Annotated in this window: 103 protein-coding genes (2 of these 103 only partly in view); 59 read left to right on the forward strand and 44 right to left on the reverse strand. The window is 37.9% G+C overall.

Annotated features, from left to right (window positions below; translation table 11 throughout):
* From ABD005_RS04260 to ABD005_RS04295, 8 genes are all read left to right on the forward strand, one after another.
* Positions 1-304, forward strand: the final stretch of a protein-coding gene (locus ABD005_RS04260; RefSeq protein WP_343815347.1) for a glycoside hydrolase family 16 protein. It extends 635 nt beyond the left edge of the window; 304 of the gene's 939 nt are visible here — the last part of the coding sequence; its start codon lies beyond the left edge, outside the window; the stop codon is at positions 302-304.
* A gap of 164 nt (positions 305-468) precedes the next feature.
* The gene (locus ABD005_RS04265; RefSeq protein WP_343815350.1) at positions 469-1,461 is read left to right on the forward strand and encodes a Gfo/Idh/MocA family protein; all 993 of its coding nucleotides are present in this window, start codon (positions 469-471) and stop codon (positions 1,459-1,461) included.
* A gap of 122 nt (positions 1,462-1,583) precedes the next feature.
* Entirely contained in the window at positions 1,584-1,832 is a 249-nt protein-coding gene (locus tag ABD005_RS04270) for a DUF4282 domain-containing protein (protein ID WP_215980368.1), read from the forward strand.
* Positions 1,833-1,948: 116 nt separating this feature from the next.
* Positions 1,949-3,244, forward strand: coding sequence for an ATP-binding protein (locus tag ABD005_RS04275; protein WP_215980367.1), 1,296 nt, complete (start codon positions 1,949-1,951; stop codon positions 3,242-3,244).
* A gap of 122 nt (positions 3,245-3,366) precedes the next feature.
* A complete protein-coding gene (locus ABD005_RS04280) occupies positions 3,367-3,774 on the forward strand; it encodes a hypothetical protein (protein WP_343815355.1) in 408 nt (135 codons plus the stop codon).
* A complete protein-coding gene (locus ABD005_RS04285; protein WP_343815357.1) occupies positions 3,774-4,193 on the forward strand; it encodes a hypothetical protein in 420 nt (139 codons plus the stop codon). The genes ABD005_RS04280 and ABD005_RS04285 overlap by 1 nt, the downstream gene beginning before the upstream one ends.
* A 47-nt stretch (positions 4,194-4,240) precedes the next feature.
* Positions 4,241-4,699: a GNAT family N-acetyltransferase gene (locus tag ABD005_RS04290; RefSeq protein WP_343815360.1), complete on the forward strand. Its 459-nt coding sequence runs from the start codon at positions 4,241-4,243 to the stop codon at positions 4,697-4,699.
* A 133-nt stretch (positions 4,700-4,832) separates the two neighbouring features.
* On the forward strand, positions 4,833-5,324 hold the full coding sequence (locus ABD005_RS04295; protein WP_343815639.1) for a lipocalin family protein: 492 nt from the start codon (positions 4,833-4,835) through the stop codon (positions 5,322-5,324).
* A 96-nt stretch (positions 5,325-5,420) separates the two neighbouring features.
* On the opposite strand, the gene ABD005_RS04300 is transcribed toward ABD005_RS04295, so the two are convergent.
* A complete protein-coding gene (locus ABD005_RS04300) occupies positions 5,421-5,891 on the reverse strand; it encodes a hypothetical protein (protein ID WP_343815363.1) in 471 nt (156 codons plus the stop codon).
* A gap of 191 nt (positions 5,892-6,082) precedes the next feature.
* Between ABD005_RS04300 and ABD005_RS04305 the strand changes: the two genes are divergently transcribed.
* Complete coding sequence (locus ABD005_RS04305; RefSeq protein ID WP_215980363.1) at positions 6,083-6,484, forward strand: hypothetical protein; 402 nt, start codon at positions 6,083-6,085, stop codon at positions 6,482-6,484.
* A gap of 13 nt (positions 6,485-6,497) precedes the next feature.
* On the opposite strand, the gene ABD005_RS04310 is transcribed toward ABD005_RS04305, so the two are convergent.
* Positions 6,498-8,144 (reverse strand): tetratricopeptide repeat protein, encoded by a 1,647-nt coding sequence (locus tag ABD005_RS04310; protein WP_343815367.1) that lies wholly within the window; start codon positions 8,142-8,144, stop codon positions 6,498-6,500.
* Between the two features lie 253 nt (positions 8,145-8,397).
* On the opposite strand from ABD005_RS04310, the gene ABD005_RS04315 reads away from it, so the two are divergent.
* On the forward strand, positions 8,398-9,378 hold the full coding sequence (locus tag ABD005_RS04315) for an SPFH domain-containing protein (protein WP_215980361.1): 981 nt from the start codon (positions 8,398-8,400) through the stop codon (positions 9,376-9,378).
* A gap of 283 nt (positions 9,379-9,661) precedes the next feature.
* Positions 9,662-10,120 (forward strand): NfeD family protein, encoded by a 459-nt coding sequence (locus ABD005_RS04320; RefSeq protein WP_343815372.1) that lies wholly within the window; start codon positions 9,662-9,664, stop codon positions 10,118-10,120.
* A 63-nt stretch (positions 10,121-10,183) separates the two neighbouring features.
* On the opposite strand, the gene ABD005_RS04325 is transcribed toward ABD005_RS04320, so the two are convergent.
* Both ABD005_RS04325 and yegD read right to left on the reverse strand, forming a co-directional pair.
* Positions 10,184-11,059, reverse strand: a complete 876-nt coding sequence (locus ABD005_RS04325; protein WP_343815375.1) for a glycosyltransferase family 2 protein — start codon at positions 11,057-11,059, stop codon at positions 10,184-10,186.
* 110 nt (positions 11,060-11,169) lie between these two features.
* Positions 11,170-12,528: a molecular chaperone gene (gene yegD, locus ABD005_RS04330; RefSeq protein WP_343815377.1), complete on the reverse strand. Its 1,359-nt coding sequence runs from the start codon at positions 12,526-12,528 to the stop codon at positions 11,170-11,172.
* A gap of 217 nt (positions 12,529-12,745) precedes the next feature.
* Here yegD and ABD005_RS04335 point away from each other — a divergent pair, with 217 nt between their 5' ends.
* Positions 12,746-13,141 (forward strand): Fis family transcriptional regulator, encoded by a 396-nt coding sequence (locus tag ABD005_RS04335; RefSeq protein ID WP_343815380.1) that lies wholly within the window; start codon positions 12,746-12,748, stop codon positions 13,139-13,141.
* Positions 13,142-13,192: 51 nt separating this feature from the next.
* Here ABD005_RS04335 and ABD005_RS04340 read toward each other — a convergent pair whose 3' ends face one another.
* Positions 13,193-14,449 carry a glutamate-5-semialdehyde dehydrogenase gene (locus ABD005_RS04340; RefSeq protein WP_343815383.1) on the reverse strand — a complete coding sequence of 419 codons (1,257 nt, stop codon included), beginning with the start codon at positions 14,447-14,449 and terminating at the stop codon, positions 13,193-13,195.
* 71 nt (positions 14,450-14,520) lie between these two features.
* On the reverse strand, positions 14,521-15,618 hold the full coding sequence (gene proB, locus ABD005_RS04345; protein WP_215980356.1) for a glutamate 5-kinase: 1,098 nt from the start codon (positions 15,616-15,618) through the stop codon (positions 14,521-14,523).
* 616 nt (positions 15,619-16,234) lie between these two features.
* On the opposite strand from proB, the gene ABD005_RS04350 reads away from it, so the two are divergent.
* Genes ABD005_RS04350 through ABD005_RS04360 form a run of 3 tightly spaced genes read left to right on the forward strand, consistent with a single transcriptional unit; the run spans position 16,235 to position 19,019 of the window.
* Complete coding sequence (locus tag ABD005_RS04350; RefSeq protein WP_343815387.1) at positions 16,235-17,140, forward strand: 1-acylglycerol-3-phosphate O-acyltransferase, YihG family; 906 nt, start codon at positions 16,235-16,237, stop codon at positions 17,138-17,140.
* Positions 17,141-17,174: 34 nt separating this feature from the next.
* Positions 17,175-18,419, forward strand: coding sequence for a mechanosensitive ion channel family protein (locus tag ABD005_RS04355; protein WP_343815389.1), 1,245 nt, complete (start codon positions 17,175-17,177; stop codon positions 18,417-18,419).
* Between the two features lie 48 nt (positions 18,420-18,467).
* Positions 18,468-19,019 (forward strand): Mpo1 family 2-hydroxy fatty acid dioxygenase, encoded by a 552-nt coding sequence (locus ABD005_RS04360; RefSeq protein WP_343815392.1) that lies wholly within the window; start codon positions 18,468-18,470, stop codon positions 19,017-19,019.
* Positions 19,020-19,126: 107 nt separating this feature from the next.
* Here ABD005_RS04360 and tesB read toward each other — a convergent pair whose 3' ends face one another.
* Positions 19,127-19,984 (reverse strand): acyl-CoA thioesterase II, encoded by an 858-nt coding sequence (tesB, locus tag ABD005_RS04365; protein WP_215980352.1) that lies wholly within the window; start codon positions 19,982-19,984, stop codon positions 19,127-19,129.
* A gap of 182 nt (positions 19,985-20,166) precedes the next feature.
* Here tesB and ABD005_RS04370 point away from each other — a divergent pair, with 182 nt between their 5' ends.
* The 4 genes from ABD005_RS04370 (at position 20,167) to hemN (ending at position 23,088) form a co-directional block, all read left to right on the forward strand.
* A complete protein-coding gene (locus tag ABD005_RS04370) occupies positions 20,167-20,424 on the forward strand; it encodes a hypothetical protein (protein WP_343815396.1) in 258 nt (85 codons plus the stop codon).
* Between the two features lie 137 nt (positions 20,425-20,561).
* Entirely contained in the window at positions 20,562-21,149 is a 588-nt protein-coding gene (gene yihI, locus ABD005_RS04375; RefSeq protein ID WP_343815399.1) for a Der GTPase-activating protein YihI, read from the forward strand.
* 5 nt (positions 21,150-21,154) lie between these two features.
* Complete coding sequence (locus ABD005_RS04380) at positions 21,155-21,649, forward strand: DUF2489 domain-containing protein (protein WP_343815402.1); 495 nt, start codon at positions 21,155-21,157, stop codon at positions 21,647-21,649.
* A gap of 68 nt (positions 21,650-21,717) precedes the next feature.
* On the forward strand, positions 21,718-23,088 hold the full coding sequence (hemN, locus tag ABD005_RS04385) for an oxygen-independent coproporphyrinogen III oxidase (RefSeq protein WP_343815405.1): 1,371 nt from the start codon (positions 21,718-21,720) through the stop codon (positions 23,086-23,088).
* A gap of 114 nt (positions 23,089-23,202) precedes the next feature.
* Here the strand turns inward: hemN and rmf are convergent, their stop codons facing one another.
* Entirely contained in the window at positions 23,203-23,376 is a 174-nt protein-coding gene (gene rmf, locus ABD005_RS04390; protein WP_215980347.1) for a ribosome modulation factor, read from the reverse strand.
* Positions 23,377-23,783: 407 nt separating this feature from the next.
* Positions 23,784-23,960 (reverse strand): DUF3820 family protein, encoded by a 177-nt coding sequence (locus ABD005_RS04395; protein WP_252738908.1) that lies wholly within the window; start codon positions 23,958-23,960, stop codon positions 23,784-23,786.
* 237 nt (positions 23,961-24,197) lie between these two features.
* On the opposite strand from ABD005_RS04395, the gene ABD005_RS04400 reads away from it, so the two are divergent.
* Complete coding sequence (locus tag ABD005_RS04400; protein WP_343815409.1) at positions 24,198-25,316, forward strand: DUF3083 family protein; 1,119 nt, start codon at positions 24,198-24,200, stop codon at positions 25,314-25,316.
* A 54-nt stretch (positions 25,317-25,370) separates the two neighbouring features.
* Here the strand turns inward: ABD005_RS04400 and ABD005_RS04405 are convergent, their stop codons facing one another.
* Together ABD005_RS04405 and ABD005_RS04410 are read right to left on the reverse strand one after the other, a co-directional pair.
* The gene (locus tag ABD005_RS04405) at positions 25,371-25,898 is read right to left on the reverse strand and encodes a response regulator transcription factor (protein WP_343815412.1); all 528 of its coding nucleotides are present in this window, start codon (positions 25,896-25,898) and stop codon (positions 25,371-25,373) included.
* 47 nt (positions 25,899-25,945) lie between these two features.
* Complete coding sequence (locus ABD005_RS04410; RefSeq protein WP_343815414.1) at positions 25,946-27,208, reverse strand: sensor histidine kinase; 1,263 nt, start codon at positions 27,206-27,208, stop codon at positions 25,946-25,948.
* Positions 27,209-27,342: 134 nt separating this feature from the next.
* On the opposite strand from ABD005_RS04410, the gene msrA reads away from it, so the two are divergent.
* Positions 27,343-27,897, forward strand: a complete 555-nt coding sequence (gene msrA / locus ABD005_RS04415) for a peptide-methionine (S)-S-oxide reductase MsrA (RefSeq protein ID WP_343815417.1) — start codon at positions 27,343-27,345, stop codon at positions 27,895-27,897.
* A gap of 91 nt (positions 27,898-27,988) precedes the next feature.
* Here the strand turns inward: msrA and ABD005_RS04420 are convergent, their stop codons facing one another.
* Positions 27,989-28,537, reverse strand: coding sequence for a YkvA family protein (locus tag ABD005_RS04420; protein ID WP_215980341.1), 549 nt, complete (start codon positions 28,535-28,537; stop codon positions 27,989-27,991).
* A gap of 219 nt (positions 28,538-28,756) precedes the next feature.
* On the opposite strand from ABD005_RS04420, the gene ABD005_RS04425 reads away from it, so the two are divergent.
* Positions 28,757-29,995 carry a DUF3667 domain-containing protein gene (locus ABD005_RS04425; RefSeq protein ID WP_343815421.1) on the forward strand — a complete coding sequence of 413 codons (1,239 nt, stop codon included), beginning with the start codon at positions 28,757-28,759 and terminating at the stop codon, positions 29,993-29,995.
* 100 nt (positions 29,996-30,095) lie between these two features.
* Here the strand turns inward: ABD005_RS04425 and nadC are convergent, their stop codons facing one another.
* Positions 30,096-31,016, reverse strand: a complete 921-nt coding sequence (gene nadC / locus ABD005_RS04430) for a carboxylating nicotinate-nucleotide diphosphorylase (protein ID WP_215980714.1) — start codon at positions 31,014-31,016, stop codon at positions 30,096-30,098.
* Positions 31,017-31,030: 14 nt separating this feature from the next.
* A complete protein-coding gene (locus ABD005_RS04435; RefSeq protein ID WP_215980713.1) occupies positions 31,031-31,552 on the reverse strand; it encodes a retropepsin-like aspartic protease family protein in 522 nt (173 codons plus the stop codon).
* Between the two features lie 116 nt (positions 31,553-31,668).
* On the opposite strand from ABD005_RS04435, the gene ampD reads away from it, so the two are divergent.
* From ampD to ABD005_RS04480, 9 genes are all read left to right on the forward strand, one after another.
* The gene (gene ampD / locus ABD005_RS04440) at positions 31,669-32,226 is read left to right on the forward strand and encodes a 1,6-anhydro-N-acetylmuramyl-L-alanine amidase AmpD (RefSeq protein WP_252738936.1); all 558 of its coding nucleotides are present in this window, start codon (positions 31,669-31,671) and stop codon (positions 32,224-32,226) included.
* Positions 32,227-32,269: 43 nt separating this feature from the next.
* Complete coding sequence (ampE, locus tag ABD005_RS04445; RefSeq protein ID WP_343815427.1) at positions 32,270-33,280, forward strand: beta-lactamase regulator AmpE; 1,011 nt, start codon at positions 32,270-32,272, stop codon at positions 33,278-33,280.
* A 393-nt stretch (positions 33,281-33,673) separates the two neighbouring features.
* Positions 33,674-34,483, forward strand: coding sequence for a pyruvate dehydrogenase complex transcriptional repressor PdhR (gene pdhR, locus ABD005_RS04450; RefSeq protein ID WP_343815430.1), 810 nt, complete (start codon positions 33,674-33,676; stop codon positions 34,481-34,483).
* 147 nt (positions 34,484-34,630) lie between these two features.
* Positions 34,631-37,306: a pyruvate dehydrogenase (acetyl-transferring), homodimeric type gene (aceE, locus tag ABD005_RS04455; RefSeq protein WP_215980709.1), complete on the forward strand. Its 2,676-nt coding sequence runs from the start codon at positions 34,631-34,633 to the stop codon at positions 37,304-37,306.
* Positions 37,307-37,331: 25 nt separating this feature from the next.
* Complete coding sequence (aceF, locus tag ABD005_RS04460; RefSeq protein WP_343815434.1) at positions 37,332-39,008, forward strand: dihydrolipoyllysine-residue acetyltransferase; 1,677 nt, start codon at positions 37,332-37,334, stop codon at positions 39,006-39,008.
* A 236-nt stretch (positions 39,009-39,244) separates the two neighbouring features.
* On the forward strand, positions 39,245-40,678 hold the full coding sequence (gene lpdA, locus ABD005_RS04465) for a dihydrolipoyl dehydrogenase (RefSeq protein ID WP_215980708.1): 1,434 nt from the start codon (positions 39,245-39,247) through the stop codon (positions 40,676-40,678).
* A gap of 209 nt (positions 40,679-40,887) precedes the next feature.
* On the forward strand, positions 40,888-41,883 hold the full coding sequence (locus tag ABD005_RS04470; RefSeq protein ID WP_343815438.1) for a catalase family peroxidase: 996 nt from the start codon (positions 40,888-40,890) through the stop codon (positions 41,881-41,883).
* Positions 41,884-42,003: 120 nt separating this feature from the next.
* A complete protein-coding gene (locus ABD005_RS04475) occupies positions 42,004-42,918 on the forward strand; it encodes a Gfo/Idh/MocA family protein (RefSeq protein WP_343815441.1) in 915 nt (304 codons plus the stop codon).
* Between the two features lie 120 nt (positions 42,919-43,038).
* Positions 43,039-43,974 carry a GGDEF domain-containing protein gene (locus ABD005_RS04480; protein WP_343815443.1) on the forward strand — a complete coding sequence of 312 codons (936 nt, stop codon included), beginning with the start codon at positions 43,039-43,041 and terminating at the stop codon, positions 43,972-43,974.
* Positions 43,975-44,112: 138 nt separating this feature from the next.
* Here ABD005_RS04480 and ABD005_RS04485 read toward each other — a convergent pair whose 3' ends face one another.
* Positions 44,113-45,996: a hypothetical protein gene (locus ABD005_RS04485; RefSeq protein WP_343815446.1), complete on the reverse strand. Its 1,884-nt coding sequence runs from the start codon at positions 45,994-45,996 to the stop codon at positions 44,113-44,115.
* Positions 45,997-46,147: 151 nt separating this feature from the next.
* On the opposite strand from ABD005_RS04485, the gene ABD005_RS04490 reads away from it, so the two are divergent.
* On the forward strand, positions 46,148-46,501 hold the full coding sequence (locus ABD005_RS04490) for a hypothetical protein (RefSeq protein ID WP_215980704.1): 354 nt from the start codon (positions 46,148-46,150) through the stop codon (positions 46,499-46,501).
* Positions 46,502-46,682: 181 nt separating this feature from the next.
* Here the strand turns inward: ABD005_RS04490 and ABD005_RS04495 are convergent, their stop codons facing one another.
* Positions 46,683-49,490 (reverse strand): bifunctional aconitate hydratase 2/2-methylisocitrate dehydratase, encoded by a 2,808-nt coding sequence (locus ABD005_RS04495; protein WP_343815448.1) that lies wholly within the window; start codon positions 49,488-49,490, stop codon positions 46,683-46,685.
* A 313-nt stretch (positions 49,491-49,803) separates the two neighbouring features.
* On the opposite strand from ABD005_RS04495, the gene ABD005_RS04500 reads away from it, so the two are divergent.
* From ABD005_RS04500 to trhO, 3 genes are all read left to right on the forward strand, one after another.
* Entirely contained in the window at positions 49,804-50,427 is a 624-nt protein-coding gene (locus ABD005_RS04500; RefSeq protein WP_343815451.1) for a DsbA family protein, read from the forward strand.
* A gap of 330 nt (positions 50,428-50,757) precedes the next feature.
* Positions 50,758-52,032, forward strand: coding sequence for a polysaccharide deacetylase family protein (locus tag ABD005_RS04505; protein ID WP_343815452.1), 1,275 nt, complete (start codon positions 50,758-50,760; stop codon positions 52,030-52,032).
* 302 nt (positions 52,033-52,334) lie between these two features.
* Positions 52,335-53,354, forward strand: coding sequence for an oxygen-dependent tRNA uridine(34) hydroxylase TrhO (trhO, locus tag ABD005_RS04510; RefSeq protein ID WP_343815455.1), 1,020 nt, complete (start codon positions 52,335-52,337; stop codon positions 53,352-53,354).
* Positions 53,355-53,661: 307 nt separating this feature from the next.
* On the opposite strand, the gene ABD005_RS04515 is transcribed toward trhO, so the two are convergent.
* Positions 53,662-54,573 carry a dienelactone hydrolase family protein gene (locus tag ABD005_RS04515; protein ID WP_343815458.1) on the reverse strand — a complete coding sequence of 304 codons (912 nt, stop codon included), beginning with the start codon at positions 54,571-54,573 and terminating at the stop codon, positions 53,662-53,664.
* 302 nt (positions 54,574-54,875) lie between these two features.
* Between ABD005_RS04515 and ABD005_RS04520 the strand changes: the two genes are divergently transcribed.
* Positions 54,876-56,966: a S9 family peptidase gene (locus ABD005_RS04520; RefSeq protein WP_343815461.1), complete on the forward strand. Its 2,091-nt coding sequence runs from the start codon at positions 54,876-54,878 to the stop codon at positions 56,964-56,966.
* 76 nt (positions 56,967-57,042) lie between these two features.
* Here the strand turns inward: ABD005_RS04520 and ABD005_RS04525 are convergent, their stop codons facing one another.
* The 6 genes from ABD005_RS04525 to ABD005_RS04550 form a co-directional block, all read right to left on the reverse strand.
* A complete protein-coding gene (locus ABD005_RS04525) occupies positions 57,043-57,897 on the reverse strand; it encodes a PA4780 family RIO1-like protein kinase (protein WP_343815464.1) in 855 nt (284 codons plus the stop codon).
* 211 nt (positions 57,898-58,108) lie between these two features.
* A complete protein-coding gene (locus ABD005_RS04530; protein ID WP_343815467.1) occupies positions 58,109-58,882 on the reverse strand; it encodes a substrate-binding periplasmic protein in 774 nt (257 codons plus the stop codon).
* A gap of 8 nt (positions 58,883-58,890) precedes the next feature.
* Entirely contained in the window at positions 58,891-59,382 is a 492-nt protein-coding gene (locus ABD005_RS04535; protein ID WP_215980695.1) for a potassium channel family protein, read from the reverse strand.
* A 95-nt stretch (positions 59,383-59,477) separates the two neighbouring features.
* Positions 59,478-61,442: a DNA topoisomerase III gene (locus ABD005_RS04540; RefSeq protein ID WP_343815643.1), complete on the reverse strand. Its 1,965-nt coding sequence runs from the start codon at positions 61,440-61,442 to the stop codon at positions 59,478-59,480.
* An 86-nt stretch (positions 61,443-61,528) separates the two neighbouring features.
* Positions 61,529-62,413, reverse strand: coding sequence for a DMT family transporter (locus tag ABD005_RS04545; RefSeq protein WP_343815471.1), 885 nt, complete (start codon positions 62,411-62,413; stop codon positions 61,529-61,531).
* 180 nt (positions 62,414-62,593) lie between these two features.
* The gene (locus tag ABD005_RS04550; RefSeq protein ID WP_343815474.1) at positions 62,594-64,489 is read right to left on the reverse strand and encodes a beta-ketoacyl synthase; all 1,896 of its coding nucleotides are present in this window, start codon (positions 64,487-64,489) and stop codon (positions 62,594-62,596) included.
* Positions 64,490-64,638: 149 nt separating this feature from the next.
* On the opposite strand from ABD005_RS04550, the gene ABD005_RS04555 reads away from it, so the two are divergent.
* The 7 genes from ABD005_RS04555 (at position 64,639) to ABD005_RS04585 (ending at position 70,914) form a co-directional block, all read left to right on the forward strand.
* Positions 64,639-65,667 (forward strand): GlxA family transcriptional regulator, encoded by a 1,029-nt coding sequence (locus ABD005_RS04555; protein WP_343815646.1) that lies wholly within the window; start codon positions 64,639-64,641, stop codon positions 65,665-65,667.
* 139 nt (positions 65,668-65,806) lie between these two features.
* A complete protein-coding gene (locus ABD005_RS04560) occupies positions 65,807-66,613 on the forward strand; it encodes an NF038132 family protein (protein ID WP_343815477.1) in 807 nt (268 codons plus the stop codon).
* 228 nt (positions 66,614-66,841) lie between these two features.
* Entirely contained in the window at positions 66,842-67,489 is a 648-nt protein-coding gene (locus tag ABD005_RS04565; RefSeq protein WP_343815480.1) for a dUTP diphosphatase, read from the forward strand.
* A gap of 106 nt (positions 67,490-67,595) precedes the next feature.
* Positions 67,596-68,276 carry a DUF2726 domain-containing protein gene (locus ABD005_RS04570; protein WP_343815483.1) on the forward strand — a complete coding sequence of 227 codons (681 nt, stop codon included), beginning with the start codon at positions 67,596-67,598 and terminating at the stop codon, positions 68,274-68,276.
* 159 nt (positions 68,277-68,435) lie between these two features.
* On the forward strand, positions 68,436-69,176 hold the full coding sequence (mtnN, locus tag ABD005_RS04575) for a 5'-methylthioadenosine/S-adenosylhomocysteine nucleosidase (protein ID WP_215980689.1): 741 nt from the start codon (positions 68,436-68,438) through the stop codon (positions 69,174-69,176).
* A gap of 86 nt (positions 69,177-69,262) precedes the next feature.
* Positions 69,263-70,222: a cobalamin biosynthesis protein CobD/CbiB gene (locus ABD005_RS04580; RefSeq protein ID WP_252738934.1), complete on the forward strand. Its 960-nt coding sequence runs from the start codon at positions 69,263-69,265 to the stop codon at positions 70,220-70,222.
* Between the two features lie 62 nt (positions 70,223-70,284).
* Entirely contained in the window at positions 70,285-70,914 is a 630-nt protein-coding gene (locus tag ABD005_RS04585) for a trimeric intracellular cation channel family protein (protein WP_215980688.1), read from the forward strand.
* Between the two features lie 63 nt (positions 70,915-70,977).
* On the opposite strand, the gene ABD005_RS04590 is transcribed toward ABD005_RS04585, so the two are convergent.
* From ABD005_RS04590 to ABD005_RS04605, 4 genes are all read right to left on the reverse strand, one after another.
* Positions 70,978-71,577, reverse strand: coding sequence for an outer membrane beta-barrel protein (locus tag ABD005_RS04590; protein WP_343815489.1), 600 nt, complete (start codon positions 71,575-71,577; stop codon positions 70,978-70,980).
* Between the two features lie 120 nt (positions 71,578-71,697).
* Entirely contained in the window at positions 71,698-72,324 is a 627-nt protein-coding gene (locus ABD005_RS04595) for a lysophospholipid acyltransferase family protein (protein ID WP_343815492.1), read from the reverse strand.
* A gap of 54 nt (positions 72,325-72,378) precedes the next feature.
* Entirely contained in the window at positions 72,379-72,702 is a 324-nt protein-coding gene (locus ABD005_RS04600) for a ribonuclease E inhibitor RraB (RefSeq protein WP_215980685.1), read from the reverse strand.
* A gap of 116 nt (positions 72,703-72,818) precedes the next feature.
* Positions 72,819-73,355, reverse strand: coding sequence for a DUF4136 domain-containing protein (locus ABD005_RS04605; protein ID WP_343815496.1), 537 nt, complete (start codon positions 73,353-73,355; stop codon positions 72,819-72,821).
* 154 nt (positions 73,356-73,509) lie between these two features.
* On the opposite strand from ABD005_RS04605, the gene ABD005_RS04610 reads away from it, so the two are divergent.
* Entirely contained in the window at positions 73,510-75,984 is a 2,475-nt protein-coding gene (locus ABD005_RS04610) for a tetratricopeptide repeat protein (protein ID WP_343815649.1), read from the forward strand.
* Between the two features lie 17 nt (positions 75,985-76,001).
* Here ABD005_RS04610 and ABD005_RS04615 read toward each other — a convergent pair whose 3' ends face one another.
* Entirely contained in the window at positions 76,002-78,311 is a 2,310-nt protein-coding gene (locus ABD005_RS04615) for a winged helix-turn-helix domain-containing protein (protein ID WP_343815499.1), read from the reverse strand.
* 371 nt (positions 78,312-78,682) lie between these two features.
* Between ABD005_RS04615 and ABD005_RS04620 the strand changes: the two genes are divergently transcribed.
* A complete protein-coding gene (locus ABD005_RS04620) occupies positions 78,683-81,568 on the forward strand; it encodes an insulinase family protein (RefSeq protein WP_343815502.1) in 2,886 nt (961 codons plus the stop codon).
* 127 nt (positions 81,569-81,695) lie between these two features.
* Here ABD005_RS04620 and ABD005_RS04625 read toward each other — a convergent pair whose 3' ends face one another.
* Positions 81,696-82,568 (reverse strand): LysR family transcriptional regulator, encoded by an 873-nt coding sequence (locus ABD005_RS04625; RefSeq protein WP_343815505.1) that lies wholly within the window; start codon positions 82,566-82,568, stop codon positions 81,696-81,698.
* Between the two features lie 93 nt (positions 82,569-82,661).
* Between ABD005_RS04625 and ABD005_RS04630 the strand changes: the two genes are divergently transcribed.
* From ABD005_RS04630 to ABD005_RS04640, 3 genes are all read left to right on the forward strand, one after another.
* The gene (locus ABD005_RS04630) at positions 82,662-83,162 is read left to right on the forward strand and encodes a lactoylglutathione lyase family protein (protein WP_343815508.1); all 501 of its coding nucleotides are present in this window, start codon (positions 82,662-82,664) and stop codon (positions 83,160-83,162) included.
* 340 nt (positions 83,163-83,502) lie between these two features.
* Positions 83,503-83,760: a hypothetical protein gene (locus ABD005_RS04635; protein WP_343815511.1), complete on the forward strand. Its 258-nt coding sequence runs from the start codon at positions 83,503-83,505 to the stop codon at positions 83,758-83,760.
* A gap of 271 nt (positions 83,761-84,031) precedes the next feature.
* A complete protein-coding gene (locus tag ABD005_RS04640) occupies positions 84,032-84,913 on the forward strand; it encodes a TraB/GumN family protein (protein WP_343815514.1) in 882 nt (293 codons plus the stop codon).
* Between the two features lie 309 nt (positions 84,914-85,222).
* On the opposite strand, the gene tyrS is transcribed toward ABD005_RS04640, so the two are convergent.
* Entirely contained in the window at positions 85,223-86,422 is a 1,200-nt protein-coding gene (gene tyrS / locus ABD005_RS04645) for a tyrosine--tRNA ligase (protein WP_215979870.1), read from the reverse strand.
* Between the two features lie 299 nt (positions 86,423-86,721).
* Positions 86,722-88,701, reverse strand: a complete 1,980-nt coding sequence (locus tag ABD005_RS04650) for a HAMP domain-containing methyl-accepting chemotaxis protein (RefSeq protein WP_343815516.1) — start codon at positions 88,699-88,701, stop codon at positions 86,722-86,724.
* A 236-nt stretch (positions 88,702-88,937) separates the two neighbouring features.
* On the opposite strand from ABD005_RS04650, the gene ABD005_RS04655 reads away from it, so the two are divergent.
* From ABD005_RS04655 to ahpF, 10 genes are all read left to right on the forward strand, one after another.
* Positions 88,938-90,395 (forward strand): OapA family protein, encoded by a 1,458-nt coding sequence (locus tag ABD005_RS04655; RefSeq protein ID WP_425544879.1) that lies wholly within the window; start codon positions 88,938-88,940, stop codon positions 90,393-90,395.
* A complete protein-coding gene (locus tag ABD005_RS04660; RefSeq protein ID WP_343815520.1) occupies positions 90,388-91,566 on the forward strand; it encodes an anhydro-N-acetylmuramic acid kinase in 1,179 nt (392 codons plus the stop codon). The genes ABD005_RS04655 and ABD005_RS04660 overlap by 8 nt, the downstream gene beginning before the upstream one ends.
* 172 nt (positions 91,567-91,738) lie before the next feature.
* A complete protein-coding gene (locus ABD005_RS04665; RefSeq protein WP_215979867.1) occupies positions 91,739-91,930 on the forward strand; it encodes a hypothetical protein in 192 nt (63 codons plus the stop codon).
* A gap of 238 nt (positions 91,931-92,168) precedes the next feature.
* The gene (locus ABD005_RS04670) at positions 92,169-93,656 is read left to right on the forward strand and encodes a Na+/H+ antiporter NhaC family protein (protein WP_343815525.1); all 1,488 of its coding nucleotides are present in this window, start codon (positions 92,169-92,171) and stop codon (positions 93,654-93,656) included.
* A 118-nt stretch (positions 93,657-93,774) separates the two neighbouring features.
* The gene (locus tag ABD005_RS04675) at positions 93,775-94,821 is read left to right on the forward strand and encodes an isoaspartyl peptidase/L-asparaginase family protein (RefSeq protein ID WP_425544880.1); all 1,047 of its coding nucleotides are present in this window, start codon (positions 93,775-93,777) and stop codon (positions 94,819-94,821) included.
* 115 nt (positions 94,822-94,936) lie between these two features.
* Positions 94,937-95,059, forward strand: a complete 123-nt coding sequence (locus ABD005_RS04680) for a hypothetical protein (protein WP_289847612.1) — start codon at positions 94,937-94,939, stop codon at positions 95,057-95,059.
* A gap of 233 nt (positions 95,060-95,292) precedes the next feature.
* On the forward strand, positions 95,293-96,192 hold the full coding sequence (gene oxyR, locus ABD005_RS04685) for a DNA-binding transcriptional regulator OxyR (protein ID WP_215979865.1): 900 nt from the start codon (positions 95,293-95,295) through the stop codon (positions 96,190-96,192).
* A 202-nt stretch (positions 96,193-96,394) separates the two neighbouring features.
* Positions 96,395-97,000, forward strand: a complete 606-nt coding sequence (locus ABD005_RS04690) for a PEP-CTERM sorting domain-containing protein (RefSeq protein WP_343815532.1) — start codon at positions 96,395-96,397, stop codon at positions 96,998-97,000.
* A 509-nt stretch (positions 97,001-97,509) separates the two neighbouring features.
* Positions 97,510-98,079, forward strand: coding sequence for an alkyl hydroperoxide reductase subunit C (ahpC, locus tag ABD005_RS04695; RefSeq protein ID WP_215979863.1), 570 nt, complete (start codon positions 97,510-97,512; stop codon positions 98,077-98,079).
* 232 nt (positions 98,080-98,311) lie between these two features.
* Positions 98,312-99,871: an alkyl hydroperoxide reductase subunit F gene (ahpF, locus tag ABD005_RS04700; RefSeq protein WP_343815537.1), complete on the forward strand. Its 1,560-nt coding sequence runs from the start codon at positions 98,312-98,314 to the stop codon at positions 99,869-99,871.
* 95 nt (positions 99,872-99,966) lie between these two features.
* Here ahpF and ABD005_RS04705 read toward each other — a convergent pair whose 3' ends face one another.
* From ABD005_RS04705 to ABD005_RS04760, 12 genes are all read right to left on the reverse strand, one after another.
* Positions 99,967-102,804, reverse strand: coding sequence for a CHASE domain-containing protein (locus ABD005_RS04705; RefSeq protein WP_343815540.1), 2,838 nt, complete (start codon positions 102,802-102,804; stop codon positions 99,967-99,969).
* A gap of 268 nt (positions 102,805-103,072) precedes the next feature.
* Entirely contained in the window at positions 103,073-104,299 is a 1,227-nt protein-coding gene (locus ABD005_RS04710; protein ID WP_343815543.1) for a class I SAM-dependent methyltransferase, read from the reverse strand.
* 57 nt (positions 104,300-104,356) lie between these two features.
* Positions 104,357-105,127, reverse strand: a complete 771-nt coding sequence (locus tag ABD005_RS04715; protein WP_343815546.1) for a DUF1365 domain-containing protein — start codon at positions 105,125-105,127, stop codon at positions 104,357-104,359.
* A gap of 3 nt (positions 105,128-105,130) precedes the next feature.
* Positions 105,131-106,408 carry an NAD(P)/FAD-dependent oxidoreductase gene (locus tag ABD005_RS04720; RefSeq protein WP_343815549.1) on the reverse strand — a complete coding sequence of 426 codons (1,278 nt, stop codon included), beginning with the start codon at positions 106,406-106,408 and terminating at the stop codon, positions 105,131-105,133.
* Positions 106,409-106,419: 11 nt separating this feature from the next.
* A complete protein-coding gene (locus ABD005_RS04725) occupies positions 106,420-107,187 on the reverse strand; it encodes an SDR family NAD(P)-dependent oxidoreductase (RefSeq protein WP_343815551.1) in 768 nt (255 codons plus the stop codon).
* Entirely contained in the window at positions 107,160-107,636 is a 477-nt protein-coding gene (locus ABD005_RS04730) for a nuclear transport factor 2 family protein (RefSeq protein WP_343815554.1), read from the reverse strand. Before ABD005_RS04730 ends, ABD005_RS04725 begins: the two co-directional genes overlap by 28 nt.
* A gap of 39 nt (positions 107,637-107,675) precedes the next feature.
* Positions 107,676-109,082 carry a deoxyribodipyrimidine photo-lyase gene (gene phrB / locus ABD005_RS04735; protein WP_343815557.1) on the reverse strand — a complete coding sequence of 469 codons (1,407 nt, stop codon included), beginning with the start codon at positions 109,080-109,082 and terminating at the stop codon, positions 107,676-107,678.
* 66 nt (positions 109,083-109,148) lie between these two features.
* A complete protein-coding gene (locus ABD005_RS04740) occupies positions 109,149-110,108 on the reverse strand; it encodes a YbgA family protein (RefSeq protein WP_215979855.1) in 960 nt (319 codons plus the stop codon).
* A 9-nt stretch (positions 110,109-110,117) separates the two neighbouring features.
* Positions 110,118-110,798, reverse strand: coding sequence for a ChrR family anti-sigma-E factor (locus tag ABD005_RS04745; protein ID WP_343815560.1), 681 nt, complete (start codon positions 110,796-110,798; stop codon positions 110,118-110,120).
* Positions 110,791-111,417, reverse strand: a complete 627-nt coding sequence (locus ABD005_RS04750) for a sigma-70 family RNA polymerase sigma factor (protein WP_215979853.1) — start codon at positions 111,415-111,417, stop codon at positions 110,791-110,793. Before ABD005_RS04750 ends, ABD005_RS04745 begins: the two co-directional genes overlap by 8 nt.
* Before the next feature lie 95 nt (positions 111,418-111,512).
* Positions 111,513-112,079, reverse strand: coding sequence for an LON peptidase substrate-binding domain-containing protein (locus ABD005_RS04755; RefSeq protein ID WP_343815565.1), 567 nt, complete (start codon positions 112,077-112,079; stop codon positions 111,513-111,515).
* A 203-nt stretch (positions 112,080-112,282) separates the two neighbouring features.
* The gene (locus ABD005_RS04760) at positions 112,283-114,112 is read right to left on the reverse strand and encodes a fasciclin domain-containing protein (protein WP_343815568.1); all 1,830 of its coding nucleotides are present in this window, start codon (positions 114,110-114,112) and stop codon (positions 112,283-112,285) included.
* A 242-nt stretch (positions 114,113-114,354) separates the two neighbouring features.
* Here ABD005_RS04760 and ABD005_RS04765 point away from each other — a divergent pair, with 242 nt between their 5' ends.
* Complete coding sequence (locus tag ABD005_RS04765; RefSeq protein ID WP_343815571.1) at positions 114,355-115,269, forward strand: TIGR01777 family oxidoreductase; 915 nt, start codon at positions 114,355-114,357, stop codon at positions 115,267-115,269.
* Between the two features lie 33 nt (positions 115,270-115,302).
* On the opposite strand, the gene ABD005_RS04770 is transcribed toward ABD005_RS04765, so the two are convergent.
* On the reverse strand, positions 115,303-115,343 hold the 3' end of the coding sequence (locus ABD005_RS04770; protein WP_215978509.1) for a DUF3833 domain-containing protein. Its footprint extends 520 nt past the window's final position; the window shows 41 of its 561 coding nt (coding positions 521-561); its start codon lies beyond the right edge, outside the window; the stop codon is at positions 115,303-115,305.

A 115,343-nucleotide genomic window follows, 5' to 3' on the forward strand; every position in this document is an offset into this window, starting at 1 on the left:
ATTTAATGACACTATTAAGTATTATATTAACGGTCATTTATTCTCTGAGCATGGTAGCGATGTTTATCCTGAAGTCGCCATGTCGATGAACTTTAACTTGTGGTTTATTCCTGAAGCCGTGCTAAATAGCACTGAACCTCGCCAATATCATCAAGAAGTTGACTGGGTTTACTTTAATGCTGATAGCGCATTATCACATAAGCAAGTTGAACAAGCCGTTGCCTCATTACGTAAGCAACAGGTTAAACAACAAGACACTGTGCCGCATTGGCAACCTAAGCTTGATAGCTATTGTGGCTTATAGCAGCGAATTAATTTTAAGTTAATACGTTAATTATTCCCTCTTAACGTTCGTCATTAATATTAAGCACTATGGTAAGCTTTATTACGTTTACACGTTTTGTTAATAAAGCTTACCGTGCTTATTATTAAGTGTTAGTTATCGCTAACTTCTATTGAGGATTTGTTGTGAAGAACGTTTTATCTGGCTCGACTATTCGTTGGGGGATTATTGGCTGTGGCGCAGTAACCGAAATTAAAAGTGGTCCAGCCTACCAAAAAACCGAAGGGTTTGAACTGACAGCGGTAATGCGCAGAAATTTAGCCCTCGCTAAAAGTTATGCACAGCGTCATCACGTTGCTCATTATTTTGATGATGCTGATAGTATTATTAACAACCCCAATATAGATGCCGTTTACATTGCTACGCCGCCCGATAGTCATAAACATTATGCATTATTAGTGGCTAAAGCCGGTAAGCCCTGTTGTATTGAAAAACCTTTAGCGCCAAATTACGCTGATAGTGTTGCCATAGTTGAAGCCTTTAAAGCAAAAAAATTGCCTTTATTTGTTGCCTATTATCGTCGCTCGTTACCGCGTTTTAATAAAGTAAAAAGTTTACTAGAAACGGGCGCAATAGGTGAGGTACGCCATGTGAGTTGGCATTTAAGTAAGCCTGCTAACGCGCTTGATTTATCAGGGGAATATAATTGGCGTACCGATAATGCAATTGCTAAAGGCGGTTATTTTGATGACCTAGCAAGCCATGGCTTAGACTTAATTAGCTATTTATTGGGGAACTTTAAAACAGTACAAGGCTTAGCGACTAATCAGCAAGGCTTGTATAGTGCCTTTGATGCCGTTACCGCCAATTGGTTACATGAGAGTGGTGTCACTGGTGTGGGTAGCTGGAATTTTGGTGCTGCGGCGCGTCAAGACCGATTAACATTTTATGGCAGTGCAGGGGAATTACGTTGCTCCGTATTTGATGAAGCGCCATTAATACTCTCTCAAGGAGAGCAACGCCAAGAACTAAGTATTGATAATCCAGATAATATTCAGCTATACCATGTACAAAATATGCAGGCGCAGCTGGTAAAGGGTATTTCACACCCTTCAACGGGCAAAAGCGCATTACATACTAGTTGGGTTATGGAGCAAATATTACAGGATGGTGGTTAATTTTAACTTGTTGATTATGAATTAGTTATCAAGTATTTTATCAAGGCTATAGGCTTTTGTTGCATTTTAAAAGCTAGTGTTACTTTAACAATTGAACGGCATTAAATAAAAAGGATTTACTTATGAAAGATATATTTTTCTTCGACTCGATGTTAACACCTAAAATAATCACCTTTGTTTATTGGTTAATGTTACTTAGTGTACTTATTTCAGGTATAGGAACTATGTTTATCGGCCATGGCGGCGGCTTTTTCGCAGGTATGGGTATTCTTATTGGTGGTGCCATTGGTGCCAGAATTTGGTGTGAGTTATTAATTGTATTATTTAAAATACATGCAAACCTTCAAAAAATAGCCGATAAGTCAGAATAAAAGTTAATAGTTCAGCAAAAATTATAAAAAATAGTTGTTGTTTTAAGTTGTCGTTACTTAGGGTTATCAACTATTTTATCGCCCCTTTATCAAGGTTAGAGGAATAAGGACGTTTCGTGGCAAATTCAGGTCAGTACTCATTAAAAGAAGTATTCACACCGGCAAAACCCGCCAGAGTTAGTTTTATTAACCGTAATAAAATTAATAGAAGAGTGGTGCGAGCATTAGAAACTCCCGGCATTCAGATTATTGTTTATGGTCACACTGGTAGTGGTAAAACAACTTTATTAGAAAATAAGCTGTACGAAGTTTATGAAAAGCATATTCGAACCAACTGCATGGTCGGTTCAACGTTTGAACAAATTGTTTTAGATGCTTTCGAACAATTGGCTGAGTTTTATGTGGACGAGGTCACTAACAATAAAAAAAACCAAATTAGTGGTTCGCTCCAAGCGAATTACCTAGCAATTAAGGCTAGCCTTGGCGTAAATATTGAACAAGCACAAGGGGTAAAACAAAAACGATTATTACCCCCGCAATTATCGCCCCAAAACCTGGGGAGATTAATGGGCGCTGCAGGTTACTGTTGGGTGCTTGAAGACTTTCATAAAGTGGATGATAACGAAAAAATAAAGCTCTCCCAATTAATGAAAGTATTCATGGATATGTCAGATCAATATGAAGACTTGAAAATTATTGCATTAGGCGCTGTTAATTCTGCCAGAGATATTGTTAAAAGTGATGCTGAAATGCGACGAAGGTTGTCTGAAATTAACGTGCCGCTTATGCAAGATTCTGAGATAAGAGCAATTTTAGCTAAAGGCGAAGACTCTTTAAATATTATTTTTGGCGCGGATTTAAAAGAAAAAATAGCGCACTATTGTAATGGCTTACCTGCTATTGCTCATAAAATTGCTTATTTGATGTGTGATGGCGCAAATATTAAAAAGACCTTGAATAAATCTCAATGCTACGAGTTTACTGAATCTGATTTAGTGCTAGCTGTTGATGAATATATAGCCGATGAATCAGATACAATAAAGCGAGTATTTGACAATGCGCTGACCCATAATAAAGGCGAAAATGCCATTAGGTCACTGTTTTACGCCGGGCAAGAAGGCGGAAATATTGATGAGCTTTTTGGTTACTGTAAAGCGTTCCGTATTCGCATTCAAAAAAATCACCTAGAGGCCACTCTCAACGAGTTATCTTTACCTAAGTTTGGTGAGGTTATTAAGTTTGACGAAGATTCACATTTCTACAGTTTTTCAGATCCATTTTTTAGGTCATTTGCTTTGGCTTTTTTTGGCGAGAAAGATGAAGCGAATATTAATAAAAAGCTTACACCGCTGCAAAAACAGCAGATCTACCAAAAAGCAATTAACAAAATGAATCAGGTGATAAGTGCTTAATTTGTTAATGATAATTCAACCAAACACTGAACGTCGAACGTATAGCTCTGATGCTCTAGTTAATTCAAACTAATATTTTTTGCCTCATAATGAGGCGTTATATCACAGGAAGGTTTAATAACATGAATAAAGTTTTTAGTATTATTTTAGTGGCTCTGCTGTCTTTTTCAGCCAATGCCGATGAGAATTTATTTTCGGGAACATGGACACTTGTTTCAGGTGAATATATTAATTATGAAGGTAAGTTAGTCAGTTATGAGTCGCTTAATTTACGTTCAATTAAAGTTATTACTAACACTCACTTTAGTTTTGTCACTATGTCTGGGGATAAGTTTTGGAGCTCAGGTACAGGAACTTTTGAGGTTACCGATAGTGAATACATTGAATCACCTTTATATACCTCATTTAATTCACCAGAAGGTAAGAAGTATGTATTTAAATATAAAAAAGAGGGCGACAAATGGTTTAGCTCTCGATGGGAAAATGACAAACGCGTAGAGTACGAAGTGTGGCAGCGTATTAGCGATTAATGAAAATTTATTGGTGGGGAATGTACTGGCGATACCTAGCGTCAATTGCTGTGATGCTACTTTTGGTCGCACTTATTGATGCGCAACTAGATTTAGTTAGTTTAGTTGGAGTGGAATTTTTACCAATAGCTTTTTGGGGATTTATGGCCGTATTTTTTATATTTACGGGTATTTTTCAACGAAACGGCTTTCTGTATTTTTTCTGGGGTTATAAGTTAGCGCTAAACAATAAAGTTTGGTTGCAGTTCAATGCAATGTTAGTGTTTTTATTTGTTGCATTGGCTGTTGCTGGTTACATTATCAATGAAATAGCTAGTGCGAACAATTTGTTGTATTACAAACTATACGGTCAAATGACACTTTTAATCTTTTACCCATTATTTGTGGCAAGGTTTGTGACAAAAGGCTTAAAGCAATAAAGCGGTATATATTTATAGAGTGTTGATAAACAATCATGGATAAAATTGTGAATATTAAAATTGGCGGGTTAAGGGATGAACAGGTTATTTCTTTATTAGAAGAACACCATGAAGATATGTTATCTCATTCCCCACCAGAAAGTGTACACGCATTAGATATAAGCGCATTGGAACAGCCAAACGTAACATTTTGGAGCTTATGGATTGGTCAAGATTTAGTTGGAATAGCTGCTTTAAAAGAGCTTGATAAGTATCATGGTGAAATAAAGTCGATGCGTACTTCGACTCATTTTTTACGTAAAGGTATTGCTCGTAAAATGCTAGAGCACCTTATACTGCAAGCGAGCGCCCGATCATATAAAAAGCTAAGTTTAGAAACAGGCACGATGGATGCGTTTTTACCTGCGCAAAAGCTATATCAGCAGTGTGGTTTTCAAGTGTGTAAGCCTTTTGGCTCTTATCAAGAAGACCCATATAGTATGTTTATGTCAAAAAATATTAGCTAATGTGTATAGGTAATAAAAAGTACACTAGTGCAAAGCGACAGTTTTTTTTAATCGATTACGTAAATTAGTAATTTGGGGCTATTAATGAAGCGCTAAACATTTAGGAGTTCTTGTGAAAATAATATTACTATTTATGAGCATATTGCTTAGTGGTTGCGTTGGCATGCCTGATTCAGTAAAGCCTGTTGATAATTTTGAACTCGATAGATATTTAGGAGAGTGGTATGAGATTGCCCGTTTAGACCACTCGTTTGAAAGGGGATTAACTCAAGTTACTGCGAACTATAGTCTTAAAGACGATGGCGGTGTGCTTGTTGTTAACCGTGGATTTTCAACAACTGATAATGAATGGAAAGAAGCTGAAGGGAAAGCCTATTTTGTAAACTCTAATTCAGAAGGTTATCTAAAAGTATCGTTCTTTGGGCCCTTTTATGGTTCTTATGTTATTTTTGAATTAGAAAAAAGCAACTATCAATATGCATTTGTTTCTGGACCAAATACCGATTATCTTTGGCTTTTATCAAGAACAGCAACGGTAAAGCCAGAGGTAATCGAGAAGTTTGAAAAAATGTCAAAAGCGCGTGGTTTTAATATAAATGAGATTATTTATGTGCATCACGACTAACACCTACTAAATTGCTTAGAGAACAATACTCATTTAAAGATAAATCGCTAAAAGTTACCTTTAAAAGCAATTGATTGTTAGTTTTTTATTAAGCGCTTAGTGCTTTGGAAAAGCGGTTAGTCGGCTGAGCGAAATGCTCACAACCACCAATGCAAAAAATAAAATATGTAACCAAAGCTTAGGGCCAATTTCGGTGTTTAAGTCAGATAAAGCGAAGATATTTGTAAATTCACCCGTGGTAATCAGTTTTATAACCCACTCATTAGCAGGCGTTGCAATGAGCGTAGTTAACCAGCCTAAAATAATTATTTGTAAAAAGCTGACAGTAAGAGATTTATTAACGTTGTAGATAAGGAGTGAAATAAAAGTATAAAATATTGAAACAGTCCCATGTAGTAACCAAGCTAAAATAACAGCATATTCCTCACTATAATGTCCTACCTCTACATACACAGCAGCATGTCGCGATGTTAATGTCAGCATTCCAAAAAAGGGTTGAATCACAATAAAGGCAACACTTGCAATAAGCCCGATGACAAGTGTAGTGAGTAGTGTTTTTATGTTCATATTTACTTATTAATAGTTTATTTATAACTAATAGATAGGTTGAAATTGCTTTTTATTTCAAAATGAATATAGTTTATGAGCTACAAACTTAATAAGCATTCAAACGGACTTGAGATATTGTCTTAATACCTCACTCAGGTTAGTTAATATTTATCAGTCATTTAATCTAATGTTATTGATTTTAGGAATATATGAGTTTTTTTCAAAAATTTATTTTAGCTTTATGCTTTGCTATTGCCTTTTTTGTACCCGTTTGGTTTTTAGGCTTAGGCATAGTTGTCGGGATTTTATATGCCGTATTTAGCCTTTTTAGCGGTGACTACTTTCTGTTTTTTATTCCATTAGTGTCTGCTTTAGGTGCTGTGGGTTTTTGGGGAATTTGCCAATTACTTGCTAAAACCTTAGATAGCGCCATTAATATTGCTAGCCCTAAGCGGCTCAGAATATACCTATGTTTAGGAGTTGTTTCTTTATCGATAGCCGCCACTATTGCAGCGCTGAAATTAGGGGTTTATGGGTTGTTTTGCTTGTCCCCGTTTTTAGTCACTTTATTTTTAGTGAACTATCACCGCGCTTATTTAACGAGTAAATAAGCATTTTTCATTATTAATGAATTTCATAATAGCTATTATTGTTCAGCCAAGCATTAATACGCGCCATTAATAAGTTACTCTTAGCGTTTTCTGCAATGGCAAGCGCTTGCTTAGCTAAGACGTTTGCTTGTGTTGTTTGCCCTTGTGCTTGTTTAATGTCGGCTTGTGCTAATAAAACAGCTACCTGATTGGTTACCACGCCATTTTCGTTGGCGATTGCTATTGCTTGTGAAAAGTAATGCTTACTTTGCTCAATTCGGCCCTGTTCATTGGCGATAATAGCGAGCTCTATTAAAGGTCGGGTTTGACCATAATTACCTCGAAATTTTTGATAAAAGGCTAACGCGGTTTGCTGTAATTTAATCGCCTGAGGGTAATTCTTTTGTAAACGTTTTATTTTACCTAATTCTTCATGTGAATAAGCAATAAATAGTGAGTCTTGGTGGGTGTCAGCTAAATTTTGCGCTGATATTATATAGCGCTGAGCCTGTAATAAGGTTTCATTATTAAGGCTATTGTTGGCTTGATGCCAATTCATTAATGAGACCCCCAGTAATAAATAACTACGCATTTCTTCACGATAAGCCTTCTTTTCTTTTGCTTGCTGAATGTTTTCTTGCATTAAGGCTAAGCCACGTTCAAGGTTATTATTATTCATATAGCAGGCAGCTAAATAACGGCGAGCAGGTAAGAGTTCGTTGTTGGTTTGCAGGGCAGAAGAAAAAAAGCCAATCGCTTTGCTATATTCTCGTAACAGGTAAAGCTCAATACCTCGGGCAAATGCTTCATTACTAAAGTCGTGTTGTGCCGATGCCGTGGTATTTGGGGTGAAATCACTATAGCGTAAAGCTATTTTTTCAACTAACTGCTCAAAAGCTTTTTCAACCGTATCAGCAAACTCAATACCTCGTTCAACGCTATGCGGTAAATATAAGGTGTAATGCAATTGGAAGTCTTGCGGGTAACCCAGCAAGCGTGATTGTACAATTAAGTCTGCCGCTAATGTGTTTTGTAAGCTGGCAATTTGTTGAGCGTCTTTCGGCGAATGTAGGTTTTTTAACTGAGGTAAGGTACGTTGCACTTTATCGCTTTCTATTACGCTCAAATTACTTTGCTGTTCTAAGCGCTGGCTTAAGTATTCAGTGCCCTTTATAGGAACCCAATTATGTATGTCATCGGGCATATCATTTTTTACCGGTAAAAATGCTACCGTCATAATTTTTTGGCTACTTAATTGAGGGTCTAGCTGATTAGCCGCCTGCTGACTTTTATAGAGGAAAAAAGTTACCCCTACTGTAATTAAAATAATGATTAACTTAGTTATTTTGCTCGATATAAAAGGATTTTTCGTTAATGGGGTGCAGACAACTTCTGTTAAATCAGCTGTCCATTGGTAACCCTGGCGAGGATAGGTTTTAATGACTTGGCTACCTAAAATATCACGAATTTCTTTAATAGATTGAACCAATACCTGTTCTTGCACTATAACATCATGCCAAATCTCATCTAATAAGCACTGCTTAGTAACGACTTCTTGTTGATGGGTAATTAAATATTTAAGCACTAATAACGTCTTGGCTCTGACGTTGATCTTTTCACCGTCTTTGATGATAACACCAGCGGTTAAGTTTATTTCAATGTCAGCAAGGGTAAAACGCATAAAATATTGGTATATATGAGTAAAAGTGGCAAGCGTATGTTGGCTTAAATTAAAAAGGAGTGCAACAGCCCTAATGGAAAACTATTCTGACGAAATCTCTTGCTTTGAATAGTGGGGTCAATTAACGTAAATAGCTCTTATTCATTGTGCATTGTGCTAAGTGTAATGTTAAACGCTCTGGGTAATAACAAAGATTAGGATTTATCATGTTTGCAGACTCTCTGCATTCTCAAAAAAACACAAAGGAAGTTACATGTTAATTGTTGAAGAATTACTAACCAACCCTACGCTGTGGGTTACGCTGGTTATTTTATATACCTTAAAAAAAGGTATTCATTTTGTCCCTCAAAACCGTGGTTATGTTATTTACACTTTGGGTAAATACAGCAAAACGCTATCAGCGGGTTTGAATTTTATTATTCCGTTCATACAATCGGTTGCTGCAAACCGTAACCTTAAAGAGCAATCGTTAGAGATTATTTCTCAAGCGGCAATCACTAAAGACAACATTACTTTGGAAATAGATGGTATTTTATTTTTAAAGGTAACAGATGCCGCAGCGGCAACCAATAATATTACTGACTATAAACTGTCAGTAACGCAATTAGCTATGACTACCATGCGTAACGCGATTGGTTCAATGGAGCTTGATGAGTGTTTTCAAAATCGTGACATGATTAATGCACAAATTTTAACGTCAATGACCGATGCCACTGCGCCTTGGGGTGTTATGGTGACGCGTTATGAAATTAAAGACATTATGCCGCCACAAAGTATCCGTGAAGATATGGAAAAACAAATGACGGCAGAGCGTGAAAAACGCTCGGTTATTTTAACCGCTGAAGGTGTTAAAACGGCAGCCATTACTGAAGCTGAAGGTCATAAACAAGCGCGTGTTTTAGATGCAGAAGCCGCTAAGGCTGAGCAAGTACTTGCAGCACAAGCTTCACAAGAAGCCCAAATTTTAGAAGCAACAGGTAAAGCAGAAGCAATACGTTTAGTTGCCGAAGCAGATGCTAATGCCCTCGAAGTTGTTGGGCAAGCGGCCAATACCGATCAAGGTCGTTCTGCAGTAACACTAACTTTGGCACAAGATGCGATTAAAGCTCATCAAGCAATTGCGAAAGACAGTACTGTAGTTTTAACCGATGGTAAAACGGGTGACAATATTGCTAACACCGTAGCGCAGGCTATTGCGGTATCGAGCACGTTGAAGTTACCAACACAGCTTTAATTATTAATATTAAGATGAATAGTATTTAACCTGAGCTCGGCTTAACAAATATTTCTCTAGCAGCTATTTTTCCTGATTTCTTCGTTAAATTTATTTGCAATAGGCCAGCTATTGACGCGAAATTTACCTTGCTTATCATATGAAAAGAAGAAAAACTATCAAGCTAGAGATTCTGAAGAATAATTTTTGCTTATATTTCAATTTGTTAAATACTTCTTAAATCGAGTTCAGGTTATTTAAGTAAACCAGTTAAAGCTAAGGTCAAACAGTTTAGGAGCTTTTCATGCAACATTTTTTAGAGAACCACCATCATTTATGGTACGTCATCGCTGGAGTTAGTTTTCTGGTTGAACTCAGTATTATGGGGTTAAGCGGGCCATTACTCTTTTTTGCTATTGCCAGCTTAACAACGGGAATATTAGTGAATGTTGGTTTTATTAGTGGTTGGCCAAGTGAAATATTAAGTGTCGGTATTTTATCTGCGCTTATTGCTGTTTTACTTTGGAAGCCATTGAAGAGGCTACAAAATACTAAGCAGAAAACCGATAATTCAAGTGATATGATTGGCTTGAAAGTACCGGCAAGTGCTGATATTACCTTAACCACTGGTAGTATTCGGTACTCAGGTATTAATTGGCAAGCACGTTTGGCTGATAATTGTGAAGTTGAAAGTATTGGCGAAAATAGCCAATGTGAAATAGTAGCCATTACCGGTAATACGATGTTGGTAAAGCCTGTTTAATGAGGTTTATTTTTCAATAATATTTAAGCGACATACAGCAATAGGCTTTATGTCGCTTTATTTTTACTTTAGTTGTTCAAGTCGTTGATATTTTTGTTTGTGGATAATGATATTTCGAATAAGTCGGGTATGATATTTTTCGTTATTGTTTTTTTCGAAGTTGGTATTGCTGCCTTCAAAATAGCTAATATCGTCGCGATAAAGGTAAAGCACCTCGTCAATAAAGTAAGCCTTATCTCCAGACATCTCTAGCATAGGAAACGAGAACGCTTTATCATCAACACGTCTTATATACTTTCCTGTGCTGTCTACAAGGTTCTCTAAAGTGACCTTTCTCCATTGCAGCCAGCAACCTAATTTTAACTTCCACAATACACGATTTAATGCGGCTTCTAGCTCTGTTTTAGATATATTGAAAATATCCATGTTTAGCTGTAACCAAAGCTTGTATTTAAAAGTTTTCAAATGGGAAGCAAACCATTTGTTTTTTCGAAATGAATTGTTTTTAATAACGCTATTACTATATGGGCGACAATGCTTCCCTATTGTACCGTTCGAGCGTTGAAAACAGCCGTAAGTCATCCAACAATTTTGCTGTTGATAGGTGTCTGCTACTTTTTGTAACACATTTTCATCAAAGAGCCGATCATCACCATCAACTAGGACAATCACATCTTCAGGCCGTGCATTACATAATGCGATACCTTCAACAACATTTCTGGTTTTATATTTTTTTTCATCGTTAATGATTAGCTTGAAGCGGTTATCGGCTGCGATCGCTTCTTGGACAATTTCAATGGTTTTATCCGTCGAGATGTCATCAATTAATATCACCTGAAAATTACTGAACGTTTGGTTTTTAATAAACGCTATGTTTTCTGCAATCCATTCTTCCACGTTATACATGGCGACTACTAAATGGAACTTAATGTCAGACATTAATCAACTCCCTGTTTTATTTTGTTATCTTGTTGTTGTATATGACTTTACCATATGCCAATTGTTTAAAAAATTCTGTTGTCATTTTGTAAAAAGTTGCCTTCTTCAATTTAACGATAAATTTTATCAGCCCAGCGCGCTAAGCCAGAGGTGACGCTGCCAAAGTGATCGCCAATCACAACCGGGATAGTTGGCATTTGCTGTTGTAAAAATTCATTAATGACTGGCGACTTAGCGGTACCACCGGTGACAAAAATCACATCAGGCTGGCACTGTGCTTTGTTAACCGTCTCGCGCATTAATTCACTAATACTATTTAAGGTGTGACTATTTGCTTGTTTGAGTAACGCGCGATCAACCTCAACGTTAAGGTCAGCGCTAATATCACTTAAGTCAATTTGTTGGCTAAGCGTCTCTGATAACCCAATTTTGGCTTGCTCTGCATTATTGACTAGCTGATAACTTAGCTTTTGATCGTGCACTGTTAATAAGCGGCTAACCATCTCACTGTGCTGAGCATCGCGGCTAAGTTGCACTAAGTCGCGGCGGTTTTTCGCACTGTAAAACTCGGTTTGTTCGTTAATGTTGTTAATGGCAATGGCTTGTCTAAAGGGGATGTTTGGTAGCGGCTTACCCGTTTTGAAGTTATCGTTCATCCCTAAACTTGGCATAATACCACGTAAGGCCAGTTGAATATCAAAATCGTTACCGGCAACACGAACACCGCTGTGTGATAGTAAATGCTCAACACGTGAATCACACCGACTTAATTCAGGTCCCATTAATAACATCGAGCAATCACTGGTACCGCCGCCAATATCAACCACTAATACCTTAGTTTCTTTGGTCAAACTGGCTTCAAACTCAAAACCAGCAGCGACGGGCTCAAATTGAAATTCAACGTCAGTAAAGCCAACGCGCTTAGCGGCATTGGTTAGTACCTCAATAGCTTGACGGTTACTTTCTTCCCCGTGTAAGCCTTGGAAATTGATCGGGCGGCCAATTACGGTTTTGGTTATTGCTCGCTGCAACTTATTTTCGGTTAAGGTTTTTACGTTACTCATCATGGCGGCAACAATATCTTCGAAGAGGTTTATTTGGGCTGGTACTAAGCCACGGGCCCCTAAAAAGGACTTCGGTGATTTAATATAATAACCTTCTTCAGGGTCTTCTAAATATTTATCGAGCGCCGCTTTACCGAACAGTAAATTACTATCAATACCGTCAAAAGCAAGCTCACGTAATACGGCTTGGCCTTTTTGTAACTGTGGCGCACGAGCTTGCTTGTAGCTAAGCTGTTGCTCAGTAGATAGTTGTTGATAAAGCCAATTAACAATCATGTCGCGACCAGGCGCATAGAGGTTAGATGCGATATAACGGTTATTCGCCGCTAACTCAATAATATGTGGTTTGCCATTGACCATTTGGGCGACGCTACAATTTGAAGTGCCGTAATCAAAACCTATCATTATTGCTCCTTAACGAGTTATATTGATTAGTGTGTTAGCGTTGCAATACCTGCCAAATAAATATTGCGAAGTAACGCGTTAAAAAAGCCGCGTAGCATACGGGGTAATACTAGCCCCTGCAAGTTGTAATTAGTTTAAGCTTAATGAGGGTAGAGATTTATTGTAGATAGTTATCGCTCACGTTAAAATCACGGTTTGCTTATTAATGAGTTGTAAAATGAAACTTAACAAAACCAGTCAAAAAATAGATAACAATGTCTGTAAGGCGTTAACAATTGCTTGTGAAAGTGCTTTACATGAAATTGAAGGCTTTGAATGGCTCACTCATAGAGCTAGTTATACTAACTTTCCTGCAAGTTTAGTGGTGACTTGTGTATTTACGACCGATGAAAAAATAACAGCTATGCTGGCAAATAAACAAGATGCTTTTTTACGCGATAATATTCAAAAACAGTTATTGAAAGTAGGTGTGGTTGTGAAAAATATTAACCATGCTGTGCGCTTTGATAGTGAGGAAGCTTGTTTACGCCAACATCAAGGGCAATGGCCTGAGCGGTTGGCGTTAAACATTAGTAAGCAAAAACCGAATCAAAAAGGTCGTGCTCTTCATTAAGTTACTTAACTATGGCGATACTTAAGTTAAGTAATTCAGTTCAGGTGAGCTTTATTCTCTAATTTGCCCGTCACCAAAGACAATAAATTTTTCGGTTGTTAATGCTTCAAGCCCCATAGGTCCATATGCATGTAACTTACTGGTTGAAATACCAATTTCAGAGCCTAAACCAAGTTGGTTACCATCGGAAAAGCGTGATGAGGCATTAACCATGACCACTGATGAGTTTATCTGTTTAACAAAAGCTTGGCAGCGAGAAATATCTTGGCTGACAATGACTTCGGTATGATCAGAGGTAAACTCATTAATATGTGCAATAGCATTATCAAAACTACTCACTACTTTCACGGCAATTTCTTGTGCTAAGTATTCAGCATGGTAATCGTCTTGTGTGGCGAGTTCCGCATTAGGGAAATAACCAATACTGTGCTTACAAGCATGTACACTTACCTTAGCTGCATCGGCTAATGCTTTGGCAGCGAGTGGTAAAAATTGCGCACTAATATCACCGTGCACTAAAACCGTTTCAAAAGCATTACATGCACTTGGTTTTTGGGTTTTACCATTGACTAAGATGTTGATTGCTTTGTCTAAATCCGCATGTTTATCAATGTATAAATGACAAACACCTTTGTAATGCTGAATGACAGGAATTTGACTATTTTCAGTAACATAGCGAATAAGCCCTTCGCCACCACGTGGGATTACTAAATCAATGGTTTCTTTTTGTTTTAAAAGCTGCTCAATAACAGTACGGCTAGTATCAGGAATAACACTGACAATGTTTTTGTCGATACCTAATTCAGCAATGGTTTGATGTAAACATTGGGCAATGGCTAAATTAGAGTGAATGGCCTCTGAGCCACCACGTAAAATCACCGCATTACCTGATTTTATACATAAAGCGGCGGCTTCGGCGGTAACATTAGGGCGTGCTTCATAAATCATTGCAATTACCCCAAGCGGAATGCGCATTTTGCCCACTTGTAAGCCATTAGGGCGTAGTGCTAAGTTGCTGACATCGCCTACGGGATCTTTCAAACCATTAATTTCACGAATAGCGGCGCTAATATCTTTCACTGCTTGTGGGGTGAGTAATAGCCGATCAAGCATTGCTTGAGTTAAGCCTTTTTCTGCACCAGCAGTAATATCTTTGGCATTTTCTGCAATAATAAAGTCGCTGTTTGCTTCAATAGCATCTGCAATAGCATTGAGTAAGGCGTTTTTTTGTTGTGCCGATAATTGTGCGGCAACTCGACTCGCTGTTTTTGCATGGCTTGCCATGCTTGCGATGTTAAATTCTGTCATAGTTATACTCATTTTAATTGATTAAGGTCGGCTCTGTTAGTGTTACGCTAATTGTGCGCTACAGAGGGAGGTTATAAGATAACCATGTCATTACGGTGAACGATGACATCTCCTTCATCGTGACCTAAAATATCCGATATATCATCACTTTGCTTACCAATAATACGCTTTAAGTCGTGATGGTTATACGCACAAATTCCTTTTGCGATCACTTTATTGGTTTGATCATCAATTAACTCAATAGCATCACCCGCTTCAAAAGCATAATGAACGGATTTAATCCCTGATGGTAAAAGAGAAGCGCCTTTATTGATTAAGGCATTAACGGCACCTTTGTCTAAATTAATTTGCCCTTGGCTCTTTAAGGTGTGTTTGAGCCAATGTTTTTTAGCGGTAATGATGTTGGTGTGAGCAGTAAAGCGTGTACCAGGGTTTTTATTTTCCAGTACTGAGGCAAAAACCTCACTTTTGGTACCATTAATAATATAGGTATGAATGCCATGTTCAATTGCTTTTTCGGCCGCTTCAATTTTGGTTTTCATACCACCTGTGGCAATTGGGTTACGACTTGTACCCGCCATAGAGTATATGTCATCGGTAATTTTATCGATAACAGGGATCAATTCAGCATCTGGATGCGCATTAGGGTCTTTATTAAAGAGGCCATCAATGTCACTTAAAATAAATAAGCAATCTGCTTCACAAGCTTGCGCGACTAATGCCGCCAAATTGTCATTATCACCAATGGCGAGCATGTTAGTGATAACGGTATCGTTCTCATTAACAATAGGTAATATATTATTGTCGAGGTGAATTTGAATAGTACGTTGAATACTGATGAAGCGCTCACGATCGGCTAAATCGTCTTGAGTGATGAGTATTTGGCTACATGGCTTATCAAAAAAACGTTGCCAGTTTGCCATCATTTGCATTTGACCAACACTGGCCATGGCTTTTTTTGTGGATACAGATAACTCTGGACTACCGTGTTGAATTAAGTTTCTACCAGCAGCGACACCACCGGATGAGACTAAGATTATTTCTTTACCTTGCTGTTGACACTTAGTAATAAATTGAGCAATTGCTAGGGTATATTTGCCACTACAACCATCTTTACTTGGGGCGACTAGCGCACTGCCTACTTTAATTACAGCTCGATTAAAGTTCATTTTTCCTCCTGTTATAACACCAACGATTAGTATGCTGGACTGAGAATATAAATTCAACTGTCGAAGATATTTATGCACTAATGGCGAGGGAAATGCACATACTTTATTCTGCTCGGTAATAACTTAATCAGCTAAGGAAGAAGCTACCCAGTTCTTTCAATTTACATATTGCCATTTAACTAACCTGAATTCGGCCTAGTAGGTATTTAATCGTTTGAAATATAAGTAAAAATTATTTTGTGAAACGCTATTCTTAATTCAAGGGAAATTTCACGTCAATAGCTGAACTATTGCAAGTAAATTTAACGAAGAGGTTAGGAACAGTAGCTGCTAGAGAAATATTTGTTAAGCCGAGATCAGGTTAACTATTTTTATTGACGTGTAGAAGTCATTAGTTGTACCAGTAGATAATTTAAAAACGGCCTTTAAATGTTGATAAATTGTGTTGTTTTTCATAAGACATTATTAGAGGAGAAATAATTTTCTAGTGAGCATAACCATTGATTAAGCTGATTAAATTAATCAGTAGGTAGAATAAAGCGTATAAATTTTTTCTCATTCGTGGTTAAATAAGCGTATCTTGTAAACAGTTAAACTAGTCTTAATTAAAACGAATATGCTTAATTTTCTCCCAGGCAAACTTATCGGTTTGTTCTCTTTTCTTTTTTATGTTGTGAATACCATTTTTTGGTTATTACCTATTTTATTGTTTTCATTATTGAAGGCACTTTTTCCATTTAATATTACGCAAAAAGTATTTAGTTACTTACTCGATTTAATGGCCAGTAACTGGGTTGCGGTTAATAGTATTAATCAGAAACTATTCACCAAGACCAATATAGTGATTACTGGCCTGAATGGCCTCAATAAAAAAGATTGGTATTTGGTTTTAGCTAACCACCAAAGCTGGGTTGATATACTTGTATTGCAGCGCGCATTGCATGGAGAAATTCCTTTTTTAAAGTTTTTTCTGAAAAAAGAACTTATTTATGTACCATTACTAGGGCTAGCTTGGTGGGCATTAGACTTTCCTTTTATGAAGCGCCATACACAAGCATTTTTACGTAAAAATCCACACCTACGTGGGCAAGACTTAGAAACAACTCGCAAAGCCTGCGCTAAATTTAAATATAAACCTGTTAGTGTTATGAGCTTTATCGAAGGGACGCGCTTTACCCCCGAAAAACATCAACAACAAAACTCACCTTTTCAACACTTATTAAAGCCAAAGGCGGGTGGTATTTCTTTTGTACTAGATGCAATGGGCGAGCACCTAACAACAATTGTTGATGTAAGTATTTATTATCCTGATGGCATTCCAAGTTTTGCTGACCTGCTGTGCGGACGAGTGAAAGATGTTCATGTCAATATTCGCACATTAAATATTAAAGAAGAATTTGGTGATAACTTTTTTGATGGCCGCGCTAATAAAGCTGAATTTCAAAAATGGTTAACACAGTTTTGGCACGATAAAGATGCAAAGTTAACTGAAATGATGTCAGCACAACAGTTAAATAAATAACTTAACATAGCAGGTTACAAGGGTTTAAAGTCTTATGAATGAGTTGATTAAAGCCTGGTTAACAGAGCAGGGTGTACAACAAGTCTATTTAGATAGTGCTGCTATTGCGATTGGCGTAGCGGTTATTCTAGTGATTAGTAGTATTAGCTTCTATGTTGCTAAATATCATATTCTTAAAGTAATACAGCGCGTTATTGTTCACAGTAAAAACAAGTGGGACGACGCGCTAATTGAGCATAATGTATTAAACCGCGTCACGCTGTTAATTCCATTTATATTAATGCTTTTTCTAGCACCTATCATTTTACCTGATGACAGCCTGTCTCAGCCGGTTATGATACTGGTTGCTAAAGTTATTCTTACCTTTCAAATTGCTCGTTCTATTAGTGCATTGCTTAATGCAGGTCGTAGTGGTTATCAAGAAACCGCTAAACAACGTTACTTACCTTTAAATGCCATTATTCAAATGATTAAGTTGGCATTATATATAGTGGCGAGCATTATTATTGTTGCCTTAATTATTGACCGATCGCCAGTGTATTTACTGAGTGGCTTAGGTGCCTTAACTGCGGTTTTATTATTGGTTTTTCAAGACACTATCAAAGGCTTGGTGGCGAGTATTCAAATATCTGCCAATAGAATGGTGGTCACTGGTGATTGGGTTGAATTACCTAAATATGGTGCCGATGGCGATGTTATTGAAATTGGTTTAAGTACGGTTAAAATTGAAAATTTTGATAAAACGATCACAACGGTACCTACTTACGCATTAATTAGTGATTCGTTTAGAAATTGGCGTAATATGTACCATACTGGTGCTAGAAGAATTAAACGCAGTATTATTATTGATTTAGGTAGTATTGATTTTTTTAGTGCCGATAAAATTCAGCAATTAAGTAACGCCTCTTTATTAAATAATTATCTCAATGATAAAAAGCAACAATTAGCCTCGCAAAGTAAACAAGATAACGACGACGAATCATTAGTAAAAATAAACCATAGGCAGTTGACCAATATTGGTACTTTTCGCGCCTATATCACCGAATATTTACAGCGAAACCAACAAGTACGCTCAAACCTTACCTGTATGGTTAGGCAATTACCTGCGACCGAAAACGGTTTACCTTTAGAAATATACTGTTTTGCAGATACCACTGATTGGTTAACGTATGAGGCGATACAAGCGGATATATTTGACCACCTCTTTGCTGTTGCTTCGCAATTCGAGCTTCGCGTTTTTCAGCACCCTAGCGGACATGATTGGCAGCGGAAGTCTTAATGTAAAGCCCTCAGAGCACTGTTGCTCGGAACGACTAAAGGTATTGTAATGAAATCAATAACAGAGCAATTGGCACGTTACAAAAGTGTACATCTGAATTCGAAAAATATTAGCAGTCATTTTGTCGGGGTACCTTTAATTGTTTTTGCGGTTACCCTGCTACTCAATACGATTACTTTCGAGCTTGAGTTTAGCAATTTGTTTGACAGTGCGTTACGGCTAAAATTTACCTTAGCTATGGTTATTTTTACTTTTGTAGCTTTGTACTATTCACTGCTACATCGTTTACTCGCACTAGGTATGGTGGGATATATTTTATTGAACCTATATTTGGCGCACTTATGTAGTGATGTCAGTGGCATTTTGTCTCTAGCTATTGGCTTATTTGTTGTTGGCTGGATTATTCAGTTTATTGGTCATTATTATGAAAAAGCCAAGCCAGCCTTTGTTGATGATTTGAGTCAGTTTTTAATTGGTCCACTATTTCTTATGGCTGAAGTGTATTTTATGCTTGGTTTGGCGCCTAAATTGAACGCTAAGGTTAGTGTATTAGCGCGGGAAAAACGCAAAGCACTTGATGCTAAAAATGCGGTTAGTTAAAACTTATATGAGTGTTTAAGTGTTAACTAACCCTTAATTCAGAGCAAGTATAATTAACCTGAATTCAGGTTAATTAGCTCAGTGCTACCTCGCTTTATATACCCACTTTAGCGTTGTCTAATAACTCCTTCTTGCATGGTTGATGCAACCAACTCACCTTGTCGGTTATAAATTTGACCACGTACCAAGCCGCGACCATTACTGGCAGACGGGCTGTCCATACAATATAGCAACCAATCATCAAATTTAAATGGGCGATGAAACCACATAGCATGATCTATTGTTGCTATTTGAAAGTTAGGCAACCAATGACTAGCGCCGTGCGGCAATAGTGCAGTTGGCAAAAAGTGAAAGTCTGATGTGTACGCCAACATATAAGTATGCGTGCGTAAATCTTCAGGTAAGGTGCCATTAGCTTTTATCCACATTTGACTAACAGAATCAGTTTTAGTTGGGTTTATCCAGTTGTATTGCTGTACAGGGCGAATATCAATAGGCTTTTCGGCTAAAAACTTCTCGCGTAGAGGCTCGGGTAAATAATGCTGGTGAGCAACAATAAAGTCATTAAATGAAGGAAGCGTTTCAGGAGCTGGAACATCAGGCATAGTATCTTGGTGATTAAACCCAGGCTCCTCATGCTGAAATGATGCTGTCATATAAAAAATTGCATTGCCATTTTGTACCGCTTGTACGCGGCGAGTACTAAAACTACTACCGTCACGAATTTTTTCGACTTCATAAACCACAGGTTGATTAGCATCACCAGGCCTTAAAAAATATGAATGTAGAGAATGAATAAAGCGATTTTCGGCGACGGTTTCTTGTGCTGCCGACAAAGCTTGCCCCATAACTTGACCGCCAAACAATGCTTTAAAACCTAAATCTTGGCTTTGTCCTCGATAAATGCCTTGTTCAATTTTTTCTAATGATAATAATGCTAGTAACTCGTTTAATGTATCGCTCATATTTTTACCTTTATATAATGCTAGGTGTACTTTTTAGCGCTTATTTTTCTGCTTTCATCATAAAGGAGTTATTTTATCATGAGTAGTGAATTTTTATTGATGTTCTGTTAGCGATAGGTTAAATTTCAAGCACTGTAAATAATAGTTATTAAGCTTAAATAAAAGTTGTATTGAGGTTGATTATGCACGCAGTTGCAGTACGAGATGATTTATTAGAAAGGCGACAAACAGCAGCTAATGAAGCTGTTGATATATGGGACAATTTAACCCTAGCACAAAAATTTTCAGCGAGCAGTTTAACGCAATTTGGTTATGAGTTAGCGTTTATTCGTGCCGATAGCTTAGGGTGCTTAGCTATTTTACTGTGTAATGATAACATTGCGACAATTTCAAAAACGGGTGAAATTGATACTTCGCCAGCCATTTCTCTGAGAAACTAATACCGTTAATTATTTAACAGTGATAGTAAGAGATAAAAAAAGCGTCATTTGACGCTTTTTTTATCTCTTTTTTGCGGCTTTTAGTGAGTGAATAACGTAAAATAGTCGCCATTATTGCTAAAGTTGAGTGTAAAACCATGTCACGCACGAAAAAATCAAGAAAACCAGGTGGCGCGCCAACAGCTAAACCTAAGTTAAGTAAACAAGAGTTAGCTAAAGTAGAAAAGCGCGTTCGTAAAACAACAGGAAAGCAGGCGGGAAACCGTCAAAAAGAAGCAAAAATTGAAAAAGACAATGCGAATCAGTTAGCGGCTAAAAAAGACCCGCGCTTAGGAAATAAAACTCCTATCGCCCTAGGAAAAATCACTGAAAAAGCAGAAAAAACGCAGCAAAAATCACATAAACCAAAAATAGCACAAGCTATTGCGGGTGTTCGTTTTGCTGAGCCAACTAAGCCTGTTTTTTCGCCAGAGCAAGAGCTTGAAGCGATTGAGCAAGATGAAGCCTTATTGGCAATTCTTGCTAAGTATGATGAAGATATTGCGCTGACTGAGCAAGAAGTTGAGTATTACAATGAAATGATGGAACGTCATCAGGTGCTAACTGCTGAGTTGGGTATTGATGACAGTGATGATGACGAAGATGAACACGTTGACAACGACAGTGAAGACGATTTATGGGATAAGCTAGACGGTCACGACTTTTCTGATTTCGAGAAAAATTAATTACTATGTTAGATTTTTGGCAATATGCATTAATTGCTGCGGTTGTTGTTATTGCAGGCTTAGCATTTTATGCAGGCAAGTTATTGAAACAACTTTCAGTACAAACGGCGCAGCAGCAACAGGCTAAAGTAGCGCGTCAACAAGCGCTCAACAAGCATGATAAAAAAGTGCTTGATAGTGTGTTACTAATCACTCGAGCAATGAAAGAAGAACAGTGTGAGTTTGATGAAGGCTGCTGGCGAATATCGGTATTATTAGGCTCGTTAAAAACACACACTGAACTTGAACAAAAGTTTCCAGCCATTTTTGGTTTGTATGAAAAAATTAAAACCTTGTCAATTTTAGAAGAGCGTAAAAAACTCCCTAAAAAAGAGCGCATGCAACAAGATTACCAACGTATGAAGGCCGAGTCTGAATTACACGATAATATTGTTATTGAGCTTGAGTTACTTTATCAGTTTACTAGTGAGCAAATTGAGTATTTATCACCGAGTGCTTGATCAATATCAATATTAGCTTTTACTGATGCCTTATAATTACCGTGATACTTTATTCACGGTAATTATAAATGAAAGTCAGCCAATTTTTTGATAACACTTTACTTAATAAATACAACACCAGCGGGCCTCGATATACTTCATACCCAACGGCGTTAGAGTTTCATGAAAGTTTTAGTCAAAGCGACTTTATTCAAGCGATAGAAAATTCTCACAATCGCGACTTGTCTTTATACGTGCATATCCCTTTTTGCCACACCCTTTGTTATTACTGTGGTTGCAATAAAGTAGTGACTCGCCATCGCGATAAGGCTGATACATATCTTGAGTTTTTAGCCGAAGAAATTGCTTCACAAGCTCCTTTATTTCATGAATATACCGTAAAACAATTACATTGGGGTGGCGGTACACCGAGTTTTTTAACGCATCAACAAATCACAACATTAGTGACTTTATTAAAAGAAAAGTTTAACTTTACTGATGATTTAGAGATGAGTATTGAAATTGATCCACGTGAAATAGAGATGGATTTAGCTGAGCATTTATTTTCACTTGGCTTTAACCGTTTAAGTTTAGGGGTTCAAGATCTCGACTTAAAGGTACAAGAAGCGATTAATCGCGTGCAATCTACCGAGTTTATCGGTGATTTTATTGCGCATGCCAAAGCAGTAGGTTTTAAGTCCATTAATATTGACTTAATTTATGGTTTACCTCATCAAACACTCACTAACTTTCATAAAACCTTAGTTAAAGCTCATGAGTGGGATGTTGATCGCATTTCGTTATTTAGTTATGCACACTTACCGAGTCGCTTTGCTGCGCAACGTAAATTACGTGATGAGTGGTTGCCTAACACCCAAGAAAAATTTGCCTTAATGAAGCTTGCCATTGAAACTTTATGTGAGCTGGGTTATGACTTTATCGGCATGGACCATTTTGCTAAACCAAAGGATGAGTTATCGATTGCACAACGTAATGGCGAGTTACATCGAAATTTTCAAGGGTACACCACTAGAGGCAGTTGTGACTTACTTGGTTTAGGGGTGTCATCTATTAGTGCAATCGGCGACAGTTTTAGTCAAAACATCAAAGAACTAAAAGCTTATTATCAAGCTATTACCGATAAAAAACACGCACAAGAAAAAGGGCTTAGTTTATCCCAAGATGACATTATTCGTGGTGATGTTATTCGTGAGTTAATGTGCAATTTATTTTTAGATAAGCGTGTTATTAGTGATAGGTATGCGATTAATTTTAACGAATATTTTAAAGATGATTTACCTTTACTTGATACCTTTATTGCCGACAACTTAGTTGAAAATACACAAGATACTATTCAAGTTTCACCGAAAGCTCGTTTGTTGATTCGCATTATTTGTATGAGTTTTGACGCTTATATGAATAAGCATATTAACCAGCAGCGTTTTTCAAGAGTAATTTAAGCCTAACAATAAGTGGCTGTGTTAGGTCGTACTAATATCAACTAATGGTTAGGTAACAAAGTATTTAGCTACAACAATAAATAACAATATTGTTACCTAACAACGTGACAGAAACTATTTATATAACCCCATATTTCGATCAGTTATTGCTTCGCGCCAGCCGCCAAGCCATTCTGATTTTGCTTCTAAGTTTTGGTAAGGACATTGCTCTTTAGCTTTGCCCCCTAAGCCTGCTTGATAACCGTTAGAATGTGCTCTACCTAATTTATCCCTTTTTTGTCTTTTCATTTGTTTACCTCACAAAAATACATAGTAAATATTTGATAAATAAAGTAATTAGTGTCAATTTTTATGCTGCTATTATTGACAATAATTACTACAACATACTACTTAGTGGTCAATTTATGTCGCCAAACCTAAAGGTTGCATTGCTTTAGGGTTAACCCTTTCGGAAGGGGATTGTTAAACCTTGATGACGCGCAGATGACAATTAATTTAAAAATATTTAGCCTGCATATGCAAGTAAAAAATTGTACAAATTAGCAGCGATTTGTAACTAATTAGTGTGATTAAAATATCGTGGCTAAGACTAAAAATTGATTACCTTGGAAAACAGTTTCTTAGCCAAAACAGATATAACCCAGAGTATTAATATTTAGGATTTTTATAATTATTTACTCTAGTAAGAAAGATGTTTAATCAGTATGTAAAAGTGGCTTTAACATTTCTTCAAGCCCATTGAGTTTTATTTCATACATTAAAGCAAGTTGCTCGCCTAACTTACCTTCTGGAAAGCCTTTACTGTGAAACCAAACCAAGTAAGGCTCAGGTAATTGTAATAATTTTCTGCCAGCATACTTCCCAAAAGGCATGGTTTGATTGATCGCTGTAATGAGTGATTGTTGATCAGGTAACAAATTTTTTCCTTAATATTTCAATATAAAGCTTGTCATATTTGTGACATAAAAAGCACACAAAAGCTTCATTTACTGAGCCTATACTGCGCCTATTAATCTGAAGCTAATTTAACAATAAGTTGCATAAATTGGTTCAGCCTATCGTTAATAGCTTACTTGTGAAGAATAACGTAATTACATTTAGGGATAACTATGTCAATTATCAGAAAACGAAGTGCCGCACACAAAGCTTATTTGCCGAGCAATGCACGAGACAACCAATATATACTGACCGAGTTTGCGCTTACCGATGAATTTTTACAGCAAATAACCCCTTACTATCTTGAGGCTAAGTCTCAGCCGTATTATGACTTTTATCAAAAATTATCGACACTATTTTTTGAGTTAACTGATGCGGTTGAATTAGAAAATTGTCACTTTATTGCTAATGATAAATTAGCGAGAGTACGTTTTAGTCAAGAAATGCATCAGTGGCAGACTAATCAGCAAATACTGTTTTATTATGATCCTGAGCAGCATCAACTGAAAAAATCTTTTTTTGATGGCAGTCAAAAGGCTAAAAAAATCTGCTTGTTATTCTTAGCAACCGGTAATGATATTCGCTTTAATGCGGCACAGTTTCACCAGCGGGTTAGTGCTGTGGTAGCTCAGTTTGCCGAACAAATTAATTTAGATATTGAAGATGTACGCTTACGAGATCACCAGCACTTAACGTATGATTTATTTGCCAAAAATAAAGGCTGCTTAAATACTCAAGCACATAAGTTACGTCAAATTAATAAACGTTATGCAAGTCAGCAAGTGACTATACCGACTTACCATAGTGCGATGAATTATGCAGTTGTGAATTTAAATATTAGTAATCACTTATTAAACTTAGTGGAAATCGACCCGCATTCACAAGACCCATATAACCCGTTATACACTTACTTAACAGACGTGTTTACCATGGCAGCTAAACGTTATAATTTAAATAATGGCGCGTTGGTAGCTAATGGTTTGGTACCTATTGTTAGATATAGTATTCATGAAATTGTTTCTCGAGTAGGTGAATTGCAAATGCTGGGTTACAACCCCGAGCAAAGCCCTTGCGGAATTATTAGTAAGTGGGATGCTAGCGAGCTCACCGATAGCGTGCAGCTTATTTTTGTTGCAACGCCGGAAAATAGTACCGAGCACGGTTTTGGCCGATTTTTGAATCAAATTGAGCAAGCAATGCAGTTAATGGCGAGCGAATTAGAAATATCACCAAGCAAAGACGAGTTAGTGATCCGCTTTCACCAACATGTTGCCTATAATTTTAATAAATAACCCGAGTTCAGGCTATAGAGTTTTATAAGAGTTATTGGTGGTTTTAATCTTATTTTAATGTTGCGGCCGCTTTTGCAGTTTGCGTTGTAGAGTGCGCCTATGCATCGATAATTGTCGAGCAGTGGCAGAAATATTGCCTTGATTCGCTTTTAGCACTTGTTGAATATGTTGCCATTCTACTTGCTCTGCTGATAATGTTGGCTCATTATCAGGGGTTAAGTGAATTGCTGTTGGTTTGGTATTACTCAATACTGCTAGTAGTGTTTGGCTGTCGACCGGCTTAGATAAATAATCGTCAGCGCCTAATTTTATTGCATCAACGGCGGTAGCAATACTAGCAAAGCCCGTTAATAGAATAATGCGGCTTTGTGGTCTTAGCTGGCGTAATGGTTTAATTATGCTTAGAGTGGTTTCCTGAGCTAATTTCATGTCGAGTAAAATATAGTCAGGTAAGTGTTTACGACACGCTAATAAAGCATCGCTATTATTGTCGGTGTGAACGCAATCGTAACCGTTTTTATTGAGTCGCCGTATTAAGGTGTTAGCGAAAGCGTTATCGTCTTCAACGAGTAATAATTTCATTATTGTGTTACTTAACTTAGGGTGGCTGCATCATAGTCGTATGACTATTACTTTGCAGTGGGTTGTTGTGTTGTCTGGCAAGGTAAACTTAATGTAACTAACGCTCCACCCTCAATATGGTTGGTTAAGGTTAGCTTACCGCCTATTCTTTCTAAACTCGCGTGACTAAGAAATACTGCCATGCCTAAACCTTGAGTACTAGTTACGGGCTTAACACCTAATTCGTTGAGCTTTTTTAAGGTAAAGCCTTTACCAAAATCTCGAATAATCAGTTGCCAGTTTTTTTCACACGTCATACTGGTAATTACTAATGCAGAGCTGCCATTATTTTTAGTCGCTCTAACTGCATTATTAATTAAATTTAATATCGCAGGCATTAATGCTGCGTCAGCCATAACCATTGTACTTTCGTGGTTAAGCTGTTCTATATCAAGAGCTATTTCAGGATAGTTTACCTCAACATTGGCTTTTATTTCATTTAATAATGTTTGAGTACTTATTGCTGTAATCCTTTGCTCTTTTATGGAGAAAACCATTTCCCTGAATTCATCTAAACTTACTCTACAGCGAGCTAATTGAACTTGCATATCACCAATAACCTCACTATTAGGAAAATCTTCGCTAAGTTCATCAGCAAGTAATTGTACTGTGGTAATAGGAGTGGCGAGTTGATGAGTCACTTGTGCTGCAGCAACCCCGAGAGAAGTGACTTGCTCTTGCTTTAATAAATTCTCACGATACTTGGCAATGGCTAATTGTTGCTTATTAATACTACGTGCCATTTTACCGACAACAATAGCAACCACTAAAGCGGAAAATAAAAAGTTAATTCCCATCGCAATAAAGTGTCCTTGCATGTTGCCATGCATAACGCTCATCGGTAACAACCATAATAAAATACTGTATGAGCCTATCGCTAATAAGGCTACGAGTGACAATAGCGCAGGTGTTAGCGTAACCGCTGCAATGGCTATAGGAATTAACAACAACGAGACAAATGCATTGGTTGCCCCGCCACTAAAAAATAATAAACACGAGAGAAAAATAATATCAGCAGAGGTTTGTATTAATATCGCTTTTTGTTGCTGAGCACTATTTTGGTTGAGCATACTTGCTTGTTTGTAATAAAGCATACTTGCTAAGGTGAATGCTACTTCAACAGCAATTATAAAGAATAGTGGTGCCCAAGGAAGTTGATATTTTAAAGCGATATTAACAAAAAGAATCAGTAGTACTTGAATAATAATAGCAACACCACGTAGCGCAATAATGGCTTGTACTTGGTTTGCCCCTTTTAAAAAGTGAGTCATAGGTTTTTCTTTTACATCCTTAAGCATATAATGCAATGATTACAGACAGCATATTACCTTATTTATTTAGGATAATACCTGAGCTAGCGCATAAATAGGTAGGGTAATGTTGGCTTTCCCAACGAGGATTTATAATGACAGATGAATTGGCAAAAAATAATATACAAGTGGCGACGTTAGCTGGTGGCTGTTTTTGGTGCATTGAAGGTGCTTACAATAGTATACAAGGTATTGAAAAGGCAATTTCAGGTTATATGGGGGGAGAGACTACCACGCCAACTTATGAAGAAGTTTGTAAAGGCACTACTGGGCATGCTGAAGTAGTACAAATACATTTTGACAGTACCGTGATTAGCTACCGACAATTGTTAGAAATATTCTTTAGCCTGCACAATCCAACACATTTAAACCATCAAGGTAATGATGTTGGTACGCAGTATCGCTCTGAGATTTTTACTCATAATGATGAGCAAGTCGACGTTGCTAAAGATATTCTTGCTGAGATTAACGAAAATAATACCTTCGATAAGCCGACGGTAACCAATATTTCACCTGCGGTAACTTTTTATGCTGCTGAAGATTATCATCAAGCATATTTTAAGAATAACCCTGAAAATCAATATTGTCAGGCGGTTGTTTCACCTAAGCTAGCTAAGTTTAAGAAAACTTTTGTTGAAAAATTAAAGTAGTTAAAGTTGTTAAAAGTGATTTAAATAAGAAAGGGCTGCATTATGCAGCCCTTTTTGCAGTTGTTGATTGAACTAATAACATTTAACGTTGTTAAAACACCGAACGGAATGAAGAACGACCTGAACGACGAGTATTACGACGGTTACGCATGCGGCTATGTAATTCACGGCGTTTTGCATCTAACCATTCATCACGAGTCACTGTAGCGTCACCCTTACGGCCTTCTTCACGACTTCTATAGTTACAGAACTCTTCAAAGGCTTCTACATCATCGCTGAACTCACCAGCGACTAACTCAATCATGATCGCGTCATCTAAAAAGCCAAGAACAGGAATATGATCAGGCACTAAGTCTTCAGGATCGCTAAAATACGCAAGAGCACTTAACACTTCTACACGCTCTTCTTCAGGTATCTGCCATTCAGAGTCTTCAATCATGGCAACAAAGGTTTCTAATTTTTGAATGCGAATACGAACAAACTCAGGCACATTATCTTTAATGTTGGCGCTGATTTTTTTTGCATTCTCTATAATTGTTGCTTCACTTAATGCTTTTGCGCCTTGTTGTGCTTTGCGCATTACGTCGCGGAAGTGATCTAGATCTGCTTCTGATAATTCAAACTTAACTTCAAACGCCATTATAATTCTCCTGTGTTGGCTTTAGGGCAAAACTTCAACAAATTAATTTTGATGAATGGCAATAATTAATGTTATTGCTTAATTTTGATAGCAGTAAATTTAGCAGATCGTACTAGAGAGAGCACGCTTAAAAAGTAAATAGCGATAAAATATTGCAACATTTATTTCACATAATGATATGCTTTTGTGAATTTTTGAACACATTGTCTAAATAATAATATGTCATTACCTCATAGTGCTGAAAATGAAAGTACTGCTCTTACTGCTGCTGAGAGCGCTTCCTCAACAGAGGAAGAGAGTCATAACAACGCATTAACTGAAAAGTCATGTGAGAACTGTCATCAAGTTGTCACGGGTGATTTTTGTTCTAACTGCGGACAATCGCTTGACTCAACCTTAAAGTATTTTTGGGTGGTTATTTTACACTTGCTCGATGACATTTTTAGTTTTGATTCTCGTGCTAGTCGTACTTTATTTCCTTTAATTTTCCGCCCCGGTTTTCTAACCAATGAATATTTTTCTGGTAGGCGGGTTCATTATGTACCACCAATACGCTTGTATTTGTTTATTAGTATTGTCTTCTTTTTAACGCTAAAACTAACGGTTTCATCAGAAGAAAAGCACACTATGGAACTGAAAAATAATAAAGCCGCTATCGCTCAAGTTACTGAACATATTGAAAAGCTTGATGAAAAAAGACTCGCGGTGTTAACTCAAAAAGAGAGTACTGAACTTACTAGAATAAATGCAGATTTGCTCCGCTTTAATGATTACCTAAAAGATTTAAGCCTTGATATTTCAATTGCAGACAATAACAAGCTTGTTAAAGCGACACGACAGCTTGTTACGCTAGAACTTGAGAGAGTTAAAATAGAGGCGGGCGATAAAAGTGATGCTATTACTATTGGCAATAATCAAGATGGTAGTTTGTCATTTGATTTTTTGTCGGCTGAAAGTAATAAAAAGCTAAATGATTTTGGCAACGAATTAGGTGAAAAGGCGGAGAAAACTTTTTCAACGGATACTAACCGTTTAGTGACTGAGGTCTTAGGAAAATTACCACAATTAATGTTTGTGCTTTTACCGCTATTTGCGCTACTGCTTAAACTAGTTTTTATTTTTTCTAAACGACTATATATGGAACACTTAACTGTGGCATTGCATAGTCATAGCTTTATTTTTGTGAGTTTACTCTCAATAGATTTAATTGATGTAACCCACGATTATTTTGAAGAAATAGGCAGCGATATTGCACTTTATACAGCAAGCGCTTTAGGGGGAATTGGTTTTATTTGGCTGTTATGGATCCCTATTTATTTGTTTGTTATGCAAAAGCGAGTTTATAAACAGGGTTATATAATGGCTTTGCTAACCTATAGCTTTGTCGGTACTATCTATTTTATTTTAATGGCATTGACGACTGTTGTGGCCATTGTGTGGGGACTAACTTCAATTTGATACCTTTACTAAGCTAATTTAACCTGAGCTCAGGTGAAAACAAAAAAGCACTTATTAATAAGTGCTTTTTTGTTTTGCTAAAAGCTGTGAAAATGACGCTTTATTTAAAACGCATTGATAAATCAACAGCTTGTACGTGCTTAGTTAAAGCACCGCTAGAAATATAATCAACACCTGCTTTTGAATATTCTTGCAAGGTTTCAATGGTCATATTGCCAGAAACTTCTAATTTAGCTTTACCACGGGTGGCAATAACTGCTTGCTCTATCATTTCAGGGGTAAAGTTATCAAGCATGATAATGTCAGCGCCGGCTGTTAGTGCTTGCTCTAACTCATCAAATGACTCAACTTCTACTTCAACGGTTTTGTCACTGTGGTTAGCTTTAGCTGTTGCGACAGCATTGGCAATTCCGCCACAAGCGGCGATATGATTTTCTTTAATTAAAAATGCGTCAAATAAGCCAATACGGTGATTAACGCCGCCGCCACATAGTACGGCATATTTTTGAGCGCTACGTAACCCTGGTAATGTTTTACGAGTATCAAGCAGCTTGGTGTTTGTGTTAGCTAGCTCTTTTACGCACTGGCTAGTTAATGTTGCGGTTGCTGACAAGGTTTGTAAGAAGTTTAACGCAACGCGCTCACCAGTGAGTAACGTGCGTGCATTACCTTCAAGTTCAAATAAGGTTGTGTTGGCTTCAACGGCTTCACCATCATTCACAAACCATGTTATTTTTGTCGGTAAAGAGCCCGCTTCTTGCTTACCAGTATGCTCTAATGAGGCGTCAAGTTGAGCAAATACTTCGTTGACCCAAGCAACACCACAAACAATACAATCTTCACGGGTAATTACGTTAGCGACAGCTTGTTCATTTTCAGGGATCAGCATTGCAGTAATGTCGTCACTGGCATTGGCTGTTTCACTTGCGCCTAAATCTTCACAAAGTGCCCAAGTGACAGTTTTAGTGATATCTTGTTTCAGCTTTACTGCTGCTTGCTGTTCTACTAAAGGGTTAAGCATTGCTTTTCTTCCTATTACAGGGGTTCCCGTAAAATTAATTGTTTACCTGTTTGGTGAAAGTCTAACTGTTTAAGGGCGCTCATGCCCAACAGTATTTCATCAGCTTTCATGCCAGGATTAATATGCGCGGCGACATTATAAAGGAAAATGTTACCTAAGCTCAATTGTGCAATGTCAGTTTGGTAAACCGTAACACTGCCATTGGCGGTTTGTACTCGATAACTACCGTTGCCTTGTAGCCCTATTTTATCGGCAATATGTGCAGGAATAGACACTTGCGTCGCCCCCGTATCTAATAGAAAAGTGACGGGAATGTCATTAATAGTTCCGTGTGCCACGTAGTGCCCTTGTCTATTTTGATTTAATATGACTTCGGCTTTTCCGTTAGCGGTTAAACGCATTTCAGGTTTACTGTTAGGGTTGTATTGCTCATCTAATGTATCTTGAAAAAAGAACACTAATAGTCCTAATGCTATTATCCAGGCAAACCAAACAAAGAGCTTTGCTATTTTGTTTGTTGGGTCATCTTCAGTCATACTTAGGCACTCTATCTTGCTAACGAAACAAAAAGTTAGCGGTATTGTATGTTGTCTAAGTTAAGCAATAAAGCGCTAAATCGTAACGTAATTTATCGCGAACATAGGGTATTTACATGAGTCAGGAGCAAAAAATGTTCACGCAAAATGGTTGGCTAGTACAAGCCGAGCATATGCCATCTCCTCATTTTGATAAGCGTTGTGATCAAGAAAAGGTGAGTTTGTTGGTTATTCACAATATTTCGTTACCAGCAGGGCAGTTTGGTCAGCACTATATTAGTGATCTATTTTTAGGGAAACTTGATACCACTCAACATCCATCATTTTCTGATTTGGCGGGCGTTAGGGTTTCTGCACATTGCTTAATTCAACGTGATGGTAATATTATTCAGTATGTTTCGTTTCATGATAAAGCATGGCACGCAGGTATTTCGCAGTTTAATGGTCGTGAACGGTGTAATGATTTTTCAATAGGCATTGAATTGGAGGGAACAGATGATATTCCTTATACCCCTGAGCAGTATCAACAATTGGTAAATTTAACGCGTTGTTTACAAGATGATTTCCCTGCTATTATGAGCAACGTTGTAGGTCATTGTGATATTGCACCTAACCGTAAAACCGATCCCGGACAGTCTTTTAATTGGGATTACTTTCGCCAACAACTATCGTGACTCGATAAAAGTCACTAACAATATATTTTAAATAGGGTGTTAAATGAGTCTGATAAGTTTATTAATCGCAATTGCTCTTGAGCGTTCATTGTCCTCGTCAAGATGGGGGTTTTATCATTATTTTCAGTGGTACCAGCGTTTTTTTGATAAAAACACTAACAATGATAAACCCATAGCTAAAAAAATTACGGCCACCGATGTTGCTTTTATTGCAGTACCTGTAGTGGTTATAGGTTTTCTTTTATCGATAATTGATAATGGCTTAATTCATGTTGCACTTTCTACGGTTATTTTGATTGTTTGTTTAGGTTGTGCTGATACCCGAAAAAGTTATAAAAATTACTTGACCTCCGCAGCTAATGGCGAAGAAACTACCATGGCGTTGCACCATCAACAACTATTAACTGATAAAAATTTACCTGCTATGGGCTTTGGCCAAGCGTTAGTTTGGTTAAATTATCGTTACTATGTTGCTATCACGCTATTTTTTGTAGTGTTTGGTGCTGCAGGGGCTGTATTTTATCGTTTACTCACCAGTGTTATCGAACAACAAAATAAACACTGCCAAGACAGTCTTAATACACAAGAATCAGCAGCAGGCCAAGAGTCATTAGCAGAGCAACATAATGCTGAAGTGAGCAGTGCTAACGTAAGTAGTGCAGAAAGTGCTACGACAGAAAATGAACCTAGTCATAATGACACAACGAGTGAACAGCATGAAAGTACCGTTACGCCACGTATAGCTGATGGCTGTAATAATCATCACGATATTCTGTTTTGGGTTGACTGGTTACCTGTGCGCATTACGTCGTTTGGTTACATGTTTGTTGGGCACTTCTCTAAAGCAATGCCGGTGTGGTTAGAAAATTGTTTTGATTTTAATAAGCCAACGCAACAAGTATTAATTGATGTTGCTGAAAAATCAGAAGATATTTTCGTTGATGAAGGTGACTGTACAGCCGAGCCTTGTTTACTGGTACGTTTAGCTAAGCGTAATGCGTTATTCGTTTTAGCGGTTATTGCTATCCTTACCTTAATGGGCACTTTAACCTAGCTTTATAGTCTATAGACGCTTGTTATATATTTTTGCTTTTCGCTGAAACTATATAGCAAGCGGTACTTTTTTGCTGGCGATAAGCTAACGTTGACATTAGTTATATTGTTATTCTCTATAAAGCAATTACTAGGCTTTCTTTTATTCTCATAACACCACCTAAATAGTATTTTTTATTGGTCAGACCATTCAAAAGTTAATCCCGATATTTTATGGCGTTTTATCGTTGAATTTGGATCAAGATCATAAAATCCACTCATAAGCTACTTGCTTATATTTCAACCATCAACTAAATTAACTTGTCAAAAGTAGCTGCTTTTGCTATTTTAATGCCCGACAAAAACCATTGGTAATACCAATTTACCACTGCCTATTTAGTGATTTAATATATTTATGAATGCGAGCGCAACATCAAATAACGTAACACAAGCTGCTTTGGCATCTAATAAGGTGCAAGTAAAGGGCCGTGTTAAGCCGCAAAAATTAGCGGATATTATTTTAGCGCAGCTTGAGGCTATGATTATTGAAGGTAGTTTACAGCCCGGTGAAAAACTATTACCTGAGCGTGAACTTGCATTGCAATTTGAGGTTTCACGCCCGTCATTACGCGAAGCAATACAAAAGCTAGAAGCGAAAGGTTTGGTGATTCGTAAGCAAGGTGGCGGCACGTTTGTTTGTGAAAATTTATTGCAGGGCTTTTCTGACCCGTTATTTGAATTAATGTCGAATAACAATGAATCACAATTTGATCTGTTAGAGTTTCGTCATGGTATTGAAGGCATGGCGTCATATTATGCTGCTATGCGTGGCACCGCGGCTGATTTTGAAGTAATTCAAACCAAACATGATGAAATAGGTACGAGTCAATTAGAAGATGATTTTAGCGCTGAAGCAAAAGCGGTAGTAGAGTTTCACTTAGCCATTTGTGCTGCGTCACACAATGCGGTGATTTTGCAACTAGCGCGCAGCATGTCAACGCTATTAGTTGATAACATCGCACAAAATTTAACAGTATTAGCTAAGCGTCCTGATATCTTTAGTAAGATAACCGATTATAGAAAGCGCTTACTTAATGCCATTTTGAGCGGACAACCCCAAAAAGCGTGGGGAGCAAGCCATCGTCATTTAGCATTCATTGAAGAAGTGCTTTTGAAAATGACACAAGAAAACAGCCGTATGGAACGCTCAATGCGCCGAATGTAAAGATTTAGTTCAACAGAAGTCAGTAAAAATTAGTAAGAATTGCTAGTAGAAAATTACGTAAAGTAAACAGAATTAAGTTCATAAGATTTACAAAAATTTTAAATTAAACAGTTTGTTATAAACAAAAACTATTGGAGACTAAACAATATGTCAGATCTGCCAAATGTAGATATTGATTCAGCAGAAACCCAAGAATGGTTAGAATCATTAGAATCAGTATTAGAAAATGAAGGCCCAGAGCGCGCACATCATTTATTAGAAGCGTTAATCGATCGCGCTCGCCGTGGCGGTACACATTTACCATTTAACGCAACGACTGCGTATGTAAATACTATTCCACCAGGGCAAGAGCCACATATGCCTGCGGATCAAACGATTGAGTCTCGTATTCGTGCGGCTATTCGTTGGAATGCTTTAGTATTAGTACTACGTGCTTCTAAAAAAGATTTAGAGCTTGGTGGTCATATTGGTAGCTTCGCGTCTTCATCTACATTATACGATGTAGGTTTTAACCACTTCTTTAAAGCAGCAACACCAGAAAATGGCGGCGATTTTATTTTCGCTCAAGGTCATATTTCTCCTGGTATTTATGCACGTGCTTTCATGGAAGGTCGTTTAACTGAAGATCAAATGAACAACTTCCGTCAAGAGTGTGATGGTAAAGGTTTATCTTCTTACCCGCATCCTCATTTAATGAAAGATTTTTGGCAGTTCCCAACGGTTTCTATGGGCTTAGGTCCATTGCAAGCTATTTACACTGCTCGTTTCTTAAAGTATTTAACAGACCGTGGCATTAAAGATTGTTCTGGCCAACGTGTTTACGCCTTTTTAGGCGATGGTGAGTGTGATGAGCCAGAATCATTAGGTGCTATTGGTTTAGCATCACGTGAAGGCTTAGATAACTTAACCTTTATCATTAACTGTAACCTTCAGCGTTTAGATGGCCCAGTACGTGGTAACGGCAAAATTATTCAAGAGCTTGAAGGTACATTCCGTGGCGCTGGCTGGGAAGTAAACAAAGTTATTTGGGGTTCATACTGGGATGCTTTATTAGCACGTGATACTTCAGGTAAGTTATTACAGTTAATGAACGAAACAGTTGATGGCGAATACCAAAACTGTAAAGCGAAAGGTGGTAAGTACACGCGCGAAAACTTCTTTAACAAATACCCAGAAACAGCTGCAATGGTTGCTAACATGTCAGATGAAGATATCTGGCGTTTAAACCGTGGTGGTCATGATCCAGTAAAAGTTTACGCTGCTTACGATAAAGCAATGAAAACTAAAGGCCGTCCAACAGTTATCTTAGCGAAAACGGTTAAAGGTTTTGGTTTAGGCGCATCAGGTGAAGCATTAAACATTGCCCATAACGTTAAGAAAATGGACGTTGAAGCAATTAAACATTACCGCGATCGTTTTAATATTCCAGTAAAAGACGAAGATATTGCTGATTTACCTTTCTACAAGTTCCCTGAAGACAGCGAAGAATACCAGTACATGAAAGCGCGTCGTGAAGCGCTTGGTGGTTCTTTACCAGCACGTCGTGAACAAGCCGAAGAGCAACTTGAAATCCCAGCACTTAAAATCTTCGATCCAATCTTAAAAGGCTCAGGTGATCGTGAAGTATCATCAACAATGACTTTTGTTCGTGTACTTAACAGCTTATTGAAAGATAAAAAAATTGGTAAGCGTATCGTACCAATTATTCCTGATGAAGCACGTACCTTTGGTATGGAAGGTTTATTCCGTCAAGTTGGTATTTATGCAAACGAAGGACAAAAATATGTTCCTCAAGATGCTGACCAAGTAGCTTACTACCGTGAAGATAAAAAAGGTCAAGTATTACAAGAAGGCATTAACGAGCTAGGTGCTATGGCATCTTGGGTTGCTGCAGGTACGTCTTACTCTACATGTAACGCAACGACTATTCCGTTCTATATTTACTACTCAATGTTTGGTTTCCAACGTGTGGGTGATTTAGCATGGGCAGCGGGCGATAGCCAAGCACGTGGCTTCTTATTAGGTGCTACAGCAGGTAGAACAACACTTAATGGTGAAGGTTTACAACATCAAGATGGTCACTCGCATGTGCAAGCAGGTTTAATTCCTAACTGTGTAACTTATGACCCAACTTACGGCTATGAGATTGCAGTAATCGTTCGTGAAGGTTTACGCCGCATGTACGAAGAAAATGAAAACATCTTCTTCTACTTAACGCTAATGAATGAAAACTATCAACACCCAGCGTTTCCAGAAAATAAAAACGTTGAAGAAGAAATCATTAAAGGTATTTACCAACTTGAACAAGTTGCTCCTAAAAAAGCCGTTGCGAATGTTCAGTTATTAGGCTCAGGTACTATTTTAGAGAAAGTACGTGAAGCAGCACAAATACTAGCTGATGATTACAACGTATCAAGTGACGTTTACTCAGTAACCTCATTCAACGAATTAGGTCGTGATGGGCAAGATGTAACGCGTTGGAATATGCTTCACCCAGAAAGTGAGCAGCGTGTACCATACATTGCAAAAGTTATTACTAAAGAAGCAGGCCCTGCGATTGCAGCGACTGACTACATTAAAAACTATTCAGACCAAGTACGTGCTTTTATTGACACTGAATACCGTTGTTTAGGTACTGATGGTTTTGGTCGTAGTGATAGCCGTGCTAACTTACGTACTCATTTTGAAGTAAATGCGGCATACGTTGTTGTTGCTTCGTTGTACGAGCTAGCAAACCGTGGTGATGTTGAACGTTCAGTCGTAACAGAAGCAATTAAACGCTTCAACATTGACACTGAAAAGCTTAACCCACTTTACGCTTAATTATTGACTAGAGAAGGAAAATATAATGTCTATTGAAAAAGTTCTAGTCCCTGATGTAGGTGGCGATGAAGTAGAAATTATCGAGATTTGTGTTGCCGTGGGTGACACATTAGAAGCTGATGAAGGAATTGTAACCGTTGAAACTGACAAAGCGTCAATGGATATTCCAGCGCCATTTGCTGGTGAGCTGATTAGCTTAGCGGTAAGTGTTGGCGATAAAATCAAAGAAGGCGATATTATTGCTGAAATGAAGAGCGCAGAAACGAAAGCAGCAGATTCATCTGCTGCTGAAGAAGCGCCTGCAGCACCCGCTGTTGAAACGCCTGCGCCAGCCGCACCGGTAGCTGAAACACCAGCACCTGCTGCTGAAGCTGCGCCAGCAGCAGGTGCAGCATCAGAAGTTATTGATATTGCGGTACCAGATATTGGTGAAGATGGCGAAGTTGACGTTATCGACGTATTAGTTAGCGTTGGCGATGTTATTGAAGAAGAAGATGGCTTAATCACTTTAGAAACTGATAAAGCGACTATGGACGTACCTTCAACGCATGCAGGTACCGTTAAAGAAGTCTTTATCAGTAATGGCGACAAAGTAAAACAAGGCTCGTTAGTCATTAAGCTTGAAACATCTGGTGGTGCAGCGCCTGTTGCCGCACCAGCTGTTGAAGCAGATCCTGCCCCTGCCCCAGCAGCGGTTGTTGCTCCAGCACCTGCAGCAGCGCCAAAAGCGGCACCTGTACCACATCATCCGCAAGCGGGTAGTGTGAATACTGGTGCAATTTATACTTCACCTTCAATTCGTCGTTTAGCGCGTGAATTTGGTGTTGATTTAACGCTTGTTAAGGGCACTGGTCGTAAAGGTCGTATCTTAAAAGAAGACGTACAGTCATATGTTAAATATGAACTTTCTCGTCCAAAAGCTAATGCTGGTAGCTCAGTAGCTAGCGGTGAGGGTGGTTTACAAGTAGTTAGCGCTAAAGCTATTGATTTCTCTAAATTTGGTGAAATTGAAACTAAGCCATTATCACGTATTCAAAAGATTTCGGGTCCATTCTTACATCGTAACTGGGTAACAATTCCACACGTTACGCAATTTGATGAAGCAGATATCACTAACGTTGAAGCGTTCCGTAAAGAACAAAACGTTGTATGTGAAAAGCAAAAGCTTGGTTTTAAAATTACGCCATTAGTGTTTATTTTAAAAGCAGCGGCTGATGCATTACGTGCTTTCCCAACGTTTAACTCAAGCTTGAGTGAAGACGGTGAAAGTTTAATACTGAAAAAATACATCCACATTGGTGTTGCGGTTGATACGCCAAACGGTTTAGTTGTACCCGTAGTGCGCGATGTTGATCAAAAAGGTATTCACCAGTTATCACGTGAATTACTTGAAATTAGTATTAAAGCACGTGAAGGCAAGTTAAAAGCGGCTGATATGCAAGGTGGTTGTTTTACTATTTCTAGTTTAGGTGGTATTGGCGGTACGGCATTTACGCCAATCGTTAACGCGCCAGAAGTGGCAATTTTAGGTGTATCTAAGTCTGAAATGAAGCCTAAGTGGAATGGTAAAGACTTTGAGCCTAAGTTAATGCTTCCTTTATCAATGTCATATGATCACCGTGTTATTGACGGTGCATTAGCGGCGCGCTTTACTGTGCACTTAGCTGGTGTTATGTCTGACATTCGTAAATTGGTACTTTAGTCGATAAAAGACAATTAATATTGGCGAAATTCAACGCATAAGCGTAGAATTTCGCCATCAAATACAAAAATAGAAATACTCAAGAAGAATTCAAGACAAAGTAGCTTGGAATAATAGCAAGAAGAATGCACGGAGTTGACGACCTTGTCTAAAGGTATCAATGAGTACTTTCGCCGTAGCAATTATGCACAAGAACAACGTATTGAATTTTTCTTAACTAATTAGTGAGGATAAGCATGAGTAACGATATTAAAACTCAAGTAGTAGTATTAGGTGCAGGCCCTGGTGGTTATTCAGCGGCGTTTCGCGCAGCAGATTTAGGTTTAGACGTAGTATTAGTTGAAAGCCGTGAAACTTTAGGTGGTGTTTGTTTAAACGTGGGTTGTATCCCATCAAAAGCATTACTTCACGTTGCTAAAGTAATTGATGATGCAGCTGAAATGGCATCTCACGGTGTTACTTTTGGTAAGCCAGAAATCGATTTAGATAAAATTCGTGGTTGGAAAGAAAGCGTAATTGGTCAACTTACTGGTGGTTTAGGCGGCATGTCTAAAGCGCGTAAAGTAAAAACTGTTTACGGCTACGGTAAATTTACATCAGATAAAACCATTGAAGTTGAAGGTAACGACGGCGAGAAAAGCACGATTACTTTTGATAATGCAATTATCGCTGCGGGCTCTTCAGTAATTGACCTACCATTTATCCCTAACGATGACCCACGTGTTATTGACTCTACTGGCGCTTTAGAACTTAAAGATGTTCCTGAAGAAATGCTAGTACTTGGTGGCGGTATTATCGGCTTAGAAATGGGTACAGTTTACTCAGCATTAGGTTCAAACGTATCAGTTGTTGAATTTGCTGACCAATTAGTACCTGCGGCAGATAAAGACATTGTTAAAATTTACACTAACTACAACAAGAAAAAATTCAACATTATGTTGTCTACTAAAGTTGTGGCAGTTGATGCAAAAGATGACGGTTTATACGTTACTTTTGAAGGTAAAAATGCACCAGCAGAGCAAGTACGTTACGACAAAATTTTAGTTGCTGTTGGTCGTAAGCCAAACGGTCACTTAGTAGCTGCTGATAAAGCTGGCGTTAACGTTGATGAGCGTGGCTTCATTAACGTAACTAACGAACTTCGTACTAACGTACCACACATCTTCGCTATTGGTGATGTTGTTGGCCAACCTATGCTTGCACATAAAGCGGTTCATGAAGCACATTGTGCTGCTGAAGTTATCTCAGGTAAGAAGCACACGTTTGAGCCTCGTTGTATCCCTTCAATTGCCTACACAGATCCTGAAATGGCATGGGTTGGTGTTACTGAAAGCGAGGCAAAAGAGCAAGGCTTAAACATTGAAACAGCTAACTTCCCATGGGCGGCATCTGGTCGTGCTATCGCTTCTGCTCGTACTGAAGGTAAAACCAAATTAATCTTTGAAAAAGATTCAGGTCGTATCTTAGGTGGTGCAATTGTTGGTATTAATGCTGGCGAAATGCTTGGTGAAATCTGTTTAGCGGTTGAAATGGGCGCTGATGCAGAAGACATTGGTTTAACAATTCATGCTCACCCAACGTTAAACGAATCAATTGGTTTAGCAGCTGAAATCTTTGAAGGTTCAATCACTGATTTACCTAATGCTAAAGCAGTAAAGAAAAAGAAGTAATAACAAATAGCTAGGGCAATAGCCCTAGCTTTATTACTCCGATTATTTAAAGGCGCTTAATTCACACTTGAATTAAGCGCCATAAAAAGCCAGCCACTTGCAAAAGTCGCTGGCTTTTTATTACAAAATTTTTTGTGCTAAATAATTGATCTTTTGAGTTAAACTATTCGTACTTAACTTTTAAATCAACATAAAGATCAAGCATAACAATGAAAAATAATATCATAACTTCCGGCTTCGCTGCTTCTGTGCTATTGGCGTCTATCACTGTAAATGCAAATGTGGGAGAAAATAAAGAAGATATTCAGGCACTTGATTTTGTTGAGCTATTCGAAAAAATGGGGGGGAAACACCCCGGGTATAGAAAAGCGCATGCTAGCGGTTTGTGTGCCTCAGGAACCTTTATGCCATCGAACAGCGATTACTTTTCAGGAGCCGCGTTGTTATCGAACGGTGAACTCCCTGTAACTATGCGCTTTTCATTAGGTGGTGCTAACCCTAAAGGTGATGAAAGAGCACCAGGGGCGCGTGGAATGGGGATAAAAATTAAACTTCCTAATGGCTCTTTTCATACTTTTACTGGCAATAACTTTCCAGTATTTGCAGGCAAGGACCCAGAAACTTTCTATGGTTTTTTATCGACTTTACTGCCTGATGTAAATGGAAAACGTGATCCTGCTAGAACATTGGCGTATATTCAGAATAACCCAAGTGTACAAGCTAATGCTATGTGGAATAAAACCGCTAAAACAGCCGCATCATACGCCAATACTCAGTTTTTTGGCCTTCATACCTTTTACTTTCAACAACCTGGTGAACAACGAATTAAGTTTCGCTGGCATGTTGAGCCAAGTCTAGGTGTAAAAACCTTAGATAAAGTAGCCGCATCTCAAATGCCAGCTATGTTTTTAGCTGATACATTTGCTCAACAACTTAAAGAGGAAACTATTCGCTTTACTATTATGGCCACTTTAGGAGAAGCTAAAGATAGTGATATTGATCCATCACAACAATGGCCCAGTGAGCGCCCTCAAGTCGAACTGGGTACAGTGACTATTAAAGCGAGTGGTGGTGATACATGCAAAAATACAAACTTTGATCCTAATATGATTTCAGCAGGTTTTATACCAAGTGAAGACCCAGTATTAAAAATGCGCTCACCAGCGTATGCGATCTCTTTTGGTAAAAGATTGAGTGGTCAATAAATTGATAAATTAGCAAGGGGGTTGGCTCGATTTTTTAGGTTTTGTATAAGCGTGTGCCATTGTTAACATAATCTTGAATGATCTTATGCTTATACAGCAATACACTCAATAAGGATATTAATGACTAAATTAAGAATAGCCTTACTTGGCTTAGGCGATATAGCCAAAAAAGCCTATTTACCTATCGTTGCAAATAACCCAGAAGTAGAGCCGATATTATGTAGTCGAAATTTAACGGTACTTAATGAACTTCAAGATAAGTATCGTATTAATGAAGCCTATCAAACGTTAGCGGAGCTCATTGCCAGTAAACCTGATGCGATTATGATCCATAGTGCAACAGAGAGCCACTTTGCCATTGCTAAACAAAGCTTGTCAGCGGGAATAGCAACCTTTGTTGATAAACCATTGAGCTTATCTTTTGCAGAGTGCCAAGTGCTAATTGAGCTAGCAAAAGCTAATAATGCCCCTTTATATGTCGGCTTTAACCGTCGTAAAGCGCCGTTAGTGGCTGCATTAACCCCGCGCAATTTACAGCATGTTATATGGCAAAAAAATCGCGTTAATTTACCTGCATTAGCGAGAGACTTTATTTTTAATGACTTTATCCATGTTGTTGATAGTCTATTATTTTTGGCTAAATGCACAGACATTGATCAAGTAAAAAATTTAACCATTAATGTCAATATGCAAGATAAATTACTAACAAGAATTCACTTATCTTTTACCCATCAAGCAGGTTTTTTTGAAGGTTCAATGAACCGTTTGAGCGGAGTTAGTGAAGAGCATATTGAAGCTTTTTCGGCAGATGAAACAACGCAAATTAACAGCTTAACATCGGGGTATCACTTCAAAGCAGGTGTAATGACACCACTTGGCTTTAATGACTGGCAAAGTCACTTATACCAACGAGGCTTTAATGGCATGATTGAAGAGTGGTTAGCCGAGGTAAAAAGTGAACAAGCCAACTTAACGGGTTTACAGGCAATATTAATTAGCCACCAACTTTGCGAAAAGTTAGTAGCGGCAATCTGAAAGTTTGAGAAACTTCTTCAGAATACTTTTTTTAAGTTAAATGATTGCTACTCTTAATAAAGTTAGATCGTAATAATGTATCGCATTTCAGGTGCCTTACTCATTAGCTTAAGGAGTCTTATGATGTATAAAGCGCAGCATGGCATCATAATATTGTCATTGTTGATTGTTGTGTATAAGGGGTTGATGCATACCTTTATATGGCCTGTAGATATTGTCGAACTGGCATTAGAGCTTGTTATGGTTGTTACTTGCTGCGCGGTGATGTATTACATTGAGCAGTTAAAATCATCACCTAGGATCTATTGGTTGTTACTATTGGGTTCGGGACTTTATTATTTCTCTTCATATTTCGACGCGTTAGAAGAATTTTTCCTTGAAAAGCCTTTAGGCTATTTAAATATCGCCGAGGTGGTGAAAGCGGTTGGGTTTATTCTATTGTTTATTGGTATTCACTCTCTAATTTCCAGGCATCGTCTATTGATTAAAGAGCTAAAAATTGCAGCGCAGACTGATCACTTAACGGGTTTATTAAATCGACGTGCTTTCTTTGAGCGAATGTTAAGTAACTCTCAGGTATTTGAAAATACTCAAGGGGCTTTTTTGTTAATGGATATTGACCATTTTAAAGGGGTTAATGATAACTATGGTCATGCTCTAGGGGATACGGTGCTTGCAGATACAGCAATATCATTACGTAACAGTACCCGTGAGTATGATATTTTAGCTCGTTGGGGTGGAGAAGAGTTTTTACTTTATGTGAACGACATTACACAAGATAAAGCACTTAATATTGCGGAACAGCTACGTCGGCATGTCGAAGCATTATCTTTTGATTATAAAGGTGAGAAAATACATTGCACCATGAGTATTGGCTTACATAGTGTGAATGTTAATTGTAATGTAGAATTGGAAGTCGCTTGCGCAGATAAAGCGCTATACCAAGCTAAATCTCAGGGAAGGAATCGCGTTATTGTTTATAATGAAGCCGAGTTTGCTGCTGCGGAACAGAAAACCGGTACACCTAACCCAAATCATAAAATAGCGAATGGCTAATAATAAAAGTGTTATCGATTGAATTTATAAAAAATGCCGCTCAAAAGAGCGGCATCTTAGCTAAGTACCTTTGTAATGATGCTAAGCGAGGCTCAGGTCAAAGTACAGGTTGAAGCTCAGGTAAAAAGAGGTTTTTGGTTAAGGTTTATTGTCCTCAGTTCTATCTTCTTCTTGGCGTAAGTAGCCAGCAGCCTCATCATCTTGTGCAATTTTATCTTGGCTTGGCATTGCACGAGTTTGCTGGTTAAGCTGGTGAATCTGTGAAGCATTGCCTAAGTCACGTGCGCTGGTAATGGACGCAATAGACTCTCTATCTTTTAAGAATGCAATGACATCGCCTTTAATGGCTTGTAACTCATCATCATTTTTATGCATTTCAAGAATAGTTCTTGGGTGCTCTAAGTTTTTCATACCAGTATCGGCAAAGGTTGTTGAAACAACACGCGAAGTAATAATCCATGGTGTGATACTGCTTCTTACTAACGTGTTTTCAGAACGAGTACTGTCATGAATGCCGGTACCTGTCGCAATTTTAGACTCCGTAAATGTTCCTTCGCACTTGAAATAAACTAATAAAGATTCGAATTGAATTTCAGCAAAAAATAAATGCGCCACATTAGTCAGTAATAAGGCAAACGATTTAATTAAGTAGCCGATTAAAAACAATTGGAAAGCAGCCATTAATAACGATGAAAAGTCAGCAAATAATGCGTCATCAAATAATTCTTTGGTAGAGCTTACTGCAGAGGCTTTAACAAACTGATAAATATCGACAATTGAATACGCCAAAGAAAAGGTAACAATAACGGCTAAAATAAAGAGCGCATTACCGCTAATTAAACTAACTAGGCGTGCTTTGTCGAAACTCTCACCAAGGTCCATTGGTTTAACTTTAGGTTGGATCTCTTGCAATAGCTCGCCTTTAAAGCCGCCTTTGCCATCGACTTGTTCTTCAAGTTGCGGGTCAAGTTCTTTGTAAACACGGTTAGGCACTTCTTTATAGCGGCGATTAGCCATAACTAAATTGTCTAAGTTAATGAATATCTCATTAGGGTGAACCGATTCTTGCCAGTTTTCTCTTAGCTCCGACACTTCTGCTTTTGGATTGGCATGGGCTAATCTTTTCCGCACCATAAATAAAATAATAGCGGTACAGGCGGTGGCTAATATAAATAACGCCACTAAATATAAAGCAGTATTTAAGCTAGGTAAATTAGCTAACCAAAGTTCAACGTCGCTATGAGTTAGCTCGGTTGATGACATTATCCATGTTAATACCGTGCCAATAACAACAGGCAATAAGAGCGATAAGGAAATGACTTTAACTAAGTTGCCAGTACCTAAAGAGTCAATGTTTTTTTCTGCGCTTCTGGCGATAGGTTTACCCGCACCACGCCATACTACTAATAAATACAGCATCAATAATGTTGAATAAATAGGGAAGGTGAGTTCGCCTATTTCGCCAGCAAAACCTGCCAGCGAAACAAAAGCAACAAAACCGTAAGAGATTAATGCCGTAATAGTTTGTACCCAAGCGCCAAATAGTTTTTGTGACATATTGCGAATGGGATAAGGCATAAAGAGTAGTTTAGGAATAAAGGTATGTAGTAACCTTGCTAAAAAGCCTTGCGGCTCAACAAAGGTACTATTTTTACGGCCAACTAACATTTCTTCTAATGTTTTGGCTTTATAAGCTACATACTTAGCTTCTTCTTGCGCCGTGCTAAGTTCAGATTTACTGAAGTTGCGTGCTAGCGATGTTGGATGGTTACGACCAACAAAGTAGCGCATTGTTGCGTATATGCCTTTACCTGTTGCTGTAAGACCTCCTGCAAGTAAAAATAAGCCAAACAGTACTAGGATCCAACCTGTACCCGAGTCTTCTTTAACTAAGCTAGCAGCGGTTATTAATAAATATAAACCTAGTAGTGTTTGAATTGCGCCTCTTATGGCGGTGGTGTAGCCTTCTTTTTTAAAAGGATTTTTAAGACCTAAATCGATGGAGCCGTAATCAAACGCCATGTAATACTCCTGTAGTGAGGGTGCGCTAATTTATCAATCACAGAGTTTACTCAACTTTGCTAATTAAAAAAAGCGATAAAAATCAACTTATTTCCTATCTAATAAGTAAGTAATGTACGCTATAATTGTTTTTTAGTATAAGGAGTTATTCATGTTTAAAATAAATCATGTAGTATTTTTAATACTGTTAATGAGCTTATCAAGCTGTGCTCAAAGCCCTAATAATGGGCAGTGGGATTTTGATCATGAGGTGCAGTTTAGTGAAAGCGAGGTGTCGCCTGGGCATTATAAGCTTTCGGTTATTCAACAAGGTGATGTACCGTTTGAAAAATTGGCGACTTTTTTATTGCGACGTTCGCTAATTTTATGTGGTGAATATGGCTATAAAATAGAGGTATTAAAAGGCATTGAAGGGTTTGATGATAAGCGTGTTGCGCCTAACTATATTCAGCCTGATCTAACCGCTATTATTGAGTGTCCTAGCAACACTTCTAACAACAATTAACAGGGGTGTTGATAAGTAGCCTTAGTCGAGCAAAGTTATTTAAGTGTTAGTTCAATAAAGAAAAAGGTTACTTATTTAACTTCAGTGAGTTTTACTTCACATCATCAAAACAAGTAACCCCATATTTTCGTAAGCTAAGCTATTTTATTGTTTAAAATAGCTTAGCTCCTTGTACTACTTTTTATATTACTTGAATTGGTACGGCTTGAGCTACGTACTTAGTGTTCATTGCTTCTGTAGGTGGTGTGAACTTAGTTAAGTCAATACCTTCTACTGCACTCTTGTATTCTTCTAGAGTAGGGAAGCGACCAAGCACTGTTGAAAGCACCACTAATGGTGTTGAACCAAGTAGTGATTCACCTTTTTTCTCAGCAGTATCTGCTACTACGCGGCCTTGGAATAAACGCGTTGAAGTAGCGATAACGGTATCACCTGGTTCAGCTTTTTCTTGGTTACCCATACATAAGTTACAGCCTGGGCGTTCTAAATACATAATGTTCTCATATTTAGTACGTGCTGCATCTTTCGGCTTGGCATCATCAAACTCAAAACCTGAGTATTTAGTAAGAATATCCCAATCACCTTCAGCTTTTAATTCATCAACAATGTTGTATGTTGGTGGCGCGACTACCAATGGCGCTTTAAAGCTTACGCTGCCGTTTTGCTTCTCAATGTTACGTAACATTTGAGCAATAATTTGCATATCACCTTTGTGCACCATACAAGAGCCGACAAAACCTAAGTCTACTGGCTTACCGTCGTAGTATGAAACCGGACGAATAACATCATGGGTGTAACGCTTAGACGCATCGTCGTTGTTTACATCAGGGTCAGCAATCATTGGTTGGTCAATAATATCTAAATCAACCACTACTTCTGCGTAGTACTTAGCTGTGTCATCTGGTGCTAATGCTGGGTTAGAACCTGACTTAACTTCTTCAATACGCTTGTCAGCTAAGCTGATTAAGTGTGTTAATGTGCCGGCTTCGTTTTCCATACCTTTATCTTTCATGATTTGGATACGGCTCTTAGCAAGCTCAATTGATTTAATTAAGGTTTCATCGTTAGAGATACAGATTGAAGCTTTTGCTTTCATTTCTGCAGACCAGTCAGTGAAAGTGAAGGCTTGGTCAGCGAGTAATGTACCAATATGTACTTCAATGATACGACCTTGGAATACGTTCTCGCCACCAAATTGCTTAAGCATTTGCGCTTGTGTTGCATGTACTACATCACGGAAATCCATGTGAGCTTGCATATTGCCTTTAAAGGTCACTTTAACAGACTCAGGAATTGGCATTGCCGACTCACCTGTTGCCAGTGCAATAGCAACGGTACCTGAATCGGCACCGAATGCTACGCCTTTAGACATACGAGTATGTGAGTCACCACCAATGATAATAGCGCGATCATCAACAGTAATATCATTTAATACTTTATGAATAACATCAGTCATTGCATGGTATTGGCCTTTAGGATCACGGGCAGTGATCAGACCAAACTTATTCATAAAGCTCATTAGCTTAGGAATGTTAGCTTTAGCTTTGCTATCCCAAACTGATGCAGTATGACAACCTGATTGATATGCGCCATCAACCAATGGTGAAATAGTAGAAGCAGCCATTGCTTCTAATTCCTGACAGGTCATTGGGCCTGTTGTATCTTGTGAACCAACAATATTTACGCGTACACGAACGTCAGAGCCAGCGTGTAATGCAGTTTCAGAAGCAACACCAACAGCGTTACGGTTAAAAATTTTCTCAACCGCTGTTAAACCTTGACCTTGATGTGAAATTTCTTTCGATGCAGCATAAACATTTGCTACTTCAATACCTAAGGCTTGTGCTGCAAACGTTTGTAACTTCTTACCAAATGTTACCGCGTATGAACCACCGGCTTTCATAAACTCCACTTTTTGTGGTGTAAACGCTGAAGCAATATCAACAAGCTCTGTACTGCCGTTGTATAATTTCTTCTCTTTAGTATTAATGGTTAATACTGTACCTGTGGCTACTGAGTAAGCTTCTTCTAATACAGGGTCGCCGTTTTCATCGTTAACGGTGTTGCCATTGGCATCAACTTTCTTAACCCAGTTTTTAAGATCAAGACCGATACCACCTGTTACATCAACAGTCGTTAAGAAAATTGGAGAAATGCCGTTAGTACCAGCAACAACCGGGGCAATGTTAATAAACGGTACGTATGGACTTGCTTGTTTACCTGCCCAAAGTGCCACGTTATTTACACCAGACATACGAGATGAACCTACGCCCATGGTGCCTTTTTCAGCAATAAGCATTACTTTAGCATTTGGGTGCTTAGCTTGAAGTGCTTGAATTTCTTGCTGCGCTTCTGGCGTGATCATACATTGACCATGTAATTCACGGTCAGCACGTGAATGCGCTTGGTTACCTGGCGATAATAAATCAGTTGAAATATCACCTTCACCGGCAATATAAGTTACTACTTCAATTGTTTCAGCAATATTAGGTAGTTTAGTGAAGAACTCTGCTTGAGCGTAGCTTTCTAAAAGCTCTTTAGCTACGTTATTGCCGGCTTTATAAGCGGCTTCAAGGCGTGCAGTATCAGCATCGTATAAGAAAACTTGTGTTTTAAGTACATCTGAAGCAGGTGTTGAAACCGCTACATCATCACTTAATGCAAGATCAAGTAGTACTTCAATTGAAGGACCACCTTTCATGTGTGAAAGTAATTCAAAAGCAAATTCAGCGGTAATTTCTGTAACAGTTTCTTCGCCAAGAATGATTTCTTTTAAAAACTTAGCTTTTACGCCAGCAGCACTTGTTGTACCTGGTAGCGTGTTATAGATGAAGAAATTAAGTGAATCTTCACGGTGCTCATGGCCTTTATCTTTGATTTGCTCAATAATCTCTGATAATAATTCAGCGCTATCAATTGGCTTAGGTGCTAATCCTAGATCTTTCTTACGACTTTCGATTTCTTTGATATATTCTAAATACAGGCTCATTAGATACTCTCTTTAGCTATAATATGTGGATAAAATTTGCTAATAACCGTTATTAATATTAATACATTAGCAGGACAGATTTCCTTTAGTTTACCTGATTTTCTAGCAACTTCTAATCATTTGCTTAAATAAGCATTATTCATGGTGTTTATGGTGGGTAGTAAAAATAGTTATATTGGTTATATTGAGAGAGGATGGAATGATAAAAGCTAAGTTCAGGTCTACATAAATAACCCGAGTTCAGGGTAAATAAGTATTGAAATTATACTGAAAACTAACCGTGATAAGGATTATCAAAAAATTTAGGGGTAAAATGATGGCGACTTTATATTACATTCATGATCCAATGTGCAGTTGGTGCTGGGGTTATCGCCCAGCATGGCATCAATTAGAAACAAACTTACCTAGCGAAATTAACGTTGAATATGTGGCGGGTGGTTTAGCGCCCGACTCAGATGAAGCTATGCCAATAGCGTTACAACAGTCTATTCAATCACATTGGCACACCATTCAAGCTAAATTAGGTACAGAGTTTAATTTTGACTTTTGGCAAAAAAATACACCACGCCGCTCAACTTATAATGCTTGTCGCGCTGTGATTGCTGCAAAAAATCAAGGCTTAGAAAAAGAGATGCTAGCAGCTATTCAGCAAGGTTATTATTTACGAGCATTAAATCCGTCAGATAAAAGTACGTTAATAACATTGGCGCAAGAGTTAGCGAAGCAAAACCCTATGATGAATACAGCACAATTTTCTGCTGACTTAAGTAGCGCAGCAACACAAACGGAGTTAATGCGGCAAATTGAGCTAGCACGTACGTTAACTCATCGAGGCTTTCCATCATTAGTGCTTGAATATCAAGGCAAACAGCATTTCATCGCTCATGACTACCAAGATAATGCCATTACCCTCAAACAAATTATGCAATATCTTTAAGCACGTAACTCATACCTTACAAAGAACATCTCACCTAGATATTAATTAAGCATTAGCCTAACGGGAGGCTTATGCTTAATTATACTTACCTAATTTATACCTCTGCGTTTTGAATTCATCTATTTCTCTTTAAAGTTAACTTTGAAGAATAACTCATTATTAGTGATAAAAATGCGAGAAAATTATCTCTATTTGCGAGTTTAGTACCACTTTAATGTAATCAGAGGGCTAGGATGTTTTTATCCTAAATTTTAACTAGTTACGATTAGTTTGAGTGCTGGATATAAAACTAATAAAAATATTCAATAGAGAAAAATATAGGGAATTATAATGAAATTAACCAACATAGCTTGTGGTATAGCTTTAGCCTTTGCAGCAACAACAGCAGCAGCAGCGTCTGATAAAACTATTTATTTAACCTTTGATGACGGTCCAATGAATGCAACCCCAGCATTACTTGATACCTTAAAAGCCGGTGGTATTAAAGCGACATTTTATGTAAACGCTTGGCATTTAGAAGGTATTGGTGGTGAAAATGAAGATCAAGCGTTATCAGCAATGCAGCAAACACTAGCCGATGGACATGTTGTTGGAAACCACAGTTATGATCATATGGTACATAACTGTGTTGAAGAGTTTGGTCCTACTAGCGGTGATGATTGTAATGCGATAGGCTTACATCAAATAAACTCTTATGTAGATCCTGTTTATGATGCTTCAATGTTTAGTAAAAACTTAACAGTGCTGGCGCAATTCATTTCAAATATTTCGAGCTACCCAAATTATAAAGCCGATAGCTTAGCCCGACTTCCTTATACCAATGGCTGGCGATCAAGTGCAGACTTAAAGGCTGACGGTCTTTGTGCTACTTCGGATGATTTATTACCTTGGCAGCCAGGTTATGTTTGCGACCCGCAAAATCCATCGAACAGCTCTTTAGCTGGTATTGAAGTTTCTAATATCCTTGCTGATCAAAACTACATTCTCCATGGTTGGGATTTAGATTGGGCTCCTGAAAACTGGGGTATTTCTTTCCCAGCAAATAGTTTAACAGAGGCTGATCAAATGCTTGGTTATGTTGATGCCGTTATCAATACTTGTGCGCCAGTTGATATAAACCCGATTAACTCGAAAGCACAAAATTTCCCATGTGGCGATCGTTTGCATGGCGATAAAGTGATTATTTTAACTCATGACTTCCTTTTTGAAGATGGTCGTCGAGGGCAAGGCGCAACCCGCAACCTACCAAAACTTGCTGAGTTTATTCGCATAGCGAAAGCAGCAGGCTATACATTCGACACTATGGATAATTATGCACCGCAATGGAAAGTAGGTGATTCATATGCAGCAGGTGATTATGTTACTTATAATGGTTTAATTTATAAGTCTGAAACATCACATACCGCTCAAACTGATTGGGCACCTAGCTCTACCCCATCATTGTGGTTACGTAATATGCCAACAACTGTGTGGAGTGGAGATGTAGCTTATACATCAGGTGATTTAGTTAAATATATGGGTAAAGAATACCTTGTATTGTCAAATCACGTATCACAAGCTGAATGGTCTCCAAGTGCTACACCGGCGCTATACGGTGAGCAGTAATAGTTAACTTGAGTTCAAATTACTCAGTATAACCTCATAAAGCCACTGACTATTTTAGTAGTTAGTGGCTTTTCTCTGTCTAGTGAATTTTTTCGCTATCCTATATTGGTAACTTTATTGACGTTAACTTATCGCCTTTAATCATCAATATTGTGATCACCCTTACAATTCACCATCCATTCCCATTTAAGTAAAACTTTGCTAAAATGCGCGCCCTAAACGTGGTTAAAGTGACGTTTTAGTACTTTACAACTTAATCTAAAGCACTGGATTTACGTTCCAGCTAGTTCAATGGAGACACCATGAGTACAACCGAAAACTCTACAGTTGCGCCTGCAACTTTACCCAATACAATTACAATTTGCGCCCTATATAAGTTCGTCCGTTTAGATGCGTTTGAAGCATTGCGTGAACCACTGTCAAATAAAATGGCCAGTGTTGATGTAAAAGGCACGCTATTATTAGCCAACGAAGGTATTAATGGCACTATTGCAGGGCCGCAAGCGGGTATTGAAGCGGTTTTAGCTTTTCTAGCCGAACAACCAGGGTTAGATAATATTTCTCATAAAGAGTCGTACGCCGATGAAAACCCATTCCATCGCACTAAAGTGAAGTTGAAAACGGAAATTGTCACTATGGGTGTTGAAGGGATTGACCCGAATCAAGTTGTTGGTACCTATGTTAAACCAAAAGACTGGAATGCACTCATTTCTGATCCTGAAGTATTACTCGTTGATACTCGTAACGATTATGAAATTGAAATTGGCACGTTTAAAAATGCAATTAACCCAAATACTGAAACATTCCGTGAATTTCCCGACTATGTTGCTAAAAACTTAGATAAGAATAAGCACAAGAAAGTAGCAATGTATTGCACTGGCGGTATTCGTTGTGAAAAATCGACTGCCTATTTAAAAGAGCAAGGCTTTGAAGAGGTTTACCATTTAGAAGGTGGTATTTTAAAATACCTTGAAGAAGTACCAAGCGAAGAAACATTATGGGAAGGTGAATGTTTTGTGTTTGATGGCCGTGTCGCAGTCAATCATGACTTAGAGCAAGGGCAGTATGATCAATGTTTTGCTTGTCGTTTTCCTATCACAGAAGAAGAAAAGAAAAGCGAACATTATATTAAAGGGGTAAGCTGTCATCGTTGTCACGATAAAGTCACTGATGAACAGCGCAATCGCTATGCTGAACGTCAGCGTCAAATCACCTTAGCTGAGCAGCGTGGTGAAGCTCATATTGGTGGTGAAATTAAGAATATTATTGAAGAGCGTCGCCAAGAAAAAGCCGATAAAAAAGCCAAGCAAGCGGCTAAATAGTTTAACTCCGTTGTACGCTTAACCCTTAATAATAAAGCCCAAGCTGTTTAGTACGCTTGGGCTTTATGCTGTTAGTGAAGGGAGCTATGCCACCAATAATGCGAAAGTTTAATTAACCTGAACTCGGTTTAAGAGATATTTAACAAATTGAAATATCAGCAAAAATTACTTTTATGAACCTCTAGCTTGATAGTTTTTCTTAATTCAAGGCAAATTTCTCGTCAATAGCTGGCCTATTGCAAGTAAATTTAACGAAGAAGTTAGGAAAAATAGCTGCTAGAGAAACATTTGTTAAGCCGAGCTCAGGTTAATTACCAATATCACCATTAATATCGACACTATCATTATTTTGTCTTGAGCGAGTTAAACCAAATAATTCACTAAAGAACTTTTCGACACGATATTTGGATTGATAAGCGGTAATAAAATTAGGGGCTAGAGTCACTTGACCCCCTTGACCTAAATGAGAAAAGGGATCTTCTACTATCCATTTAGGCTCTAATCTGTCCCATGCGTGATAAGCCCGCTTATAAACCTTAACCTTAACAAACTCTTGTTCTTCTTCGGGCAAGCTGGCGACTAAATTTGGACAGGTTTCAGGTAGGTCATAGTCATCCTTAGCACCAGTTTGAATCAATATCGGCGCACCAGTGAAGTTAGTAAACTCAAAGCCGGGCGCGTAATTATATAACCAACAAATTGGGTAATGTGCAATATGTCCTGCAAACCGATAGGGCTGCCCTGTTAGTGACATATAGTTTTCACTAGCAGTTAACAATGACAAGACACCACCCCAAGAGAATCCCATTACACCAATACGGTCTTTATCAATAAGCGAGTGCTCTGCCAAATAAGCCAATGCGGAAAAAACATCAGGTAAGGTTTCTTGCGGTGTTGCTGGCCTGTTAGCGCTTCCTCCTGCTAAATCCCTAGCTCCCCATAAATCTAATTCTAGCGTAGCAATACCCCGTCTATTTAAGGCACTTGCGTAAAACATACCTGTGCTATCAACTCCCGCAGAGCTATGTAAAATAATAACCGCAGGGGTGTTTTCGGTTGCATTGAAAGGCATACGTAATTGTCCTGACACTTGCCAATTTTTTTCTGGTGTCGTTACAGGAATAGCAATGTAAGATATTTTTGCTGGTGTATGCATTGCATTAGCAATACTTGGGCATAAAAAAATAACCAAGAAAGTTATCATTAATTTTTTAAACATAATAAATCCATTTATATAATTTTTATTAATAAGCCAAGCTAAATTTTAGGCTGCGTTAGCTGCTTTAATAGCTGGCTCAAGTCCATTGACGATTAAATAATAGTCATGTAAATGCAATTCGTCCATGTAGCGGTGAGTAAAAATACGCGCTTTTAAATGTTGGTTAAATTTATAATGTAAAAAACACTGTACGCGCTTTGGTCATCGCTAAGGTGATTTTTTAAATGAACTAAGCGGTTAATAATTGTTTAACTTGGGCTGATTGTATACTCTTGTTAAGTTTAAAATTATTCGAGAATAATATGAAAAAAATACTTAATTTTGCTGCGTTATCGCTATTAACTGCGGTAACTAGCGTAAAAGCGTCGTCTTCTAATACCGAAGTGTTTACCGTTGAAAAACTGAACGAACTCAACCAATTACACAGTGTAACTTTATCGCCTAAAGGTGAGTCACTTATTTATGGCTTAAAAAAAGGTAGTCAATCAAAAGACAACCACCTTTATCGCCAAGATTTAACAACAGGTAAAGTAAAACAATTAACGAGCCATAGCGCCGCTGAACACAATGTTGTTTGGGCGGATGATGGCCAGTCTATTTACTTTTTATCCACGCGCAGTGGTAGCTCACAAATCTGGCAGCTGATGCTTGGTGGTGGTGAAGCCAAGCAAGTTTCTGATTTTCCATTAGATGTCAATGGTTTTACTTTAGCTAAAAGTGGCGATGTTTTTGCGCTTTCATTTACCGTTAAGCCAGGTTGTGCCGATTTAGCCTGTACGGTTACTGCAAAAAAAGCGGATGCAGAAAAAAAATATAATATTAGAGCCTATGATCAATTAATGGTTCGCCATTGGGACGTATGGGCAACAGAATATAAAGAGCAGTTATTTGTTGCTTACACAAATGAGCAAGGTTTATTAAATAGTGCGCAAAACATTATGGCTAATTGGCAAAGTGATTTTGCGGGTATTAGCCAAGTGAGTATTCACCCTGACGGAAATTCTATAGCTTTTTCAGCAAAGGATTCATCTAGCACTGAGCTGACAAGAACGCATGCATGGACCACTAACTTTGATATATTTGAAGTCGCACTCGATAAGAAACCAGAGCAAGATTTTACCGTAGTGAATATTACACGTGATAATAAAGCGTGGGATGCTAGTCCAGTTTACTCAAGTAATGGTCGTTACTTAGCATATAAAGCGATGAAAACACCGGGTTATGAAGCCGATAAGTTTACGGTGCAGTTACGCGATAACAGAACTGGCAGCAGCAAAGCGGTTGCGCCTAATTGGGATCGTTCGGTAGGTAGTTTAGCGTTTGCACCAGATAACAAGAGTTTGTATGTGGTAGCGCAAGATGTTGGCCAGAAAAGCATTTTTTCTATTACTCCTGAATTTAATGAAGTTCGTAGCCTTTATAATGACGGTAGTAACGGTGACGTGATGAGTTATGGCGATACCGTGTATTTTTCTCGTCATAGTTTAAATTCACCAACAGATTTATTCTCTATTGATAAACATGGTGATGATTTAAAGCAGCTAACGAATATTAATGAAGATAAGTTAGCTAATGTAAACTTTGCAGACTTTAAGCAGTTTAGTTTTAAAGGTTGGAATAATGAAAAAGTTCATGGCTACTGGTTAAAGCCTGCTAACTTTGAGCAAGGTAAAAAATACCCTATTGCCTTTTTAGTACATGGTGGCCCACAAGGTAGTTTTGGTAATATGTTCCATTACCGTTGGAATGCACAATTATGGGCGGCTCAAGGTTACGGTGTGGTTATGGTTGATTTTCATGGCTCAACAGGTTACGGACAAGAGTTTACTCACTCAATTAGTCGTGATTGGGGTGGAAAGCCGCTTGAAGATTTGCAAAAAGGTTTAGACTTTATTGTCAAAGATCAACCGTGGTTAGACCGCGATAATGCTTGTGCGTTAGGAGCTTCTTACGGTGGTTACATGATGAATTGGATCGCGGGTAACTGGCCAACTGGTTTTAAGTGTTTAATTAACCACGCCGGTCTTTTTGATATGCCAAGTTTTTATCAATCAACTGAAGAGTTATGGTTCCCTGAATATGATATGGGTGGGCCGCTTTGGGGCAAACAAGACGGTAACCGAACCGCTGAGCCAAGTGAAGATTACAATAAATTTAATCCGTCGGCCTATGTTAACAACTGGCAAACACCAATGTTAGTTATACAAGGTGAACTTGATTACCGCGTACCGTACGCACAAAGCTTAGGCGCTTTTACTACATTGCAACGTAAAGGTATTGATAGCAGATTAGTGATGTTCCCAGATGAGGATCACCATATTCGTAAACCTGATAACTTAGTTGTTTGGTATGACGAAGTGTTTAAGTGGTTAGCTAAATATACCGATAAATAATTTCAGTGAAATGATAACTTTTAATAAGCGCTTACCTAATAGGTTAAGCGCTTTTTATCATTATAGGCTTGAGTTATTATTGCTCTGCGGCTTCTTTGAGGTAAGCGAGTCGGTCTTGCTCTTGCTCAAAAGCTGCTTGAATTTCATTTAACACAGTACTGACATCGGCGGACTTTTCACTTTCTTTAAATTGCCCTGTTAGCTTAGTGGTATCGCTTAAATCACCACTTTCATAAAGTGCCCACATTTCTTCGCCGAACTTAGTTAACGCTAAATTTGGTGCAAACTGTGCGTAATACGTGGTGATATTATTAACATCACGTAACAGCATTGCTTTAGCGTTGTTATTTGCCGAGGCATCAACCGCTTGTGGCATATCAATTACAACTGGACCATAAGCATCTACTAAAACATTAAACTCAGATAAATCACCGTGCACTATGCCTGCACATAACATTCTCATGATATAAATCATCATTAAGGCGTGATCTTCAATTGCTTGCTCTTGGGTTAGTACAACATCATTTAATCGCGGTGCTACATCACCGTTATCATCTACGATTAACTCCATTAACAATACACCGTCAAAACAGCCAAATGGTTGTGGTACGCGCACACCATGTTCGGCAACAGCATAAAGGGCATCTACTTCCGCATTTTGCCACGCTTGTTCTTGCTGATCTTTACCGTATTTAGATCCTTTTTCCATAGCGCGAGCACGGCGGCTATTACGACTTTTTCTACCCTCTTGGTATTGTGCCGCTTTTTTGAAACTGCGTTGATTAGCTTCTTTATAAACCTTGGCACAACGAATAGTATCGCCACAACGAACACGATAAACGGTGGCTTCTTTACCGCTCATTAGTTGATTAAGCACTTCATCAACTAAACCATCGTCAACAAGGGGCTGTATACGTTTTGGAACTTTCATGTTGCTGTAATACCTTGACCGCTATGCGGAAATTAATAGGTGCTTGTAGTTAATACTATCAGAGGCAATCAATAACATTTTGACATCGCTATATGTTAATGCTTGTTTTGTGACCATGCTAACGGATTTGCTCGCGTTTGGCGATTATACACTAGCGACTATCGATCTTTCGAGAACCTTTTTATTATGGTTGTCGTTTATTTATATCGCACTATTTTTTTAAGGTTGGCTTTAACGCTTCAGAGGGTAAGTGCTGTGCTTGCAGTTGGTTTATCACCTGTGTCTTGATGAGTTTATTAACCTGTATTGATAACTCGTGAGCTTTTTTCGAGATAGAAGAGTTTCTAGATATAGCAATATAGCTGCCAACGGGTTTGTTGTATTGGTAGCTTTCTATCGTCATTTTATCCTTATACTCTTGCGAACTGATTAAGGGTTCTATTGACTCTTCTCGTTCTAGGAATGTATCTATTCTCCCCTTAAGTAGCATATTAACTAATTGTTCTCGTGTAGTGAAATCTACTTTTCTAATCTTGGTATTATTATCAAACTCTGGAAAATAGGTTGCACCGCGTATAGTTCCTACCACCAAAGGGAGCAAATCAGTTAACTTATTAATACTGATGTTGTTGTTTGAGAGAGTATAAAACCGTATTGGCTGATCTTGTACAAATAGTGGAGGCTCAATAAATATGAGGTTTTTTTCTCGTTCAGGTAACTTTTTTAGATTGATCATTAAATCAGCTGAGCCTTGCTCAAGCATAGTTAAGCAACGAGCAAATGGGCATTGAATAATAACAGGCTTAAGGTTAATTGATGATGCGAGCATTTCAGCAACATCAACATTAAAACCTACTAAAGTATCATTTTCGATTCGACTAAAAGGTGGCTCAACAATACTGGCCACTTTCAAGTTTTCATTCGCAAACGATATAACACTAACTAACGTGTTTATAGTGAACAAGAAGGAGAGGAAGTACTTCATGGCGCCTCTTAAGGTTTAGTAGAATGCTTTATTACATTTGCTAGCTGTTCTTCTAGTTTAGTTAACTTTTCAGTAATTATTTCGTTTTGTTTGAGTATTGCATCATTTTGCTTGCGTAATTCTCTATTTTTTATGCTGGTATCAGCAAAACCAAAAATTTTATTCGCAAAAACAGCACCGACACCACCCAAGATACCAACACCTAAAACAAACATAATAAAAACAGCAGCACGTCCCGCTAGTGTTATAGGGTAAACATCACCAAAGCCTATGGTAGTTGACGACATTAACATTAGCCAGAATGCGTCACTATAGTTTTGTACCGGCGAACCACTGGCGTTAATCTCAGCAAGGTAAGTGATATAACCTAAACTAGCATTAATCAATACAAATAAAACAAACGAGAGTAAGCCGAGTGCGCCATAGTTATAATTTTTTACACCAAATTCATCGACTTGGTATAAATTACTTTTTTCCATCGCGTTCTGTAAAATAATCATCAAAGTTTCTCTAAAGTTTTTATCGATGAGTTGATGATATTACAAAGCTTGGTCACTGAGAAGACCAGCTTGCTCAGGTAAACGGTATAGTAAGGTTAACTGGCTATTTTACGTGGCACTTTATTGGTACTTTTTTTTGAGTGCGAGCTAAACTTTCTTTTTGTTCTTTTGGGTTTAAACGCTACTTTAGGTAAGCCTGTAAAAGGTTGCTGGGTAGCGCCGATAACCATTGCTGAAACGGTTTCCGTTAATGGTTGCATAAAACTAAGGTAATTAGCTTTTTTCTCACTGATAGCGGTCAGTGTTGCCTCCCATTGCGCTGTCATATCGGGTAGAGTTGCCATCTCAGGTAAGGCATTAATTAGCGCTATACCAATATCGGTTGCGTGAATCTGTTTACCTTGGCGAGTTAAAAAATTGCGCTTAAATAATAAGTCGATAATACCGGCGCGGGTGGCATCGGTGCCTAAACCATCAGACTCTTTGAGTACTTTTTTAATTTGTGGGTCATTCACATAACGCGCAATGCCTGTCATGGCGGCGAGTAAAGTTGCGTCGGTAAAATATTGTGGGGGAGAGGTGTGCTTTTCAATTAACTCCCCATGTGAACAATGTAGCATTTGTCCTTGCACTAATGGTGGTAGCTCTTGCTCATCATTGGTGTTGTTGCTGTTAGCTTCGGTGTGTTTACTTTTGGAGAAAAGTACTTTCCAGCCTATTTGTTTAGTGGTTTTTGCTGTACGAGTAAATAACCCACCTGCAATCAGCAAATTCACTTTGGTTTGATCAAAAACAAAAGCGGGATAAAACTGGACTAAATATTGGCGCACTATCAGTAAATAAATATTCTTCTCGAAAGTATTTAAGTTAATGTTATCTGGAGATTTCTCTGTAGGAATAATGGCATGATGAGCGGTTATATTTTTATCATTCCACGCTTTGCTGACTAATGCTTTATTAGCGTCTTGTGCTTGTTTGGCACAGGGCAGAGAGCCCTTTGCTAAAGTATCAATAATTGCACCAGATTGTTTCAGCTGTTCTTTAGGGAGGTAACGACAATCTGAGCGAGGGTAGGTAATAAGTTTATGTTTTTCGTAGAGTGACTGGCAAACATCAAGCACTAATTTAGCATTCATTGAAAACTGCTTTGCGGCGCTAATTTGTAATTGTGATAAGTTAAACGGTAATGGCGGTGCTTGCTTTTTTTCACTCTTTTCTAACTGTTGAACTTGTGCAGGTTGGTTACCAATACGGTTCACCACATTTTCAGCTAGCGCTTTAACTAATATTCGCCCCTCTTCATCACAATAGGGTTGGCAATTTTCACTAGGCTGCCATTTTGCGGTAAAGCTGACAGGCTGCTCTGGTGTTAAAGCAATGTGCGCTTCTACCTCAAAAAAGGGTTTACTGACAAAATTAGCAATTTCTTGTCCGCGCCTGACGACCAAACCGAGTAATGGCGTTTGTACTCGACCAACAGACAACACACTATTAAAGCCGCTTTTTTGTCCTTGTAATGTATACGCTCGGGTTAAATTAATACCGTAAAGCCAATCGGCACGCGAACGAGCCAAGGCAGAAACAGATAAGGCAATATAATCTTTATTATCTTTCAATGTTGTTAAAGCGCGTTTTACCGCAGGTAAGTTTAGGTCGCTAATCAGTAAGCGCTTGACCGTTGATTTTTTCTTCTTTGAAACATTTAAGTAGTCAATTACCTCATCAACGAGTAGTTGTCCTTCACGGTCAGGATCGCCAGCATGAATAATTTCATCGGCCTGCTTAACTAACTTTCTTAACGCGGTTAACTGCGCACGAGTGCGAGTAATGGGTTTTAATTTCCACTCTTGTGGAATAAAAGGTAGCGTATCCATACGCCATTTTTTTAAATCACCATCGTAATCTTCTGGGTCGGCTTGCGCTAAAATATGACCGATGCACCAACTGACCACATCACCATTGCCTAATTCAATATGAGTTTTACAGTTTTTATGTGGTTTAGGTAACGCTGCTGCAATAGCGCGACCTAAGCTTGGTTTTTCGGCAATATAGAGTTTCAACACACAATCCAATAACAACAACTAAGTTAATAATGGCAGTATAGATTATTAACTGGTTTTATGTACAGTACCTGCTGTTAGTATTATTATTTTTTTTGTTTAGGAGCTTTTTTAAACATCAACACTAGTAAAGTGCCAGACAAAATAGCAACCGTAGCGGTGACAATACGTAAGGTAATAGCTTCATTAAGTAAAAACACCCCAGCGAGTGTAACAATAACAGGAACGCTTAGTTGCACTATTGCTGCTTGTGTTGACTTTAATTGTGGCAACACGCTGTACCATACAATGTACCCCATGCCTGAAGTGACGACGCCTGAAATTAACGCATAGATAACACCAGTGGTATCTAAGGTTATTGCTGAGTAATTGCATAGCCAAAGTAATAACACCATAGGAACCGCTTTAATAAAGTTAGCCGCGGTTGAAATAGCAGGGCTAGTGCTTGGGCTAGTTGTTGAACCTTTACCTTGGTGAGAATATAAACTCCAAGCGATACCAGATAAACACATTAAACTAGCGCCTAATAACGAAGGAGCCTCTAAGCCAGGTAGCATTAAAATGGCTAAACCAACAATCGCCAAAATAAAGCCAGATATTTGGACTTTATTTAAGCGCTCACCGGCATAATAGCCGATAACTGACATGGTAACTTGTACAGCACCGAAGAGGATAAGCGCACCTGTACCAGCGGCAATTAAGCCATAACCGTAGGTAAAGCTTACTGCGTATGCAAAAAGTGATAATGCTCCGAGCCAACTTCCTTGATGAGTGAGGTTTACAGCAGTATTTTTGTGTTTTGTAAATAGAATAAATAAGGCTAAAAAAATAGCGCCAGAGCCAATCCTTAATGCAATAAAGCTAGCTTCATCAATAGCGGTTTGCTCTAGTGCCAATCGTGTAATCACAGAGTTTGCAGCAAAAGCGAGCAATGATAATAAGGTAAGAAAGATTAAACGTTGAAAGCTCATAGTAACCGCCTTATGGTTAAATTTAGAGGGCAAGGTTCCCATAAACGTAAACCGGTGAGTTTATGTTTAGAAGATATAGCCATGTATAGAGGTAGAGCTGTTGGTGTATAACACACCTCTAACCTGATTGCTTAGAGGTGTCTAATATTATAAAAGTGCTGATATTTTAAAAATTACTTATTAAACCATATCATCAAAAGGATTGGTTGATGGTAGTGCAATGGCGTTTTTAAACTCAGTAAACGATAAGCTACTGTTAGTAATTTCCATTGTTTCCTCATCTAATAAGCCTTCACCAAACTTGTAAATTAAATCGTATTGACCATTATTTACTTGTTCTTTATACGCTTGTTGCACCTGTTCAACAGTTACGAGCTTCTGCTGGTACTCTGCCATTGCAGGTGCACCATAACGTTTTTCCATCATTGCTAGGCTCACTTTAGGTGAAAAAATAGTTGCGGTTGCATTGTTGCCGCCAAAGCCTTTGGAATTGATAAAAGCAATATCCATAGCTTCACAGTGGTAATGCTCAGTTGCAATATTTAAGTGCTGATTGTGTACGTCAGCTGCCACTTCATCAATCGTAGTGATACCTGGCATAATATTATCGCTAAATATACCCAACGCCATTGCCATTTGATCGCCACTTGCTGGGCCTATGGTATGACCAACATAAGCTTTTGGTGCCGCCACTGCCCAGTTTTCAATGCTAAAGCTTTCAGCAATTTTATGATAAATAAGCGATTCAGAAACACGGTTTTGTGGAGTACTTGAACCATGAGCTAAAATAAAGCTGCGTTTTTGTAGCGCTTCTTTACCTAATACTTGTTCGGCTAATGCTACCGACTTAGCCATGGTAATATAGTTACCAGGACCTGGGGCCGTAATCGACTTTTTGTAACCATCAGCATTAACAAATACATCAGCGACTGAGGCTAATACTTTAGCCCCCATTTCTAGTGCTAAAGCATCATCCATCAATACTACAAACTGCGCACCTTCACCGATAGTGAAACCACAGTTCTGACCAAATGGACGACTTGTTTTTCGGTGATCTACAGCGTCACTTCCGTCAAGTTTTTTCAGCCCCTCTTCATTAGCTAAAGCCCCCATATTTCCGAAACCTTCAATAATTTCAGGAGTGATAGGTGCTTCACTGCTACCGACAATAGCGACACGAATACGACCAGCTTGCATATCTTGTACAGCACTGCGTAAGTTATACAGAAAAGTTGCACAAGCACCAGAAGAAGAAAAAGTTGTGCCGACATTACCGGTAACATAGGCGTTAATAAAATCAGTAGACATGGTGTTTAAACCAAGCGCCAATTGTTTAGTGCTAACACGAGAACCAGACAGACGGCTTTTTAGTAAACCACCTAAACCTTCATCATTTAACTGACCTGCTACAGAGGCTGAGTAAGTACCAACTTCGTCAGGACTTATTTTGTCTAAAATAGCATCCCACTCAATACCCGTTGAGCGTATCGCGTCGGTTGCAGCAAAGATGGTTGCTTGTAAGCCGCGTGGCTGATAACGACTATTATAAAGCTTCTCTGGTGCAAAGCCTGTTGGAAATTGTCCTGCGGCTTTAATGGGGTTATCACGGTAAGCATCATGAGTAATGGTTAACTGTTCAGGAATTTCAACTCGAACTTTACCCGACTCTAGCTCCGTTACTTGCCATGAACTTGGTACTGGCTGAGGTAATTCACGTGCACGCAACTCAAAGGTGATGTTTTGTTCGGTTGGAGTAATGTTCATTTTTTGATGCCAATGGGTTGCATCAACATCAAAATGATTTTTTTCAATTTTACGGATTAAGGTCCCTGCCAATATTTGAGCACCAAAGGTTGCTTCAATATTTTCAGGTGCAATGATATTACCCGCATTATCAAGTAACTCGCCATTTTCATAACGTGCTAGCTTCATTAACGTTGCTAGGCCAACAAATGTTTCTTGGCGTGCTTCGGCATTTAATTTATCAATTACAATGCGGCGAAAGCCTTGGTGAAAAGAAGTGCGTCCTGCCGCGTTAATACCGCCCATCCCAACAACTAAAGGTAAACTTGTCATGAAATAACCCGTTTTTAAAATATGAAAAATATGCAATACAGCATTGCATTGATAACAGTCAGTTTAGGGAGTAATAAGATCAAATAATAAGGTACAGCAGCCAAACTGTGTGCAATAATGGCCATTATGGGATTTTGAGTGCAAATATGATGGATGATTTACAAAAAACTAAACCCTTATTGGTTAACTTGATAATTTACCCACACGTGTTAGCAACGGGAGTAACATTACCTGTAGAAATGCTATTGGCCGGCGAAGCATTCGCAAGGCGGTACGATAAAAGTGTTGCGCGACTTGAGACACAATTTTTAAGTGAGGAAGCTCAACAAATAAAATCACGAGCGGGTATTACTATGTTGGCTGATATTACCCTTGCTGAGTTAGCTGTTGATAATGAAAACAATAGTAAAACACCTGATATTATTATTGTGCCAAGCTTATGGCGTAACCCTCGCCCAATTATTAATAAGCACCCTAAATTAGTTGCATGGCTTAAGCACTGTTGGCAGCAAGGTAGTACGTTAATTGGTGTTGGAACGGGTGTATGCTTTTTAGCTGAGTCGGGTTTGTTAGATAACCACTCTGCAACAACTCATTGGCATTATGTTGAGCAATTTAAGCGTGACTACCCAAAAGTTGACTTAAAGCCTGATTTTTTTATTACTCAATCAGAACGTATATACTGCGCAGCTAGCTTGAATGCTTTGGCCGATATTATCGTTCACATTATTGCGCAGTATTATGGCAAAGCTGCAGCGCAAAATGTTGAGCGAAACTTCTCTCATGAAATAAGAAAACCTTATGAAGAACAACGTTATTTAGAAGGTGCGGTTGACAGACATGCAGATGAATTAATTGCGCAAATACAGTTTTGGTTGAGAACTAATTTAAGTACAGACTTGAGTTTAGAAGAGCTAGCATCACAATTTGGTTTAAGTCAGCGATCGTTTACCCGTCGATTTAAAGCTGCAACAGGCGTTAGAGCTACTCAATATTGGCAACAGTTACGCATTGAAACGGCAAAAGAGTTACTTGCCTCGAGTAACTTAACTATTCAAGAAATTGCTGACCAAGTAGGTTATCAAGACCAAGGGCACTTAGCGAGGTTATTTAAATTACACCTAAATCAAAGCCCTAAAGACTACCGTGCCATGGTAAGAAAAAAACTGTTTAGTTAGTGTCAGGTTATTTTACAAAAAAGTCATAAGTAGTAGATGTAATTTTTTATTTCCTTGATTTTAAATGGTTTTTTGTTGTGGTTCGCTTTTTGCTTAAGCGGAGGGTCCAGAAGACATTATTTTTATAAAGGAATATTAAATGTACACGAAATTCTTTAACAAACCAAAGTACTTATTAGGCGCTTTAATCCCTGCTATTTTTTCTTTCAACGTTTCAGCTACTGTCATAGATAATACCTTTGATGGCGGCATTCCTGCCAATTGGGGCTGTACCGGAAATTGTGGTGTTGCTGGTGCCGATGGTGTAGTTACTGCGGCCCCAACCGGTGCTAATAACTATGGTTGGGTTTCAACTGATAACGGTGTAAATGGTGTAGGTTTAGACGGGTTAGTTGGTACTGATGGTTCAGTATTAACGTCTAACTTATTTGCAGCTAATGCAGGGGATGATTTAGAGTTCTTCTTTAACTATGTAACTAGCGATGGTGCTGGTTATGCTGATTATGCATGGGCCCGTTTACTTGATGAGTCATTAAACCAAGTTGCTATGCTATTTACAGCTAGAACTAAAGAAAGTGGTAATATTGTTCCGGGTATTGGTATGCCTGCACCTGAAGCAACATTGAGCCCAGGTAGCGTTGAAATTATCGCCGGAGCGCCAAGTTGGTCGGTTTTAGGTAGTGATTCAAATAGCTGCTTTAGTTCAGGTTGTGGTTATACTGGTTGGGTGCAATCTAACTACAGTATTTTAACAGCCGGTAGTTATTATTTAGAGTTTGGTGTTACCAATTGGACAGATACGGCCCATGATTCAGGCTTAGCTTTTGATGGTATTACTATTGCTGGCGTTGCTATTGATCCTGTCGCTGTTCCTGAGCCAGCAGGTGTTGCATTGTTTTCATTAGCTCTACTTGGTTTAGCGCGTATTAAACGAAATAGAGTTTAATGTTATTTTAAATAAACATTAATGAAAAAGAACAAGCCAATCAATAATTATTGATTGGCTTTTTTGTGTGTACTGCCTTCTTCTCTTATTAATATCCCTACATATTGAGAGTGTTTTATTAATAACTTACACTAATTCCTCATACGGCTTGTTTAGATGAGCTTGCTGCGGCAAAATATGCAAATCGTTAATCTAACATCAACTACTTAATAGAGTGATTTAACAACCATGAGTGAACAACTATCAACGGCTATTTCAATTGCCGAAAAACAAATTAGTCAAATGCTGACCATGCAAGATGCAATGAATAGTCGAGTAAGTGATACATGGCGCGCTAATGGCTATGAATGGTATCGCGCAATTTGGGTTGAATGCGCAGAGATGTTAGATCACCACGGTTGGAAGTGGTGGAAACATCAAGAAATTGATGTTGCTCAAGTTCAATTGGAGCTAGTTGATATTTTCCACTTTGGTTTAAGTTTACGCTTAATGACAGGTGATGATGTCGCTAAAATAACGAGTGATTTAGCGAAAGAACTTCACCAAGGTACTGCGGAAAGTGACTTTAAAATTGCGCTAGAAAACTTGGCGTCATCTGCGGTTACAAAAAAAGCTTTTGATGCTAAAGCACTAGCCGATTGCATGTCATTAATGAACATGGATTTAGATGAATTGTTCCGTCAATACGTAGGTAAAAATACGTTGAACTTTTTCCGTCAAGATCATGGCTATAAAGAAGGTAGTTATATTAAAATTTGGCACGGTGAAGAAGATAATGAAGTGTTAGCTCAATTAGTTAATGAGCTCGACGCTGGAGCTGATAACTTCCAACAGCAGCTATACGCAGCGTTAGAGGCTAAATACCCAAAAAACTAATTCATATAACAACCTTTGGCATAAATTCTGCTTGGTTCACTGTAAGTAGTGCGCTTTATCAACAAATAGGGGTAAAGCGTCAAGAATTTGCATGCTGGAGATAGTTATGGAATTTATTTTAGTGGCGTTAATCAGTTTAGTTGTTATTGTGGCGGTGTTGGCGAGTCGTTTAAATGATAATAGTTTTCCCTTTCCCTTTGAAGGTAAAAGTACCATATTTACCTCTGCTGAGAAAAACTTTCAAAACTTAGTTGAGCAGGCAATGGGCTCTCAATACCGCGTTGTTAATCGTGTTAAATTAAGTGATATTCTCTCGGTACGTAGTGGTGTTTCTAGTCGAGCGAGCCAAAGTGCCATTAATAATGCTGAAGGGAAATATATTGATTTTGTGATTTGTGATCGCAGTTCAATGAAATTATTAGGTGCTATCGACTTAGTAGACACTCAAGGCAAGGGGTATAAAGTCAAAAAAGATTGGTTTGTCAGTGGTGCCTTAGAAGCAGCCTCTATTCCACATTTACGTATTAAAGTGAAAGCAAATTATACCTTAGATGAGATTAGAGCCTGTATTAATAGCAGGTTACTTGGACATAAAGCTACTAATTATACGCCAGAGCCAAAAGTTAAAGGCCGTATTATTCCTGCTCCTATGGTACGCGCAAGAAATAAAAGTGTTGGTGCGTTAAGTAGTGCCTCTACGCAAGCACAACTTAACCCAGAGTTAGCTGCACAATTATCATCTCAGTCATCTAGATTACCCACCGGACAAGTGGCTTTGCCTCATTAATTCCTATTAGATTTATTGAGCCACTTCATCGGTACCTTTAAGGTATAGGTGTAGTGGCTTTTTTCGTTGCATTATTAGTTATCCCTATAACAAGGTCGCACAATGGTCTTGCTTAGGTATATAATCATTCCAATATAAATTTAGCTTAAAGAGACCCTTATGAAAGCAGGTATTATTGGCGCTATGGAGCCAGAAGTTGCTATTTTAAAAGCAAAACTTGTAAATAGCACAACAAGTACGTTTGGTGGTTATGATTTTTATCAAGGTCAACTAGATGGTAGTGATGTTGTTATTGTACAGTCAGGTATTGGTAAGGTCGCAGCGGCCTTAGCTACGGCGATGTTGATTAATAAGTTTGATATAGATTACGTCGTTAATACAGGTTCAGCAGGCGGTTTTGATCCTACATTGAAAGTGGGTGATATTGTGGTTAGCTCAGAAGTACGCTATCACGATGTTAACTTAACCGCGTTTGGTTATGAAATAGGGCAGTTACCTGCTAATCCTGCTGCATTTACTCCTCACCCTACATTAGTAGCAGCGGCTACATCAGGTATTGAGCAATTAAGTGGTGGTAGCAATGACCTTAAAAGTATTACCGCGGTAAAAGGGTTAATTACCACCGGTGATACCTTTATGACCGCAGAAGAAGATGTAGCTAAAGCGCGAGCTAATTTTCCGACCATGGCAGCAGTTGAAATGGAAGGTGCTGCAATTGCACAAACATGCTTGCAATTTAATACACCATTTGTGGTTATTCGGTCTCTTTCTGATATTGCAGGTAAAGAGTCACCGCATACTTTTGAGGAATACTTAGAAACCGCCGCGGTTAACTCTTCGCAATTAGTGATGAACATGCTACTTGAGCTAAAAGGTAAAGATCTTAACTTACCGGCTTAAAGTAATATTAATATATGGAGTGAGCCTAGCTGTTGCCTGCTCACTTTGAGTTAACAATTACATTAGGTGTTAATGGAAGTAAAATAATGGCGCTAACGGAAATAAATGATTTTAGCTACCAAGTGATCATATTACTTGTTGTGATGTTAACTAAGTTGACGATATCACGTTTTATTGAACATGAGCCATTACGTTTTTTTCAGTTTTACTGTCAGCAACTAAGTAATAAAGTAAATAAGTCGAGCAATAGTGCTCAACAACAAACTGTTGCTGGCTTTGTGGCTATTGTGGTTACGTTACTACCATTGGCGGTAATATTATGGTTGTTTGCTGATTTTGTCGCGTTAGACTACCTATGGCATGGTCTATTACTTTATTGTGCTTTTGGTGGTTTTAGCTTACAGCAAACTACTAAGCATATAGCGCAAGCAATAGTAGGCAATCAAAGTTATGTGGCTAAGCAAACATTAGCGCCTTGGGTCTTGAGAGAAACAGAGCAATTATCTGCTGTTGGTTTAAGTAAAGCGGCTATTGAAATGCAGTTGCTAAGAACGCTGCAACAAGGCTATACGGTTGCTTTTATTTTTCTCACCTTAGGACCTTTAGCTGCTCTGTTGTATCGTTTATTACTTGAAATGCATTATTGCTGGAACCCTAAGTTAACTCAATTTAATCATTTTGGTTATTGCGCTAGTGTATTGGTTAATATATGCCAGTGGTTACCCGTTAGACTATTTGCGTTGCAGCTTTTGATATTTAATTTAGGGAAGAATTTTTTACTTTTTTGGCGCTTGAGTAGAGGCTTTATTTTCCAGCTTAATAACAATATAGCTATTTTATTATTGGCGTTAAGTTTAGAAGTGAAACTGGGGGGCGTTGCTATGTATCAACAAACCAAACTGCGTCGAGTTAACTTTAATGATTTAGCGCAGCAACCCAAAGTAACTGATATTATTCATGCGAACAAACAAATAAAACAAGTTATTGCCATGAGCTTATTGTACGTCATAACCTTAGCGGTAACCTGTACGTTCATTAATATGTAATAGCATTTTGAATTGTTAAAACACATCAACTATAGAATTGATACTAGTGTAGAGGCCTACGTGTGGTTGAGTTACTTTTTTGGTTAGATATTTTTGGTATTATCGTGTTTTCTTTCTCAGGGGCACTGATGGCGGGCCGCTATAAACTTGACCCTTTTGGTGTTGTTGTACTAGCGTCGGTAACCGCGATAGGTGGCGGTACAATTCGTGATGTTATCTTACAAACACCTGTATTTTGGTTGGAGAAAACCTATTATCTCTATGTTGTTCTAGCGACAGCGTTACTCACCATTGTACTTATTCGTGAACCGAAACGCATTCCTAAGCGGTTTTTATTAATTGCCGATGCTTTAGGTTTGGCATTATTTGCTGTATTAGGCACGCAAAAGTCACTCGACTTAGGTGCTGCTACACCTGTAGCTATTGTTTTAGGGACAATTACTGGCGTGGCTGGCGGTATGATACGTGATGTATTGTGTAACGTGATTCCTATGATTTTACGCCAAGAAATTTACGCGCTAGCGGCGATGTTAGGTGGTGGATTATTTGTTTTATTAGAGTATTTAGCGTGGTCAGAAAGTCATGCGCTGATAGTTTCTATATCGGCAGCCTTATTGTTACGCTTGGCTGCAATATATTGGCATGTTTCGTTACCTGCTTTTCATATTCCTGATAGTGAAGATACTAAATAAGCACATCGAGATTTTCACCTCGACGTACTTAATATTAATTTAATGATGTAATACAGTAGTTGATTAAAATAAGTAACTAATGCCAACATTTGATGAAATAAAACTTAAATCACCTAAGTCTTGGTAGCGTAAACCTGCATTCATACCAATGCCCATATCCCATTGATATTGCCAACCTGCCTCAAGAAGTGTACCAACCCCATTGTCGCCCTCAATATTGTAATCGTTTAAACTAAAGTCATAATCATAATATTGTGCACCAATTTTGCCATATAAACTATTGCGCTTCGAAATAGGTAAATTGCCTTTTATAGCAATAACTGCGCTATTAAGCTCAAATTCATTAGCACGTAAATTAAAGATATTTTGATTACTATTAAATGAACATGTCCAGCTATTGTCATCTTCATCCTCATCACAATCCCAATCATCAAACTCTGTAGCACCCGAATAAGCTATTTCAAATGATATATGTTCAAAAGCTTGATAATTATAATAAAGGTAAGATTGTATAAAACCATCACCATCTTTACTCGAGTTTTTATATTCGCCACTGGCAATACCAACATTAATGCCTACGCTATGCTTACTTTCTTGGCTAAAGGCAGCAGTACTAAATAATGCTATTGATAAAAGTGATAAAGCGGGTAGTAAACGTTTCATTAGAGGTCCCTGTTAAAAGATTTTGTTAGCGTGATTATCTGGGGATTTTAAATGATAAACTGTCAGTCAAGTGTGATAATTATGTAAGTAAGTGTAAGCGTGAGGGTAGGCGTAACGCTTCTATTGTTGGTAGGCATTACTCATGTCTTGATGAGCTTTTTCGTACCAGCCTTCTTGAATATTAACAGGGGGAAGAGCTTCAATTTCAATGGTTCCTGAGGTCGCGCTTTTATTTGACTCGTTGTAAATAGATAAAATATTTTTTATGACAACAGGCTGAGCTTTCAATTTTAACTTCTCGACTAATATTTTAGTGCCAGGCTCGAAGGGCTCTATTTTTCCTGTTTGTGAGCGAGTACCTTCTGGAAAAATAATAACTTTTTTGCCTTTACATACTTTCACGTCTTTGAGCAGCTTAATAATGGCGCGTCGATCTTTTTGATCTACAGTAATATGGCCCACTAAATTAACAATACGTGAAACAGGCCACCGGTCCATGATACCTGTTCGCCCTACAAAGCGGACATCATTTCCGACAACTTCTTCTAGTGAGAATATGTCGGTCATGCTTTGGTGATTGACAATGAGAATATCAGTATCAGCGTCAATGCTACCGCTTAAATTAACACGTGCGCCAGCACTGCGAACAATTCTAATACTGAAGAAACGACGTAAACGATTAAAGGTTTTACCATGCTGTTTACATAGCGATAAAGCAACTGATTCAGTAGCTATGGTGATATACATGGTGTATTTTTTTAAGTAGAAAGCAAGCATGTCCAGATTTACAGAAGCAATAAATTAGGCTTCGATCCCCCAACCGTCATTGTAGCCTGAGTGTTGAGACGCTATTTTTTCGAAAGCTTCTTCTTGCGCTATGATGGCATCATAGGTTGGTATCATTTTGATAGTGCAATCTACATCCCATACGTTAGGCGTTTCATCGGGGTGAAGTGATGATGTGATTTCTGGGTGGTTTTCACTGAGGTATTTAACCATTGCTTGGGCTTGTTCTTTCTGCTCGAATAAATGAAAAAACACCACACTGTGCTCTATAGCTAGGTCAATACCTGCTTGCTGCATTTCTGCCAATACTTGGCCTGTTTCATCATTTGGGAAGGTCATAGTTAAATATAAGTACAGTATTAAAAAGGGTCATTATAAACAGAGCTTATGAATTTGAATAGTGAATAATACTATTGAGGTAAATAAGTCGGTTGAGTTGATTGTTATCAGCTAGGTTATTTAGGGTATTGTACTAGCATATCATTGACGGCTTGCTGAATTTTCTCATTGATTTCTTGGCTGTTATCTTTGTCTTTAATATTTAAAGGCTGAATGCTACGCCACACCGACCTCCTCCTGTTTGGGTCAACTAAATCAATAATCAAACTGTTTACTTTTACGGTGAGTCTATCGCTGCCCTGGTGCCAGTTATTAGCTTGTAAGCATTGCTGGCAAAACAACACCGCTTTGTTATAACGCTTATAGTCAGAAGGGTTTTTAATCATATGATAGGTTACTACAATATCTGCATCTTCAGGTTTAGTGTAGTGAAAGTTTCGACGCTCCATGCTTTTTTCTATCGCTATTTCAATGCTATTTCGGCGTGTATCCGCCAAGTTTTGCGTATCAGTAAAGTCTGAGTTTCTATGATAGATACTATAGCTAGTGACAGCTGAAAAGTTGAATTGGGTATGAAAAATAGCATTGTCACTGGTACTACATGCAGTAAATAAAAGTATGAGGCTTGTTATGATAATAGATTTATAAAACACGTTTATTAAATATTAATGGTGGCGTTAGGCAGTCAGCGTAACAATTACTGCAACCGTTTAACAGAAAAACAATGGGTTAATGGTTCGCTAATTATATATTGCTTAACTACACTTAAAACTATCTTGTGACTTTGGTGTGAAGTGAACTGTTGTGATGCTATTTCCTCTACAGTACCGTGGAATTTATTGTCGTTCATTGCTGTTGGTTATACTGTGCTGTTGCTTTCATATTTCTGCGTATGAAAATGAAGCCGCCTTACTTGAGAAGAAAATAGCAGTTAGTGATGATGAAGCTAAAATAGCCTTAATTATTGACTACATCCGTGACGGAAACCGATTTACACCAGAAAAGTCTATTACTTATGCAAGTGATGCTTTAAACATTATCGGGCCAAATCATGCCAGCCGAGCGACTCTCTTAAATTACTTAGCCTTATCATATTATCATTTAAATGAATTTACGAAATCGCGAAGCTTATTGGAAGAAGCATTAATTATTGCCCAACAACAAAAAAATATACATGACGAAATGTTAGTGTTGATGAGTTTCTCTTTACTGGCTAATGAGTTACGAAATCACGATGAAGCTCTTGTTTACATTGGAAAAGGTTTGAACTTTGCCCAATCGCTAAATGAATTGCAATTTATGGGGGACTTTAATGCTCTCAAAGCAACGGTCTATAGCGAGAGTTATAATAGCGATAAAGCAATTGAAGCAGCGTTGCTTGCTTATCAGTATTATCAACAAACTAATGATGTTGAGTCTATGGTTCAAACTCTAAATAATAGCGCGAGTATTTATCGTAGTTTTGGTGCGCTTGATAAAGCGCTAGAGTACCAACTAAAAGCCTTATCCCTAATATTAACAACAAGTAACGTTAAACAAATTGCGATTAATTACAACAACATTGCAATTTTGTATAAAGATATCCAAGACTATGACAATGCAATTACTATGCACCTTGAATCTTTAAAAATAAAAATGTCTATAGGTTACCTACGTGGTCAAGTTTATTCACATAATAATCTTGGTGAAGCTTATCGTTTAGCAGGGAAAACAAGTGAGGCATTAGAGCACTTAACGCAAGCAGCTCATTTAGCAGATCGAATTAACAGTCAAAAATTATTACATTACTCTTACTTGTATCTAGGTCGATTACATCGTGATGTCGCTGAGTATAAGATTGCTGCCATGTATTTAAATAAAGCTATAATTTTTTTTGAAAAGACTAAGCGCACTAGCCGTCTATCAGAAGCTTATTTAGCTTTAGCTAAATTACTACTGGCAGAGGAAGAACTTGAGTTATCAATAGATGCGGCTAGAAATAGCTTACTTTACGGTAAACAGAGTAGTAAGAATGTTGTTGTTCTTCAGTCATACCAAATGTTGTCTACTTTATATGAAAAGCTAAATGATTATCAAAGTGCACTAGCAAATGAAAAGGAGTTTCAACGATTAAAAGATACAATTTTTAATGAGCAGCAGCAGCGCTTTATGCAAACATTAAGAGTGGAGTATGATGTTGAACAAAAGCAGCGAAAAATTACTGACTTAATACAGCAAAATAAAATATCAACCTTGGAAGTTGAGCAAGAAAAAACACGTGGCTATGTCTATGTTATGTCATCATTATTTATATTTAGTTTAATTGCTTTCTTTTATTACCGCCTCAATCAGCGTAAGAAATTAGCCGATAAACGCATCGCTTTGGAGAAAATACAAGCGAAAGAGCAAGATTTAAGAGAGCTTAATGCCAATTTAGAAAGTATTGTTGAACAACGAACGCAATCACTAACAACTACAAATAAAGCACTTGAAACAACCTTATTAGATTTAAAAAACACTCAAGATAACTTAATTGAAGTAGAAAAAATGGCGTCTTTAAGTAAGTTAGTTGCGGGTGTTGCTCATGAAGTGAATACGCCTCTAGGTACTATAGTTACAGCCTCTTCTTTTTTAAACGAATCTTTAGCAGCATTCAAAAGTACTGTTGAGAATAATGAAGTTACTCGCGATGGTTTAAATACATTTTTAATGGCCGTAACGCAAAGTTCGCAGTTAATAGCGAATAATACAGCACGTAGTGCAGAATTAATTAGTGAATTTAAGCAAATCAGTATTGAAAAGCGTTCGGACCCCCCACAGGCATTCATTCTTGCAGACTGCATTGAAAAAGTGATGACTTCTTTACTCGCAAAGGTAATGTTTAAACGAGTTAATTATACATTAACACTGCATGGTAGTAGCGCTATTACTAGCTATTCAGCGTACTGGTTACAGATATTAGAAAGTTTATTGAGTAATACTGTTGAGCATGGTTTTTCAAATGATGAGCAGCGAATCAATGTTACGCTAACGATTGAGGAATGCGATAAACATATCAAAGTTACCTATACTGATGATGGCTGTGGGATACCACAAGATAAAGTACATGATATTTTTGAGCCGTTTTATACTACGCTACGCCATAAAGGTCATGTTGGCTTAGGTTTGCATATTATTTATAATATGGTTGCTCAAACATTATCGGGCTCTATGCATTACCAAGAGAAGAAAAAAGGAGCGTGTTTTGTGATTGTATTACCCCAAACACTATCGTTAGTTGCTGAAAGCAATGAGCAACATTAATTCCATTTTGACTCGTTTTAAGGGAGTGTTGTAGTAGACCAAAAAATACGCTGGATTTGAGTGTTATTTTCTTTAAATAAAGTTGTTAATAATGTATTAGGCGTTGGCATAGTTATGCCCATTGATGCTCTGGGTAAAGGCAAGTATTGCTTTTCATCTGAAAATAAATGCATTCTTGCTAAGAATAACGGGTCACTTAAGCTATAAAAATAATCACCTTGTAGTGTGACTGAACACCAACATTGTGCAGGCGTAATTGTGAGTTTCTTTTTAAAAGCGTTTGCGGTACTTTTGTTTTTTTCGTAACTCAAACTTAATAAGTTATTGTTATTGATGTAAAAGATATCACCACTATCATTCTTGAGCAGTTTTTGCCCACCTTCGAATGTTAATTGAGTCTTGTTGCGGGTAACCAAATTAAATTGCCATATTTGACTGACTTTATCTTGTATTGTTGAATAAACAATACTTTGATCGTTATTAGTCCAAAGGTAACTACTGGCCTTGGCTTGCTTTAGTTCAGGTATCTCGTGCAATTTCCCCGTTTTTAAATCAATAAATTCAAGCTGATTATTACGACTAAATAATAGGTAATTTTCGTTGTCTGATAACATTAGCACATAAAGAGCTTGTTGTTCTTTAGCATCAAAGTGACTTATTTGCCTTTCTTCAGAACCATTTGCTTGCCAAATTTGATACTGATTTGTTCTACTTGAGATAAAATAACGAAGGTTTGGCTCTTTTTTTGAGTATATCGGGTAATAGTCGTTACTGTCCGAACTGTTCAGTATTGTGACGTTAGGCTCATTTTCGCGGAAAATATTATCCACTCGAGCTATTTGCATTTGATTGCTGCCCGCTTGAGATGAAAAAAACTGGTTGTTATCAAGAAAGTCAATGTGACTCAGATATTGCTCTAGTGGTAATTCAATTATTTTACTATTTTTATTTTTGATATTAATAAAATGTAAGTTCCTTCCTTTTAATACACCAATATGTTCGCTATCAGGTAACCAAGCGAACGTCATGTAATCTAGCTCTTTTTCTTGCTCATAAAGTAGATTTTGTTCTCGCGTTGTAAGATCAAATAGGTATAGCTTTGCTGGGTTATTTCGTTCATGCCATTGGTATAGTAAATAACGACCATTAGGTGAAATAATCATTCGTGCAACGCCATACTGAGCATCACCGGAAGGTACAAGAACCGTATTTTTTTGAGTTTGAATATTATATTGGTTTATTTCTTGGCCTAGTTGTTTGTCATCAAGCTCAAGGTAAAACATATTATTACCCTTAGCGCTTAGCTGAGCCATACCGCGAGCTTGCTTATCGCATGCTTTAATAAGTGTTGGCTCAGGAACGTTATTAATATCGCTAAGATTGAACGTTGCATAATGACATGTAGATTTAAAGTCACTAATTTCGGTTAATAATACCTGATTTTGTGGTTGCCAAGACATCGCTGAAATATAAAGATTCTTATAACTTAGCTTGATTTCTTTCTTTGTAAGTAAGTGCTTAATAAAGGTGCTGGTTATACCTTCACTCTTATTTGTGTAAGCTAAAAAGTTTTTGTCGGGAGATACCAAGGGTAAGGTTTCTGCGCCTATATTCCAGGTGGCAGCAGTAAAGCTTACATTTTCAGCTTTAGATATTAACTTTTCAATTGGCTCTTTTAGCTTTTTTTGCTCGCTAAATGTACTTTCGCTGGCGTTGTTAGCTTTTTCGCTATTGTTAAGGCTAGGTTGCTCATTAAGCTGCTTAAAGTCGATAAAGATATTAACTACTAACAGTAGCACTACTAGTATCAATAACCACTTATAAGGTGAAGGCTTTTTTGTTTGAGTGTTATTTGATGGGATAGCGGGCGATGATGTTGTTACATTATCAAGTAGTACGTTATTTTCAGCGACCTCAACGGTATGAGGCTCTATTATATCAGTAGCTTTATTCTCTGTTAGATTAGTATCGTTAATTGCTTGTGTTACTGGCGTTTGGGCAGGTTCCTGTTCTTCTTGTAATAGCTGTGGCGTTACCGTAAGAGAATAACCTTTACGATAATGAGTTTTGATTAAGGGGGCTTTATGCTCTGGATGGCTAAGTTGTTTACGTAGCTCTGAAATAGCACGATTTATTGCATTATCATCAACAAAGTTTTGCTGCCATACTTTTTCAACTAATTCTTGGCGAGGAATAATACGATCAGGTTGACTAATAAAGTAAGTAATTAGCTTGAAAGTTAGTGGATCGAGCTCTTTTTCAATGAGACTTGAAGAAATAACGCAGCGAGCAGGTAAAAATAGCCAAGGTCCGATTTGATATTGCACAAATTATCACTAATAAATAACCAAGGCTTTAAATTAACATTTCAATAACGAAAACTCAATTAAAATATATTAATTAATAAGTTACCTATAAACCTTATGGAGTTATAAGGTTTTGATAAGGTTTGTTTTTTTTGGTTTTTAATTGATGCTGTTTTGTTTTTTTATCTTTATTTTACAGAAGGTTATGTTTTATTTTTGTGATGGATTTAATGCTAATGCTTCAATAAGCGACTTATGCTCTTAGGTTGCTAAAATAGCCTTCGTTAACATAATTATAATCAGTAAAGTGAATAAGCTAACAAAGCGATAACTAAGGAAAACACTTAGTCGCAATATATATGTCAGCCAAACTTATAGAGAAAGGAATAAACATGAAAAAGACATTTACCTTAAGTGCAATTGCCGTTGTTTTGATGACTGCTTGCTCACAAACACCTTCAACAAATACGTCAACGGCCTCACCGCAATTAGCGCCGCTAACGAGCTTAGCTGTTAGCCCAAATGATCAGCGTGAATATCGAACATTAAAGTTAGCAAATAATATTGAAGTTATATTAGTATCGGATCCAACGACTGAAAAATCAGCGGCAGCATTAAATCTAGGAGTTGGCTTACTTCAAGACCCTATGGAGCAACAAGGTTTAGCCCATTACCTTGAGCACTTACTTTTTTTAGGTACTGAAAAATACCCAGAAACTAACGAATATGCAGAGTTCCTTAAAGAAAATGGCGGCACAATGAATGCGTCAACATGGATGACATATACAAACTATATGTTCAAGGTTAATAACGACGCCTTTGATGAAACATTAGATAGATTCTCAGATTTTTTCAAAGCACCAAAGCTTTACCCTGAATATACTGATAAAGAGCGTAATGCCGTTAATGCTGAGTGGTCAATGCGCGGTGAGCTAGACTTTTTTGCTCAATTTAAGCTATCAAGAAGTATGATGGGCGATCATGCCGCTAATCGCTTCTTAATTGGTAACCTAGAAACCTTATCGAATAAAGAAGGTAGTAATCTTCACCAAGAAACTGTCGACTTTTATAATAAGTACTATTCAGCGAATATTATGAAAGTGTCTATGGTAAGTAACTTACCTTTAGATGAAATGGAAGTATTAGCGACAAAACACTTTACAACGATTAAAGATAAAGGCATTGAAAAACCTCAAGTTAAACAAGCGTTAAACTTTAAGGAACTTGCGGGCAAAAAAATATACTTTAAACCTAACCAAGATGTTAAGCAGTTAAAGTTAGATTTTACTATTGCTAATAATATGGCGGACTTTAAAGTAAAACCTAATCACTTTGTCTCTTATCTATTAGGCTCTGACATGCCTGGCACACCGGCACAGTTACTAAAAGCTAAAGGTTGGGTTAGTTCACTAGATGCTGGTGCTTCACCAAATCATTATGGCAACTACGGTGAATTAAGTATTACGTTAGATCTGACTGACGAAGGCATGAAAAATCGCGATGAAATCGTTGCTATGGTGATGCAGTATATTGACCTAATTAAAGCACAAGGTGTTGATGAAAAGTATTATCACGAAATAAAAACCTCACTGGATAACGAGTTTCGATTTTTAGAGAAAGGTGATGAATTTAGCTATGTCGCCGACCTAGTTAATAGTATGCAAAACTACACAACCAATTATGCGATAAATGCACCATATTATTATGAAAAGTTTGACGCACAAGCGATTGATAATGTTTTAGCGCAATTAACACCAGAAACCCTACGTATTTGGTATATCAGTAAAAATGAAAAAGTCACTGAAAAACAACACTTTTATTCAGGCGAATACCGTATTGAAAACATTAATGACGCTGAAGTGGCTAGCTGGAAAAGCGCGGTCAAAGCAGAGTTAGCGTTACCGTTAGTTAATCGTTTACTACCTGAAAACTTTGATATTAAAGTGCAAAACACTAACCAGCAAAAACCTGAGTTGAAGGTTGAACGTGATGGCGTGAAGGTGTGGCATTACCCAAGTAAGTTATTTGCAGAGCAACCTAAAGGTATTATTAAGGTTGATATTAATAGTGGTGAAGCCGCGAGCGATATCAATACTCAAGTCGCTTTGGCAATTTGGCAAGATACCTATAACTTAAAGCAAAGCCTACTGATGTCTGAAGCACAAGCAGCAGGAATTAGTATTAAAGCATCTGCAGGCAAAGGTATGACTTTATTTGTTGATGGCTTTACCGACAAACAAAGCGTGCTATTAACTAATTTAATGCAAGAGTTATCACCTAGTATAGATGAGCAAAGCTTTGCCCAAGCAAAAGATAGGTATATGCGTGATATCGCTAATATTCAAATGCAGTTTGCTTTTCGTCAAATTAAAGGTGCTTTTGCAAAAGTTGCGCAAAAGGACAAGTTTGAAAATAGTGTATTAATTGATACAGCATCGTCGATGACTTTAGCGGACTTCAATAAGGTGATTGCTAAAATGACTAAAAATAATCAACCACGAGTGTTTGCTTTTGGTAACTATAGTACCGCTGATTTAGAGCAAGTAGCCTCGGTTGTGAGCAAGGCGCTTGGCTCTGACAGACAAGAAACCAGTTTCGCTAAAAGCGTACTGTTACAACCTAAACCAGGACAAGTGCTGAGCTACCAGAAAGACATTGCTGCGGCGGATATTGCCTTATTCGATGTGCACTTTCATGCCGATAAAGGTTATAAGTCTTTAGCAACAGCAAAAATTTTAGCGAACCATTTTTCATTTGAAGCGTTTAACCAATTACGCACCGAAGAGCAGCTAGGTTATGCGGTAGGTGCAACTGATTATCCATTAAATGAATATGCGGGTATTGGGCTTTTTATTCAGTCTCCGGTCATGGACTTAGCCCAAGCGCAAACACGCTTTGATAAGTTCAAGGTAGAATACAAAGTACTACTTGATAACCTATCACAAGAAAGCTTTGATAAAATGAAGTCTGGTGTATTAATGAGCCTGACAGAAGCCCCTAAAAACTTGTATCAAGAGATTTCTCCAATATTCGATGATTGGTCAAAAGAAAACTGGGACTATGACTCAAAAGCGAAGTTAATTGCACAAGTTGAGCAAGTAACCTTGCAAGACATGAAAAACTTTTATCAGGCAACATTAGCTAATCCAAATGCTGCGCGGGTTAATGTGCAACTGCGTGGCGCTAAATACCAAGATAAGCCATTTGCTAAATTAGCTAATCAAGTGGTTATTACTGACGCAGCCAAAGTTGCTAGTCAGGTTAACTACCAGCATTAGGCAGTGTGTGAGTACCTTGTAAAATAAATACACATTTATAGGGCGCTCTTGTTGAGTATAAAATACCAGTCAATTGATTCGACTGGTATTTTTTTATCTATTAATTATCAAAAGGGAAAGTGCGTTATTAGGTTAAATAATCTTTGATAGATGAAGTAATAAATTTCGTCCTTTCGTTAATTATGGATTTGTTGCAAAAGCTTAAGTAGATTGACTCATATACTGGGACTGATAAGGTATGAATTCGAATTTTACTTTGCTTTGAGAAGCTGTGTGCAGCATATAATGGTAAAATCGTAAAGCCAATACCATAGCTTATTGGTTCACAAATTAAACTGATCTGATTTGAAAAACCTTTATGCATAAATTGATTTACATGATCAAACTCAACAAAATTTTTACTTAATAATAATTGCCCATGATGGCTTGCATCGGGGTGCGATATAAACCCCAACTGCATTAATATTGGCCAATCTACATGAATAATGTCAATAGGTGTAATAAGGACTAAAGGCTCAACTGAAATTTCCTTACTATTTACAGACGCTGATTTACTTATGTCGGTCATTAAGCCTAAATGACACTGCTGCTCTATAAGCGATTTTTCAATCGTAGTATTGGGCGCGAAGGTATAATCGATAATAAGATCAGGGTGTTTTTTTTGTAACGTAAGTAAATACGGATATAGTTTTAGGCCAATGCTCCCGGGTGATTGTATTTTTATTCGCCCTTTATATTTATCATCTTTTTTTATTTCTTGTTCAAGCTTATTCAACGATATTAAAAGTGCTTGTCCTTGCTGATAAAGCTTTATCCCAGCCTCGGTTAAGGTAAATGACTTACCTTCTCTAAGGAGTAGCTCAGTAGACAGTTGGCTTTCGAGTTTTTTGACGTGTTGGCTAACACCTGACTGTGTCATATAGAGTCTTTGTGCTGTTAATGTGAAATGACCTACATCAACGAGGGTGCAAAATGTATGTAACCAAGTTTGATTTATCATTACAGGTTGTACTCATTATTATAATAAATGATTATTTTTAGTAATGTACTATGTGTTTTATTATTTTACTATCAACTTTGAGAGGAAAATAATATGAGTAAAGCGTATCCCAGAACATTTTCACATATTGGTATTTCGGTGCCTAATTTAGAAAAGGCCGTTGAGTTTTATACTGAAGTATTAGGTTGGTATTTAATTATGCAACCAACAGAAATCATTGAAGACAATAGCCCTATTGGTGAAATGTGTACTGATGTCTTTGGTGTCAAATGGAGTAAATTCAAAATTGCTCATTTATCTACAGGTGACCGTATTGGGGTTGAGTTATTTGAATTTGCTAATCAAGAAAGCCCAAAAAACAATTTTGAATATTGGAAAACAGGCGTATTTCACTTTTGTGTCCAAGATCCTAACTTAGAGGAACTAGTTGAAAAGATAGTGGCGGCTGGCGGTAAAAAACGCATGAAAGCACCACGTTATTATTATCCTGATGAAAAACCTTACCGTATGATTTACATGGAAGACCCTTTTGGCAATATTCTGGAAATCTATAGCCATAGTTATGAGCTGACTTATGCTGCAGGCGCGTATTAATATTAGTATTTAATTACCTCTTTTCAAGCCGCTAAACGGTAGCGGCTTTTGTTATTTCATCTCCTTCATTTATCTAAAAAATGCACTTCTGTTAGTAAAAAAAGCAATATAAGGTTTTGATAAGGTTTGATAAAAATAATTTTAAAACAATAGCTTATGTTATTTCTTTCTCATAAATATATCGCTATTGCTTTGGTAAGCGACTTTGCTGTATCACTGCTTTAACCTTGCTCTTGTCAACAGCACAGGACGACAAAAACGAAGTATTAAAGGGCGTAGGCTAAACGAAGTTTAACTACATTAATCAATACAGAGTCACACAACTACAAAGGTAGATATTATGAAAACTATATTAAATAAAAAACTAACAACAATTACGTTAACTGTTTTATTGTCATCAATGAGCCTATCGCTTAGTGCGGCTCAAGTGACTCATGAAATGAAGCGAGAAATGAGTAAGGTTGCCGTACAAAGTATTGAGCAATCGATGCCATCGCTTATTGCTGAGATGGAAAAACCAGCCACGGAACATAATGCCGTAGGACAAAAGAAAACGTTAGCGGAACTATTACTGTCTATTTCAGAAAAAGAGATTTAATGGTTTGTTACGTGATTAAAATAGCAACGATAATTATATTTATTGTAGTATCTTACATAGCTTTTAAAAAAGAGGAACGTAGCAAAAGCTTTTGGCTTAGCGTATTAACTCTTTTATTTATTGGCTTGGGCGGTACAGGCATGATTGCAAGTATAATGCATAATTTTCAGTCCAATTAAAAATACAATTAAGTAAAAAATTAGCGGCATCTAGCGTTAATTAAACATATTTACAGTATGCAAAGTAGCATTAGCGAACTAAGGGAATAAAAATGAAAAAATTTACAGTAAAAAAAATAACTACGGCAATTACAGTATGTGCAGGACTAATCTTTTCTTGCGCGGCTAATGCAGAATCATCAGTATGGAAAGTATCCAAAAATAATGATGTTGTTTATGTTGGTGGCACAATACACATTTTACCCGTGTCAGAATTTCCTTTGCCGGCAGAGTTTACTGATGTTTATAAAATGGTAGATGCTATTGTGCTTGAAACTGAACTGCCCGATCAAACCGATACCAATTTTCAGGCGCAAATGATGCAAAAAATGAGCTACGCTAATGGTAAAAAGTTAACTGATGTTTTGTCGAAAAGAACCTATCAGCAGTTGAGCGAATATATGGCAGGGTTTGGCGCTAATTTGAATGATTTAAGCGGTTTTAAACCTGGCTTTATTACTACCATGATGGCAATGATGGAAGCACAGCGTTCAAATATTTCGGGTGAGGGCGTTGATGCTTATTTTAATCAACTAGCGGTCAAGGATAATAAAGGCATTGAGTATTTAGAGACCATCACTTTTCAGCTAGAAATGTTATCAAATATGGGGCTAGGTAACGAAGAAGCTTTTATGAAATCTAACTTGTCACAAATGAAAGATTTTAAAAGTATATTTACCCAGCTTATTAAAGCTTGGCGTATAGGTGATGAAAGTGCTTTAGCAGATATTGTTATTACGCCGATGCAGGAAGACCCGCAAACATTAAAACTATTACTTAGCGATCGTAATAAAAACTGGTTGCCAAAAATTGAAGAAATGTTTACAGATAACGACAAAGAATTCGTCTTAGTAGGTGCAGGGCACTTAGTTGGTGACAATAGTGTACTAGCGCTATTGGAGAAACGCGGTTACAAGGTCGAAAAATTTAAATAACCTGAACTAGGTTTAAGAAGTATTTAACAAATTGAAATATCAGCAAAAATTACTTTTCTGAACCGATAGCTTGATAGTTTTTCTTCTTTTCATATGATAAGCAAGGCAAATTTCGCGTCAATAGGGAGCTATTGCAAGTAAATTTAACGAAGAAGTCAGGAAAAGTAGCTGCTAGAGAAACATTTGTTAAGCCGAGCTCAGGTTAAATAACCGATGTATTGTGCATATCCGTAAAAAAGCCACGTTAATAACTTTATTAACGTGGCTTTTGTTTACTTTAAAGAGTATTAGTTCAATAGCTAGAGTAGGTTATTTCACTGTAACTCGAGCAAACTTACGTTTACCTACTTGATATACTGCTTCACTACCAGCAATCACTGTTAAGTTACGGTCTGTTATTTTTTCACCGTCAATTTTAGCCGCGCCTTGCTTTATCATTCGAAAGGCGTCAGACGTGCTGGCAACTAAACCAACTTCTTTTAATAGATTAGCAATACCAATTTCACCACCTTCGGCCGTTAAGCTTAACTCAGGCATGTCATCAGGTAATGCGCCTTTTTGGAAGCGATTGATAAATTCATCGTGTGCAGCTTGTGCTGCTGCTTCGTCGTGGAAGCGAGCAATAAGCTCTTTGGCTAAATCAATTTTAACGTCGCGTGGGTTTTTGCCCTCGCTGATTTGTGTCTTGTAGCTCTCAATTTCTTCAAGAGGCTTGAAGCTGAGAAGCTCGTAATAACGCCACATAAGTACGTCAGAAATCGACATTATTTTACCAAACATTTCTGTTGGGCTATCGGTAATGCCAATATAGTTACCTAGTGACTTAGACATTTTTTGTACGCCATCTAAACCTTCTAGTAATGGCATCATTAATACGGTTTGTGGGCGTTGCCCTTCAGATTTTTGTAATTCTCGTCCCATTAACAAGTTAAATTTTTGATCGGTACCGCCAAGCTCTACATCTGACTCAAGCGCAACTGAATCCCAACCTTGTACTAATGGGTACATAAACTCATGAATAGCAATAGCCTGACCGTTAGCGTAACGTTTTTTAAAGTCGTCACGTTCCATCATACGTGCAACAGTTTGGCGAGATGCTAGCTGTAGCATACCTGCAGCGCCTAATTTCTCCATCCAAGTAGAGTTAAAGGCAACAGTTGTTTTTTCAGGATCTAGAATTTTAAAAACTTGTTCTTTGTAGGTTTCAGCATTGGCCAACACATCTTCTTTGGTAAGTGGCTTACGTGTTACATTTTTACCTGTAGGATCGCCAATCATGCCGGTGAAGTCACCAATTAAGAAAATAACTTCATGGCCTTGTAATTGAAATTGACGTAACTTATTAATAAGTACAGTGTGGCCTAAATGTAAGTCTGGAGCCGTAGGATCAAAACCGGCTTTAATTTTTAATGGTTTACCACTTTTTAATTTTTCTAGTAACTCTTCTTCAACTAATATTTCTTCTGCGCCGCGTTTCAGCTCTGCAAACGCTTGATTGACATCTGTCATAATTCAGCTCCACTGGCTATCATTTTGAATTTACTCTAATGCGATAAAAGTAGATTCAAGGTAATAAGTTTATTTTATGGTCGAATTCTACTGCACTTTATTAGTAGGTTAAAACCTTTAAGTGAGTTTTCGTGTATTTATCTTAATAAAACTAATTTTAGGGAAGTGCAGAGAGGTAAATAACTTGTCTTAATAGTGTGGTAAGTAAAATAAAAAAGGCTTGTATAACAGGGTATACAAGCCTTGATTTTGATTCATGTTAAAACAGAATAATTATCTTTATAGCGTAATCTATTCTTTTATGCTCTTAATTTGAATCGGTTAACAAGATTTTTCATTTGATCAGATAACTCATTCATTCTTGATGCTTTTTCTGATGTTTGATTGGTCACATCTAAGATTTCAGATGATGAACCACTGATCGCTACCACATCTCGAGATATCTCGATGGTTGTAGCAGATTGCTCTTCACACGCGGCAGCAATTGAAGTAATCATGGCCTCTATGCTTTGAGTACCTGCCATAATAATATCAAGTGAATCACCAGCTTTATTCGCCAGCTCTACACTTTTGCTCGCTTGATCAATGCCTTGGTCAATACTGGCAATAACGGCGGTAGTATCTGACTGTATTGCGCCAATAGATTTAGCGACCTCCTGTGTTGCTTGGGTTGTTCTTGCTGCCAGTGTTCTAACTTCATCGGCAACAACAGCAAAGCCTCGACCTTGCTCCCCAGCACGCGCTGCTTCTATAGCGGCATTTAAGGCTAATAAGTTAGTTTGTTCAGCAATACCGTTAATAACTTGTATTACATCACCTATTTCGGTGCTACGTGCCCCCAATTTGTTGACCATTTCAGCTGTTGAATTAACGGCTTCTGAAAGTAGGTTAATACCTTGTACCGTTTGTTTAACAACATTGCCGCCTGTTGTTGCTTGTACCCCGGACTCACTCGCACTTGTGGCTGCTGCCGAGCTTTGGCTGGCAACTTCATTTACGGTTGCTGTCATTTCTTCTACTGCTACTGAAATAATACTGGCTTTATGTGCTTGTTCATTACAGCTGTTGGTCATTTCAATAGTAGCGCCAAGAATATCATTACTTGAACTAGCGACAGAATTAGAGACATTATTAATATCTTTAATTAAGTCATTAAGTGATTTAGACATAGTATTCATAGCGATTGCGATGGCACCAATTTCATCACCACTGTCATCAACAATAGGGTCTGCGGTTAAATCTCCTTCACTCACTTTGTTGGCGACATTGAGTACATTATTCAAACGCTTATTGATGTTTGTTGCTAGGTAATGAGAAATAGCAATAGCAGCAATAATCGCGATGATAGAGATAACCACTAAAGTAAATAATTGGTCATTTATAGAAGTTAATGTTTCATCTATACCTTTACTGGCGTCTACTTTTTCTTCGTCAGATGATTTATCGAGTATGTCTTCAACCACATTAAAAAGCTCTCGTTCCATTTTATCTGCAGCTTTTAAAGCTGAGGCTCTAGCGGTAGGGTCGAATTTAGCGAAGGCTTCTTCTCCTGCAGCTATTATCTTTTGAGACAGCTGGCCTATTTTTACTAGATTAGCTTGATTTTGTGGGCTTTGCTCTAGTTTTTGTAATTGCGACAAATACTCAGCTAACGATTTTTTATCTTCATCAAAAGCTGATTTTTTATTTATATCGCCGGCAATAAAACCCGTGAGTGAAGCAATTAGATCTCCTGCTTCATCAATTAACTCTAAATAAAGTACAGCACTAGATAAATCATTTTTCAAAGCTTCTTTTTTTGAAATATCTAATAGCGACTCAAGCTCGCGCACTGACGTTTTTTCAAGTTCTTTTATTAATGTAAACGCCCATCGTTCTGTTTCAGGGTTGTAGCGAGAAAAAACTTCTTCTTTAGCTTGCGCTGCAAAGGTATCAACAAGATTTTTAATTTTAGCCATTTTCTCACGATCGGTGGCTTTAGCTGATTCAATCAGCTTTAACTTTTCAAATTGTGTGTTAAATTCGGCGTAACTTTCGTTAAACACCTTTACTTCGTTTACTTCTCCAGTCAAATATTCAAGCATACTCGATTGCATATCACCGACTTCATCGAGTACTTGTAAATATAAAATAACGCCAGGGATATCGTCGCTTTGTACCTCGTCAACTATTTGTTGTATTTTTTGGCTTTTAAGCCAAATTACGGTGGAGATTGTTAGCATTAATAATATGACTATTGCAAAGCCAGCGTAAAGACGTTGAGAAATAGTTAATTTCATTATTTATTACCTTGTTTAATACGGTTATATTTTTGCACATGAGTCTTGTAATCCTTTACTTATCGCCTCTATTACCTTTTACTTTAGTTAGTATTTCGTATTTTGCTAAATTTATATTTACCTTTTGATAATAAGCTTTTGGCGACATTTGCTATTTTTTTTTGATATAGTGGTTATTTATTAATGTTTTCGCTTTCCATATTTGAGTAGTCCCTTTGAGTAGTTCCTTGAAAAAAATATTAGAAGTTTTCTCTCAGCTTCCTCTGAAGCATCGCATTGTTATTGGCTTTTTTAGTTTGTTATTTTTAGTTTTTTTACTAATGCCCAGTAATAACAGCCAAGATGATGTTACCGACTTAGCTGTCGGTAAACGATATGAAGTTAAAAGTTTGGGTAACAGTATTGAGCATAGCGCCATTGACGATAGCAACCCAAGCCCTTCAAATAGCAAGGTAAAAGATCTGCCCTCTTTAGCGAGTGATAACGATGCAATTGAACGCGGCACATTAGTGAGCGAAGCAACTAAAACCATAAACCCCCCAACACCAAATATGGCAGATGAAGAGCCGCCGGTTGTGGAGTTGAATTGGCAAACAGTAAAAGTTAGAAGTGGTGACTCGTTAGCAAGAATATTTAAACGTTTGGGTTTCAGCGCTCAAACAACCTATGCAGTTAGTACGGCAAAAGGTGAAGACAGTAAATTACTGAAAAAGCTAAATGTTGGCGATGAATTACGTATTGCAACGAATGATACTAAGCAATTAGCAGCGCTTGAATATCCCTTATCTAAAACTGATACCTTATACATTAATTTAATAGGCGATACTTACCAATCATCTAAAGAAGTCAAAGCGGTAGAAATACGTGAAGCTTTTAGCCATGGTGAAATATCTTCAAGCTTTTGGAATGCAGGGGTGGGTGCAGGTTTAACTGATGCACAAGTGATTAATTTTGCTAACGTCTTTGGTTGGGATATTGATTTCGCACAAGACATTAGGGCTGGTGATAGCTTTAATGTGGTTTATGAGCAGCAATATATTGATGGTGAATACATAGGAACAGGCAATATTTTAGCCGCTGAGTTTGTTAACCAAGGTGAAGTTTTTCAAGCGGTACGCTTTAGCGATAATGAGTATTACACTCCAGATGGCAAAAGTATGCGTAAAGCTTTTTTACGAGCCCCGGTTAATTTCAAATATATTAGCTCAAGCTTTAAGCCAAGACGCTTTCATCCCGTACAAAAACGTTGGAAAGCTCATCGTGGTATAGACTATGCTGCCAAAACTGGCACACCGGTAGTTGCGGCAGGTAATGGTAAAGTGACCCATGCAGCTTATAATAAATATAATGGTCATTATGTTTTCATTCAGCATGGTAATGGTATTGTGACTAAATATTTGCATTTTTCTAAACGGGCAGTAAAAAAAGGACAGCGTGTTAAACAGGGGGAAGTGATTGGTTATGTCGGCGCTACTGGTTTGGCGGCAGGGCCTCATTTACATTATGAGTTTTTATTAAATGGTGTACACCGCAACCCACGTACCGTAAAACTGCCAGATGCTCAGCCAATTGCTAAAAAATATAAAGCGGAATTTCAACGTATTTCGGCGCTACGTTTACAAGCTTTAGCGGGTGCGAGAAATGCCTTGAAATCTACTCAAAAGACTACAGGTATTGCAAGCAACAATGAGTAAGGTTAAGTATTATATTGGGCTAATGTCGGGAACCAGCGCTGATGGGGTTGATCTTGCTTTAGTTGATTTTACGCAAGGTTGCCAAAATTTGATAATCGCTGGTAGTTATTATCAAGCATACACTCCTGATATTGTTGAAAAAATAACGTCACTTTATAACCCTCATAATAATGAAATTGATCGCGCATATAGCTTAGACGTAGAACTAGCTCATATTTTTGGTGATGCGATACGCGCACTGCTATTGCAGGAAAACCTTACAAGCGAAGACATTATTGCCATAGGTAATCACGGGCAAACTATACGCCACCGCCCAGACTTCCCCCATTCTTTTACCGTACAAATAGGTTGCAGCCAAACCTTAGCTGTATTAACAGGTATTAAGGTGATTGGACAGTTTAGACGTAAAGATATGGCACTAGGCGGACAAGGTGCGCCTTTAGTACCTGCGTTCCATCAGCATATTTTTTCAGAGCCTAGCCAAGATGTTTTTGTAGTGAATATTGGTGGCATTGCCAATATTACTTTTTTACCTGAGGGTAATGACAAGCAAGTGTTGGGGTTTGATACCGGCCCTGGTAATGCATTATTAGATGATTGGTTTAAAGAAAATCATCTAGTAATGGCTGCTTCAACTGATAGTGATCATAAAAGCTATGATGAAAACGGTCATTGGGCATCAACAGGCAGCGTTAACTTGGCATTGCTAAGCCATCTTCTTCAAGACTCTTATTTTGCTTTACCGGCACCGAAAAGCACGGGGCGAGAATATTTCACGTTAAATTGGCTTTTTGCACAATTAACTGACTTTTCAATTAAACAAAACCAAGCCTTAAAGCCTAACGACGTGCAAGCAACACTGGTGGCACTAACGGCTCACTCTATTGCGAACGAGATTATTAAGTTGTCAGCTCAAGGTAACATTTATCTATGTGGCGGCGGCATTCATAATCGCGCTTTGATGCAGCAACTTAAGCAGGCGTTAATTGTTCAAGGGGGGTTAGCGTATGAATTATTATCAACACAAGAACGTAATATTGATGGTGATGTGCTTGAAGCAACGGCTTTTGCATGGCTTGCTTACGCCTATGAGCATAAGCTAATAAGTAGTATTTCGGCTGTTACTGGAGCTCGGGTCGCTTGTACTCTAGGCGTTGCCTTTTACCCTTAAGTAAACATAAATATCATCTGGAAAAATCTCTAATGTACTCTATAGTTGGTTGATGGTCGAAATAAAAGCTCAGTGATAATGAACTTAATCGACTTATATCCATCTAACTTAGACAGGGTTGATACTTTTACAGATCACACCTGAAGTATAGGAATACAAACTGGAGGTTTTTATGGAGTTTAAAGATATTCATATAGGTATGAAGTGTGGCAGCAAAAAAGGCAGTGGTACAGTGACTTGGATTGATGGTTCAACCCGCACTATATATATGGCCGACACATGTAACAATAATAATTTTGAAGTGAACTTCAATGAAATTATTGACGATCCACAAGCTCATAATAAAGAAGATGGTTATTACTAGGCGCTAACGAACAATATTAAGTAATTGCGTATAAGTAACGCCTACCCAAATACCGAAAGCCCAGTTATATCGATTATAGCTGGGCTTTTTTATGAATATTGATAGCTTGAGTAATTAACCTGAACTTGGTTTAAGAGATAGTTAACAAGTAGGCTTAATATCATTAACGCTTGAATCCTCAATAATGATTTGCCACACTGCCTCGCTTACCCTCAAAAACACCTTAAGGTTCATAAATATGGAATGGTTGTCTATATTGCCACCACTCATTGCAATAATTCTCGTGCTTTGGAAGAGAGAAGTAATACTCGCTTTGCTTGCTGCAGTGTTTACTTCTGAATTTTTACTTGCTTTAGCTGAGCATAATAACGCTGTATTTTATGGTGGTATTGGGCTGATTGAGCGCGTTGTTAGCGTGGTGATCTCGCCAGGTAATGCTCGTATTCTTATTTTTAGCTTATTAATCGGTGCTTTGTTGGCTTATGTTAGAAACTCCGGTGGTGTTACCGCAACGGTTGAAAAGCTGGTTAATAAAGGTATTGCAAAAAGTAGACGGCAAGTAGGAAGTTTAACCATGTTTACCGGGGTGGTTATTTTTATTGAGTCTAACTTAAGTGTTTTAACAGCAGGCATTTTATCACGCGATTTATTTGATAAATTCAAAATGAGCCGCGCCCGTTTAGCCTTTATTATTGATAGTACTAGTGCACCTGTTTGTATTCTTATTTTACTTAATGGTTGGGGCGCATATATTTTAGCGTTACTGAGCAATTACGATTTAGGTCAATCGTCTGTTTCTATTCTTTGGGGTACAATCGCTTTTAATTTTTATGCCATTATTGCTTTGTTAATGGTGATGTATACGGTGTTTTTTGACAAAGTACATGGACCATTAAGAAAGCTTGAGTTATCTCAACAAAGTATTTCTACATCAACGTCTTATACAAAAACATCAACAGTTAATAATTCAGTATTAACACAAGAAGATAATAACGTATCTCAAAATAGCCATTCGACCAATCAGCCGGCTAATAATGATAACCTTACTGAGTCGATAGTTGCTCCAACTAAAGCACGCTTTATGATTATCCCGTTATTAACTATGGTGTTGTCAATGTTCTTTTTTATGTATTGGACTGGCAATGGTGATATTACGCAGGGTAGCGGTGGTAAATCAGTTTTATATGCCACATGTGTAGCGTTAGTCGTCACCTATTATTTATTGTTTTTTTCAAAACGTTACCGTCACGATGAATTGGTTTCTGTCGGTTTTTCAGGTATTGCCGAGTTACTCCCTTTAGTCACTATTGTGTTGCTTTCACTTACTCTAGGTGCGAGCTTAAAAGACTTAGGTACAGGAATATTTATTTCAGGCGTAGTTGGTGATTACTTACCGTTAGTTTTAGTTGTACCTATGCTGTTTATTGCAGGTGCTGTTATTTCATTTAGTACAGGAACTTCTTGGGGAACTTTTGCTATTTTGATTCCTATTGGTGTGCCATTAATACAAAGTCTAGGCTTACCCCCCTCGTTAGTTATTGCTGCCATTTTAGGTGGTGGTATTTTTGGGGATCATTGTTCGCCTATTTCAGATACCACCTGTGTTTCGGCGATTGCCTCAGGGTGTGATTTACTCGAACATGTTCAAACACAATTGCCGTATGCACTTTTTGGCGGCGCTGTTACTTTGTGTGCTTATATTCTCGCTAGCGTCGTTATGCTATAAAAATAAAGAGGCAAAAATGAAACAAACTATCACTAGTCAAACTAGTTATACGAGAGGTAATACCGTCAAATACCATAACTCGCCAGTTAATTTAAAAGGGTTAATAACTTCGCTGTTATTGAGTGCTAGTGCAGTATTATTGCCGCTCAGTAGTCATGCTACGTCAGTTAATAGTGAGTCACATCAAGCGAGTGATAATATTATCGCAATTGCCATTCATGGTGGTGCCGGTACGATAGAAAAATCACGATTCACTCCAGAAAAAGAGGCGAAGTACCGCGCTAAGTTATCTGAAGCGCTTGAAGCGGGCTATCAAGTGTTAGATATGGGGGGCTCAAGTTTAGATGCGGTAACCGCTGCTATTAATATTTTGGAAAACTCACCACTATTTAACGCAGGTAAGGGCGCTGTTTATACACACGATGAAACACATGAGCTTGATGCGTCTATTATGGATGGAAAAAATCGTCAAGCAGGTGCTGTTGCTGGCGTTAAGCATATTGAAAACCCTATTAACTTAGCGCGTTTGGTGATGGATGAATCGGTACATGTGATGTTGAGTGGCGCTGGCGCAGAAGAATTTGCACAAAGCAAAGGGGTTAAGTTAATCGACAATAGTATTTTTGATACTACTAATCGCCTAGAGGCGCTTCATAAGGCCAAAGCGAAAATGAAAAAGTCGATGCAAACGAGCAAAGACTATCAAGCCGCACATTTTGCGTTAGATACACAATATAAGGTAGGTACGGTTGGTGCTGTTGCACTTGATAAATCAGGAAATATAGCGGCTGGAACCTCAACGGGTGGTATGACGAATAAACGCTTTGGGCGTATTGGTGACTCCCCCGTGATTGGCGCAGGGACCTTTGCCGATAATAACTCTTGTGCGGTGTCTGCTACTGGTCATGGAGAATATTTTATTCGTTATAATGTTGCTGCGGATATTTGTGCGCGAGTGCAATATCAAGGTAAAAGTATTGAGCAAGCTGGCAATGAGGTTATTCATGATGTACTCATGCCTGTAGGCGGTACTGGCGGGGTCATTATTATTGATACCCAAGGTAATATGAGCTTACCATTTAATACCAAAGGTATGTATCGAGCGAGTAAGTCCTCACAACAAAAAAGTCATATTGCAATTTTTAAAGACGACATAGCAGAATAAGGAAAGTTTAGGTCGCTTTTAATAGCATTGGTTGATCTAGATCAACTAATGCTATTAAAAGCGACCTTTTGTGATTATAATGCGGGCCTTTAATTTAGTAGTACAGGAATTAACCATGTCAGATCATGAAGACTTTAAAGATACCACGTCAGCAGTTAACATTTTAACCCTTACTGCAGTAATAATATGTGTTCCTTTATTACCTATGCTTATGGGTTGGTACTCGTTATTACGCTAGGTTTATCCTCTTTGGTAAACACGATTCTGGCTATTAAATCGTAATAGCCAGTAACTCCTTTCTAATGCACCTCTTCCCCTATAAATTTACTTCATTTTCGTGAAACTTCTATTCATTTAACCTAACTTTGTAGCTTCTTGGCTTCCTTTACTTATTCTACTCAGCTCTTCGTTGGTATAAGTATAACCATCGTTTATAATGTGTATATACGCCTCTAATAATAGTTTTCAACAATGATAAAATTGAGAGATTTAGAATATTTAAGTGCGATAGACGAGCATAAGCATTTTGGTCAAGCTGCCCAAGCATGCTTTGTTAGCCAGCCAACGCTAAGTGGTCAGCTGATGAAGCTAGAGCAGCAGTTAGGTTTGCAATTAGTTGAACGACATCGTCGTAATGTGATGTTAACGCCTGCGGGAGAGCAGTTAGTAAAAGATGCGCATAAAGTGTTACAAGCGGCTAATGATTTTGAACGTTCAGCAAAAGCACTATTAGATCCCTTTGCTGGTGATTTACACGTTGGGTTAATTCCCACTTTAGCTCCTTATTTATTACCTCACATAATGTCTGGTCTCAATAAAACACTGCCAAACATTAAGTTTTATCTACACGAAAACCAAACTAAGGTGTTACTTGAGCAATTAGATCAAGGTAAGCTTGATGTATTAGTTTTACCCTACTTAAGTGAAATGGAAAAATTTGATGCTTATGATTTATTTGATGAGCCACTTATATTAGCGACACCGAAAAACCATCGCTTAGTTGGTAAAAAACAGCTCGAACTTAATGACTTACATGGTGAAAAAATCCTAACCTTAGCCGATGGTCACTGTTTAAAAGATCAAGCGATGGGTTATTGCTTTGCCGCGGGTGCCAATGAAGATACCAGCTTTCAGGCTACCAGCTTAGAAACCTTACGTTACATGGTTGGTAGTGGCATGGGAATTACCTTATTACCTGCCTTAGCCGCCTATGGTCATGCTCACGATGAAAGTATTCACTATGGTGAATTCAAATCACCAGCACCAATTCGCGGAATATCATTACTCGTTCGTCCAAATTATTCTCGTATGGTTTGTGTCAGAAAAATTGTTGCAAGTATTAGAGACTCTCTCAACGATGTGGTTAATTAATAGCCTTTGTACGTTAATGTTTATAGAGGGTTTTGAACAAAAGTGTCAAAACCTTTTACATTCCTTAAATAAAAACCACGAAATCAATATGCAAGTTATTGTTAAGAAGTATTAATTTATTGTTGGCATTTATTTTGCTTTCTTTTTAGTTAGCGAAATAATTCGATATATTCTACCTCCGTATTACAAAGGAATAACAGAAATGAAGAAGTTTATCTTAGGTGCACTGACCTTACTATTAACATTAAATGCCAGCGCGACTGTAATCAGTATCTATGAGTCTAACTCAGCACTAAATAGCATCGCACAGTCTCAAACCGTTATTAATAATGCAGCGGCAGCAGATACTACATTAACGAGTAATAATATTTTCTTTAGTGATTCAGGTCACCATGGTGCATCTGCCTTTCAAGGCGGACACAATACTACTTTTGTATTAACCGCTACAGGTATGATCGATACGTCATTGTACTCTGCATTAAAGTTTTTTCATGATGATGGCATTGACGTTAGCTTAGGTGGTAACAGCTTATATACTTATAATGCTAATACTGCACTTAGAAATAGTGGTTGGAAAACTTTCGCTGATACCGGTATGACAACATTTGACTTATTATTCTGGGAAAACGGTGGTGCTGCCTCAATCTTAGTTTATGGTCAACTTAGAGCTAACCAAACGAGTGAAGTAGCAAACTTTGCAACGATAGGTTCACAGTCATCAGTAACTGTAGCCGTTCCAGAGCCTACAACGCTTGCTATTTTAGGCTTAGGCTTATTAGGTTTAGTGTCTCGTAAAGTAAAAAAATAAACATAAATTAGTTTTTATTTTATGACGAAAGCCATCAATTGTTATGATTGATGGCTTTTTTGTTTGTGCCATTTAGCTAAATAACCTGAACTCGGTTTAAGAGATATTTAACAAATTGAAATATCAGCAAAAATTACTTTTATGAACCTCTAGCTTGATAGTTTTTCTTAATTCAAGGCAAATTTCGCGTCAATAGCTGGCCTATTGCAAGTAAATTTAACGAAGAAGTTAGGAAAAGTAGCTGCTAGAGAAACATTTGTTAAGCCGAGATCAGGTTAAATAGATTGGGTTATTGCTGTTTCAGTTTTTGGTCAAAAATATTCTTAAATCTTTTTATCCTCTCCTTGATAGTTTTTATCTATCATATTTATAATTACTATCGATTATACTAATCTTTAGTGAGGCTTTATTATTCTCCTGTCTTCAACGAAACGCATTATTAAACGTTTCAATTAACCAGACTCGTTACTTTTAGAAAGCGAGTAAATTATTAAACGACAGGAGTTCACATGAACCAATCAATTATCAATACAAAATTATTACCTTTTAACGCAACAGCTTTTCATAACGGTGAGTTTGTTGAAGTAAGTGAAAAAGATGTTGCTGATAAATGGTCAGTATTTTTCTTCTACCCTGCAGATTTTACCTTTGTATGTCCAACAGAATTAGGTGATATGGCAGACCACTACGCTGAGTTACAGCAAATGGGCGTTGAGGTGTACTCAGTATCAACTGATACTCACTTTACTCACAAAGCATGGCATGACGCGTCAGATACAATTAATAAAATTAACTACCCAATGATTGGTGACCCAACAGGTAAAATTACCCGTAACTTTGGTGTCATGATTGAAGAAGATGGTTTAGCACTTCGAGGCACGTTTGTTGTAAATCCTGAAGGCGAAATCAAAATTGCTGAAGTACATGATTTAGGTATTGGTCGTAGTGCTGCTGAATTATTACGCAAAATTAAAGCTGCGCAATATGTAGCAGAGCACGATGGCGAAGTTTGTCCCGCAGCATGGCAACCAGGTGGTGAAACACTGGCTCCATCACTTGACCTAGTAGGTAAAATTTAAGCTTTGAGTGGCTAAGTTTTTATAAAGCGTTTCTATGCACCTACTTTTGTTGTTCGGAATTACATAGAGAGTCTATGTAATTCCTCCTCTCAAGTAGGCAGCATATACTTCGGTTTTAAGTGAAAAATTTACTTAGAAAAAATTAGCAGGGGGAAACCTTAGCTAATTATTCTTCCCATATACCCTTTTATTTTCCATATCTGCGATTTTTCCAGCATCAGTAGAGGTATTTATGTTAGACACAACATTACAAGCACAGTTAAAAAGTTATTTAGAGAATTTAAAAACACCCGTTGAGTTGATCACCTTTACTGATGACAGCTTGAAAGGAAAAGAGTTAACGGCATTGGTTAACCAAATTGCGAGTTTGTCATCACTCATTACTGTTACTCAGGGAACTGATATTAACGAAAGAGTGCCATCTATGTTGGTGCGTAGTGCAGCAACCGACAGCGAAATACGCTTTGCGGGTATTCCTATGGGGCACGAGTTTACCTCTCTGGTAATGGCATTGCTACATAGCGGCTCGCACCCAATGAAATTGAGTGATGAAGTTATTGAGCAAGTACGGAACCTTGAAGGCAATTACCAATTTGAGACCTATATTTCACTGAGCTGTCAAAACTGCCCCGAGGTAGTACAAGCATTAAATATGATGGCGGCCATTAACCCACAGATAAAGCATGTCATGGTTGATGGTGCACTTTTTCAAACAGAAGTATTTGACCGTGATGTCATGGCCGTACCAACCGTTTACCTTAATGGTGAGTCGTTTAGTCAAGGTAGAATATCATTAACTGAAATTCTGAATAAAGTCGATAAAAGTGCTGGTGTGCGCCAAGCACAACAACTTGCCAAAAAAGATAATTTTGATTTTCTCGTTGTTGGTGGTGGACCCGCTGGCGCAGCAGCTGCAATATATGCAGCCCGCAAAGGCATTAGTACGGGTTTAGTGGCTGATCGTTTTGGTGGTCAAGTCGCTGATACCATGGCCATAGAGAACTTTATTTCAGTGAAAGCAACAGAGGGCCCTAAGTTAGTTGCTAATTTAGAAGAGCATGTTCGTGACTATGATGTTGATATTATGAATAACAACAAAGCCAGTAATGTAAAGCGCAACGAGACGACCGGCATGGTTGATGTCACGCTAGAAAATGGTGCAGTGCTGAGCAGCAAGTCGGTGGTGCTAGCTACAGGCGCACGTTGGAGAGAGATGAATGTACCGGGTGAAAATGAATATCGCGGTAAAGGTGTAGCTTATTGTCCACACTGTGATGGCCCATTATTTAAAGGCAAACCCGTTGCGGTTATTGGTGGCGGTAACTCTGGCATTGAGGCAGCGATTGATTTAGCTGGTATTGTTGAACACGTAACTGTTTTAGAATTTGCTGATACTTTGCGTGCAGATGAAGTGTTATTACGCAAAGCCAACTCATTAAATAACATTACCATCATCAAAAATGCGCAAACAACCGAAGTGATTGGAGATGGTAAACGCGTTACCAGTTTACGTTACACCGACCGTATTACGGGTGAAAGTCATAATGTTGATTTGGCAGGTATTTTTGTACAAATAGGGTTAATGCCTAACAGTGAATTTTTACAAGGTGATATTGAGTTAACTAATCGTGGCGAAATTATGGTGAATAACCGCGGTGAAACCTCAGTACCTGGTGTGTTTGCTGCTGGTGATGTAACCGATAGTCCCTATAAGCAAATTATTATAGCAATGGGTAGTGGTGCTAATGCCGCATTGGGCGCTTTTGATTACCTTATTCGTCAAGATGGTTAATTAACGGGTTAACTCAGTTTAACTGACTTAATTGAAGTTCAAGCGAGTTATTGATGAAATTAAAGGCCACAATATTGTGGCCTTTTTTAGTAAAATTAAGAGACAATACTTTGTAAACACTGTTTTAACTCTTTCAAGTTAATTGGTTTAGATAAGTGATGATTGAAGCCTATATTCATCGCTTTTTCTTTATTACGAGTGTCGACATCTGCTGTTAAGGCAATAATTGGCAGGTTATCATATTTACTCATTGTTCTAATGATGGTTGTTGCTTCATAACCGTCTAAAACGGGCATTTGACAATCCATAAGTATGGCGTCAAATGAACCTTGTTCGAGGGCATTTATTGCAAGCTGACCATTTTCAACTACCGTATTTTTAATTTCTAATTTATCCAAAATGGTGGTGATCAACTTTTGATTAATACGGTTGTCTTCTGCGACTAAAATAGTTAAATCACTTAGAGATTTAGTGTTAACCGCTACTTCAGATTCAGCAGTCACCATATTTTCATGGTTTGATTCACTCAACTCTGCATGATTAACACTCTCTTTTTCAAGCGCCATCTCTTTTAAGAAACTGCTAACATCAGGTGCTGAAATGGTGCGATCTTCAGCTAAAGCGAGTTTACAAGTAAAGGTAAAAGTTGAGCCTTTACCTTCAACACTGCTAATGGTGATATCACCATCCATTAAGTGGCTCAGCTTTTGTGCAATTGTTAATCCTAGCCCGGTGCCACCAAAATCACGAGAGGTAGAGCTGTCTGCTTGGGTAAAAGGTTGAAACAGTTTACTAATGCTCTCGGCAGAAATACCTATGCCGGTATCGGTAACTTGTAAACAAAGGTGCGCTCTGTTATCAACAATTTCAACCAAATCTGCGGTTAGTGACACGCTACCTGACTTGGTAAACTTCATAGCATTGCCACATAAGTTCATTAATATTTGCTCTATACGTGTTTGATCGCCTTTAAAGTATAAATGTTTAGGAATATTATCTGTTAAATCCCATTTTATCTCATTATTAAAGCTATCCACCTCAAAAACATTAAAGATACGAGTTAGCACTAAATGCAAGTTGAACACTTCATCAGTTAAGGTTATTTTTGAGGACTCTATTTTAGAAATATCTAGAATATTATTGACTATATGTAGCAGTAAATCGGACGAAACATCAATATGTTTTAAGTAGCCCTTAATTTCTTGCATATCATCAGATGATTTAGCGAGTTGCGCAAAACCAATGACTGAATTCATTGGTGTTCTAATTTCATGGCTCATATTCGCCAAAAACTGGCTTTTAGCTTTGTTAGCATAATTAGCCTCACTAACCGCTTGCTTTAATGATACCGTCCGCTCTTTTACTAAGTTATTTAATATCATTTGGCGATTGTTCATTAATAAAAGTGACGTTACGATAATTGCGACAATAATCACGAGTAATACGAAAAATATAATGAAGTCATTATGTTGCCGCTTTATTGATTGATCTCTATTCACTTTTAAATGTATGTGCCAAGGCTGACCATTAACATCAAATATATGGCTGTAATCATCAGAGCCTGCTTGTATTTCAGCTGATGCTTTTGTAATTGTGCTAAAGAAAGGTTGTTGCTTACCCTCTTCGTAAACTTCATAAAAGAAGAGTTTCTGCTGAGCTTGGGTCATGGCTGAGGTTATGACATTTTCAGCAAGAAAAACACCAGTAACAAACCCTTGGAGTTTTTTTAAGGCTTTATTTTGCGAGTTTCCTTCATGTTCAAATACAGGAAAAAACAATAAAAACCCCGGCTCTTTTTGGTTTGACTGTACTAGTTGAATAATATTGGTCGCTTTAGGTTGATAGTTCTCCATGGTTTGATTGAGTGTTTGCTTTCTTTCAGGATTCGAGTAAACGTTGAAGCCAATGGCCTCACTATTACTTTGCTCTGGGCTTATCCATTTTACATAAACTAATGGGTCACCAGCTACTAGAGCATTTCCTCTTATTGGTATTGCTTGTTGGTACTCTTGAGCTAAAGCTTGTTGATGAGCCTCTCTCTCTGTCACTTCTATATAAGGATTCCATGAAAGTGCTTTCAATGTGCTCGAGTCATCTGTTAATTGCTGCGCTTTTTTATGAAAGCTCAGCCTGTCTGCATTCGGTGTATTTTGGATAAAATGCGCTAATGAGCGTAATGATTGTATATTGCTTGAAATTTGTCGATAAATGCCATTTTCAATGATATTGACTTCTCTCTTAACCATTTCAGCAGAGGTTATATTACTGTCTTTAATAAAAAAATTGGCTAATACCAGAACAATAATGAAAAGTGTACTGATACAAAACAGTAGAACGGAACGTGATTTACGTTGATCTTCGGTCAGTGGAGCATGGTGAATAAACGATAGTATAAATGGGCAAGCGAACAATACACCTAATGAGTCACCTAACCACCAAAAAACCATATTAAGTTGATAGTTGTCTAAGTTGTAATTTGGATTGAATATACTAAGAGAGTAAACACCAATATTGGCTGAGATGAGGTTGACCGCAATCCCGATAATTAGGACATAATATATTGTACTGCGGTTATTAGACTGACTTAGTGGGTTGCCGAGCCAATAACGTAATAATGCTGAGCCTACGATAGCCTGTAAGGTCGCGCCTAAGGAAATTATTAAATTTTGCAGGCCAATGGTAGATAAAATCTGATTTAATTCAAAGTTGGGAGTTACGGTACAATTAAAAATAAATGATGCAAGCAATACCGCAGGAAAGAAGCGCCACCAATACAAGTAGCAACCAACTAAGGCGATACCTGCTGGTAACCAAATTGGGACTATTTGGCTTTGAAACGATATAGAAGAAAGGAAGTTACCTGAAACAACGTAGCTAAAAAATAACAGTAGATAGAGAGCCCAGCTGGCTTTAGGAATAGAATTTATTGGCACGATAATCCTTTATTCACTTGTTAATAAGAGTCCACTTAAGATAACTATAATCTAAAAGAATACATTTACAACCAAAGGCTTAATTAATAAAAGCTAAGTTTTGGGTGATAAGCATGTTTAAGGTTAATTATTTCAACAATAACTGTGGAAACTTACTTATAATGATCAGGCTATTGTAAGTAAGTTTATTATTTCGTGTTAAAGGTTTTTCGTTGGTGTATTAAGCGTTAATGCGCTATTGCCATGTAAATTCAATAAAATTATTTGATTATTTTCTTGCCACTAAATGTACCGTACTTGTGGCGCGCTCTAAAAAAGCTCCTTCACAATAACCTAAATAATATAGCCATAAGCGTTTGAACTCTTCATCATAGCCATATTCGGTCAGCTCAGGCCAAGCATTGATAAATGCACTGCGCCAATCTGCTAATGTTCTTGCGTAATCTAAACCAATATCATGTAATGACTCAGTCACCAATGATGTGTGTGTGGTTAAATGCTGCGACAACACATTAATTGATGGCAAAAAGCCGCCTGGAAAAATATACCGTTGAATAAAATCGACATTTTTTTTGTAATAATCGAAACGTTGATCTGCGATGGTAATTGATTGTATTAGCAATTTACCACCGTTTTTTAATCGGTCGTTACATTGACGAAAAAAGCTTGGTAAGTATTCAAAGCCAACCGCTTCAATCATTTCTATTGAGACTACTTTGTCAAATTCGCCAGTTAATTCACGGTAATCTTTTTTCAATAATGTGATGAGGTGACCTAAACCTAATGCCTCAACACGGTTATTGGCATAGTCATATTGAGCATCAGAGATGGTGGTTGTGGTTACCTTACAACCGTAATTTTTAGCTGCGTAAATAGCTAGGCCGCCCCAGCCGGTGCCAATTTCAAGTAAGTGATCATCACTGTTAAGTTCTAGCCGTTGGCAAATAGTGTCTAATTTATGTAATTGCGCTTGGGCTAAAGTTGCATCTTCATTAGGATAAATAGCCGATGAGTACATCATTTCAGGATCTAAAAAACGTGTGTAGAGCTCGTTACCTAAATCATAATGCGCCAGAATATTACGTTTTGAACCGCTTTGACTATTACGGTTTTGCCAATGAATAAAGCCATTTTTTATTTTGTTGAGCCATGACTTTTTATCTTCTAAGGAGTCAGTTTGTTGTTGCGCTTTTGCAAAAACTCGAATAACCGCAGTGAGATCAGGGCTAGACCATTTACCAGCAATAAATGCTTCTGCAGCACCAATACTGCCACCTTTAACAAAGTCTTTATATAAACTAGCATCATGCACAACAAACTTTGCTTTGATATCACTGTCGTTAGGTTGCTTTGGGAAGGTGTAATGCTGATGACCCTCAATAATTTCAAGCTCACCGTAAGTTAGCTTTGATAGCACAGAAAATACTAAAGAACGACATTTTTTATCTATCCAATTAGTGGTTAAATTAACATTCATTGCCGTGATATTCTCCATGACATACTCCTGATTTTTTTGATATTAATAAGTTGCTGTTGTGAGCTTAAAGCGATATTAGCTAGCTTTTTGATAGCCTAAAAAAGGAACACGCTTAATAAATAATTTGAGTGCTTGCCAGTATATTCCGCTGATTATTTTGATAGTCATTACCGGTAACGCTAAAAAAACACGACGTAAATTTGGTTTATTGAAACGTTGCTTCTTCATTGCCATGGTGACATCAAAGACCTTTTCACTGTTATCTTCGTTGTGAGTATGGCGCTTATTTTCTATATTAATTAATAAGTTGTTATGAATTGGTGTCGGAGCTTTAACGCGCCAGTGATAGTACATGTTTAAATCCATAAAAGGTGATACCTGAAATATTTTTTTATTGGCTATTTCTTTATCAATATTAACTAAATAGTAGTGACGTTCGTTCCAAGGCGTATTACTGACCTCAACTAACATTTGGCTACAATGATCGTTTTTGTTATAGCAAAAATAAAAATTTGCCGGGCTAAAATAAATGCCGAAACAACGAACTTGTACTAGCATGGTAATACGTTCAATCTCACTAATATCACCGTTAAGCGCTGCTACTTTATTGGTTATACGTGCTTTAAGGTTACCGGGTTCACTTCTAAGATAATCTTTTTCAACAAAACGTAATAAATTGAGCCAACGATAACCAAATAATGCACTGGGCTTAATGCCTTGTGTAACTTCATCGACATCAAGTGCTAGCATATATAAGTGGTAGCTAAAACTGTGCGCTTTAGGGCTGAAACGGCGATGACGTATCTGCCCAAGGTAAATGTTACTTTTTAATGGTGGCGTCGACATGGCTTATTCTTGTGAGGCAGGTTGCTGCGCTAAATAACAGTCAAATCGTTTTGCTACTTCAACAGCGCTTCTTACGCCATCTTCGTGAAAGCCATTATGCCAATAGGCGCCAGCAAAATGAGTATTTTGTTTACCACAAATACGGTGGCGCTGTTTTTGGGCTTTTATTGATTCAATTGAAAATATGGGATGGTGATAAGTAAACTCACGTAAAACTTTACTCGGTGCGATTGCATCTTTTTGATTTAAAGTCACACAAAAAGTATGTTCGCTTGTTAGCCCTTGTAAAATATTCATATTGTAAGTAACACTGGCCGCTTTATCACGATTGTTGCTTAATTGGTAGTTCCAGCTAGCCCATGCCTTTTCTCGAACGGGTAGCAGCTTTTTATCGGTGTGTAATACCACTGAATTTTCACTATATGGCATGGCCGACAGTATTTCTGTTTCATCAGCACTTGCGTCATTGAGTAATGCTAAAGCTTGATCAGAATGACATGCAATCACCACGTCATCAAACTCTTGGCTATTTGCATCAGTAAAGTGGATTTGTACTTTACTTTGTTCACGAGTGATAGCGCTAATGTTTGCATTAACGTGAATATTATCCGCGAATGGGGCACATAAAGGAGCTAGGTAGCTACGAGATCCTTTTGGTATTACATACCACTGTGGTCTATCGGCAATATTAAGTAACCCGTGATTGTGAAAAAACTGTACAAAAAAATGAAATTGGAAGTTTTCCATTTGGGCTAAGGAACTCGACCAAATAGCAGCACCCATGGGTAAAATGTAATGTTCACTGAAAAAACGACTAAAGTTATGCTGTATTAAAAAGTCACCTAACGTATAGGTTTCAAGCGCACTGCTCAGTTGTGCTTCTTGTTTACATAGTTTATTAAAGCGAAGAATTTCTTTGATTAATAACCAAAAACTTGGTCTAAATAGGTTACGTCGCTGCGCAAAAAGTGTATTTAAATTATGGCCATTGTATTCAAGCCCTGTTTGACAGTTATGCACTGAAAAGCTCATTTCAGTTTCTTGTTTACTTACGCCTATCTCTGCCAGCAATGCTAAGTAGTTAGGGTAGGTTTTATCGTTAAAAACAATAAAACCAGTATCAATAGCATAAGATTTTCCATCAAGTTCAACGTCTACAGTGGCTGTATGCCCACCTATTTCGGCACTTTTTTCAAAGACTGTAACATGATGTTTTTTTGATAATAAATAAGCGGCAGTTAATCCTGAGATACCTGAACCTATAATGGCAATGTTTTTCATAAATTAAGTCCTTAAGCGCTACGCTTTTTTATTAGTTGTTGCCATATAGCGGCAGGTAAAAAAGCGAAAATTTTCAAGAGAAGGGTTAATCGCTTAGGAAAATGAAGATAGTTTTTTCTTGCTTTTACGCCATTAAAAATACGTAATGCCGCTTCATTGCTACTTAATAGAAATGGCATATTGAAATCATTTTTGTCGGTTAACGGTGTTTTAATAAAGCCAGGGTGCACTAAAGTTGTATCAATCCCCTGAGGCTGTAAATCAAGTCTAATGCTATTGGCGAGATAATCGACCCCCGCTTTTGATGCTCCATAGGCTTCAGAGCGAGGAAAAGGTAAAATTGTAGCGCTAGAGCTGACAAAAACAACTTGCCCGCCTTGTGGTACTTTCGGTAAAAAATACTGTAGCAAATACCCAAGAGACGATAAATTAGTATTTATAACGTGGTTAAACAGTTTGCCGTCAAAGTTTTTTGCATCATCAATATAACGACAATCACCGGCATTTAGTATTAAGATATCAATAGCTTCAATGGTATTAATTGCGGTGGCAGCATCACTAATTTGCTCTGGGTTAGTTACGTCAAATGCTAAGGTAATTAACGTTGGGTATACTTTTTTAAATGCGTCTAATTTTAGCGTGTTACGACCACAGGCAATAACTTGATAACCAGCTCGAGCATATTGGTGTAATAATGATTCTCCAATACCTGAGGTTGCGCCAGTGATCAAAACGGTTTTAGTGAAAGACATTATTTTGCTGCCCTCGCTTTTATCCATTGCGTAACTTTACCTAGTAGTGGTAAATGCTCGTATAGCATTTCGCCTAAGTCTAAGTAATCGCGATGATAAATGATTTTATCGGCTGTGCTTTTTATATGCGAATGACCGTCAACCATAATAACATTTCCTTTATTGAGTTTTGGATGACAATAGCGCATACACCAATAAATAGCCGCTTCGTTTTCTTGCACAACAACATGGTTAATTGTAAATTCGCATGAGAACACATTCTCATATAACCCTTTAAAATATTGACATAAATCATCAAGGCCTTGGATCTCGTGCATAGGATCAACAAAGTGAATATCTTGATGGTAAATTGTTTTCAAGAGTGCGAGGTTATCAGTAGAAAGCTGCTGGTACACCGCCATAAATTGAGTTAGCCATAATGGCTTTGCGGTATTTTTTTTCTCTGTGCATATTGTTGACTCGGGTAAATTATTCATAGCGGCTTTAATCACCTTGGCTGAGTTGTATCATGTACTTTATTTATAAAAATCTAAGGCAGCTAAACGTGCTGCTTTATGCTCAACAATGGCTGGCCAATATCTATTCTCGTCTTCAATAAGTAAACTATTATTGGCTAAATAAGTATGCGGAAAATGAATATGTTTAGTAGGCACTTTGTTAAGCTCTGGCAAATACATACGTATGAAGTCGCCGTTAGGATCAAAACGCTCACTCTGTCGAATAGGATTAAATACTCTAAAATAAGGCTGGGCATCACAACCTGTGCTCGCCGCCCATTGCCAACCACCATTGTTAGCCGCTAAATCTCCATCGATTAAGTTTTCCATAAAGTACTTTTCACCCCAGCGCCAATCAATTAGCAGGTGTTTAGTGAGAAAACTTGCGACTACCATGCGTAGTCGGTTGTGCATCCATCCGGTTTTATTAAGCTGTCGCATTGCAGCGTCAACTAAAGGGTAACCTGTTTTACCAAGACACCAAGCCTTGAATAATTCAGGGTTGTTGGGCCAACGTACGCTTTGGTATTTTTCATTAAAGCACTGGTGCTTACATAAGCGCGGTTGATGAAACAGTAAGTGACGGTAGAACTCACGCCATATGAGTTCATTGAGCCAAGTAAAGTGCTCAGTATCGGTGGCGGTTAAAATATCTGGAAATTGATTAATCAATAAGGTTAATAAATAGCGAGGACTAACAGCACCGATGGCTAAGTAAGGTGATAGCCCAGAGGTCCCTTTAATACTGGGAATATCTCGCTGGCTATTGTATGAGTGCACTTTTTCATTTAAGAAAGTTGGAATGACCTGACGTTCAATGGTATTTATTAAAGGCCACTGCGCACTTGGGCTTGTAGCTTCTTCAACAGGGCTTTGGCTTATAGTGTTTTTTGTAGTTGATGGCTTATTTGGCGTCGCTTTTCCTAAATACTCAAAGCCATAATCTTTTACATGGCTTAACCAAGCGCGTTTAAATGGAGTGAATACTTTATACATTTCTCCCGTTTTTGTTAACACTTTTCCTTTAGGTACAATAACATCCGCTTCAAAGAGCGTTAACGGAATACCAAGCTGTATGCATTTCTCATCGCGGATTTTCTCGTTATATTCCACTTCACTATTTGCGACTACTTCAGTAATGTTGTGCTCAGTACAATAGCGCTGTAAAAAGTCAGTTTGTTCATCAAAGCTATCAAGGTCAACGAGTAATAACTCAATATTAAGTAAAGCGAGCTCATCACTAAGTAGCGTTAAATGTCGTTTAATGAGATCTATTTTTATCGTTGACCAATCGTGTAGTCGCCATTGTTTTTCACTGACAAAAAAAACCGCTTTGCTGATTTTATTGTCACGTTGTTGTGAAATAAAATAATGCAAAGCGGGATTGTCATGTGTTCTTATGTCATTTCTAAACCACAGTAACACAATGTTTCCTTTTTGAATTTTGCTCTCAATTTAAAGTAGCTATTGAGCTTGAAGTAATAATGTTACTTAATAACCGTAACGTAATTTAAGTTGCTCAGGGTACGGGTTAAGGTAAGCCTGTTTTGCTAAATAATCATTTGGGTGCTCTAACAAATAATGATTTATTAAAGTTAGCGGTACCATTAACGGCATTAACCCTTTGCGATATGTATCAATATGACCACAGAGCTCTTTGCGTTGCATAGGGCTAAGATATTTTGAAAAATAACCCTGAATGTGCGCTAAGGTGTTAGCGTGTTTTTTCCGTGTCGCTTTAATGGCTAATGCTGTCATTAACCCTTTTATGTAGGTATCAGCCATTTCTTCTACTGGTAAGTCGGCACGCGCTAACAAACGGCCTAATTCCTTATAAGCCACTAAATCATGACTCATTACCGTGTACTTATATTGACTGTGAAAGTCCATTAGTTTGTGCTTGGTTATGCCTGATTCAACCAATGCTTGCCAATGTCGGTAGGTATAAACACGGGCAACAAAGTTTTCTTTTAGTGGAGCATCATTTAAGCGACCATTTTCTTCACAGGGTAATAAAGGGTTGGCTTTCATTATTTCATTGGCGAAAACACCAATACCACCAGCCACTAAAGGGTTGCCTTCTGGCGTATACACTTTGACACGTTCCATGCCACAGCTTGGGCTTTTTGCGCAAAAAATATAACCACTTAAATTTTTAGAAATTTCAGCGACTTTTTTACCATAAGCTTGTAATGCTTGTGCAACATCACCAGTACCGTCAGGACGAGAAACTTTTAATATATCGCCATCTTTAATTTGGCGAATCGTTGGCCTTGGTGTAGGCAAGCCAACCGCTACCTCTGGGCAATAACTTTTGTAGGTAACATGTTGTCCGAACTCATGAATGCAAAAATTGGAAGGTTTGCTGCCGCCATCAAAGCGAACATTTTCACCGATTAAACAGGCACTCACACCAATAACAATGTCTTCTTTCTCAAATGCTGTATGCATAGTTTTTACCTAATAAATGAATGTGCCAATAGGATTCAGTAACTTGTTAATGCCCTGGGTAAAATGTAATGGCGCGTTAGCTACGGTGTAACATAAGCAGCCTTTTTCTGATACCGGGTGATGTTGGTGATTGCCATCAAGCATTATAAAGTCACCAGCGACGTACTCACCTTGTACATCACTAAAAGAGCCTGCTAATAAAAGCGTTAACTCAAAACCATTATGCGTATGTTCAGGCACTGAACCACCTGGGTCAATATGTAATAAACTGGTACGGATATTACCTTCATCTAGTTGTAGTCGAGTTCGCGTTAGTTTTCCAATATGAGCAGGCTTTCCTTGCTCTATGTTGTTTAACGCGCGAGGCAGTTTATATTCGTTATTTCTAAAGGTTATTGATTTTTCGGGAGTTACTTTGGTTGTAACGATATCGTTTGTTGCGGTAATGCTATCAATCATTTGATCAAAATCAGCCAGTTCAAGTAAGTCTTGAGCATCGTCAACAATAAACTTATCAAGAAACTCTTGCTCAAAATTCAGCTCAGCGACTTGCTCGGTTAATTGAGTGATATGTTGTTGGCAAATAGGACACATATCAGCGTGTATCGCAATACCAGCAGCAAGAGAAGCGGGAAGATCACCATTAACAAAGTTTTGTAATAATTCAAATGTTGGATGATGTTTAATCATGACTTTCTCCTAGCTGTATTTTGAGCTTCGCTAGCGCTAAACGTAAGCGAGATTTCACCGTACCTAAAGGTAATTTTAAATGGCTGGCAAGTTGCTCTTGCGACATCTCCATAAAATAAAACCCTTTAACGACTTGTTTCTGGTTTTCAGGTAATTCTTCAATAACGGCAAGTAGTTGCTTATTCTCTAAGTGGTCGGTAAAAGCCTCTTCTTCACTACTTTGGCTTTCAACGAGTGGCCAAATATCTTCACTGAGGTTGTCTTCTTTGTTTGATTGCACTTTACGTAACATATCAAAAGTCACATTACGCATTATGGTATAAACCCATGTGGTGGCAGCACCTTTATCTGCGTTAAATAAATGTGCTTTTTTCCAAACATTACTCATGGTTTCTTGTACGACTTCGCTAGCTTGCGCGTCAGTGTTTACTTTGTTTTTGGCTATTCGCTGAATTTTAGGTGCAAAAAAGCGAAATAGGTGAGTAAACGCTACTTTGTCACGAGAGCGAGCGACAGCTTCAAGCCATTGACAAAGCTCAGTATGTTGTATGTCATTTTGCATACTGTTAGGTGTAACACCTGTTGATTGGCTTGGCAACCTTGTTTGTGCAACTTGCATAATGCCTACCTGTTAATAACCGTTAGTAGCTTATACGTAGGCCTTTTATTTTGGGATCACAAAAAGGTTAATTCTTTTAAATGTTATATTAATTATTAATGGTGTTGTTCGGCATGGATAATAGTATGTATTAGCTGCTTAGCTTGCTCTAATGAATTACTATCAATAAAAATATCTTTAATATTTAATTCAACAGGTAGCAACTCTAACCAGCGGGCTATCACCCAATTGGGTTGATCAGTAAACTTATCTTGATAGAGGTTACGTAAATCATCACTTTGTTTAAATACTTGCGCTAGCGATTCAGATAAGTCGTGCGTAACATGGTCATGTTCACTTAATGGCCAGTGTGCTATCGCTGTCACTTCACCATAGCGCAGCTGATCTTTTTCTACAGTAATTTTAGTGACTTTAAGTAATGACTTACATTTCACATCAATAATTAAAGTGCCGTCTTCGTCTTGGTCAAAATTAATGATTTCAACCCAGCTTGCCCACCTAACTTCGGGTAGGTTAGCATTTGCGTCGTTTAATAGAATAGCGAAGCCATTTTCCTTAGTAGCAATACGTACCATTTTAAGATAGCGCTGCTCGAAAATACGTAAGCGAGTAACTCCGTCGGGTAGTAAAAAGATAGGCAAAGGAAAAAGCGGTAAATTCATAGTAGGTGTCCTTGGTTGATTCAAGGTTTAATACGTAATAAATGGGGAAAATGATCAATGGTTTCTTAAAAATGGTGACCTGAGTTGAGAGGGGAGTTATGTTGCGAGTTTTCATTGAACGGATAATATAAAGCCGCTATTTAAATTATTATAAGTTATAGGAACTTAAATAGCGGCTAAAGCTTAACTTGAGCTCTTGTTATTTACTCTGCGATCACAGTGTCAATAATATGAATCACGCCGTTGGTTGCGTAAATGTCAGTCATAATTACGTTAGTGTCGCCAATCATTAACATACCCGTTTCAGCGTTAATACCTACTGAGATCATGTCACCAGCAGCTGTTGTTAACATAGTGCCGTTCGCACCATATGCCGCAACTGAATTAATTTCAACATCACTGACCACATGTTTTAATAAGACAGATGTTAAAGCGTCAGTATCGGCTAATAAGGCGTTTAATACCGCAGGCTCTAGTTTGGCAAAGGCATCGTTAGTTGGTGCAAATACCGTAAAAGTAGCCGTTTCATCGGCTAAAGTAGTCACTAAGTCTGCTGTTGTTAGTGCATCAACTAGTGTGCTTAAGTTAGTGTTTGCTACAGCAATATCAACAATACTGTCGGTCGGTGTGCCTTTGGCTGTTGGTGGTAGAATTACATTATCAACTACATGGATAATGCCATTGTCAGCCATAACATCAGCAGCACTTACTTTTGCGCCGTTGACAAATAACATACCGTCAGTAAATGACAATGCCACTTGAGCACTATTTGCAGTAACAACTTGGTTATTATCAGAGCTAGCAATTGCAACTGCGGCATCAGACATTACCTTACCAGGCACAACATGGTAGAGCAGAATGTTTGAAAGGGTATCGGTATCATTTAATAACGCTGCTACAGTACCTTCAGGTAGCTTGGCAAAAGCAGCATCGCTTGGTGCAAATACGGTATAGTCAGTGTCTAAATCCGCTAAAACGGTATCTAAACCTGTTGCTTGAAGTGCTGTAACTAAGGTGGTGAAATTGCCATTTTCTACAGCGACATCTACTAGGCTCATCGGTACTGTCGGAAGTTCAACGTCAGCAACAATTACCGCATCAATTACATGAATAATACCATTGGTAGTGTAGATATCTTTAGTGACAATATTGACTCCACCAAAGGTCAGCATATCGGTTTCGCTGTTAATATCTATGGTTATATTAGCGCCTGAAGCCGTTTCAACCATAATGTCATTGAGCGAGTAAGCAGTAACAGAGTCAACTTCAGCATCGGCAATAACATGTTGTAGTAAAATGTTTGTTAATACCTCTTGGTCAGCAATAATGGCTGCTAAGGTTTTTTCATCTATCATGGCAAAAGCGGCATCAGTAGGGGCAAAAACTGTAAATTTTTTACTGGTATCAGCAAGAACTGTGTCTAAATTTGCGGCTTGTAGTGCTGTGACTAAAGTCGTGAAGTTACCGGCAGCAACGGCGGTTTCAACAATATTACTTGTTGGTGTACCCATCTCTGCTGGTGGCATTAACACCGCATCAATCACATGAATAATGCCATTATCAGTGGTTAAATCAGTGATGGTTACTGTGGCTGTATTGACTAGTAGCATATCTCCATCAAGTGACAAGCCAACTGAGTCGCCATTGACCATTTCAACTAATTGACCAGCACTGGCAATTGCTGTGGCAGCATCCACTTCGCCAGAAATAACATGATAAGTTAAAATATCAGACAACCTATCAGTATCAGCTAAAAGAGCGGTAACTGCTTCTTCGCCTAATAAATCAAAAGCGTCATCGGTTGGCGCAAATACGGTAAACTTAGCATTTTTATCAGCTAAGGTCGCATCTAACCCTGTTGCTTGCAAGGCTGCAACTAAGGTGGTGAAGTTGCCATTGGCTACAGCGGCATCAACAATGGTTACGGCTACGGGCTGTTCTGGTGGTGTTGAGTTGTTATTATCGTCATCATTACAGGCTTGCAGTAAAAATAAACTCGCAATGGTAATACATAGGGTTTTAAAATTTTTCACTTGTCTATCCTCGTAGGTTAATCTCAAGTTACCCTACGTGAGCAAAATTTAATTAGATCAAAAAAAACTCAAATAAAAAGTATATTTTTTAAACTGAACTAAACATAACGTTGACGCGTATATTTAGTTATACAGCGTTGATGATATAGCCATTGGCGCATTTATTACGGGTTAAATGCCTATAAACATAAGTAACTCTGGCGCTTTTTATTTGAATGATTGGCCAGTTAAAGGGGGCTAAGGTGAAGTTTCTTATTACCGGTGGTACAGGCTTAATTGGTCGAGAACTTATTCGTCACCTTTCAAAAGATGATGATGTTCAGATAACGGTGTTAAGCCGCAATCCAGTGAGAGCTGCTCAGTTGCTTGGAGAGCATATTAAACTTATTACTAAGCTAGGAATAGATGCTGTTGAGCAGCAAAATGTCGTCATTAACTTAGCAGGAGAGCCTATAGCCGATAAGCGCTGGAGTAATGGGCAAAAAAAGGAAATATGTCAGAGCCGTTGGCAAATAACTCAGCAATTAGTTGATTTAATTAAACGTGCTAAAACACCTCCTGCGTTGTTTCTTTCTGGTAGCGCCATTGGCTTTTATGGTCGTCAGGGTAGTCAAGAGGTTGATGAGGATTTTACCGATTGTCACCATGAATTTTCACATCAATTGTGTAAATGTTGGGAGCAAATAGCTTTAGGCGCTAAATCAAACTATACCCGTGTCGCCCTATTAAGAACGGGTATAGTGTTAGCTAGAAACGCTGGTGCGTTAGCTAAAATGCTCCCTGCCTTTCGTTTGGGTTTAGGCGGAAAAATAGCGAGTGGTGAGCAAATCATGTCGTGGATTCATGTTGATGATATGGTGCGTGCTATTACTCATATTATTGACCATAGTGAGTTACAAGGCGCAATAAATATGACCGCACCAAACCCAGTAAGTAACCTTGATTTTTCTCAAACTATCGCGAACGCATTATCGAAACCATGCTTTTTACCTATGCCGAGCATTATGGTGAAATTATTGTTTGGTGAAATGTCAGACTTATTAATTTATGGACAAAATGTTGTTCCGAATAAGCTTAAACATAGTGGTTTTAGCTTTACTCAACCAACACTTGATGGCGCATTGGCGAATATCTTGATTGATAGAAGAGCAACGTAGCTCTTCCGTATGGTAGGCTTTTATTTAGCAACTTTACGTTACATTAGGACACTTTCTTAAAGGCTGTTCTTTAT

Source organism: Colwellia asteriadis, from assembly GCF_039523295.1.
In the GTDB taxonomy this organism is placed as follows: Bacteria; Pseudomonadota; Gammaproteobacteria; order Enterobacterales; family Alteromonadaceae; genus Colwellia; species Colwellia asteriadis.

Excerpts from the sequence above, each read along its gene's own strand:
- ABD005_RS04270 (WP_215980368.1), top strand. The coding sequence starts at position 1,584 with ATGAAAGATATATTTTTCTTCGACTCGATGTTAACACCTAAAATAATC.
- ABD005_RS04280 (WP_343815355.1), top strand. The coding sequence starts at position 3,367 with ATGAATAAAGTTTTTAGTATTATTTTAGTGGCTCTGCTGTCTTTTTCA.
- ABD005_RS04285 (WP_343815357.1), top strand. The coding sequence starts at position 3,774 with ATGAAAATTTATTGGTGGGGAATGTACTGGCGATACCTAGCGTCAATT.
- ABD005_RS04295 (WP_343815639.1), top strand. The coding sequence starts at position 4,833 with ATGAGCATATTGCTTAGTGGTTGCGTTGGCATGCCTGATTCAGTAAAG.
- ABD005_RS04300 (WP_343815363.1), bottom strand. The coding sequence starts at position 5,891 with ATGAACATAAAAACACTACTCACTACACTTGTCATCGGGCTTATTGCA.
- ABD005_RS04305 (WP_215980363.1), top strand. The coding sequence starts at position 6,083 with ATGAGTTTTTTTCAAAAATTTATTTTAGCTTTATGCTTTGCTATTGCC.
- ABD005_RS04310 (WP_343815367.1), bottom strand. The coding sequence starts at position 8,144 with ATGCGTTTTACCCTTGCTGACATTGAAATAAACTTAACCGCTGGTGTT.
- ABD005_RS04315 (WP_215980361.1), top strand. The coding sequence starts at position 8,398 with ATGTTAATTGTTGAAGAATTACTAACCAACCCTACGCTGTGGGTTACG.
- ABD005_RS04320 (WP_343815372.1), top strand. The coding sequence starts at position 9,662 with ATGCAACATTTTTTAGAGAACCACCATCATTTATGGTACGTCATCGCT.
- ABD005_RS04325 (WP_343815375.1), bottom strand. The coding sequence starts at position 11,059 with ATGTCTGACATTAAGTTCCATTTAGTAGTCGCCATGTATAACGTGGAA.
- yegD (WP_343815377.1), bottom strand. The coding sequence starts at position 12,528 with ATGATAGGTTTTGATTACGGCACTTCAAATTGTAGCGTCGCCCAAATG.
- ABD005_RS04335 (WP_343815380.1), top strand. The coding sequence starts at position 12,746 with ATGAAACTTAACAAAACCAGTCAAAAAATAGATAACAATGTCTGTAAG.
- ABD005_RS04340 (WP_343815383.1), bottom strand. The coding sequence starts at position 14,449 with ATGACAGAATTTAACATCGCAAGCATGGCAAGCCATGCAAAAACAGCG.
- proB (WP_215980356.1), bottom strand. The coding sequence starts at position 15,618 with ATGAACTTTAATCGAGCTGTAATTAAAGTAGGCAGTGCGCTAGTCGCC.
- ABD005_RS04350 (WP_343815387.1), top strand. The coding sequence starts at position 16,235 with ATGCTTAATTTTCTCCCAGGCAAACTTATCGGTTTGTTCTCTTTTCTT.
- ABD005_RS04355 (WP_343815389.1), top strand. The coding sequence starts at position 17,175 with ATGAATGAGTTGATTAAAGCCTGGTTAACAGAGCAGGGTGTACAACAA.
- ABD005_RS04360 (WP_343815392.1), top strand. The coding sequence starts at position 18,468 with ATGAAATCAATAACAGAGCAATTGGCACGTTACAAAAGTGTACATCTG.
- tesB (WP_215980352.1), bottom strand. The coding sequence starts at position 19,984 with ATGAGCGATACATTAAACGAGTTACTAGCATTATTATCATTAGAAAAA.
- ABD005_RS04370 (WP_343815396.1), top strand. The coding sequence starts at position 20,167 with ATGCACGCAGTTGCAGTACGAGATGATTTATTAGAAAGGCGACAAACA.
- yihI (WP_343815399.1), top strand. The coding sequence starts at position 20,562 with ATGTCACGCACGAAAAAATCAAGAAAACCAGGTGGCGCGCCAACAGCT.
- ABD005_RS04380 (WP_343815402.1), top strand. The coding sequence starts at position 21,155 with ATGTTAGATTTTTGGCAATATGCATTAATTGCTGCGGTTGTTGTTATT.
- hemN (WP_343815405.1), top strand. The coding sequence starts at position 21,718 with ATGAAAGTCAGCCAATTTTTTGATAACACTTTACTTAATAAATACAAC.
- rmf (WP_215980347.1), bottom strand. The coding sequence starts at position 23,376 with ATGAAAAGACAAAAAAGGGATAAATTAGGTAGAGCACATTCTAACGGT.
- ABD005_RS04395 (WP_252738908.1), bottom strand. The coding sequence starts at position 23,960 with ATGCCTTTTGGGAAGTATGCTGGCAGAAAATTATTACAATTACCTGAG.
- ABD005_RS04400 (WP_343815409.1), top strand. The coding sequence starts at position 24,198 with ATGTCAATTATCAGAAAACGAAGTGCCGCACACAAAGCTTATTTGCCG.
- ABD005_RS04405 (WP_343815412.1), bottom strand. The coding sequence starts at position 25,898 with ATGAAATTATTACTCGTTGAAGACGATAACGCTTTCGCTAACACCTTA.
- ABD005_RS04410 (WP_343815414.1), bottom strand. The coding sequence starts at position 27,208 with ATGACTCACTTTTTAAAAGGGGCAAACCAAGTACAAGCCATTATTGCG.
- msrA (WP_343815417.1), top strand. The coding sequence starts at position 27,343 with ATGACAGATGAATTGGCAAAAAATAATATACAAGTGGCGACGTTAGCT.
- ABD005_RS04420 (WP_215980341.1), bottom strand. The coding sequence starts at position 28,537 with ATGGCGTTTGAAGTTAAGTTTGAATTATCAGAAGCAGATCTAGATCAC.
- ABD005_RS04425 (WP_343815421.1), top strand. The coding sequence starts at position 28,757 with ATGTCATTACCTCATAGTGCTGAAAATGAAAGTACTGCTCTTACTGCT.
- nadC (WP_215980714.1), bottom strand. The coding sequence starts at position 31,016 with ATGCTTAACCCTTTAGTAGAACAGCAAGCAGCAGTAAAGCTGAAACAA.
- ABD005_RS04435 (WP_215980713.1), bottom strand. The coding sequence starts at position 31,552 with ATGACTGAAGATGACCCAACAAACAAAATAGCAAAGCTCTTTGTTTGG.
- ampD (WP_252738936.1), top strand. The coding sequence starts at position 31,669 with ATGAGTCAGGAGCAAAAAATGTTCACGCAAAATGGTTGGCTAGTACAA.
- ampE (WP_343815427.1), top strand. The coding sequence starts at position 32,270 with ATGAGTCTGATAAGTTTATTAATCGCAATTGCTCTTGAGCGTTCATTG.
- pdhR (WP_343815430.1), top strand. The coding sequence starts at position 33,674 with ATGAATGCGAGCGCAACATCAAATAACGTAACACAAGCTGCTTTGGCA.
- aceE (WP_215980709.1), top strand. The coding sequence starts at position 34,631 with ATGTCAGATCTGCCAAATGTAGATATTGATTCAGCAGAAACCCAAGAA.
- aceF (WP_343815434.1), top strand. The coding sequence starts at position 37,332 with ATGTCTATTGAAAAAGTTCTAGTCCCTGATGTAGGTGGCGATGAAGTA.
- lpdA (WP_215980708.1), top strand. The coding sequence starts at position 39,245 with ATGAGTAACGATATTAAAACTCAAGTAGTAGTATTAGGTGCAGGCCCT.
- ABD005_RS04470 (WP_343815438.1), top strand. The coding sequence starts at position 40,888 with ATGAAAAATAATATCATAACTTCCGGCTTCGCTGCTTCTGTGCTATTG.
- ABD005_RS04475 (WP_343815441.1), top strand. The coding sequence starts at position 42,004 with ATGACTAAATTAAGAATAGCCTTACTTGGCTTAGGCGATATAGCCAAA.
- ABD005_RS04480 (WP_343815443.1), top strand. The coding sequence starts at position 43,039 with ATGATGTATAAAGCGCAGCATGGCATCATAATATTGTCATTGTTGATT.
- ABD005_RS04485 (WP_343815446.1), bottom strand. The coding sequence starts at position 45,996 with ATGGCGTTTGATTACGGCTCCATCGATTTAGGTCTTAAAAATCCTTTT.
- ABD005_RS04490 (WP_215980704.1), top strand. The coding sequence starts at position 46,148 with ATGTTTAAAATAAATCATGTAGTATTTTTAATACTGTTAATGAGCTTA.
- ABD005_RS04495 (WP_343815448.1), bottom strand. The coding sequence starts at position 49,490 with ATGAGCCTGTATTTAGAATATATCAAAGAAATCGAAAGTCGTAAGAAA.
- ABD005_RS04500 (WP_343815451.1), top strand. The coding sequence starts at position 49,804 with ATGATGGCGACTTTATATTACATTCATGATCCAATGTGCAGTTGGTGC.
- ABD005_RS04505 (WP_343815452.1), top strand. The coding sequence starts at position 50,758 with ATGAAATTAACCAACATAGCTTGTGGTATAGCTTTAGCCTTTGCAGCA.
- trhO (WP_343815455.1), top strand. The coding sequence starts at position 52,335 with ATGAGTACAACCGAAAACTCTACAGTTGCGCCTGCAACTTTACCCAAT.
- ABD005_RS04515 (WP_343815458.1), bottom strand. The coding sequence starts at position 54,573 with ATGTTTAAAAAATTAATGATAACTTTCTTGGTTATTTTTTTATGCCCA.
- ABD005_RS04520 (WP_343815461.1), top strand. The coding sequence starts at position 54,876 with ATGAAAAAAATACTTAATTTTGCTGCGTTATCGCTATTAACTGCGGTA.
- ABD005_RS04525 (WP_343815464.1), bottom strand. The coding sequence starts at position 57,897 with ATGAAAGTTCCAAAACGTATACAGCCCCTTGTTGACGATGGTTTAGTT.
- ABD005_RS04530 (WP_343815467.1), bottom strand. The coding sequence starts at position 58,882 with ATGAAGTACTTCCTCTCCTTCTTGTTCACTATAAACACGTTAGTTAGT.
- ABD005_RS04535 (WP_215980695.1), bottom strand. The coding sequence starts at position 59,382 with ATGATTATTTTACAGAACGCGATGGAAAAAAGTAATTTATACCAAGTC.
- ABD005_RS04545 (WP_343815471.1), bottom strand. The coding sequence starts at position 62,413 with ATGAGCTTTCAACGTTTAATCTTTCTTACCTTATTATCATTGCTCGCT.
- ABD005_RS04550 (WP_343815474.1), bottom strand. The coding sequence starts at position 64,489 with ATGACAAGTTTACCTTTAGTTGTTGGGATGGGCGGTATTAACGCGGCA.
- ABD005_RS04555 (WP_343815646.1), top strand. The coding sequence starts at position 64,639 with ATGGATGATTTACAAAAAACTAAACCCTTATTGGTTAACTTGATAATT.
- ABD005_RS04560 (WP_343815477.1), top strand. The coding sequence starts at position 65,807 with ATGTACACGAAATTCTTTAACAAACCAAAGTACTTATTAGGCGCTTTA.
- ABD005_RS04565 (WP_343815480.1), top strand. The coding sequence starts at position 66,842 with ATGAGTGAACAACTATCAACGGCTATTTCAATTGCCGAAAAACAAATT.
- ABD005_RS04570 (WP_343815483.1), top strand. The coding sequence starts at position 67,596 with ATGGAATTTATTTTAGTGGCGTTAATCAGTTTAGTTGTTATTGTGGCG.
- mtnN (WP_215980689.1), top strand. The coding sequence starts at position 68,436 with ATGAAAGCAGGTATTATTGGCGCTATGGAGCCAGAAGTTGCTATTTTA.
- ABD005_RS04580 (WP_252738934.1), top strand. The coding sequence starts at position 69,263 with ATGGCGCTAACGGAAATAAATGATTTTAGCTACCAAGTGATCATATTA.
- ABD005_RS04590 (WP_343815489.1), bottom strand. The coding sequence starts at position 71,577 with ATGAAACGTTTACTACCCGCTTTATCACTTTTATCAATAGCATTATTT.
- ABD005_RS04595 (WP_343815492.1), bottom strand. The coding sequence starts at position 72,324 with ATGTATATCACCATAGCTACTGAATCAGTTGCTTTATCGCTATGTAAA.
- ABD005_RS04600 (WP_215980685.1), bottom strand. The coding sequence starts at position 72,702 with ATGACCTTCCCAAATGATGAAACAGGCCAAGTATTGGCAGAAATGCAG.
- ABD005_RS04610 (WP_343815649.1), top strand. The coding sequence starts at position 73,510 with ATGCTATTTCCTCTACAGTACCGTGGAATTTATTGTCGTTCATTGCTG.
- ABD005_RS04620 (WP_343815502.1), top strand. The coding sequence starts at position 78,683 with ATGAAAAAGACATTTACCTTAAGTGCAATTGCCGTTGTTTTGATGACT.
- ABD005_RS04625 (WP_343815505.1), bottom strand. The coding sequence starts at position 82,568 with ATGATAAATCAAACTTGGTTACATACATTTTGCACCCTCGTTGATGTA.
- ABD005_RS04630 (WP_343815508.1), top strand. The coding sequence starts at position 82,662 with ATGAGTAAAGCGTATCCCAGAACATTTTCACATATTGGTATTTCGGTG.
- ABD005_RS04635 (WP_343815511.1), top strand. The coding sequence starts at position 83,503 with ATGAAAACTATATTAAATAAAAAACTAACAACAATTACGTTAACTGTT.
- ABD005_RS04640 (WP_343815514.1), top strand. The coding sequence starts at position 84,032 with ATGAAAAAATTTACAGTAAAAAAAATAACTACGGCAATTACAGTATGT.
- tyrS (WP_215979870.1), bottom strand. The coding sequence starts at position 86,422 with ATGACAGATGTCAATCAAGCGTTTGCAGAGCTGAAACGCGGCGCAGAA.
- ABD005_RS04650 (WP_343815516.1), bottom strand. The coding sequence starts at position 88,701 with ATGAAATTAACTATTTCTCAACGTCTTTACGCTGGCTTTGCAATAGTC.
- ABD005_RS04660 (WP_343815520.1), top strand. The coding sequence starts at position 90,388 with ATGAGTAAGGTTAAGTATTATATTGGGCTAATGTCGGGAACCAGCGCT.
- ABD005_RS04665 (WP_215979867.1), top strand. The coding sequence starts at position 91,739 with ATGGAGTTTAAAGATATTCATATAGGTATGAAGTGTGGCAGCAAAAAA.
- ABD005_RS04670 (WP_343815525.1), top strand. The coding sequence starts at position 92,169 with ATGGAATGGTTGTCTATATTGCCACCACTCATTGCAATAATTCTCGTG.
- ABD005_RS04680 (WP_289847612.1), top strand. The coding sequence starts at position 94,937 with ATGTCAGATCATGAAGACTTTAAAGATACCACGTCAGCAGTTAACATT.
- oxyR (WP_215979865.1), top strand. The coding sequence starts at position 95,293 with ATGATAAAATTGAGAGATTTAGAATATTTAAGTGCGATAGACGAGCAT.
- ABD005_RS04690 (WP_343815532.1), top strand. The coding sequence starts at position 96,395 with ATGAAGAAGTTTATCTTAGGTGCACTGACCTTACTATTAACATTAAAT.
- ahpC (WP_215979863.1), top strand. The coding sequence starts at position 97,510 with ATGAACCAATCAATTATCAATACAAAATTATTACCTTTTAACGCAACA.
- ahpF (WP_343815537.1), top strand. The coding sequence starts at position 98,312 with ATGTTAGACACAACATTACAAGCACAGTTAAAAAGTTATTTAGAGAAT.
- ABD005_RS04710 (WP_343815543.1), bottom strand. The coding sequence starts at position 104,299 with ATGGAGAATATCACGGCAATGAATGTTAATTTAACCACTAATTGGATA.
- ABD005_RS04715 (WP_343815546.1), bottom strand. The coding sequence starts at position 105,127 with ATGTCGACGCCACCATTAAAAAGTAACATTTACCTTGGGCAGATACGT.
- ABD005_RS04720 (WP_343815549.1), bottom strand. The coding sequence starts at position 106,408 with ATGAAAAACATTGCCATTATAGGTTCAGGTATCTCAGGATTAACTGCC.
- ABD005_RS04725 (WP_343815551.1), bottom strand. The coding sequence starts at position 107,187 with ATGGATAAAAGCGAGGGCAGCAAAATAATGTCTTTCACTAAAACCGTT.
- ABD005_RS04730 (WP_343815554.1), bottom strand. The coding sequence starts at position 107,636 with ATGAATAATTTACCCGAGTCAACAATATGCACAGAGAAAAAAAATACC.
- ABD005_RS04740 (WP_215979855.1), bottom strand. The coding sequence starts at position 110,108 with ATGCATACAGCATTTGAGAAAGAAGACATTGTTATTGGTGTGAGTGCC.
- ABD005_RS04745 (WP_343815560.1), bottom strand. The coding sequence starts at position 110,798 with ATGATTAAACATCATCCAACATTTGAATTATTACAAAACTTTGTTAAT.
- ABD005_RS04750 (WP_215979853.1), bottom strand. The coding sequence starts at position 111,417 with ATGCAAGTTGCACAAACAAGGTTGCCAAGCCAATCAACAGGTGTTACA.
- ABD005_RS04755 (WP_343815565.1), bottom strand. The coding sequence starts at position 112,079 with ATGAATTTACCGCTTTTTCCTTTGCCTATCTTTTTACTACCCGACGGA.